The sequence below is a fragment of the Mycobacterium triplex genome (assembly GCF_000689255.1).
Taxonomy (GTDB): domain Bacteria; phylum Actinomycetota; class Actinomycetes; order Mycobacteriales; family Mycobacteriaceae; genus Mycobacterium; species Mycobacterium triplex.
The window spans coordinates 2,524,318-2,635,577 of the sequence record NZ_HG964446.1 but is presented as its reverse complement, the minus strand read 5'-3'; the positions used below and the strand labels follow the sequence as shown (position 1 = coordinate 2,635,577).

The 111,260-nt window shown below is 67.9% G+C and carries 123 protein-coding genes and 4 tRNA genes (2 of these 127 only partly in view); 58 read left to right on the top strand and 69 right to left on the bottom strand.

The annotated features are described in order from the left end of the window. Both gabT and car read left to right on the top strand, forming a co-directional pair. Positions 1-1,173, top strand: partial view of a 4-aminobutyrate--2-oxoglutarate transaminase gene (gabT, locus tag BN973_RS12400; RefSeq protein ID WP_036468456.1) — the 3' portion only. It extends 168 nt beyond the left edge of the window; only the last 1,173 of its 1,341 coding nucleotides appear in the window; its start codon lies off the left edge, out of view; it ends in the stop codon at positions 1,171-1,173. 171 nt (positions 1,174-1,344) lie between these two features. Beyond that, complete coding sequence (car, locus tag BN973_RS12395; protein WP_036468454.1) at positions 1,345-4,833, top strand: carboxylic acid reductase; 3,489 nt, start codon at positions 1,345-1,347, stop codon at positions 4,831-4,833. 11 nt (positions 4,834-4,844) lie between these two features. Here the strand turns inward: car and BN973_RS12390 are convergent, their stop codons facing one another. From BN973_RS12390 to ruvC, 5 genes are all read right to left on the bottom strand, one after another. Then, positions 4,845-5,540: a hypothetical protein gene (locus BN973_RS12390; RefSeq protein WP_036468452.1), complete on the bottom strand. Its 696-nt coding sequence runs from the start codon at positions 5,538-5,540 to the stop codon at positions 4,845-4,847. Between the two features lie 72 nt (positions 5,541-5,612). Beyond that, positions 5,613-5,999: a DUF1304 domain-containing protein gene (locus BN973_RS12385; protein ID WP_036468450.1), complete on the bottom strand. Its 387-nt coding sequence runs from the start codon at positions 5,997-5,999 to the stop codon at positions 5,613-5,615. 63 nt (positions 6,000-6,062) lie between these two features. Then, on the bottom strand, positions 6,063-7,112 hold the full coding sequence (ruvB, locus tag BN973_RS12380; RefSeq protein ID WP_036468448.1) for a Holliday junction branch migration DNA helicase RuvB: 1,050 nt from the start codon (positions 7,110-7,112) through the stop codon (positions 6,063-6,065). Then, the gene (gene ruvA / locus BN973_RS12375) at positions 7,109-7,714 is read right to left on the bottom strand and encodes a Holliday junction branch migration protein RuvA (protein WP_036468446.1); all 606 of its coding nucleotides are present in this window, start codon (positions 7,712-7,714) and stop codon (positions 7,109-7,111) included. Before ruvA ends, ruvB begins: the two co-directional genes overlap by 4 nt. Further along, the gene (ruvC, locus tag BN973_RS12370) at positions 7,711-8,265 is read right to left on the bottom strand and encodes a crossover junction endodeoxyribonuclease RuvC (RefSeq protein ID WP_036468444.1); all 555 of its coding nucleotides are present in this window, start codon (positions 8,263-8,265) and stop codon (positions 7,711-7,713) included. The genes ruvA and ruvC overlap by 4 nt, the downstream gene beginning before the upstream one ends. Positions 8,266-8,407: 142 nt before the next feature. Here ruvC and BN973_RS12365 point away from each other — a divergent pair, with 142 nt between their 5' ends. From BN973_RS12365 to BN973_RS12350, 4 genes are read left to right on the top strand one after another with little or no spacing between them, the layout of a single operon-like run. Continuing rightward, entirely contained in the window at positions 8,408-9,013 is a 606-nt protein-coding gene (locus BN973_RS12365) for a DUF4178 domain-containing protein (RefSeq protein ID WP_036468441.1), read from the top strand. A gap of 9 nt (positions 9,014-9,022) precedes the next feature. Further along, positions 9,023-9,526, top strand: a complete 504-nt coding sequence (locus tag BN973_RS12360; protein ID WP_036468439.1) for a DUF2617 family protein — start codon at positions 9,023-9,025, stop codon at positions 9,524-9,526. After that, positions 9,523-9,954 carry a DUF4247 domain-containing protein gene (locus tag BN973_RS12355; protein WP_036472336.1) on the top strand — a complete coding sequence of 144 codons (432 nt, stop codon included), beginning with the start codon at positions 9,523-9,525 and terminating at the stop codon, positions 9,952-9,954. The genes BN973_RS12360 and BN973_RS12355 overlap by 4 nt, the downstream gene beginning before the upstream one ends. Positions 9,955-9,957: 3 nt before the next feature. Then, positions 9,958-11,529: a polyamine aminopropyltransferase gene (locus BN973_RS12350; RefSeq protein WP_036468437.1), complete on the top strand. Its 1,572-nt coding sequence runs from the start codon at positions 9,958-9,960 to the stop codon at positions 11,527-11,529. A gap of 48 nt (positions 11,530-11,577) precedes the next feature. Here BN973_RS12350 and BN973_RS12345 read toward each other — a convergent pair whose 3' ends face one another. The 4 genes from BN973_RS12345 to pdxS all read right to left on the bottom strand — a co-directional run bounded on the left by BN973_RS12345 (position 11,578) and on the right by pdxS (position 14,914). Further along, on the bottom strand, positions 11,578-12,333 hold the full coding sequence (locus tag BN973_RS12345) for a YebC/PmpR family DNA-binding transcriptional regulator (protein WP_036468436.1): 756 nt from the start codon (positions 12,331-12,333) through the stop codon (positions 11,578-11,580). Positions 12,334-12,539: 206 nt separating this feature from the next. After that, positions 12,540-13,136: a pyridoxal 5'-phosphate synthase glutaminase subunit PdxT gene (gene pdxT, locus BN973_RS12340; RefSeq protein ID WP_036468434.1), complete on the bottom strand. Its 597-nt coding sequence runs from the start codon at positions 13,134-13,136 to the stop codon at positions 12,540-12,542. Beyond that, on the bottom strand, positions 13,133-13,969 hold the full coding sequence (gene tesB / locus BN973_RS12335) for an acyl-CoA thioesterase II (protein WP_036468432.1): 837 nt from the start codon (positions 13,967-13,969) through the stop codon (positions 13,133-13,135). The genes pdxT and tesB overlap by 4 nt, the downstream gene beginning before the upstream one ends. Before the next feature lie 9 nt (positions 13,970-13,978). After that, positions 13,979-14,914: a pyridoxal 5'-phosphate synthase lyase subunit PdxS gene (pdxS, locus tag BN973_RS12330; protein WP_051641237.1), complete on the bottom strand. Its 936-nt coding sequence runs from the start codon at positions 14,912-14,914 to the stop codon at positions 13,979-13,981. A 212-nt stretch (positions 14,915-15,126) separates the two neighbouring features. Here pdxS and BN973_RS12325 point away from each other — a divergent pair, with 212 nt between their 5' ends. Further along, entirely contained in the window at positions 15,127-16,194 is a 1,068-nt protein-coding gene (locus BN973_RS12325) for a PPE family protein (RefSeq protein ID WP_036468428.1), read from the top strand. 11 nt (positions 16,195-16,205) lie between these two features. After that, complete coding sequence (locus BN973_RS12320; RefSeq protein ID WP_051641236.1) at positions 16,206-17,402, top strand: PE-PPE domain-containing protein; 1,197 nt, start codon at positions 16,206-16,208, stop codon at positions 17,400-17,402. A gap of 6 nt (positions 17,403-17,408) precedes the next feature. On the opposite strand, the gene BN973_RS12315 is transcribed toward BN973_RS12320, so the two are convergent. The 6 genes from BN973_RS12315 to thrS are packed head-to-tail and all read right to left on the bottom strand — an operon-like array spanning position 17,409 to position 23,808. Beyond that, the gene (locus BN973_RS12315) at positions 17,409-18,449 is read right to left on the bottom strand and encodes an NUDIX hydrolase (protein WP_036468426.1); all 1,041 of its coding nucleotides are present in this window, start codon (positions 18,447-18,449) and stop codon (positions 17,409-17,411) included. After that, positions 18,449-19,573, bottom strand: a complete 1,125-nt coding sequence (locus tag BN973_RS12310; RefSeq protein WP_036468425.1) for a glycosyltransferase family 4 protein — start codon at positions 19,571-19,573, stop codon at positions 18,449-18,451. The genes BN973_RS12315 and BN973_RS12310 overlap by 1 nt, the downstream gene beginning before the upstream one ends. Beyond that, the gene (locus tag BN973_RS12305; RefSeq protein WP_036468423.1) at positions 19,573-20,478 is read right to left on the bottom strand and encodes a phosphatidylinositol mannoside acyltransferase; all 906 of its coding nucleotides are present in this window, start codon (positions 20,476-20,478) and stop codon (positions 19,573-19,575) included. The genes BN973_RS12310 and BN973_RS12305 overlap by 1 nt, the downstream gene beginning before the upstream one ends. After that, complete coding sequence (gene pgsA / locus BN973_RS12300; RefSeq protein WP_036468421.1) at positions 20,475-21,140, bottom strand: phosphatidylinositol phosphate synthase; 666 nt, start codon at positions 21,138-21,140, stop codon at positions 20,475-20,477. The genes BN973_RS12305 and pgsA overlap by 4 nt, the downstream gene beginning before the upstream one ends. A gap of 48 nt (positions 21,141-21,188) precedes the next feature. Further along, positions 21,189-21,758 carry an ATP adenylyltransferase gene (locus BN973_RS12295; RefSeq protein WP_232232073.1) on the bottom strand — a complete coding sequence of 190 codons (570 nt, stop codon included), beginning with the start codon at positions 21,756-21,758 and terminating at the stop codon, positions 21,189-21,191. Continuing rightward, positions 21,742-23,808: a threonine--tRNA ligase gene (gene thrS, locus BN973_RS12290; protein WP_036472334.1), complete on the bottom strand. Its 2,067-nt coding sequence runs from the start codon at positions 23,806-23,808 to the stop codon at positions 21,742-21,744. The genes BN973_RS12295 and thrS overlap by 17 nt, the downstream gene beginning before the upstream one ends. A 221-nt stretch (positions 23,809-24,029) precedes the next feature. On the opposite strand from thrS, the gene BN973_RS12285 reads away from it, so the two are divergent. Beyond that, complete coding sequence (locus BN973_RS12285; protein ID WP_051641235.1) at positions 24,030-24,884, top strand: alpha/beta fold hydrolase; 855 nt, start codon at positions 24,030-24,032, stop codon at positions 24,882-24,884. A gap of 1 nt (position 24,885) precedes the next feature. On the opposite strand, the gene BN973_RS12280 is transcribed toward BN973_RS12285, so the two are convergent. Beyond that, positions 24,886-25,512: a PaaI family thioesterase gene (locus tag BN973_RS12280; RefSeq protein WP_036468418.1), complete on the bottom strand. Its 627-nt coding sequence runs from the start codon at positions 25,510-25,512 to the stop codon at positions 24,886-24,888. Between the two features lie 21 nt (positions 25,513-25,533). Further along, on the bottom strand, positions 25,534-26,409 hold the full coding sequence (locus BN973_RS12275; RefSeq protein WP_036468416.1) for an aldo/keto reductase: 876 nt from the start codon (positions 26,407-26,409) through the stop codon (positions 25,534-25,536). Positions 26,410-26,433: 24 nt separating this feature from the next. Here BN973_RS12275 and BN973_RS12270 point away from each other — a divergent pair, with 24 nt between their 5' ends. Beyond that, positions 26,434-26,934: a DUF1990 family protein gene (locus tag BN973_RS12270; RefSeq protein WP_036468415.1), complete on the top strand. Its 501-nt coding sequence runs from the start codon at positions 26,434-26,436 to the stop codon at positions 26,932-26,934. A 3-nt stretch (positions 26,935-26,937) separates the two neighbouring features. Here the strand turns inward: BN973_RS12270 and BN973_RS12265 are convergent, their stop codons facing one another. Genes BN973_RS12265 through fdxA form a run of 5 tightly spaced genes read right to left on the bottom strand, consistent with a single transcriptional unit; the run spans position 26,938 to position 29,731 of the window. Continuing rightward, positions 26,938-27,879, bottom strand: coding sequence for an NAD(P)H-dependent flavin oxidoreductase (locus tag BN973_RS12265; RefSeq protein ID WP_036468413.1), 942 nt, complete (start codon positions 27,877-27,879; stop codon positions 26,938-26,940). A gap of 3 nt (positions 27,880-27,882) precedes the next feature. Further along, on the bottom strand, positions 27,883-28,230 hold the full coding sequence (locus tag BN973_RS12260) for a cupin domain-containing protein (RefSeq protein ID WP_036468411.1): 348 nt from the start codon (positions 28,228-28,230) through the stop codon (positions 27,883-27,885). A 43-nt stretch (positions 28,231-28,273) separates the two neighbouring features. Next, complete coding sequence (locus BN973_RS12255; protein ID WP_407067592.1) at positions 28,274-28,648, bottom strand: hypothetical protein; 375 nt, start codon at positions 28,646-28,648, stop codon at positions 28,274-28,276. A gap of 53 nt (positions 28,649-28,701) precedes the next feature. Beyond that, on the bottom strand, positions 28,702-29,367 hold the full coding sequence (locus BN973_RS12250; protein WP_036468407.1) for a helix-turn-helix transcriptional regulator: 666 nt from the start codon (positions 29,365-29,367) through the stop codon (positions 28,702-28,704). Between the two features lie 7 nt (positions 29,368-29,374). Further along, positions 29,375-29,731, bottom strand: a complete 357-nt coding sequence (fdxA, locus tag BN973_RS12245; protein WP_036468405.1) for a ferredoxin — start codon at positions 29,729-29,731, stop codon at positions 29,375-29,377. A gap of 54 nt (positions 29,732-29,785) precedes the next feature. On the opposite strand from fdxA, the gene BN973_RS12240 reads away from it, so the two are divergent. Next, complete coding sequence (locus tag BN973_RS12240; protein WP_036468402.1) at positions 29,786-30,586, top strand: class I SAM-dependent methyltransferase; 801 nt, start codon at positions 29,786-29,788, stop codon at positions 30,584-30,586. Between the two features lie 104 nt (positions 30,587-30,690). Then, positions 30,691-31,416 carry a TetR/AcrR family transcriptional regulator gene (locus BN973_RS12235; protein WP_084163376.1) on the top strand — a complete coding sequence of 242 codons (726 nt, stop codon included), beginning with the start codon at positions 30,691-30,693 and terminating at the stop codon, positions 31,414-31,416. Here BN973_RS12235 and BN973_RS12230 read toward each other — a convergent pair. Genes BN973_RS12230 through BN973_RS12210 form a run of 5 tightly spaced genes read right to left on the bottom strand, consistent with a single transcriptional unit; the run spans position 31,369 to position 35,313 of the window. Then, a complete protein-coding gene (locus BN973_RS12230; RefSeq protein WP_036468400.1) occupies positions 31,369-32,607 on the bottom strand; it encodes a lyase family protein in 1,239 nt (412 codons plus the stop codon). The two genes, BN973_RS12235 and BN973_RS12230, sit on opposite strands and share 48 nt — an antisense overlap. After that, on the bottom strand, positions 32,604-33,080 hold the full coding sequence (locus BN973_RS12225; protein ID WP_139830262.1) for a carboxypeptidase regulatory-like domain-containing protein: 477 nt from the start codon (positions 33,078-33,080) through the stop codon (positions 32,604-32,606). Before BN973_RS12225 ends, BN973_RS12230 begins: the two co-directional genes overlap by 4 nt. Then, on the bottom strand, positions 33,073-33,831 hold the full coding sequence (pcaH, locus tag BN973_RS12220) for a protocatechuate 3,4-dioxygenase subunit beta (protein WP_036468399.1): 759 nt from the start codon (positions 33,829-33,831) through the stop codon (positions 33,073-33,075). Before pcaH ends, BN973_RS12225 begins: the two co-directional genes overlap by 8 nt. 33 nt (positions 33,832-33,864) lie before the next feature. Continuing rightward, entirely contained in the window at positions 33,865-34,350 is a 486-nt protein-coding gene (locus BN973_RS12215) for a hemerythrin domain-containing protein (RefSeq protein WP_036468396.1), read from the bottom strand. 21 nt (positions 34,351-34,371) lie between these two features. After that, on the bottom strand, positions 34,372-35,313 hold the full coding sequence (locus BN973_RS12210; protein ID WP_036468395.1) for a Rieske (2Fe-2S) protein: 942 nt from the start codon (positions 35,311-35,313) through the stop codon (positions 34,372-34,374). Between the two features lie 319 nt (positions 35,314-35,632). On the opposite strand from BN973_RS12210, the gene BN973_RS12205 reads away from it, so the two are divergent. Genes BN973_RS12205 through phtC form a run of 5 tightly spaced genes read left to right on the top strand, consistent with a single transcriptional unit; the run spans position 35,633 to position 39,210 of the window. After that, positions 35,633-36,916, top strand: coding sequence for an aromatic ring-hydroxylating dioxygenase subunit alpha (locus BN973_RS12205; protein ID WP_051641578.1), 1,284 nt, complete (start codon positions 35,633-35,635; stop codon positions 36,914-36,916). Continuing rightward, the gene (locus BN973_RS12200) at positions 36,913-37,434 is read left to right on the top strand and encodes a 3-phenylpropionate/cinnamic acid dioxygenase subunit beta (protein ID WP_036468391.1); all 522 of its coding nucleotides are present in this window, start codon (positions 36,913-36,915) and stop codon (positions 37,432-37,434) included. Before BN973_RS12205 ends, BN973_RS12200 begins: the two co-directional genes overlap by 4 nt. Before the next feature lie 20 nt (positions 37,435-37,454). After that, positions 37,455-37,685 (top strand): hypothetical protein, encoded by a 231-nt coding sequence (locus tag BN973_RS12195; RefSeq protein WP_036472329.1) that lies wholly within the window; start codon positions 37,455-37,457, stop codon positions 37,683-37,685. Then, positions 37,682-38,488, top strand: coding sequence for a 3-(cis-5,6-dihydroxycyclohexa-1,3-dien-1-yl)propanoate dehydrogenase (gene hcaB / locus BN973_RS12190; protein ID WP_036468389.1), 807 nt, complete (start codon positions 37,682-37,684; stop codon positions 38,486-38,488). The genes BN973_RS12195 and hcaB overlap by 4 nt, the downstream gene beginning before the upstream one ends. After that, positions 38,485-39,210, top strand: a complete 726-nt coding sequence (gene phtC, locus BN973_RS12185) for a 3,4-dihydroxyphthalate decarboxylase (RefSeq protein ID WP_036468388.1) — start codon at positions 38,485-38,487, stop codon at positions 39,208-39,210. The genes hcaB and phtC overlap by 4 nt, the downstream gene beginning before the upstream one ends. A gap of 144 nt (positions 39,211-39,354) precedes the next feature. Here phtC and BN973_RS12180 read toward each other — a convergent pair whose 3' ends face one another. After that, positions 39,355-40,158, bottom strand: a complete 804-nt coding sequence (locus BN973_RS12180; protein WP_036472328.1) for an IclR family transcriptional regulator — start codon at positions 40,156-40,158, stop codon at positions 39,355-39,357. Between the two features lie 101 nt (positions 40,159-40,259). Continuing rightward, on the bottom strand, positions 40,260-41,906 hold the full coding sequence (locus BN973_RS12175; RefSeq protein WP_036468386.1) for an acyl-CoA synthetase: 1,647 nt from the start codon (positions 41,904-41,906) through the stop codon (positions 40,260-40,262). Between the two features lie 102 nt (positions 41,907-42,008). On the opposite strand from BN973_RS12175, the gene BN973_RS12170 reads away from it, so the two are divergent. Continuing rightward, positions 42,009-42,863 (top strand): SGNH/GDSL hydrolase family protein, encoded by an 855-nt coding sequence (locus BN973_RS12170; RefSeq protein WP_198048920.1) that lies wholly within the window; start codon positions 42,009-42,011, stop codon positions 42,861-42,863. Beyond that, positions 42,860-43,525, top strand: coding sequence for a DedA family protein (locus tag BN973_RS12165; RefSeq protein ID WP_036468385.1), 666 nt, complete (start codon positions 42,860-42,862; stop codon positions 43,523-43,525). Before BN973_RS12170 ends, BN973_RS12165 begins: the two co-directional genes overlap by 4 nt. A 13-nt stretch (positions 43,526-43,538) precedes the next feature. Here BN973_RS12165 and BN973_RS12160 read toward each other — a convergent pair whose 3' ends face one another. After that, positions 43,539-44,159, bottom strand: coding sequence for a TetR/AcrR family transcriptional regulator (locus BN973_RS12160; protein ID WP_036468384.1), 621 nt, complete (start codon positions 44,157-44,159; stop codon positions 43,539-43,541). A 151-nt stretch (positions 44,160-44,310) separates the two neighbouring features. Here BN973_RS12160 and BN973_RS12155 point away from each other — a divergent pair, with 151 nt between their 5' ends. Continuing rightward, complete coding sequence (locus BN973_RS12155) at positions 44,311-44,742, top strand: anti-sigma factor antagonist (protein ID WP_051641232.1); 432 nt, start codon at positions 44,311-44,313, stop codon at positions 44,740-44,742. A 51-nt stretch (positions 44,743-44,793) separates the two neighbouring features. Here BN973_RS12155 and BN973_RS12150 read toward each other — a convergent pair whose 3' ends face one another. The 3 genes from BN973_RS12150 to BN973_RS12140 are packed head-to-tail and all read right to left on the bottom strand — an operon-like array spanning position 44,794 to position 47,377. Further along, on the bottom strand, positions 44,794-45,588 hold the full coding sequence (locus BN973_RS12150; RefSeq protein WP_036468383.1) for a sulfite exporter TauE/SafE family protein: 795 nt from the start codon (positions 45,586-45,588) through the stop codon (positions 44,794-44,796). Positions 45,589-45,638: 50 nt separating this feature from the next. Then, on the bottom strand, positions 45,639-46,571 hold the full coding sequence (locus BN973_RS12145; protein ID WP_036468382.1) for a catalase family peroxidase: 933 nt from the start codon (positions 46,569-46,571) through the stop codon (positions 45,639-45,641). A gap of 17 nt (positions 46,572-46,588) precedes the next feature. Continuing rightward, entirely contained in the window at positions 46,589-47,377 is a 789-nt protein-coding gene (locus tag BN973_RS12140) for an SDR family NAD(P)-dependent oxidoreductase (protein ID WP_036468381.1), read from the bottom strand. A 104-nt stretch (positions 47,378-47,481) separates the two neighbouring features. Between BN973_RS12140 and BN973_RS12135 the strand changes: the two genes are divergently transcribed. Then, complete coding sequence (locus BN973_RS12135; protein ID WP_036468380.1) at positions 47,482-48,411, top strand: LysR family transcriptional regulator; 930 nt, start codon at positions 47,482-47,484, stop codon at positions 48,409-48,411. Positions 48,412-48,420: 9 nt separating this feature from the next. On the opposite strand, the gene BN973_RS31370 is transcribed toward BN973_RS12135, so the two are convergent. Further along, positions 48,421-48,738 carry an acyl-CoA dehydrogenase family protein gene (locus tag BN973_RS31370; RefSeq protein ID WP_036468379.1) on the bottom strand — a complete coding sequence of 106 codons (318 nt, stop codon included), beginning with the start codon at positions 48,736-48,738 and terminating at the stop codon, positions 48,421-48,423. A 340-nt stretch (positions 48,739-49,078) separates the two neighbouring features. Between BN973_RS31370 and BN973_RS12125 the strand changes: the two genes are divergently transcribed. Genes BN973_RS12125 through BN973_RS12115 form a run of 3 tightly spaced genes read left to right on the top strand, consistent with a single transcriptional unit; the run spans position 49,079 to position 51,934 of the window. Then, positions 49,079-50,647, top strand: a complete 1,569-nt coding sequence (locus BN973_RS12125) for a long-chain-fatty-acid--CoA ligase (RefSeq protein WP_036468378.1) — start codon at positions 49,079-49,081, stop codon at positions 50,645-50,647. Between the two features lie 33 nt (positions 50,648-50,680). Next, a complete protein-coding gene (locus BN973_RS12120; protein WP_036468377.1) occupies positions 50,681-51,082 on the top strand; it encodes a RidA family protein in 402 nt (133 codons plus the stop codon). 48 nt (positions 51,083-51,130) lie between these two features. Then, positions 51,131-51,934 carry an MBL fold metallo-hydrolase gene (locus tag BN973_RS12115; RefSeq protein ID WP_036468375.1) on the top strand — a complete coding sequence of 268 codons (804 nt, stop codon included), beginning with the start codon at positions 51,131-51,133 and terminating at the stop codon, positions 51,932-51,934. Between the two features lie 10 nt (positions 51,935-51,944). On the opposite strand, the gene BN973_RS12110 is transcribed toward BN973_RS12115, so the two are convergent. Continuing rightward, positions 51,945-52,772 (bottom strand): enoyl-CoA hydratase/isomerase family protein, encoded by an 828-nt coding sequence (locus tag BN973_RS12110; protein ID WP_036468373.1) that lies wholly within the window; start codon positions 52,770-52,772, stop codon positions 51,945-51,947. A gap of 83 nt (positions 52,773-52,855) precedes the next feature. Continuing rightward, positions 52,856-53,146, bottom strand: a complete 291-nt coding sequence (locus BN973_RS12105) for a hypothetical protein (protein ID WP_036468371.1) — start codon at positions 53,144-53,146, stop codon at positions 52,856-52,858. A gap of 123 nt (positions 53,147-53,269) precedes the next feature. Here BN973_RS12105 and BN973_RS12100 point away from each other — a divergent pair, with 123 nt between their 5' ends. Together BN973_RS12100 and espB are read left to right on the top strand one after the other, a co-directional pair. After that, positions 53,270-53,908: a TetR/AcrR family transcriptional regulator gene (locus BN973_RS12100; protein ID WP_036468369.1), complete on the top strand. Its 639-nt coding sequence runs from the start codon at positions 53,270-53,272 to the stop codon at positions 53,906-53,908. Positions 53,909-54,070: 162 nt separating this feature from the next. Next, positions 54,071-55,441: an EspB family ESX-1 secretion system-associated protein gene (gene espB / locus BN973_RS12095; protein WP_051641231.1), complete on the top strand. Its 1,371-nt coding sequence runs from the start codon at positions 54,071-54,073 to the stop codon at positions 55,439-55,441. Positions 55,442-55,443: 2 nt separating this feature from the next. On the opposite strand, the gene BN973_RS12090 is transcribed toward espB, so the two are convergent. The 6 genes from BN973_RS12090 to BN973_RS12065 all read right to left on the bottom strand — a co-directional run bounded on the left by BN973_RS12090 (position 55,444) and on the right by BN973_RS12065 (position 62,969). Further along, positions 55,444-56,055 carry a TetR/AcrR family transcriptional regulator gene (locus BN973_RS12090; RefSeq protein ID WP_036468365.1) on the bottom strand — a complete coding sequence of 204 codons (612 nt, stop codon included), beginning with the start codon at positions 56,053-56,055 and terminating at the stop codon, positions 55,444-55,446. Positions 56,056-56,101: 46 nt separating this feature from the next. Then, positions 56,102-58,957 carry an MMPL/RND family transporter gene (locus BN973_RS12085; protein ID WP_051641230.1) on the bottom strand — a complete coding sequence of 952 codons (2,856 nt, stop codon included), beginning with the start codon at positions 58,955-58,957 and terminating at the stop codon, positions 56,102-56,104. Next, positions 58,954-59,391 (bottom strand): MmpS family transport accessory protein, encoded by a 438-nt coding sequence (locus BN973_RS12080; protein WP_036468363.1) that lies wholly within the window; start codon positions 59,389-59,391, stop codon positions 58,954-58,956. Before BN973_RS12080 ends, BN973_RS12085 begins: the two co-directional genes overlap by 4 nt. 364 nt (positions 59,392-59,755) lie before the next feature. Continuing rightward, positions 59,756-61,021 carry an ATP-grasp domain-containing protein gene (locus BN973_RS29920; RefSeq protein ID WP_051641229.1) on the bottom strand — a complete coding sequence of 422 codons (1,266 nt, stop codon included), beginning with the start codon at positions 61,019-61,021 and terminating at the stop codon, positions 59,756-59,758. Beyond that, positions 61,018-62,673, bottom strand: coding sequence for an MFS transporter (locus BN973_RS12070; RefSeq protein WP_169718229.1), 1,656 nt, complete (start codon positions 62,671-62,673; stop codon positions 61,018-61,020). Before BN973_RS12070 ends, BN973_RS29920 begins: the two co-directional genes overlap by 4 nt. A gap of 224 nt (positions 62,674-62,897) precedes the next feature. Further along, positions 62,898-62,969, bottom strand: a tRNA-Val gene (locus BN973_RS12065). A 182-nt stretch (positions 62,970-63,151) separates the two neighbouring features. On the opposite strand from BN973_RS12065, the gene BN973_RS12060 reads away from it, so the two are divergent. From BN973_RS12060 to BN973_RS12035, 6 genes are all read left to right on the top strand, one after another. Then, positions 63,152-63,224: transfer RNA gene (locus BN973_RS12060), tRNA-Gly, on the top strand. Positions 63,225-63,252: 28 nt separating this feature from the next. Continuing rightward, positions 63,253-63,326, top strand: a tRNA-Cys gene (locus BN973_RS12055). 13 nt (positions 63,327-63,339) lie between these two features. Beyond that, positions 63,340-63,414 (top strand) — tRNA-Val (locus BN973_RS12050). Between the two features lie 281 nt (positions 63,415-63,695). Beyond that, positions 63,696-63,896 (top strand): type II toxin-antitoxin system HicA family toxin, encoded by a 201-nt coding sequence (locus BN973_RS12045; protein ID WP_036468359.1) that lies wholly within the window; start codon positions 63,696-63,698, stop codon positions 63,894-63,896. Then, positions 63,893-64,288 carry a HicB family toxin-antitoxin system gene (locus BN973_RS12040; protein WP_156959174.1) on the top strand — a complete coding sequence of 132 codons (396 nt, stop codon included), beginning with the start codon at positions 63,893-63,895 and terminating at the stop codon, positions 64,286-64,288. Before BN973_RS12045 ends, BN973_RS12040 begins: the two co-directional genes overlap by 4 nt. Before the next feature lie 151 nt (positions 64,289-64,439). Beyond that, entirely contained in the window at positions 64,440-64,838 is a 399-nt protein-coding gene (locus BN973_RS12035) for a hypothetical protein (protein WP_036468355.1), read from the top strand. Positions 64,839-64,859: 21 nt separating this feature from the next. Here the strand turns inward: BN973_RS12035 and BN973_RS12030 are convergent, their stop codons facing one another. From BN973_RS12030 to BN973_RS12020, 3 genes are all read right to left on the bottom strand, one after another. Continuing rightward, the gene (locus BN973_RS12030) at positions 64,860-65,348 is read right to left on the bottom strand and encodes a hypothetical protein (protein ID WP_232232072.1); all 489 of its coding nucleotides are present in this window, start codon (positions 65,346-65,348) and stop codon (positions 64,860-64,862) included. 116 nt (positions 65,349-65,464) lie between these two features. Beyond that, entirely contained in the window at positions 65,465-67,135 is a 1,671-nt protein-coding gene (locus tag BN973_RS12025; protein ID WP_036468351.1) for an alpha/beta hydrolase, read from the bottom strand. A 12-nt stretch (positions 67,136-67,147) separates the two neighbouring features. Then, a complete protein-coding gene (locus tag BN973_RS12020; protein ID WP_407067590.1) occupies positions 67,148-67,468 on the bottom strand; it encodes a hypothetical protein in 321 nt (106 codons plus the stop codon). A 458-nt stretch (positions 67,469-67,926) separates the two neighbouring features. Between BN973_RS12020 and BN973_RS31030 the strand changes: the two genes are divergently transcribed. The 3 genes from BN973_RS31030 (at position 67,927) to phoU (ending at position 69,726) form a co-directional block, all read left to right on the top strand. Next, positions 67,927-68,076: a hypothetical protein gene (locus BN973_RS31030; protein WP_156959173.1), complete on the top strand. Its 150-nt coding sequence runs from the start codon at positions 67,927-67,929 to the stop codon at positions 68,074-68,076. Between the two features lie 688 nt (positions 68,077-68,764). After that, entirely contained in the window at positions 68,765-69,073 is a 309-nt protein-coding gene (locus BN973_RS12015) for a DUF3349 domain-containing protein (protein WP_232232071.1), read from the top strand. A gap of 5 nt (positions 69,074-69,078) precedes the next feature. Continuing rightward, the gene (phoU, locus tag BN973_RS12010) at positions 69,079-69,726 is read left to right on the top strand and encodes a phosphate signaling complex protein PhoU (protein WP_036468348.1); all 648 of its coding nucleotides are present in this window, start codon (positions 69,079-69,081) and stop codon (positions 69,724-69,726) included. 13 nt (positions 69,727-69,739) lie between these two features. Here phoU and BN973_RS12005 read toward each other — a convergent pair whose 3' ends face one another. The 4 genes from BN973_RS12005 to BN973_RS11990 all read right to left on the bottom strand — a co-directional run bounded on the left by BN973_RS12005 (position 69,740) and on the right by BN973_RS11990 (position 73,181). Beyond that, positions 69,740-70,093: a VOC family protein gene (locus BN973_RS12005; RefSeq protein ID WP_036468339.1), complete on the bottom strand. Its 354-nt coding sequence runs from the start codon at positions 70,091-70,093 to the stop codon at positions 69,740-69,742. 65 nt (positions 70,094-70,158) lie between these two features. Further along, positions 70,159-70,632, bottom strand: coding sequence for a GtrA family protein (locus BN973_RS12000; RefSeq protein ID WP_036468337.1), 474 nt, complete (start codon positions 70,630-70,632; stop codon positions 70,159-70,161). A 69-nt stretch (positions 70,633-70,701) separates the two neighbouring features. Next, positions 70,702-72,645: a serine/threonine-protein kinase PknD gene (locus BN973_RS11995; protein ID WP_036468336.1), complete on the bottom strand. Its 1,944-nt coding sequence runs from the start codon at positions 72,643-72,645 to the stop codon at positions 70,702-70,704. A gap of 203 nt (positions 72,646-72,848) precedes the next feature. After that, positions 72,849-73,181 (bottom strand): DUF732 domain-containing protein, encoded by a 333-nt coding sequence (locus BN973_RS11990; protein ID WP_169718230.1) that lies wholly within the window; start codon positions 73,179-73,181, stop codon positions 72,849-72,851. Between the two features lie 136 nt (positions 73,182-73,317). On the opposite strand from BN973_RS11990, the gene BN973_RS11985 reads away from it, so the two are divergent. Then, positions 73,318-74,352: a polysaccharide deacetylase family protein gene (locus BN973_RS11985; protein WP_036468332.1), complete on the top strand. Its 1,035-nt coding sequence runs from the start codon at positions 73,318-73,320 to the stop codon at positions 74,350-74,352. Here BN973_RS11985 and BN973_RS11980 read toward each other — a convergent pair. Both BN973_RS11980 and BN973_RS11975 read right to left on the bottom strand, forming a co-directional pair. After that, positions 74,349-75,440, bottom strand: coding sequence for a glycosyltransferase family 4 protein (locus BN973_RS11980; RefSeq protein WP_232232070.1), 1,092 nt, complete (start codon positions 75,438-75,440; stop codon positions 74,349-74,351). The genes BN973_RS11985 and BN973_RS11980 overlap by 4 nt on opposite strands. Positions 75,441-75,474: 34 nt before the next feature. Then, complete coding sequence (locus tag BN973_RS11975; RefSeq protein ID WP_036468328.1) at positions 75,475-76,158, bottom strand: GAP family protein; 684 nt, start codon at positions 76,156-76,158, stop codon at positions 75,475-75,477. A gap of 199 nt (positions 76,159-76,357) precedes the next feature. On the opposite strand from BN973_RS11975, the gene BN973_RS11970 reads away from it, so the two are divergent. Genes BN973_RS11970 through BN973_RS11960 form a run of 3 tightly spaced genes read left to right on the top strand, consistent with a single transcriptional unit; the run spans position 76,358 to position 78,552 of the window. Continuing rightward, a complete protein-coding gene (locus tag BN973_RS11970; RefSeq protein WP_036468327.1) occupies positions 76,358-77,518 on the top strand; it encodes a glycosyltransferase in 1,161 nt (386 codons plus the stop codon). A 33-nt stretch (positions 77,519-77,551) separates the two neighbouring features. Further along, the gene (gene cmtR, locus BN973_RS11965; protein WP_036468326.1) at positions 77,552-77,899 is read left to right on the top strand and encodes a Cd(II)/Pb(II)-sensing metalloregulatory transcriptional regulator CmtR; all 348 of its coding nucleotides are present in this window, start codon (positions 77,552-77,554) and stop codon (positions 77,897-77,899) included. Then, positions 77,896-78,552 carry a cation transporter gene (locus BN973_RS11960; protein ID WP_036468324.1) on the top strand — a complete coding sequence of 219 codons (657 nt, stop codon included), beginning with the start codon at positions 77,896-77,898 and terminating at the stop codon, positions 78,550-78,552. The genes cmtR and BN973_RS11960 overlap by 4 nt, the downstream gene beginning before the upstream one ends. Positions 78,553-78,585: 33 nt before the next feature. Here BN973_RS11960 and BN973_RS11955 read toward each other — a convergent pair whose 3' ends face one another. Further along, a complete protein-coding gene (locus tag BN973_RS11955) occupies positions 78,586-79,236 on the bottom strand; it encodes a hypothetical protein (protein WP_036468322.1) in 651 nt (216 codons plus the stop codon). Between the two features lie 178 nt (positions 79,237-79,414). Further along, positions 79,415-79,789, bottom strand: coding sequence for a DUF732 domain-containing protein (locus BN973_RS11950; protein WP_036468320.1), 375 nt, complete (start codon positions 79,787-79,789; stop codon positions 79,415-79,417). 90 nt (positions 79,790-79,879) lie between these two features. Between BN973_RS11950 and BN973_RS11945 the strand changes: the two genes are divergently transcribed. Continuing rightward, positions 79,880-80,488 (top strand): hypothetical protein, encoded by a 609-nt coding sequence (locus tag BN973_RS11945; RefSeq protein ID WP_036468319.1) that lies wholly within the window; start codon positions 79,880-79,882, stop codon positions 80,486-80,488. A 7-nt stretch (positions 80,489-80,495) separates the two neighbouring features. Here the strand turns inward: BN973_RS11945 and BN973_RS11940 are convergent, their stop codons facing one another. Next, positions 80,496-80,819: a DUF732 domain-containing protein gene (locus BN973_RS11940; RefSeq protein WP_051641227.1), complete on the bottom strand. Its 324-nt coding sequence runs from the start codon at positions 80,817-80,819 to the stop codon at positions 80,496-80,498. Between the two features lie 122 nt (positions 80,820-80,941). Between BN973_RS11940 and BN973_RS11935 the strand changes: the two genes are divergently transcribed. From BN973_RS11935 to BN973_RS31650, 3 genes are read left to right on the top strand one after another with little or no spacing between them, the layout of a single operon-like run. After that, positions 80,942-81,679, top strand: a complete 738-nt coding sequence (locus BN973_RS11935) for a Clp protease N-terminal domain-containing protein (RefSeq protein ID WP_036468318.1) — start codon at positions 80,942-80,944, stop codon at positions 81,677-81,679. Between the two features lie 51 nt (positions 81,680-81,730). Beyond that, positions 81,731-82,240, top strand: coding sequence for a hypothetical protein (locus BN973_RS31655; protein WP_036468316.1), 510 nt, complete (start codon positions 81,731-81,733; stop codon positions 82,238-82,240). After that, positions 82,228-82,776, top strand: coding sequence for a GNAT family N-acetyltransferase (locus tag BN973_RS31650; protein ID WP_036468314.1), 549 nt, complete (start codon positions 82,228-82,230; stop codon positions 82,774-82,776). Before BN973_RS31655 ends, BN973_RS31650 begins: the two co-directional genes overlap by 13 nt. Here BN973_RS31650 and zapE read toward each other — a convergent pair. Next, positions 82,754-83,812, bottom strand: coding sequence for a cell division protein ZapE (zapE, locus tag BN973_RS11920; protein WP_036468313.1), 1,059 nt, complete (start codon positions 83,810-83,812; stop codon positions 82,754-82,756). The genes BN973_RS31650 and zapE overlap by 23 nt on opposite strands. A 34-nt stretch (positions 83,813-83,846) precedes the next feature. Here zapE and BN973_RS11915 point away from each other — a divergent pair, with 34 nt between their 5' ends. The 5 genes from BN973_RS11915 to BN973_RS11895 all read left to right on the top strand — a co-directional run bounded on the left by BN973_RS11915 (position 83,847) and on the right by BN973_RS11895 (position 88,895). Beyond that, positions 83,847-84,620, top strand: a complete 774-nt coding sequence (locus BN973_RS11915; RefSeq protein WP_036468312.1) for a pyrimidine reductase family protein — start codon at positions 83,847-83,849, stop codon at positions 84,618-84,620. 9 nt (positions 84,621-84,629) lie between these two features. Then, positions 84,630-86,210 (top strand): alpha/beta hydrolase, encoded by a 1,581-nt coding sequence (locus tag BN973_RS11910; protein WP_036468311.1) that lies wholly within the window; start codon positions 84,630-84,632, stop codon positions 86,208-86,210. Positions 86,211-86,230: 20 nt separating this feature from the next. Then, on the top strand, positions 86,231-87,529 hold the full coding sequence (gene aftC, locus BN973_RS11905; RefSeq protein WP_036468310.1) for an arabinofuranan 3-O-arabinosyltransferase: 1,299 nt from the start codon (positions 86,231-86,233) through the stop codon (positions 87,527-87,529). Continuing rightward, positions 87,526-87,936, top strand: a complete 411-nt coding sequence (gene msrB / locus BN973_RS11900; RefSeq protein WP_036468309.1) for a peptide-methionine (R)-S-oxide reductase MsrB — start codon at positions 87,526-87,528, stop codon at positions 87,934-87,936. The genes aftC and msrB overlap by 4 nt, the downstream gene beginning before the upstream one ends. 110 nt (positions 87,937-88,046) lie before the next feature. Then, positions 88,047-88,895 carry a hypothetical protein gene (locus tag BN973_RS11895; protein ID WP_036468308.1) on the top strand — a complete coding sequence of 283 codons (849 nt, stop codon included), beginning with the start codon at positions 88,047-88,049 and terminating at the stop codon, positions 88,893-88,895. Between the two features lie 123 nt (positions 88,896-89,018). On the opposite strand, the gene BN973_RS11890 is transcribed toward BN973_RS11895, so the two are convergent. The 4 genes from BN973_RS11890 to hemE are packed head-to-tail and all read right to left on the bottom strand — an operon-like array spanning position 89,019 to position 92,891. After that, positions 89,019-89,771, bottom strand: coding sequence for a class I SAM-dependent methyltransferase (locus BN973_RS11890; protein ID WP_036468307.1), 753 nt, complete (start codon positions 89,769-89,771; stop codon positions 89,019-89,021). Continuing rightward, positions 89,768-90,463 (bottom strand): hydrogen peroxide-dependent heme synthase, encoded by a 696-nt coding sequence (gene hemQ / locus BN973_RS11885; RefSeq protein ID WP_036468306.1) that lies wholly within the window; start codon positions 90,461-90,463, stop codon positions 89,768-89,770. Before hemQ ends, BN973_RS11890 begins: the two co-directional genes overlap by 4 nt. A 5-nt stretch (positions 90,464-90,468) precedes the next feature. Further along, a complete protein-coding gene (locus BN973_RS11880; protein ID WP_036468304.1) occupies positions 90,469-91,845 on the bottom strand; it encodes a protoporphyrinogen oxidase in 1,377 nt (458 codons plus the stop codon). Further along, positions 91,842-92,891, bottom strand: a complete 1,050-nt coding sequence (gene hemE, locus BN973_RS11875; RefSeq protein ID WP_036468302.1) for a uroporphyrinogen decarboxylase — start codon at positions 92,889-92,891, stop codon at positions 91,842-91,844. Before hemE ends, BN973_RS11880 begins: the two co-directional genes overlap by 4 nt. Before the next feature lie 77 nt (positions 92,892-92,968). Between hemE and BN973_RS11870 the strand changes: the two genes are divergently transcribed. The 3 genes from BN973_RS11870 to BN973_RS11860 all read left to right on the top strand — a co-directional run bounded on the left by BN973_RS11870 (position 92,969) and on the right by BN973_RS11860 (position 95,810). Continuing rightward, positions 92,969-93,763, top strand: coding sequence for an enoyl-CoA hydratase/isomerase family protein (locus BN973_RS11870; RefSeq protein WP_036472318.1), 795 nt, complete (start codon positions 92,969-92,971; stop codon positions 93,761-93,763). 132 nt (positions 93,764-93,895) lie between these two features. Further along, on the top strand, positions 93,896-94,531 hold the full coding sequence (locus BN973_RS11865; protein WP_084163371.1) for a DUF3000 domain-containing protein: 636 nt from the start codon (positions 93,896-93,898) through the stop codon (positions 94,529-94,531). Between the two features lies 1 nt (position 94,532). Continuing rightward, positions 94,533-95,810, top strand: coding sequence for an HRDC domain-containing protein (locus tag BN973_RS11860; RefSeq protein ID WP_036468298.1), 1,278 nt, complete (start codon positions 94,533-94,535; stop codon positions 95,808-95,810). Here BN973_RS11860 and dxs read toward each other — a convergent pair. From dxs to BN973_RS11840, 4 genes are read right to left on the bottom strand one after another with little or no spacing between them, the layout of a single operon-like run. Then, complete coding sequence (dxs, locus tag BN973_RS11855; RefSeq protein WP_036468295.1) at positions 95,807-97,720, bottom strand: 1-deoxy-D-xylulose-5-phosphate synthase; 1,914 nt, start codon at positions 97,718-97,720, stop codon at positions 95,807-95,809. The genes BN973_RS11860 and dxs overlap by 4 nt on opposite strands. Positions 97,721-97,757: 37 nt before the next feature. Further along, on the bottom strand, positions 97,758-99,221 hold the full coding sequence (locus BN973_RS11850; RefSeq protein ID WP_036472317.1) for a cation:proton antiporter domain-containing protein: 1,464 nt from the start codon (positions 99,219-99,221) through the stop codon (positions 97,758-97,760). Continuing rightward, positions 99,218-100,450, bottom strand: a complete 1,233-nt coding sequence (locus BN973_RS11845) for a class I SAM-dependent RNA methyltransferase (RefSeq protein ID WP_036468292.1) — start codon at positions 100,448-100,450, stop codon at positions 99,218-99,220. The genes BN973_RS11850 and BN973_RS11845 overlap by 4 nt, the downstream gene beginning before the upstream one ends. A 22-nt stretch (positions 100,451-100,472) precedes the next feature. After that, a complete protein-coding gene (locus BN973_RS11840) occupies positions 100,473-102,467 on the bottom strand; it encodes an APC family permease (protein WP_036468290.1) in 1,995 nt (664 codons plus the stop codon). A gap of 134 nt (positions 102,468-102,601) precedes the next feature. Here BN973_RS11840 and BN973_RS11835 point away from each other — a divergent pair, with 134 nt between their 5' ends. After that, positions 102,602-103,285 (top strand): potassium channel family protein, encoded by a 684-nt coding sequence (locus BN973_RS11835; RefSeq protein WP_139830265.1) that lies wholly within the window; start codon positions 102,602-102,604, stop codon positions 103,283-103,285. 37 nt (positions 103,286-103,322) lie between these two features. Continuing rightward, the gene (locus tag BN973_RS11830; RefSeq protein WP_036468286.1) at positions 103,323-104,000 is read left to right on the top strand and encodes a potassium channel family protein; all 678 of its coding nucleotides are present in this window, start codon (positions 103,323-103,325) and stop codon (positions 103,998-104,000) included. Here BN973_RS11830 and BN973_RS11825 read toward each other — a convergent pair. Together BN973_RS11825 and BN973_RS11820 are read right to left on the bottom strand one after the other, a co-directional pair. Beyond that, on the bottom strand, positions 103,997-104,677 hold the full coding sequence (locus tag BN973_RS11825) for a DUF3159 domain-containing protein (RefSeq protein WP_232232069.1): 681 nt from the start codon (positions 104,675-104,677) through the stop codon (positions 103,997-103,999). The two genes, BN973_RS11830 and BN973_RS11825, sit on opposite strands and share 4 nt — an antisense overlap. Next, the gene (locus tag BN973_RS11820; RefSeq protein ID WP_036468284.1) at positions 104,674-105,042 is read right to left on the bottom strand and encodes an OB-fold nucleic acid binding domain-containing protein; all 369 of its coding nucleotides are present in this window, start codon (positions 105,040-105,042) and stop codon (positions 104,674-104,676) included. The genes BN973_RS11825 and BN973_RS11820 overlap by 4 nt, the downstream gene beginning before the upstream one ends. A gap of 136 nt (positions 105,043-105,178) precedes the next feature. Between BN973_RS11820 and BN973_RS11815 the strand changes: the two genes are divergently transcribed. Then, positions 105,179-105,877 carry a hypothetical protein gene (locus BN973_RS11815; RefSeq protein ID WP_036468282.1) on the top strand — a complete coding sequence of 233 codons (699 nt, stop codon included), beginning with the start codon at positions 105,179-105,181 and terminating at the stop codon, positions 105,875-105,877. A gap of 174 nt (positions 105,878-106,051) precedes the next feature. Here BN973_RS11815 and BN973_RS11810 read toward each other — a convergent pair whose 3' ends face one another. Further along, positions 106,052-106,774, bottom strand: a complete 723-nt coding sequence (locus tag BN973_RS11810) for a DUF3710 domain-containing protein (RefSeq protein ID WP_139830266.1) — start codon at positions 106,772-106,774, stop codon at positions 106,052-106,054. Next, entirely contained in the window at positions 106,774-107,238 is a 465-nt protein-coding gene (dut, locus tag BN973_RS11805) for a dUTP diphosphatase (protein WP_036468278.1), read from the bottom strand. Before dut ends, BN973_RS11810 begins: the two co-directional genes overlap by 1 nt. 25 nt (positions 107,239-107,263) lie before the next feature. Between dut and BN973_RS11800 the strand changes: the two genes are divergently transcribed. Next, on the top strand, positions 107,264-107,743 hold the full coding sequence (locus BN973_RS11800; protein ID WP_036468277.1) for a DUF3093 domain-containing protein: 480 nt from the start codon (positions 107,264-107,266) through the stop codon (positions 107,741-107,743). Positions 107,744-107,747: 4 nt separating this feature from the next. Here the strand turns inward: BN973_RS11800 and BN973_RS11795 are convergent, their stop codons facing one another. Beyond that, positions 107,748-108,050, bottom strand: a complete 303-nt coding sequence (locus tag BN973_RS11795; RefSeq protein WP_036468275.1) for a DUF4193 domain-containing protein — start codon at positions 108,048-108,050, stop codon at positions 107,748-107,750. A 182-nt stretch (positions 108,051-108,232) separates the two neighbouring features. Here BN973_RS11795 and cei point away from each other — a divergent pair, with 182 nt between their 5' ends. Continuing rightward, positions 108,233-108,886 carry an envelope integrity protein Cei gene (cei, locus tag BN973_RS11790; protein WP_036468273.1) on the top strand — a complete coding sequence of 218 codons (654 nt, stop codon included), beginning with the start codon at positions 108,233-108,235 and terminating at the stop codon, positions 108,884-108,886. Position 108,887: 1 nt separating this feature from the next. Here cei and BN973_RS11785 read toward each other — a convergent pair whose 3' ends face one another. Next, a complete protein-coding gene (locus BN973_RS11785; protein ID WP_036472315.1) occupies positions 108,888-109,760 on the bottom strand; it encodes an inositol monophosphatase family protein in 873 nt (290 codons plus the stop codon). Between the two features lie 124 nt (positions 109,761-109,884). Here BN973_RS11785 and ppgK point away from each other — a divergent pair, with 124 nt between their 5' ends. Continuing rightward, on the top strand, positions 109,885-110,694 hold the full coding sequence (gene ppgK, locus BN973_RS11780; protein ID WP_036472314.1) for a polyphosphate--glucose phosphotransferase: 810 nt from the start codon (positions 109,885-109,887) through the stop codon (positions 110,692-110,694). Positions 110,695-110,871: 177 nt separating this feature from the next. Then, positions 110,872-111,260: the 5' portion of an RNA polymerase sigma factor gene (locus BN973_RS11775; protein WP_036468271.1), read on the top strand. It continues 1,129 nt past the right edge of the window; only the first 389 of its 1,518 coding nucleotides appear in the window; it begins with the start codon at positions 110,872-110,874; the stop codon falls past the right edge of the window.

Sequence of the window (111,260 nt, the reverse complement as noted above, 5' to 3'; positions counted from 1 at the left end):
CGGCTGATCGACCTGGGCTCCGGCATCGCGGTCACCACGATCGGCAACTCCGCGCCGCGAGTGGTCGACGCCGTGCGCGAGCAGGTCGCCGAGTTCACCCACACCTGCTTCATGGTCACGCCGTACCAGTCCTACGTCGCGGTCGCCGAAGAGCTGAACCGGATCACTCCCGGCTCCGGCGAGAAGCGTTCGGTGTTGTTCAACTCCGGGGCCGAGGCCGTCGAGAACTCCGTCAAGATCGCGCGGTCGTACACCCGCAAGACCGCCGTCGCGGCCTTCGACCACGCCTACCACGGCCGCACCAACATGGCGATGGCGCTGACGGCCAAGTCGATGCCGTACAAAAGTGGTTTCGGGCCGTTTGCGCCGGAGATCTACCGGGCGCCGATGTCCTACCCGTACCGCGACGGCCTGCTCGACAAGGACCTGGCCACCGACGGCGAACTGGCCGCCGCGCGGGCGATCAGCGTCCTGGACAAGCAGATCGGCGCCGCCAACCTGGCCGCCGTCATCATCGAACCCATCCAGGGTGAGGGCGGATTCATCGTCCCGGCCGAGGGCTTCCTGCCCGCGCTGGTGGACTGGTGCCGCAAGAACAATGTGGTGTTCATCGCCGACGAGGTGCAAAGCGGCTTCGCGCGCACCGGGGCGATGTTCGCCTGCGAGCACGAGGGCATCGAACCCGACCTGATCTGCACCGCCAAGGGCATCGCCGGCGGGCTGCCGCTGTCGGCGGTGACCGGCCGGGCCGAGATCATGGACGCCCCGCACGTCAGCGGCCTGGGCGGCACGTTCGGCGGTAACCCGGTGGCCTGCGCGGCGGCCCTGGCCAGCATCGCGACCATCGAGAACGACGGCCTGATCGAGCGGGCCCAGCAGATCGAACGGCTGATCACCGACGTGCTGCTGCGGATGCAGGCCGGCGACGACCGGATCGGCGACGTGCGCGGCCGCGGCGCCATGATCGCCGTCGAGCTGGTCAAGTCCGGCACCAGCGAGCCCGACGCCGAGCTGACGAACAAACTGGCCACCGCGGCCGGCGCCGCCGGAGTGATCGTGCTGACCTGCGGCATGTACGGCAACATCGTCCGGCTGCTGCCCCCGCTGACCATCAGCGACGAGCTGCTCACCGAGGGTCTCGAGGTGCTGCGCCTGCTGCTGGCCGATCTGTAGACGCGCGGCCCTTCATGGTCCGGACCCCGCCGCCGGAGCCGGTCGTGGGCGAATTCACACCAATGCCACAGGTAAAATCATTGAGGAATACCTTTAGCTTCGCTAACGTTCTAATTGTCAGCGCAGCGTTGCGCGAACAGCCTGAACTTCTCAGCAATGCAAGGAACTGTCATGTCGACCACCACTCGTGAAGAGCGGCTCGAACGCCGCATCGAAAATCTGACCGCGACCGACCCACAGTTCGCCGCCGCCAAGCCGGACCCGGCGGTCGTCGAGGCGCTCGAGCAGCCTGGACTGCAACTTCCGCAGATCATCCAGACCGTGCTCGAGGGTTACGGTGACCGCCCGGCCCTCGGGCAGCGCGCCGTCGAATTCGTCAAGGACGCCAAGACCGGACGCACGGTGCTGGGGCTCCTCCCCCGCTACGACACCATCACCTTCGGTGAACTGCGCGAACGCGTCGACGCCGTGGCTCGTGCCCTGACCCGCGACGGCCTGCGGCCGGGCGACCGGGTGGCGGCACTGGGCTTCAACAGCGTCGACTTCACCACCATCGACATCGCGCTCGGAATGGTCGGCGCGGTGAGTGTCCCACTGCAGACCAGCGCCGCGGTCGCCCAGCTCCAGCCGATCGTGACCGAGACCGAGCCCGCCGTTTTCGCGGCGAGCACCAACCAGCTGTCCGACGCCGTCGAGCTGATCCTGAGCACCGACCACCGGCCCACCAAGCTCGTGGTGTTCGACTACCACCCCGAGGTCGACGACGAGCGCGAAGCGGTGGAAAGCGCTCGGGCCCGGTTGGCGGATACCGCGCTGACCGTCGAACCCCTCGCCGACCTGCTGCAGCGCGGCGCGACATTGCCCGCTACGCCGGCGGCGGCCGTCGACGACGACGAGCTGGCGCTGTTGATCTACACCTCGGGCAGCACCGGCGCCCCCAAGGGCGCGATGTATCCCCGGCGCAACGTCGGCAAGATGTGGCGCCGGTCGGGCCGCAACTGGTTCGGCGAGACCGTCGCGTCGATCACCCTCAACTTCATGCCGATGAGCCACGTGATGGGCCGCGGCATCCTGTACGGCACGCTCGGCAACGGCGGCACGGCCTACTTCGCCGCCCGCAGCGACCTGTCGACACTGCTGGAAGACCTCGAGCTGGTGCGGCCCACCGAGATGAACTTCGTGCCGCGCATCTGGGAGACGCTGTACGGCGAGTACCAGCGCCGCGTCGACCGTGGTGGCAGCGAAGCCGACGTCATGAACGAGATTTCGCAGCACCTGCTGGGCGGTCGGTTCATCTTCGCGATGACGGGCTCGGCGCCCACCTCCGGAGACCTGAAGGCGTGGGTGGAAGAGCTGCTCGACATGCACCTGCTGGACGGCTACGGCTCGACCGAGGCCGGGATGGTGTTGTTCGACGGTGAGGTGCAGCGCCCGCCGGTGATCGACTACAAGCTGGTCGACGTGCCGGATCTGGGCTACTTCGCCACCGACCGGCCGTACCCGCGCGGTGAGCTGTTGCTCAAGACGGAGAACATGTTCCCCGGCTACTACAAGCGCCCGGAGACCACCGCCGGGGTGTTCGACCCGGACGGCTACTACCGCACCGGCGACGTGGTGGCCGAAATCGCGCCCAACAAGGTGGTGTACGTCGACCGCCGCAACAACGTGCTGAAGCTGGCGCAGGGCGAGTTCGTCACCGTCGCCAAGCTGGAAGCGGTGTTCGGCAACAGCCCGCTGGTGCGCCAGATCTACGTCTACGGCAACAGCGCGCACCCCTACCTGCTGGCGGTGATCGTGCCCAGCGAGGAGGCACTGGAGCGCTATGGAGCCGACGAGCTCAAGGGCCGGATCGCCGACTCGCTGCAGACGGTCGCGAAGGAGGCCGGCCTGCAGTCCTATGAGGTGCCGCGTGACTTCCTGATCGAGACCACGCCGTTCACGCTGGAGAACGGTCTGCTGACCGGGATTCGCAAGCTGGCGTGGCCCAAGCTCAAGCAGCAGTACGGCGAGCGTCTGGAACAGCTCTACGCCGACCTGGCCGCCGGCCAGGCCAACGAGCTCGGCGAGCTACGCCGCAGCGGCGCCACCGCGCCGGTGCTGCAGACCGTGAGCCGGGCCGCGGCGGCGCTGCTGGGCGCGGCCAGCACCGAGCTCACACCCGATGCCCACTTCACCGATCTGGGTGGAGATTCGTTGTCGGCGTTGACTTTCGGCAACCTGCTGCACGAGATCTTCGAGGTCGACGTGCCGGTGGGCGTGATCGTCAGCCCGGCCAACGACCTGGCGGCCATCGCCGCCTACATCGAGTCCGAGCGCCAGGGCAGCAAGCGGCCCAGCTTCGCGTCGGTGCACGGTCGGGACGCCGTCGAGGTGCACGCCTCCGACCTCACGCTGGACAAGTTCATCGACGCGGCGACGCTGGCGGCCGCACCGAACCTGCCGGCGCCCGCGTCCGAGGTGCGCACGGTGCTGCTGACCGGCGCGACCGGCTTCCTGGGCCGATACCTCGCGCTGCAATGGCTGGAGCGCATGGACCTGGTCGACGGCAAGGTGATCGCGCTGGTGCGGGCCAAGACCGACGCCGACGCCCGGGCCCGGCTGGACAAGACGTTCGATAGTGGTGACCCCAAGCTGCTGGCGCACTACCGGGAGTTGGCCGCCGACCACCTCGAGGTCATCGCCGGCGACAAGGGCGAGGCCGACCTCGGCCTGGACGCCGCGACCTGGCGGCGGCTGGCCGACACCGTCGACCTGATCGTCGACCCGGCCGCGCTGGTCAACCACGTGCTGCCGTACAGCGAGCTGTTCGGCCCCAACGCCGTCGGCACCGCCGAGCTGATCCGCGTCGCGCTGACCGGGAAGAAGAAGCCCTACACCTACGTGTCCACGATCGGGGTGGGCGACCAGATCAAGCCGGGTGCGTTCGTCGAAGACGCCGACATCCGCGAGATCAGCGCCACCCGGCAGATCAACGACAGCTACGCCAACGGCTACGGCAACAGCAAGTGGGCCGGCGAGGTGTTGCTGCGCGAGGCCAACGACCTGTGTGGCCTGCCCGTGGCGGTGTTCCGCTGCGACATGATCCTGGCCGACACCAGCTACGCCGGCCAGCTCAACGTGCCGGACATGTTCACCCGCATGATGCTGAGCCTGGTGGCCACCGGCATCGCGCCGGGCTCGTTCTACGAGCGCCCAAACGATCAAGCCGAGGGCAACCGGCAGCGGGCGCACTACGACGGCCTGCCGGTGGAGTTCATCGCCGAAGCGGTCTCGACGCTGGGGGCGCAGAACGTGCAGAGCTTCCAGACCTACCACGTGATGAACCCGTACGACGACGGCATCGGGATGGACGAGTTCGTCGATTGGCTGATCGCCGACGGCAACGCGATCCAGCGCATCGACGACTACGGCGACTGGCTGCCGCGGTTCGAGACCGCCCTGCGCGGACTGCCCGAAAAGCAGCGCAACGCCTCGCTGTTGCCGCTGTTGCACAACTACCAGAAGCCGGAGCAGCCGATCCGCGGGTCGATGGCACCGACCGACCGGTTCCGGGCGGCCGTCCAGGACGCCAAAGTTGGCCCCGACAAGGACATTCCGCACATCGGGGCACCAATCATCGCCAAATACGTCAGCGACCTGCGACTGCTCGGGCTGTTGTAGGAGCGGACAGCCTAGCCTTGGGGATGCGGCCAGCGCAGGTATGCCGCGCCCGGCGCAGCGCCGGCGCGTTGCTTGCGCCAACCCCCGGCCTTCGGGTCCTCGGACGACTCCACCCGCGGAGCGGTCAGGGCGTCCGGCTCCACCTCGCGGTGCGGCTCTTGTAGCCCCGACATGTAGACGGGCTCGCTGGCCGCCGGCGCCGCGGACCGTACCCGCGCGAGGGCTTCGATATCGCTGGCCAGTCGCACCGCCAGGCGTGCCAGCGCGATGCCGCCGATGAAGACGATCAAGGCACCCAGACCCGAGAAGTACGAAATCTCGAGTGCGGCGCGCTTGCGGTCGGTCGCGGCGACCGGGTCTCCGGCAGACCCGATCCCCAGCATCGGAGCGACCTCGCCACCGATCACGAACCAGCCGCCGGCCAGCACCGCCAGCCAGCCGCCCACGATCGCGGTGGCCCGATTTCCGGAAAAGATCAGCAGCAGGCCGCCCAGCGCGGTCACGCCGCCCGGCAGCACTTCGAGCCAGCCGCGAGCCGTGGTCCATGCCCACTCCCGGTCGGGTGTGTAGGCGAAGTTGAAGTGTGGACCGACGAACGGTATCAACGCACCCCAAGCACCAAGAACGATCAGGATCAACCCACAAACCGCACCGCGCGAGCGTGGCATCCACAGCCTGCCCGGATGGCCGTCTTGTGCGTAACTCATTGCATCCCCCTATTTGACGCCGGACTACTTCAGCACCGCCTGGATACCCTGGGGTCCGCGGTTGTAACCCGGCTACGTGGCCAGGCCGAGGACCAGCAGCACGATCGAGATCAACGGGAAGGTGCCCTGCATCACCGCCGCCCGGGCCTTGTCCGGTGCCGACACCACCAGGACAAGCGCGGCCGCGACCATGGATCCGACGCCGGCGAAGACAAGCGCGGCACCGATCAGCCGGTGCCCCATCGCCACCTCGGCGATGCCGATGCCGGCGATGATCGCCAGGAACAGGTTGTAAAAGCCCTGGTTGAAGGCGAGCAGCTGGGTGGTCTCGGCCTCCTCGGGTGTCGTACCGAACGCGGCACGGGTCCGGGGCGAGGTCCAGGTGAACGACTCCATCGTGAAGATGTAGACGTGCAGCAACGCCGCCAGCGCGGCGAATACCAGTCCGGCGGTGATCATGGCGCCTCCCCTATCTCGGGTGCCGACCCGCCGCGCCCGGCTGCGCCGCGCTTGCGATCGCCACTAGTCGAATAGCCCCGGCTGCGTGATTCCGGCCGGCGGTGTCATACCCAGATGGGTCCAGGCCTGCGCGGTGGCCACCCGGCCGCGCGGCGTCCGCGCGACCATGCCGGCGCGTACCAGGAACGGCTCGCACACCTCCTCGACGGTGGTCGCCTCCTCCCCGACCGCCACCGCGAGCGTCGAAACCCCGACCGGGCCGCCGCCGAAGCTGCGGGTCAGCGCCGACAGCACCGCCCGATCCAGGCGGTCGAGCCCGAGCTCGTCGACGTCGTAAACCTCCAGCGCGGACTTGGCGACGTCGCGGGTGATCACCCCGTCGGCGCGCACCTCGGCGAAGTCCCGGACCCGGCGCAGCAACCGGTTGGCGATGCGCGGCGTGCCGCGCGACCGCCGGGCGATCTCCGCGCCGGCTTCGGCGCCCAGCTCGATGCCGAGGATCCCGGCCGAACGCGCCAGCACCCGCTCCAGATCGGCCGGCTCGTAGAAATCCATGTGCGCGGTGAAACCGAACCGGTCCCGCAGCGGCCCGGTCAGCGCGCCGGACCGGGTGGTCGCGCCGACCAGCGTGAACGGCGCCACCTCCAGCGGAATCGATGTTGCCCCTGGGCCTTTGCCCACCACGACGTCGACCCGGAAGTCCTCCATCGCCAGGTAGAGCATCTCCTCGGCCGGCCGCGCGATGCGGTGGATCTCGTCGATGAACAACACGTCGTGCTCGACCAGATTGGACAGCATCGCGGCCAGGTCGCCGGCTCGCTCCAGCGCCGGCCCCGACGTCACCCGCAGCGAGGACCCGAGTTCGGCGGCGATGATCATCGCCAGCGACGTCTTGCCCAGTCCCGGCGGGCCGGACAGCAGAATGTGATCCGGTGTGCCGCCACGGTTTTTGGCGCCCTCGAGCACCAGCTGCAGTTGTTCCCGGACCCGGGCCTGGCCGATGAACTCCCGCAGCGAGCGGGGCCGCAGGCTGACGTCGATGTCGCCCTCTCCGACGGTCAGCGTCGGAGACAGGTCGCGATCCGCGTAGTCCTCGGATTCGTCGTCGCTCATTTGGACTTACCCAGCAACGACAGCGCGGCCCGCAACGCGTCGGAAGTCGTTGGCTGCTCACCTTTTTCGCGGCTGGATGCCAGCACGCTGTCGGTGGCGTCCTCGGCCTGCCTGGCCGCGAAGCCCAGGCCGACCAGCGCCTCGACCACCGGGCCGCGCACCGCGTGGCCGTTGACCGCCAGTGCTGCCGCGGGCGCGACGGTCGCATAGATCTTGTCGCGCAGCTCCAGAACCATGCGCTCGGCGCCGCGCTTGCCGATACCGGGCACCCGGGTCAGCGCGGTGACGTCGCCGTCGGCCAGCGCCTGGCGTAACGCCGCGGCGTCGTGCACGGCCAGGGTCGCCATCGCCAGCCGCGGCCCGACGCCCGACACCGACAGCAGCGTCAGGAACAGGTCGCGGGTGTCGCCGTCGACGAACCCGTACAGCGTCTGCGAATCCTCGCGCACGATCATCGCGGTGATCAGCCGGGCCTGGCTGCCGCGGCGCAGCGCCGCCAGCGTCGACGGTGTCGCGTTCACCCGGTAGCCGACGCCGCCGGCCTCGATCACCGCATGATCGAGTGCCACCTCGAGCACCTCACCGCGCACCGAGGCGATCATCGGGCAGCCTTCAGCCTGGCGGCGTACTTGCGGCGCTGCTCGGCCGCGAGCGCCTCCGCCTTGGCCATCCGGGCCAGCATCGGCGCTCTGAAGCAATGGCAGATGGCCAGTGCAAGCGCATCGGCGGCGTCGGCCGGCGTCGGTTTGGCTTGCAGCGCAAGGATTCTGGTGACCATCGCGGTGACCTGAGCCTTGTCGGCGGTGCCGTTGCCGGTGACCGCGGCCTTGACCTCACTGGGGGTATGGAAGTGCACGTCGATATCGCGTTTGGCCGCCGCCACCGCGATCACGCCGCCGGCCTGCGCGGTGCCCATCACGGTGGACACGTTGTGCTGGGCGAACACCCGCTCGATCGCGATGACATCGGGCTGATGCGTGTCCAGCCAGTGCTCGACGGCGTCGCTGATGGTCAGCAGCCGTCTGGGCAGCGCGGTATCCGACGGGGTGCGGACCACGTCGACATCCAGCGCGACGATATTGCGGCCGCGCCCGCTTTCGACCATGGACAGCCCGCACCGGGTCAGTCCGGGGTCGACGCCCATCACGCGCATAGCATGCTCCAACCTAGTACCGAACAGCTGTTCGATAGCCTAGCGGTCGGGCCGGACGGCGTCGGGCACGACACGCGGCCCAGGCAAGAGCTGTTAACTTAAGCCGACGTTCGCTCCACCGCCGCGGCGACGGGAGGTTTGCGTGGGAACGGTGCTGGTCGTGCTGGCCGCGGTGCTGTTCATCGCGTCCGTCATCGTGCTCGTCATAGCCTCGAAGCGCCCGAAGGCCGCGCCGCGCGGGCGCCCCGATCCCCTGTCCGCCGACGCGATGCCGCAGTTCGGGCCCCGCCAACTGGGCCCGGGCGCCATCGTCAGCTACGGCGGCGTGGACTACGTGGTCCGCGGGTCGGTGACGTTTCGTGAGGGACCGTTCGTGTGGTGGGAGCACCTGCTGGAGGGCGGTGACCTGCCGACCTGGTTCGCCGTCGAAGAAGACGACGGTCGCCTCGAGCTCGTCATGTGGGTCACCCGCAAGGACCTCACGTTGCAGCCCGGCGACCAGTACCTGGTCGACGGGATGGCGTTGCACGAGTCGGAACGCGGGCGGGCGTCGTACACCACCGAGGGCACGACCGGCCTGCCGGCCGGCGGCGAGATGGAGTTCGTCGACTGCGCCAACGCCGACGAGACGGTGCTGCTTTCGTTCGAGCGCTGGGCACCCGGCACGCCCTGGGAGATCTCGACGGGCAAGCCGGTGTCGCCGGGCGAGCTCACCGTCTACCCGGCGCCCACGCCGGGCTCGCCGTAGGGACGCGCGGTGCCGCTGTATCAGCTCGCCGTAGCCCCAGCCGACGTGTCCGGGAGCAGGCTGCGGCTCGCCCTCAACGCGCCCGCACCGCCGCTGCTGGCCAGCCATTCGCTGCGGCACCCCGACGGCGGCGCGGTGCGCCTCGCGGTGCTCGGCGCCTCGCATCTGGTCACGATCGAGCACGCCGCGACCACCTTCTCCGAGCAGGTGTCCTGCACCGCCGACGCCGACACCGGCACGCTGCCCGAGCGCGCCGAAGCAGCGGGTTACTCGCTGGAATCCCGCACCGCCACACACGACGAGGCGACGTTTCGCCAACTGGCGCGTAAGCTGCGCAACCGGTGCCGGGCCGAAACCGCTTGGCTCGGTGGCGCTTTCCCCGGCGATGAGGCCGCGCTGACCGTGCTGGCCGCCGAACCGGACGGCACCGGCTGGCGCTGGCAGACCTGGCACCTGTACCCGTTGGGCTCCGGCGGCGAGGTGGTCCGCACCGCGAGCCGGTGGCATCCGTGAGCCGCAAGCACCTGTTCTGGCTTGCCGGCGGGCTGGCGGCGGCGTCGGTGGTGTCGCTGGTCCTCGGAATCATATTGCTGCAGAAGGACATTGCGGCGTATATCGCGAGCAGCTATCGCGAGTATTCCCGCGACGTCAACGGCACGCGATACCTGTGCAGCGGATCGCCCGATCAGGTCGCCGACACGCTCGCCGACTACCAGGAACCCGAGGCCCGTGCCGACAACGACAACAACGAGTACCTGCGCTATAGCGACAGCATCGTGACCGTGGGCCCAGATGGCAACCACCCGTGCAGCATTCGTGTCGAAAGCCTCGGCGCCGGTTACAGCCACGGCTCCTATATGTTCCTCGGCCCGGGGTTCAGTCCCGGATCCCCGTCGGGCGGTTCGGGTGGTCGGCCCGGCGGGCCGGGCGGGAGCAAATAGCACATGACCGCCACCCCGGAAGCTCCCGTGTCGATTCGCTGGCGCGCCCTGTTGCTCGCCGCCGTCGCGGCCTGCGCGGCCTGCGGCATCGTCTACGAACTGGCCCTGCTGACGCTGTCGGCAAGCCTCAACGGCGGCGGCATCGTCGCCACCTCGCTGATCGTGGCGGGCTATATCGCGGCGCTGGGCGTGGGCGCGCTGGTGGTCAAACCGCTGCTGAGGCACGCGGGCATCGTCTTCGTCGCCGTCGAGACCATGCTGGGCATCGTCGGCGGCCTGTCCGCCGCGGCGCTGTACGCGGTGTTCGCGTTCCTCGACGGGTCGACGTGGGTGTTGGCGCTCGGCACCGCGCTGATCGGCGGCCTGGTCGGCGCGGAGGTGCCGCTGCTGATGACGTTGCTGCAGCGCGGTCGCACGGCCGGCCCCACCGATAGCGGCCGCACGCTGGCCAACCTCAACGCGGCCGACTACCTGGGGGCGTTGGTCGGCGGATTGGTCTGGCCGTTCGTGCTGCTGCCGCAGCTCGGGATGATCCGCGGCGCGGCCGCCACCGGCATCATCAACCTGGTGGCGGCCGCCATCGTGGCGATGTTCTTGCTGCGCCGGGTGATCTCTGCCGCGCAGCTGGCGACGGCGCTGGGCGCACTCGCCACTGCCCTCGTCCTGCTCCTAGTGCTGCTGGTGGGTGCGCACGACATCGAAACAACAAGCCGTCAAAGGCTTTACGCAGACCCGATCATCGCCTACCGGCACACCCCGTACCAGGAGATCGTGGTCACCCGTCGCGGCAACGACACCCGGCTGTACCTGGACGGCGGTTTGCAGTTCTCCACCCGCGACGAATACCGGTACACCGAAAGCCTGGTCTATCCAGCGCTCGGCAGGGCCGGCGGGGAAGGTGCCCACTCGGTGCTGATACTGGGCGGCGGCGACGGACTGGCAGCACGAGAACTGTTACGCCAGAACGGAATCGATAAGATCGTACAAGTGGAACTCGATCCCGCGGTGATCGAGGTCGCCCGCACCACCCTGCGCGACGCCAATGCCGGTGCACTGGACAACCCGCGGGTTTGCGTCGTGATCGACGATGCGATGCGCTGGCTTCGGGCCGCTCATCCCGAGCTGCGCCCGCCCGGGGGCTTCGACGCCGTCATCGTCGATCTGCCCGACCCGGACACCCCCGTGCTGGGCCGGCTGTATTCAACCGAATTTTATGCCCTTGTCGCGCATGCACTTTCGCCGACCGGGCTCGTCGTGGTCCAGGCGGGCAGCCCGTTTTCCACGCCGATCGCGTTCTGGCGCACGGTATCGACCCTGCGTTCGGCGGGGTATGCGGTGTCGCCCTACCACGTGCATGTGCCGACGTTCGGCGACTGGGGTTTCGCACTGGCGCGCCCCGGTGTCACCGCACCGATACCCACCCTGCCCGCCGACGCGCCGCCGCTGCGCTACCTCAATCCGCAAGTGCTGCAAGCCGCGACGGTGTTCTCCGACGACATCGCGCCGCGACCGCTCGAACCGTCAACACTGGACAACCCGCGCATCGTGGAGGACATGCGCCACGGCTACGACTAATTGCCCGACTCCTCCTCATCGCGCTACGCGCTCTGCATCGTCGCCGGACTAGTCTTCGTCGAGGGCGGCCAGCACCTCGTCGGACAGGTCGACGTTGGTCCAGACGTTCTGCACGTCGTCGCTGTCCTCCAGCGCGTCGACCAACTTGAACACCTTGCGGGCGCCCTCGACGTCGACCGGCACGCTGACCGACGGCTGGAAGCTGGCCTCGGCGGAGTCGTAGTCGATGCCGGCGTCCTGCAACGCGGTGCGCACCGCGACCAGGTCGCTCGGCTCGGAGATGATCTCGAAGCTCTCGCCGAGGTCGTTGACGTCCTCGGCGCCGGCGTCCAGCACCGCGGTCAGCACGTCATCCTCGGTCAGACCGTTCTTCTCCAGCGTGACGACGCCCTTGCGGGTGAACAGGTACGACACCGAGCCCGGGTCGGCCATGTTGCCGCCGTTGCGGGTCACCGCCACCCGGACCTCGCCGGCCGCGCGGTTGCGGTTGTCGGTCAGACACTCGATCAGCACGGCCACGCCGTTGGGCCCGTAGCCCTCGTACATGATGGTCTGGTAGTCGGCGCCGCCGGCTTCCTCGCCCGCGCCCCGCTTGCGGGCGCGCTCGATGTTGTCGTTGGGCACCGAGGTCTTCTTCGCCTTCTGGATGGCGTCATACAGGGTCGGATTGCCCGCCGGGTCACCACCGCCGGTACGCGCGGCGACCTCGATGTTCTTGATCAGCCGGGCGAACTCCTTGCCGCGGCGCGCGTCTTTGACGGCCTTCTGGTGCTTGGTGGTGGCCCACTTGGAATGGCCGCTCATCGTCTTCCCATCTCTTGTTTCTTGGCCAGACGAGTCTACGTGGAGGGCCGGGACGGTCGTCCGGCCGCTCCCCACCCGGATCAGCATCCCCAGGCGTCACAGGCGGAGGTGGTCTGCGGCCCGTCCGGTCGCCGAGTGTGGGCCCTGCGCACGGCAAACGGGCCGAATTCGTCCATAGGCCCCACCCTCGGTGGCAAAGGTCAACCTCAGGCGTCGCCCCGGACCATGTCGACGAACAGCCGATGGATGCGCCGGTCCCCCGTCATCTCCGGGTGAAACGCCGTCGCCAGCATCGGCCCCTGCCGGACCGCGACCGCGTGGCCCGCGGCCGTGGCCAGCACCTGCACGCCGTCGCCGACCCGCTCGACCCACGGCGCCCGGATGAACACCGCCCGCACCGGGTCATCCAGGCCCGCAAACTCGACATCGCCTTCGAACGAATCGACCTGACGTCCAAAAGCGTTGCGCCGCACTGTCATATCGATCGCGCGTAGCGGCAGCGCCTGACGTCCGTTGGCGCCGGCGTCGACGATCTCGCTGGCCAGCATGATCATCCCGGCGCACGCGCCGTAAGCCGGCAGTCCGTCGGCCAGCCGCGCCCGCAACGGCTCGAGCAGGTCGAGGTCGCCAAGCAGGTGGCTCATCGTGGTGGATTCCCCGCCCGGGATCACCAGCCCGTCGATCGCCTCGATCTCGCCGCGGCGGCGCACCGGCAGCGAGTCGGCGCCGGCGTCGCGCAGCGCCGCCAGATGCTCCCGGGTGTCGCCTTGCAGCGCCAAGACGCCGATCCGCGGTCGGCTCACGGCTGGTATCCCCGCTTGAAGCGGGTCAGCCCCTCCTGCATGACCGCCGCGACCATCTCGCCGGACTGGGTGAAGATCTTGCCCTGGCACAGCGAGCGACCGCCGCTGGCCGACGGCGAGGACTGGTCGTAGAGCAGCCACTCGTCGGCCCGGAATGCGCGCATGAACCACATCGCGTGGTCCAGCGAGGCCACCTGCAGATGCTCGCGCACGTCGAGGTGCGTGACCTGCGCCGAGCCCAGCAGCGTCAGGTCGCTCATGTAGGCCAGCGCGCAGATGTGCAGCACCGGGTCGTCCGGCAGCGGGTCACGGTGCCGGAACCACACCTGCTGCTGAGATGCCTTGCCGGGCAACAACTCCAAGCGATCGCGCGGCACGATGCAGACGTCCCACTCCTCGAACTGCTTGAACCCGGCATCGTCGAAAACCTTGATCGAGTCCAGCCCGGGCAGGCCGTCGGGCGGCGGCGCGGCCGGCATCGGATCCTGGTGGTGGATGCCTTCCTGATCGGTCTGGAAGGACGCCCCCATGTTGAAGATGATTTCGCCGTGCTGGACGGCGTTGACCCGCCGGGTGGCGAACGAACCACCGTCGCGGGTGCGTTCGACCAGGAAAACCGTGGGCTCTCTTGGATCTCCGGGCCGCAGGAAGTAGCCGTGCAGCGAGTGCACCTGGTAGCGCGGGTCGACGGTGCGCACCGCCGAGACCAGCGACTGGCCGGCCACATGGCCCCCGAAGGTGCGCTGCAGAAATCCGGATTCCGGGCTGAAGACGCTGCCCCGGTAGATGTTGACCTCGAGCTGCTCGAGATCAAGGATCTCTTGGATCGACACAGATCGTTCTTACCAGCCGCGTTCGGCCAGGCGATGCGGCTGTGCGATCTGCTCGACGTTGATGCCCACCATGGCCTCGCCCAGGCCGCGAGAAACCTTGGCCAGCACGTCCGGATCGTCGAAGAACGTGGTGGCCTTGACGATCGCGGCCGCACGCTGCGCGGGATCGCCGGACTTGAAGATGCCCGAGCCGACGAAGACGCCCTCGGCACCCAGCTGCATCATCATCGCCGCGTCGGCCGGCGTGGCGATGCCGCCGGCGGTGAACAGCGTGACCGGCAGTTTGCCCGCCCGGGCCACCTCGACGACGAGCTCGTAGGGCGCCTGCAATTCCTTTGCGGCAACGAACAATTCGTCGTGCGACAAGGACGTCAGGCGACGGATCTCGCCGCCGATGGCGCGCATGTGCGTGGTCGCGTTGGACACGTCACCGGTGCCGGCTTCCCCCTTCGACCGGATCATGGCCGCGCCCTCACTGATGCGCCGCAGTGCCTCACCGAGATTGGTGGCCCCGCACACGAACGGCACGGTGAACTTCCACTTGTCGATGTGGTGGGTGTAATCGGCGGGGGTGAGCACCTCGGATTCGTCGACGTAGTCCACGCCGAGGCTCTGCAGAATCTGGGCTTCCACGAAATGCCCGATGCGCGCCTTGGCCATCACCGGGATCGTGACCGCGGAGATGATGCCCTCGATCATGTCGGGGTCGCTCATCCGGGACACGCCGCCCTGGGCGCGGATGTCTGCGGGTACTCGCTCCAGCGCCATGACCGCGACGGCGCCGGCGCCCTCCGCTATTCGGGCCTGCTCCGGAGTGACGACGTCCATGATGACGCCGCCCTTGAGCATCTCGGCCATGCCGCGCTTGACGCGCGCCGTTCCGGTCTGGTTGGCCTGGCCCGACTGTGCGCCGCTGTCCACTAGCCCCTTCTCTCCTCGAACCATCGCGCTTCCACTCTAGTGGTGCGAGACAACCGAGTTTGCCCACCGTTTGGCGACAGAAGTTCGACATCTGTTCAACAGAGTGGTGCGGCGACGTCGACATTGTGCTACATATTGCGGCAGCTATTTGCGCAGGCCGTAGCAGCTGGTGCGAATCAAAGGGTGGCATCCCTGGTCACACCGGCCGTCGCGGTTGGCCGAGAAGAGGTTCGGAGATGGTGCCGGATTTCGTGCTGCTGCCGCCGGAGATCAATTCTGCGCGCATGTATGCGGGACCCCGCTCGGGGACGATCTGGGCCGCGGCCCAGGGGTGGGAAATGTTGGCCGCGCAGCTGGCCTCGGCGGCCAGTTCCTTTCAGTCGACGGTGTCGACGCTGACCGGTGGGCCGTGGCAGGGGCTGGCGTCGACGATGATGGCCTCGGCGGCCGTGCCGTATGTGCAGTGGTTGACCGCGACCTCGGCAAAGGCAGAGCTGCTGGCCAACCAGGCCCGCTTGTCGGCGGGTGCGTTCGAGGCGGCGTTCACCGCGACGGTGCCCCCCGAGGTCGTCGCGGCCAACCGTGCCCTGCTGATGACGCTGATCGCGACGAACATCCTGGGTCAAAACACCGCGGCCATCGCGGCGACCGAGGCCGAGTACGCGGAGATGTGGGCCCAGGACGTCGCGGCCATGACGGGCTACGACGCCGCCACCACGGCCGCCCAGGCCGGGTGGACCCCGTTCGGCGCGCCGCCCCTGACGCTGTTTGGCCTGCCGGCCGCCCCCACCTACCCCTCGCTCCTTGACCAGCTGATCAACTCGTTGTTCCAGTCGTTGACTCAGCAGCTGATGAACCCGATGTCGCAATTGCAGATGCTCTCGACGCCGGCCCAGTTCGCGATGGAACCGATGCAAATGGTGATGGGCCAGCTGATGTCCGGCGCGAACCCGTTGCTGAGCGGGGCGGGCAGCCTCCCGGCGATCAATCCGGTGCTGGCATCGGCGGTCAGTCCCGCGGTGGGCGCCCCGGGCGCGGCGCAGCTCACGGGGAGCGTGGTCACCGCGGGTATGGGCCGGGCCGCCCCGATCGGGGCGCTGTCGGTGCCGGCGACCTGGGCCAGCACCGCGCAGGCGGCGGCCCCCGCCGTCACCGGCGTCCCCGCTGCCGCGGCGGCTCCCGTGTCGACGACCGCGACCTCCGCGCCGTACCTGCCGCCGATGAACGTGCCCGGACGCTTGATCGGTGCCGCGACTCCGGCGGCCGCCCGCAAGATTTTGGCGCCCCGCCCGGTGCTGGATTAGCCAGGCGCCCGATGACCGACCTGATAGTCGACCCCGACGCGATAGGGACAGCTGCCGGCGAGTTGCAAGGGATCGGGTCGGCCCTGGAAGCGACGAACGCGGCCGCGGCGGCCCCGACGACCGGAGTGCTGGCGCCCGCCACGGATTCGGTATCGTTGCGCACCGCCGCATTCCTGGACGCCCAGGCCGCGCAATACCAGGCGCTCAGCGCGCAGGCGGAACTGTTCCACAACCAGTTCGTGCAAACGCTGGTCAACGCGCAGAACGCCTACACCGACACCGAGACGTCCAACGCGGCCGCCCTGCAGTCGGGCGACCAGATCGCGCTGATCATGGGCGGCACCGGCAACCCGACCCCCACTGACACCTACGTGCAGGAGGTCTACCAGACGTTCGTCCTCCCGAATTACCCCGGCTATTCCCCGCAGGGTCTGTACACGCCCGAGCAGTTGTGGCCACTGACCGGCATCAACAGTAAAAGCTTCACGCAGTCGGTCCAAGAGGGCATCGCGATACTGAACAACGCGATCATGAGCCATACCACCGCGGGCGATCAACTCCTGGTCGTCGGCTATTCGCAGAGCGCCACGATCGCCACGATGGAGATGCGCTATCTCAATGCCCTGCCCGCCGTCCTGCGGCCGGACCCCAACCTGCTGAACTTCATGATGCTCGCCGATCCCAACAATCCGGTGACCGGCGGCATCCTGACCCGCTTTATCCCGGGATTCTTCACCGCATTTCACGTGCCGACGCCGGCAGACACCATCTACCTGGCCACCATCTACGGCATCCAGTACGACCCCGTCGCCCAGTTCCCCGCGGGCATTTTCAATATCTCGGCCGACCTCAACGCCATTTTCGGCGTTCCGCTGCACACCCAAACTCCGTTGCTGACCGCCGCGCAACTTGCCACCGCGGTCCAACAGCAGATCGGCAACACCACCTACTTCATCGTCCCCACCACGAATTTGCCGCTGCTGGATCCGTTGCGGATGTTCGTGCCGATTTTGGGAAATCCGTTGGCCGACTTGCTCCAACCGTTCCTCAAGCCGTTAGTCGACTTCGGCTACGCCACCGGGCTGCCGGGCCCGCTGCAGTCCCTCAGCTCGGTCGCCGTCGCCGGGGCAAGCCCGGGTATCTCGGTCCCGCTGGCTACGGGACTGCCGCCCGCGGGTTTCCTGCCCATTCCGTCGAACGCGCGGTAGTTCACGTCAGCGGATCGACTGCAGCTGGGGCAGCCGGCCACCTACGTCGTTGTCGGCCAACGCGATTGCCTCGCCGAGCAGTTCGGCCAACTGGCGCGGGTACACCGTCTGTCCCGCGGCCACCAGTTCGGCGATGTCGTCGGCATCGCACCAACGGTGGCAGTGGATGTAGCGGCGTTCCAGCTCGGTCCGTCCCGTGCAGACCGGCTCGAAGCGCGCGGTGCGGCGCACGAAGAAGAACTCCTCGCTGTCGATCAGCGCGCCGTTGAACTCGAAGACCTCGTCGCGTCGCCAGATCGGTCCGACCAGCTCGGCCGCTTCGACCCGTAACCCGGTCTCTTCGGTCAACTCTCGCGCGGCGGCCTCGGCCAGCCGTTCGCCCGGGCGCACCTCGCCGCCCACGGTGAACCACCACCGCGGCGCCGAGTCCTCGACCGCCGGATCCGAGCCGCACAGCAACAGCACCGCGCCGGTTTCGTCGAGCAACACCACCCGCGCCGAGGTCCGGTGCTTGGGCACCCCGTGCGGGGTGTGGGCCAGCGCCTGTGGTCGCTCGACGATCTCGAAATAACTTGGCAGCGTGGCTGTTCCACCGAGACGAAGGGCACGCACCGGGCCCCGCTCGCCCAGCGCCAGGGTGTCGCGGACCGCGTCGTTGTGGAATCGGCGGGCCAGCAGCAGCCGGGCTTCGGCGTCGGCCAACTCGGCGATGAGACCGGCCGGCAGCGCCGCGGGGTCGACCATCGCCAGTGCGGCCGACAGCTCGTTTTCGGCGTTCTCCCGCGCCTGACGAGGCGCCCGCTCGGCGGCGTCGGCCAGCGCGGCCAGCCGCCGGCCTTCGGGGGAGCCGCCGTAGGCGTCGATCGCCACCGCACGGGCGACCACCGCACGCCGCGCCAGCGCGCTGTCGAGGGCCTGCCAGGACAGGTCGTAGCGGATGTTCAACCGGTTCAATCGCTGCGCGGTCTGAATGGCCCAGACGCCGATCACCGCCAAGACGGCGATCAGCACGACCAGCAGGGCGATGACGACGAGCGGCCAGGCCATCAACCGGCCACCTGAACCTTGGCGCCCGAGCCGGCGACCGTCTCGTACACCCGCACGATCTGGCCGGCCACCACCGACCAGTCGTAGCGGGAAACCGCTTCGCCCGCCGCGGCCACGTAACGCGCACGCAGCGCGTCGTTTCCGAGCATCTCGACCAGCCCGTCGGCCAGGGCGGCGGCGTCGCCGACCGGCACCAGCCGTCCGGCCTCGCCGTCGCGCAGCACGCGCCGGAAAGCATCCAGATCGCTGGCCACCACCGGCGTGCCCGCGGCCATCGCCTCCACCAGCACGATGCCGAAACTCTCGCCGCCGATGTTAGGCGCGCAGTAGACGTCGGCACTGCGCATCGCCGAGGCCTTTCCGGCGTCGTCGACCTGGCCGAGAAAACGGAGGTAGCACGCCATTTCGCCTGCCTCCGTTCGCAATTCGTCCTCGTCGCCGTGGCCGACGACCAGCACCTGCAGGTCTGGGTAGCGTTCGGTCACCCGAGGCAGCGCCTCGAGCAGTACCTGCATGCCCTTGCGGGACTCGCCGAAGCGGCCCAAGAACAGCACCGTCTTGCCCGGCCGCGGATACCCATCCAGGGGCGGCGCCGAGGCGAGGGAGGCGACGTCGACCCCGTTGGGGATCTCCACCGCGTCGGACCCGAGCGCCTCCATCTGCCAGCGCCGGGCCAAGTCGGACACCGCGATACGGCCGACGATCTTCTCATGCCACGGTCGCAGCACACCCTGAAAGACGGACAGCGTCAGCGATTTGGTGGTCGAGGTGTGAAAGGTGGCCACGATCGGGCCCTCGGCGATCCGCAGGGCCCACATCGACAGGCTGGGGGCATTCGGTTCGTGCAGATGCAGCACGTCGAAGTCACCCTCGGCCAGCCAGCGCCGGACCCGGCCGTGCACCGCGGGACTGAATTGCAGCCGCGCCACCGAACCGTTGTAGGGAATCGGGATGGCCTTGCCGGCGGAGACGACGTACTCGGGCAGACAGACGTGCGGCGACGCCGGAGCCAGCACGCTGACCTGATGGCCCCGGTCGCGCAACACCTCGGCGAGTTGCAGCACATGCGACTGCACCCCGCCCGACACGTCGAACGAGTAGGGGCAGACCATGCCGATCCGCATCAGGCTTCCTTCAGCCGGGCACGTCTGTCGTCGGAGAGATCGGCCAGCCACTGCGGCTGCAGCATGTGCCAATCCTCGGGGTGGGCGGCGATGTTCTCGGCGAATTGATCGGCCAGCGCCTGGGTGATGGCCCTGACGTCCCCGCCGGAGCAGTCCAGCGGCGGCTGGATACGAACCCGCCAGGCGTCGCCCTCGTTCCAGCAGTGCGCCGCGCACAGCGCCGCCCCGGTTTCGATCGCCAGCTTCGCCGGCCCGGCCGGCAGCCGGGTGGGCTCGCCGAAGAAGTCGACCTCGACACCGGTGCGGGTGAGGTCGCGTTCGGCCATCAGGCACACCACCCGGTTGGCCCGCAGCCGCTCGCACAACACCTCGAACGGCGGCCGATCGCCGCCGGACAGCGGAAGCACTTCGAAGCCAAGGCTTTCGCGGTAGGCGATGAAACGGCGGTACAGCGACTCGGGTTTGAGCCGCTCGGCGACCGTGGTGAAGGTGCCGCGCGTCTGCGCCAGCCACACCCCGGCCATGTCCCAGTTGCCGCTGTGCGGCAGTGCGAGCACGGCGCCACGGCCGGCGGCCAGGGCCGCGTCGAGATTGTCGGCGCCGAGGAACAGCTCGTCGATTCGCCGGGCCAGCACCCGGTGGTCCATCGACGGCAGCCGGAACGCCTCCCGCCAGTAGCGGCCATAGGATTCCAGCGAAGCCCGCATCAGGGCGTCGGGTACCTGCGCCGGCGGTACACCGATGACCCGGGCCAGGTTCTTGCGCAGCTGCTCGGGACCGCCATTGCGGGCGGCGTAGCGGGCTCCGGTGTCGAATACGTTGCGCGCGGCGAACTCTGGGACCGCCCGCACCGCCATCCAGCCGGCGGCATAGGCCCAGTCGGTTGCCGTGTGGGTCAAGATCACGGCGCGCTCGTTTCGCCGCTTCCCGGATTGGGCGGCAAGGGTTCGGCCGCGCCGGGGGAGGTCCGCACCGCGCGCAACCGCTGCACGCAGGTGACCACGCTGGCCGCCGCCAGCACCCACATCGCCACGGGCAGCGCCCACGGCAACGGATAACCGGGCAGGTCGGACAGGCCCGCGCCGACCAGCACGATGATCAGCCGTTCCGGTCGTTCGATGATCCCGCCGTCCCCGCGCAGTCCGCTGGCCTCGGCCCGGGCCTTGATGTAGGAGATCACCTGCGAGGTGACCAGGCAGATCAGCGTCGCCACCGCCAGCGATTTGTCATGCAGGCCAAAGACAATCCACCACAGCAGTCCGCTGAACACCGCGCCGTCGCTGACGCGGTCGCACGTCGCGTCGAGTACCGCACCGAATCGGGTGCCGCCACCGCGCTCGCGGGCCATCGCGCCGTCGACCATGTCGAAGAGCACGAAAAACCAGACCACCAGCGTGCCGACGAACAGCTTGCCGATCGGGAACAACGTCAGGGCCCCCGCCACGGCCACGACGGTGCCCAGGATCGTGACGGCGTCCGGCGTCAGGCCCACTCGCAGCAGCACCCTGGCTGTCGGAGCCGTGAGCCGGGCGAACGCGGCCCGGGACAGGAAGGGCGCCTTACTCATGGCGCCGCTCCTGCGCATCGCTGCGCTCTGCATCGTCGTCGGCGCGACTCATTTCTGTCTGGCCCACTCCGTCGCGAGCAACTGGCGCGTCTCGCGCAACAACTGCGGGATCACTTTCGCGCCGCCGACGATCGTGATGAAGTTCGCGTCGCCACCCCAGCGCGGCACCACGTGCACGTGCAGGTGTTCGGCCAGCGACCCGCCCGCCGAGGTGCCCAGATTCAGGCCGACGTTGAACCCGTGCGGCCGCGACACATTCTTGATCACCCGAATCGCCTTCTGGATGAAGGCCATCAGCTCCGCGCTCTCGGCGTCGGTCAGGTCCTCGATCTCGGACAGCCGCCGGTAGGGCACCACCATCAGGTGCCCGGGGTTGTACGGGTAGAGGTTGAGCACGGCGTAGACGAGCTCACCGCGCGCGACCACCAGGCCCTCTTCGTCGGGCAGTTGCGGGATGTCGGTGAACGGCTCATCGGGTTTGCCGTTGTCGCGCTTGGCCGGCGCCTCGGCCAGATACGTCATCCGGTACGGCGTCCACAACCGCTGCAGGTGATCGCGATCTCCGACACCCCGGTCGAGAATCGTGTCCTCGCTGTCCTGCTCACTCACCGCCGGCAACCTTCACCAGTTCTTGTGTGGGAGCGTCATTCTCGCGGTCGGCTATCCACTTGACGATGGTATCGATCGCGGCGTCGAGCGGCACGCCGTTGATCTGGCTGCGGTCGCCGAAGCGAAAACTGACCGCCCCGTTCTCGACGTCCCGGTCGCCGGCCAGCAACATGAACGGCACCTTCTGGTTGGTGTGGGTCACGATCTTCTTGGCCATCCGGTCGTCGCTGGTGTCCACCTCGACCCGCACACCTCGCGACCTCAGTTGCGCGGCAACGTTTTCCAGGTAGCTCGCGTGCTCGTCGGCGACCGGGATCCCGACCACCTGGACCGGCGCCAGCCACGCCGGGAAGGCCCCGGCATAGTGCTCGGTGAGAATGCCGAAGAACCGCTCGATGGACCCGAACAGCGCCCGGTGGATCAGCACCGGCCGCTGCCGCGAGCCGTCGGATGCGGTGTATTCCAGCTCGAATCGGTCCGGCATGTTGAAGTCGAGCTGGATCGTCGACATCTGCCAGCTGCGCCCCAGCGCGTCCTTGACCTGCACCGAGATCTTCGGGCCGTAGAACGCCGCGCCGCCGGGGTCCGCAACGAAATGCAACCCGGACGCCACGGCCACCTCGCGCAGGACTTCGGTGGCCTCGTCCCACATCTCGTCGGAGCCGGAGTACTTCTCCGGGTCCTTGGTGGACAGCTCCAGGTAGAAGTCGTTGAGCCCGTAGTCGGCCAGCAACTCGAGCACGAAGCGCAGCAGCGAGGTCAGCTCGTCGCGCATCTGCTCGCGCGTGCAGTAGATGTGGGCGTCGTCCTGGGTCATGCCCCGCACCCGGGTCAGCCCGTGCACCACGCCCGACTTCTCATAGCGGTACACACTGCCGAACTCGAAGAGCCGCAACGGAAGCTCGCGATACGAGCGGCCGCGGGACCGGTAGATCAGGTGGTGCATCGGGCAGTTCATCGGCTTGAGGTAGTAGTCCTGCCCGGGCTTGCGCACCGTCCCGTCCGCGTTGAACTCCGCGTCCAGGTGCATCGGCGGGTACATGCCGTCGGCGTACCACTCCAGGTGGCCCGAGGTGATGTACAGCTGCTCCTTGGTGATGTGCGGGGTGTTGACGAACTCGTACCCGGCCTCGATGTGCTTGCGCCGCGAGTACTCCTCCAGCTCGCGGCGGATGATGCCGCCCTTGGGGTGGAAAACCGCCAGGCCGGAACCGATTTCGTCGGGGAAGCTGAACAGGTCCAGCTCGACACCCAGCTTGCGATGGTCGCGCCGCTGCGCCTCCTCGAGCAGCTCCAGGTGCGCATCCAGCGCCTCCTGCGACTCCCAGGCGGTGCCGTAGATGCGTTGCAAGCTGGCGTTGCTCTGGTCGCCGCGCCAGTAGGCGGCCGAGCTGCGGGTGAGCTTGAACGCCGGGATGTGCTTGGTGGTCGGGATGTGCGGCCCGCGGCACAGATCACCCCAGACCCGTTCGCGGGTACGGGGATTGAGGTTGTCGTAGGCGGTGAGTTCGTCATTTGAACCAGGGGGGCCGACCTCCATGACGTCGGGGTCGCCCGATTTGTCGTCGACGAGTTCGAGCTTGTAGGGCTCGTCGGCCAGTTCCGCGCGCGCGGCGTCCTTGGACTGGTAGACCCGCCGGTCGAACAGCTGGCCCTCCTTGACGATCTGACGCATCCGCTTTTCCAGCTTTTCCAGGTCTTCGGGCGTGAACGGCTCCGCCACGTCGAAGTCGTAGTAGAAGCCGTCGGTGATCGGCGGCCCGATGCCCAATTTGGCCTGCGGGAACAGGTTCTGAACGGCCTGGGCCAGCACGTGTGCGGCCGAATGCCGGATGACGCTGCGGCCCTCGTCGGTGTTGGCCGCGACCGGGACCACCTCGGTGTCGGCGTCGGGCACCCAGCTCAGGTCGCGCAGCTTGCCGTCGGCGTCGCGCACCACCACGATCGCGTCGGGCGTACCCCGGCGCGGCAACCCCGCCTCCCCGACCGCCGCGGCCGCGGTAGTCCCGGCAGGAACCCGGATCGGGGCTGCCGGGACGGACTCTGCGGGGGCGCTCATCGGGGTGGTCTCCAAGGTTCGGTAAGGGAATTAATCGGTGATTAATCGATGCCATGCTATCGGGGTGCGCCCCGACAGGCCCAAGCCGTCACGCCACCACGGCCAGCCCGTCGAGCCCCCGCGGCCACTCCGCGTTGCCGTGGCTTGTCCCCCGATCGGTTGCGAAATTCCACCCCATCGGCGGATTCCTCGCCGGGCCCGGCCTTCCTAGCCTTATTGCCATGCGCAAAGCCGGCGTCACCAGGTCTGTCGAACATCGACAGGGAGTCTCGATCGCCTACCAGGTCAGCCCCGGGCCGTGCACCGACTGCTCGGACTGGCTGGTGCTGGTCCACGGAACCATGCAATCCAGGGCCATTTGGGAGCGCTTCGGATACACCGAGCAGCTGACCCGCCGTTTCAACGTGGTGACCATCGACGTCCTGGGCCATGGACAAAGCAGCAAGCCGCATTTTTCGGCGCTCTACGACACGCGTTTTCTCGCGCTCGACATTTGCGCGGTGCTGGACGAAATCGGGGTTCGGTCCGCCCACTACATGGGGTACTCGCTGGGCGGCAGAATCGGTTTGGCGATGGCGGTGCTGCACCCGGACCGGATTCGCTCGCTGGTCGTCGTCGGATCTTCGCACCACGCCCAGCACGACCTCGTGGAGAGGTTCTTTTGCCGGGGCGCGATCGACATCCTCGAGACCGACGGAATGCCTGCTTTCCTCGCCCGGTGGCAAGAGGCACACGGCTTCGCCCTGAGCGCGAAGAACCTCGACCGGTTGGCCGGTCACGATCCCCTGGCACTCGCCGCCTACCTGCGCTCCTGCCAATCGGATCCGGGCATCGATGAGCACCAACTTTCGCAGATCGCGATTCCGACGCTCATCTGCGCCGGCACCGATGACGCCTTTCGTTTCGAAGAATCAGCCGAACTGGCGGACCTGATTCCCGGCGCCACCTTTTACGCATTGGCAGGCAAAGACCACGGTCCAACGATCACGAGCGGCGCGCCCGAACTTCTCGAGCAACTGACCACGTTCTACGCCGGGCAATACGCCGGCCTCGACGCCACCGAATGGGCCGCCTGAGCTACGGCTGGCCGGGTTTGAGTTTCACGAACAACGCATCGGCTTCGGCCAGCAGCGTGTCGCCGTCGGTCAACTTGCCCGACACGAAGATTTTGCGGCCGTCCACGCTGTCGATGCCGGCGTCGAACTGCAGCTCTTGTTCGATCGGGACGATATTGCGGTAGTTGATCGTCAGATATGCGGTCCGCTGACGGCGGCTACCGGTGAGCACCGACGCGGTCAGGCCGAGCACGGTGTCGAACAGCATCCCCAACGACCCGCCGTGCACGGCGCCGTTGCGGCCCAGGTGAAACCGGGCGAAACGGGCGGTGCCCTCGATCCGCCCGTCCTCGGTCTTGCGGGACGACAACGGCACCGTCAGGATGTTGCCGCGCATCGGCAGGTCCATCCGGCGGCCCGACGGCGACGCCCACTCGTCCGCGTCGTACGGGCTCAGCAGCACGGACAGCTTCTCCAGCGTGTCGGCGGCCTCGCTGATCACCTGATCGGGAGCATCGACGGCCCGCGCGTGGTCCTGCAGCTTGCGCACCGCGTCGATGAACCGGCCGTAGTCCGGCCCGCCCTTCGTCGTCGGTTCGGGTGGGTTGAATCCCCCGCCGGGGTGTTTCTGACGCTCGCCGGCCACCAGAACACCGTATTGGGTGCGGAATTACTTCGCTCCAGCAGCCGCCAGGGTCTCGAACTCCTCGTCGGACAGCGTGATCTCGGCCGCGGCCACGTTCTCCTCCAGGTGCGACACCTTCGACGTCCCGGGGATCGGCAACATCACCGGCGAGCGCTTCAGCAGCCAGGCCAGCGCCAGCTGCGACGGCGACGCGTGGTGGTCGTCGGCGATGCGTTTCAGCGGGCCGTCCGCAGCGGCCAGCGGCCCGGCCGCCAGCGGGAAGTACGGGATGAACCCGACACCGCGTTCGGTCGCGAAGTCCAGCAGCGGTTCGGCCCGGCGGACGGTCAGGTTGTACATGTTCTGCACCGACACGATCGGCGTGATCTGCTGGGCCTCCTTCAGCTGGTCGACGCTGACCTCGGACAGCCCGATGTGGCGGATCTTGCCCTCGTCCTTCAGCTTGGCCAGCTCGCCGACCTGGTCGGCCAGCGGCCACTTGGGGTCGACGCGGTGCAGCTGCAGCAGGTCGATGGTCTCCACCCCCAGGCGGCGCAGGCTCATCTCGGTTTCCTGGCGCAGGTAGGCCGGAAAGCCCATCTCGATCCAGACGTCCGGACCGGTCCGCAAAAATCCGGCCTTGGTCGCGATCACCAGGTCGTCATAGGGGTACAGCGCCTCGCGGATGATCTCCTCGGAAATGTAGGGGCCGTAGGAGTCCGCGGTGTCGATGAGGTCCACGCCCAGTTCGACGGCGCGGCGCAACACCCGGACGCATTCGTCGCGATCGGCGGGCGGGCCCCAGACCCCCTTACCGACGATGCGCATCGCCCCGAACCCGAGGCGGTTGACGGTCAAATCGCCGCCGAAGGTGAACGTTCCGGATGCTTCTGCAACAGTTTTCGAGTTTTGTGCGGTCACCTTTACGACCGTACGCTCGGGCGGGTGGACCTGGCAGCGCTCGAGGAGCTTCCGCTGACCTACTCCGAGGTGGGCGCGACCGCCGCCGGCGAGCTGCCCGCGGGATATCACCACCAACACGTCGAGCGCCGGATCGGTACGGGCCGGCAGCGATTCGAGCGGGCCGCCGACGCCGTGATGCGCTGGGGTATGCAGCGCGGGTCCGGCCTGCGGGTGCAAGCCTCCTCCGAGGAGGTCGTGCTCGACGCGGTGGTAGTGGTGCGACTGGGTTTTCTGCCCGCGCCGTGCCGCGTCGTCTATGTGATCGACGAGCCCGACATCCGCGGCTTCGGCTACGGCACCCTGCCGGGCCACCCGGAATGCGGCGAGGAACGCTTCGCCGTGCGCCGGGACCCGGCCACCGATGCGGTCCTCGCCGAGGTGTCGGCGTTCTCCCGGCCGGCGACCTGGTGGAGCAGGGCCGGCGGACCGGTGGTGAAGATCGGCCAGCGCCTCATCGCGCAGCGGTACCTGCGTGCGGTCTGACCGCTACGCCCGCCAGCCGGTCAGCAGCCGCTGCGCGCCGGTGCACATCGCGTCGATGACCTCGGCCACCGACGCGTCGTCGCGGATCATGCCGACGCCCTGACCTGCGTCGACCGGGGCGATCCGGCGGTCGTCGGCGTCGATCGCGGCCGCCAGCTCGTCGCAGGCCGGCGCATCGAGTGCGTCTTCGTGGCCCGTCCAGCGCGCGACGAAGTCGTTGGTCAGCACTCGCGCCGGGAATCGCGACGGCCACGGCAGGCCCTTGGCGACATCGAAGGCACGGGTGACCCGGGTGTCGGTGGAGCGGGCCGCGATCAGGGCCTGGCGGCTGGCGTCGCCGGTCAGCGCCTCCGGGCACGCCGCCAGCCGGGTGCCCACCCAGGCGCCGCTGGCCCCGGCCGCCAGCACGGCGGCCAGGCTGCGCGGCGAGGCGATGCCGCCCCCGGCGAGCACCGGCACGGTGACGGCGTCCAGCACGTCGTCGAGCAGCGGCAGCGTGCCGAGCTTCGTATCGCCGTGCCCGCCGCCCTCGGCGCCGCGCGCGACCAAGATGTCGACGCCCGCGTCGGCGGCCCGACGGGCTCCGAGTGCGTCGTAAACCTGTGTGACAGCGGGAATTCCGGCGTCATGCGCTTGTGCGACCCACGACCAGTCGGTGCCGAAGCTGACCGACAGCAGGGCGGGCCGCGCGGCCAGGGCGTCCTCCAGCAAGCCCTCCTCGGTGCGCATCACCCAGTCCACCAGGCCGATTCCGAACCTGCCGGTGACATGTTGCAGCTGGGTTTGCAGCAGCTCCCGGTTCGCGACGCTGCCCATGCCGACCATGCCCAGACCACCGGCGGCGCTGACGGCGGCGGCCAGCCGGCCGCCCGCGACGCCGCCCATCGGGGCGTTGACGATCGGCACCCGCAGGCCGAACTCCCTCGACCAGGGCGTGGACAGCATCGGCTAGTGCGCCGCGCCGGGCTGGCTCTTCAGCACGGTCAGGATGATCACCGAATCCTCAACCGCGTGCAGGGCATGCCGTCGCGGTGGAATCGCCACGTAGTCGCCGCTCTTGCCGTCCCAGGAGTCGTCACCGGCCGTCAGGCGCACATGACCCTGCAGCACCTGCAACGTCGCCTCGCCGGGGCTGTCGTGTTCGGACAGGTCGTGGTCGGCGAGCAGCGCCAGCACGGTCTGGCGGAGTTCGTGGCTGTGGCCGCCGTGGATGGTGTGTGCGGCGCGTCCGCTGTGCGACTGCTTGGCTTCGGCCAGCTTTTCGGCGGCCAGGCTGGTGAGCGAGATCGATTCCATTGGTTCATCCCCTCGGTGTGGGCTGCTGTGGACTTTCAAGGTCTCATGCGCTCAATAGGAGTATCCCCGCCACGATCAATGCCGCGACCTTGACTACCTCCAAACCGACGTAGGCGTAATGAGCGCGGGAGCGGGGTCCCTCCCTCCCGGCGAGCACCTGGTCCGAGCGGCGGGTCAGCCGCGGGCGCACCGCGATCAGCTGGATGGCCAGCATCGCGAACGCGACGGCGAACGGGATCGCGATCCGGGTCGGCATCGGGCCGTCCACCACGACCGCCAGGATGACGATGGCGAACGCCACCTCGACGGTGTTGAGCGCGCGAAAGACCAGCCGCCCGATGCCAAGCCCGATCTGCAGCGTGACGTTCGGCGCCCGGAATTTCAGCGGAGCTTCCAAAAACGAGATGGCCAGCACCATGCCAAGCCAGACGAAGGTGACCGCGACGGCGACCGCGATTTCGGTGTTCACTTTTAGGCCTCCTGCAACTCGAGGTGCGCGACGCACAGATCGGGTTCGACGAACGCATCCAGACGCTCGACGGCAACCGGGGCGCCCGAGGTTTCCAGCGCGCCTTGCATGATCCCAAGGTGCACGGGACAGACGACGGCGGTGCGGTTTTCGGCGATTTCCAAAAACGGGCAGTGCCGCAGGCCGACTTGTTGCTCGCCGTCGGCCCGCCGGCGCTCGGGCGCGAAGCCGAGCCGGTCGAGCACGTCGACCAGGTGGCCGATGGCCTGGTCCGGGCTCGTGGCGTCCGCCGACGAGCCGGCGTCCAGCTGTCGGCCCCAGGCCCGCCCCGCGGCCAGCGCCTTGGCGGCCGAATCCTTGTCGCCCGCGAACGCCATCGTCAGTATCTCGGCGAGCAACCGGTAGTGCCGCGTCCCGCCGCGATCCATCTGCCGGACCGCCCGGAACATCAGCGGCGGACGCCCCGGACCCTTGCGGCCCGGCTCAACCTGTTCCACCTGGTCGTCGCCGACCAGGCTGTCAAGGTGGAAGCGAACGGTGTTGGGATGCACGCCGAGCGCATCGGCGATCGCGACGATGGTCATCGGCTCCCGGGACGTCCGCAATATCCGCAGCACCTCACGGCGGCGACCGGCGGACTCCCCCGTCGACGTGGCCCCGGGCGTCATCGGCCGCTCACGCTCCTTCGGATACGTCGGCTTTCGGATGGGCGGCCACCAAGGGTGCGTCGACGCCGAGGGCACCAAGCTTGGCCGCGCCCCCCGGTGACCCCAGCGGAGCGTCGCGCCCCGGCAGGGTTTCGGAGAAAAACGCCGCATTGTCGGCCAGGTGTGGCTGCAGCTCGTCGGGCAGGTCGTCTTCGTAGTAGATCGCGTCGACCGGACAGACCGGCTCGCACGCGCCGCAGTCGACGCACTCGTCGGGATGGATATAGAGCGCCCGGCCGCCCTCGTAGATGCAATCCACGGGGCATTCGTCCACACATGCCCGATCCATCACATCGATGCAGGGCTTTCCGATAACGTACGTCATGCGATAGAGTTTACACAATCACGATTGTGAAAACCAGGAAGGGCGGGAAAGACTATGTCTCCCATGTCGAGTCGGGCCGACGACAGCGTTGCGGGCCACTGGCTGCTGGCGCGTCTCGGGAAACGTGTCCTTCGCCCCGGCGGTGTCGGGCTCACCCGCACGATGCTGGCCGGCGCCGACGTGACCGACGCCGATGTGCTCGAGCTCGCCCCCGGCCTCGGCCGTACGGCCGCCGAGATTCTCACCCGTGCCCCGCGGTCGTACGTGGGCGCCGAACAGGACCCCGAGGCGGCCGAAACGGTGCGCGACGTCATCGCCGGTGTCACCGGCGCATCCGGAACGGTCCGGGTCGCCGACGCCGCCGACACCGGGTTGCCCGACGCCAGCCGCGACGTCGTGATCGGCGAAGCGATGCTGACGATGCAGGGCGATGCCGCCAAACACGCGATCGTCGCCGAGGCCGCGCGGGTGCTGCGGCCGCGCGGTCGCTATGCGATACACGAACTCGCGCTGACCCCCGACACCGTCTCCGAGGAGATCAGCACCGAGATCCGGCAGGCGCTGGCCCGCTCGATCAAGGTGAACGCGCGCCCGCTGACCATCGCCGAATGGTCACGGTTGTTGTCGGACCACGGACTGGTCATCGACCGCGTCGTGACGGCGCCGATGGCGCTGTTGCAACCGCGCCGGGTGATCGCCGACGAGGGGCTGTTCGGCGCGCTGCGCTTCGCCAGAAACCTGCTGCTGAATCCGGACGCGCGCAAGCGAGTACTGGCCATGCGCAACACCTTCCGCAAGCATCGCGAACGACTGACCGCTGTCGCGATCGTCGCCCGCAAGCCGGACGACGAGTAGCCGCGATTGCCGCGCGGGCCGGGCGTTGAACTTAATCGACATTACGGTCGGTTTTAATCAACAATTTCCCTGGCATATATCGAGGTAACCCTAGGGTATGTGCCGTGTCCGACCCCTCGGCCTACAGCGGGTACGCGCATGCCTCGCGCGGGCGTCGTGCATCGCATCACTCGGGGGACGACCGCAAGAAGGCAATTCTGGCCACCGCCGAGCGGCTCTTGGAAGAGCGGCCGCTGGGCGACTTCTCCGTCGACGATCTGGCGAAAGGCGCGGGCATCTCCCGGCCGACCTTCTACTTCTATTTCCAGTCCAAGAACGCGGTGCTGCTGTCGTTGCTGGAGCAGATGAACAGCAAGGCCCACGCGGCCCTGAAGGCGCTGCGGGCCAAGCTGTCCGGCGACCCGGCCACCCTCTGGCGCGACCGGATCGAGGCTTTCTTCGAGGTGTCGGGATCGCACCGCGCGGTCGCCGTGGCCGGTGCCGCGGCCAAGTCCACCAACCCCGAGGTCCGGGCGCTGTGGGCCACGCTGATGCAGAAGTGGATCTCGTTCACCACGACCGCGATCAAGGCCGAACGTGAGCGCGGCGCCGCGCCGGACACCATCTCGGCCGAGGATCTGTCCATCGCGCTGAACATGTTGAGCGAGCGAGTGATGGCCGCAACCTTCACCACCGAGGAACCGACGATCCGCGAAGACCGGGTGATCGACACGCTGGTGCACATCTGGCTGTCCAGCATCTACGAGGACGGAATCGCCTCGGCCGGGCACGCCGCCCTGACGCTACGGGCCCCCGCTCCGCTTGCCGAGTACCCGCTCGGCGCGTCCTAGGCTCTCGTCGATCAACCGGTCGACGGCGCCGAAGTAGGTCGGCGACGGCGCCTTCCCGGCCAGCTCAGCGATTGTCTGTTGCTCGCCGAGAACGTCTGCCGCACTGAGGTTCTCGGCCATCCGCGCGGTGTGTACCCGCAGCCCCGCCAGCAGTTCGCTACAGTGGGAGCCCGCGACCACCGTCCGCCGGGCCAGGGTCCGCAGCGCCTCCCATTCGACATGCCAGGCGCCGTCGGGGCGCTCGTCGTTGGCCAGGGCCGCCGCGGTGTGCAGGGTCGCGACCAGTTGCGGTGCGGATATCGCGGTGCGGCGAATGAAGATGGACAGCACCGGATTGTGCTTGTGCGGCATCGACGACGAGCCGCCGCGCCGCTCGGCGGCCGGCTCGCTCAGCTCGCCGGTCTCCGGACGTACCAGGACGACCACGTCCGAAGCGATCCGGCCCCAACTGTCGGTGCAGCCGAGGAAGGCATCGGCCGCCGCGGTGACCGGTGTCCGGACGGTATGCCATGGTGCTCGCGCGTCCAGGCCCAAAGCGGTTGCCGCACTGCGCATTATCCGGTCCGCAAGCTCCGCCGGGTCGGCCGGGTCGGTGAGCAGCTTCGCGAGTTCCGTCGTGGCCGACCATGTTCCGACCGCACCGCCGAGCTGGATCGGGGTGAGCAGACCGGCCAGCCGTTCATAGGCGTCGACGACACCGTTGCACCACCCGGCCGCCTTGACGCCGAACGTGGTGGGTGCGGCCTGCTGGGTGAGCGTGCGGGCCACCATCGGGGTGGCACGATGCGCATGGGCAAGCGCTGCCAGTGTCGAGACTTGTTCGCGCAGCTGTGTTCTCAGCTCGTCGGCGACATCGCGCACGCCCAGCATCAGCGCGGTGTCCAGGACGTCCTGGCTGGTGAGTCCGCGGTGGATCCACGGGCCGATGGTGGGCTTGGCCCGCCGGCGCAGCAGTTCGACCAAACCGACGATCGGGTTGCCGCTGTTCTCGGCGGCGACCGCGAGCGCCCGCACGTCGTCGTGGTCCACCAGCTGTGACAGGTCGGCGCCTTGGGCCTCGGCCGGCGCCAGGCCCGCGGCGGCCAGGGCGCTCAGCCACGCGGATTCCACCGCCACCATCGAGCGCAGCAGCGCCTGGTCGGTCATGTGCTCGCCCGCCCGGTGGTCGCCCGGCCACAACAGATTGGTCATCCCCCGGCCCCCCGATACGCCAGGAACACGGTCTCGCGCGGACCCTGCAGGCGGATGTCGAACCGGTAATCCGCCCGGCCTTCCGCGACGCACAGCATGGTTGGCCGCCGGTCGGCGTCGACGGTCCCCAGCACCGGATCGGCGTCCGGGTCGACGCCGGGCAGGTAGGCGCGAGTGAACAATCGGTCCAGCAGTCCGCGCGCGAAGACGGTGATCGCGAAGAACGGCGGGTTCCCCGGTACCACCGTCGTGAAGCGATAGTGTCCGTCGGTATCCGTTGCGGCCCGGCCCCATCGGGCCTCGGCCTGCCATAGTTCGACCAGGGCATCGGGGATCGGCGCGCCGTCGCCGTCATACACCGTGCCATGCAGCCGCACCGCGTCCGGACCGTCGGCCGGCTCGCCAGTGCACGGTAATCCGAGATGCAGGAAGGGGCCGACGGTTTGCCCTGGGGTGCAAGGTAATTCAGCCATGCCCGGCCTCGGTCCACCAGCTGTCGGCCAGCACGATGTCCCATCGATATCCGGTCGCGAACTCCGGCTCGGTCAGGGCATGGTCGTAGCCGGCGATAAGCCGTTGGCGCGCAGCGGGATCCGTGACCGATCCGAAGATGGGATCCAGATCCAACAGCGGGTCACCCGGAAAGTACATCTGGGTGACCAGGCGCTGGGTGAACGCGATACCGAACAGCGAGAAATGGATGTGCGCCGGGCGCCAGGCGTTGTGATGATTGCGCCACGGATAGGGGCCGGGCTTGACGGTCACAAATCGGTACGTCCCGTCGGGACCGGTCAGGCAGCGCCCGGCCCCGGTGAAGTTCGGGTCCAGCGGAGCCGGGTGTTGGTCGCGCTGGTGACGGTAGCGGCCACCGGCGTTCGCCTGCCAGATCTCGATCAGCTGACCGGCCAGCGGTCGGCCGGATTGATCGAGCAGCCGCCCGGACACGATGATGCGCTCCCCGATCGGTTCGCCCGGATGACCGGCCGTCAGGTCGGCCTCGATCGGGTCGACGTCACGCTCCCCGAAGCACGGCGCGCAGCGCTCGAGTTCGTCCGGATCCACAAGCAGCAGAGGTTGTTTCGGGTGGCGCAGAGCGCTGCTGCGATACGGCGGATAGTTCAGCAGCGGCGCAGCGTCCGCGCTGCCGGCGTGCCGAGCCGCGATTTCGGCGATCTCCGCCGTGATGTCAGCCTGCGACGCGACGCGCTCCGGTGCGGCCCTCACGAAGCGTGAGGCTACTCGCCGATGGGACCCTGGCTACAGAGCACGCACCAGCGCGGCGCGCCCCTTGGTGCGCAGCCGGTGCAGCGCGGAACCGCGGTACTGCTCGATTCTGGCGCTCATCTTGTTGCCCAACTCCTCGAGCTCGGCGTCGGTGATCTTCACCTCGGGAGGAGCGGGAATCATGTCGCGCTCCTCTTCGTCGGCGTGCGCCTCGAGCACCGTCTTGAACGAATTCCATTCGTCGGTGTAGCCCGGCGCGGTCTGCGCAGTCTTGAGGAGCACGGAAAGCTGGTCGATCACCTGCCGGTGTTCGGCATGCGCCACCGCGATCAGCTTGCTGGCGGCCGCCAGGGCCGGGTAGTAGAGGTCGTCTTCGATGCGAAAGTGAATGTCGAGTTCGATCAGCATGTCGTCGAAAAGCGCATGGCGCTCTTCACTGTTCACCGGCGCTTCGCTGATCTTGCGGCCGAGGCCCTTGATCACGACGTGGTGGTCTTTCAACACTTCGTAGGCGTTCACGTTGCTCCTTCGCTTCGATCCCTATGCCTGGCCGAGGCTGGGCTGCGCCTCGCCGCGAACTTCGACCACTCCGTCGACCAACCGGGCCTCGTAACACGGCAGCGGTGCTGCCGACGGGCCGCGGACGACCTCTCCCGACTCGGCCGCGAACCACGAGCCGTGCCACGGGCATACGATCCGCCCGCGATCCACCCAGCCGTCGGCCATCGGTGCCGCCAGATGCGGGCAGAACTCGCCGTACGCCGACACCTCCCCGGGCTTGGTCTGGCACACCACCAGCCCGACGCCGTCGACCTCGACCCGCACCGGCTTCCCGTTCAGCGAACTCGCGTCCAGTACCGGCGTCCATTCACTGGTGCGCAGCCGCCGGCCGGACTGATCGATGCCGATGCCGGATTCGAACACCAGGGCTCCGCCCAGGTAGCTGCCGCCGACGGTGATCAGGTAGCCCAGCGCGGTCAGCGCGATGCCGCGGCCGTGCCGACCCCGGCGGCGGTCCCACCAGGACTGCGCGTACAGCCCGGTGGCGACCAGGTTCACCACGCCGTGCACCAGCCCCACCCGGCGGTCCTTTTCGTGGGTGTGCTGCCAATCGGTGGCGCCGGTGATCGCGGAACCGATGCTCGCCAGGATCCCGACCCCGAGGGCGCGCGACGCGAACCGTGACGCGTCGACCATTTCGTGGGCGGGCCGGCCCGGCACCACGCTGAACGCGTCGAGGGCCACCGTGGTGGCCAGCGCCCCGCTGGTCAGCGACGCCAGCGGCGGGTGCACCGGGTGCCCGAGCCAGACTCCGTGCAGCGCATTGGTGACGGTGTTGCGGGCGCGGCCCAGGCTGTTGAAGGCGAAGCTGAGCGCGTGTTCCAGCCGGTAACTCGGCCGGTCCAGCCACTCCTGGCGCCCGATCGCTGCCAATGTGCGCGGTCCGAGATTCTGCAGTCGAGCACTGGCCCGATATGCCATGGAAACAGTCCTTCCCCCTGGAGAGATCACGAACGGAGGCGGGAATCCTGACGTTAACGGCAGGTTAAATCTCCCGCGCACATGCCTCGAATCCGCTTTGACCAACGCTAACCGCGAGTCCTGGCTACTCAGTTGTGTGAAGCCTGTGAATCGCCCCCGAGGATTCTTTCAGGAATCTGAAAGTCCAGGCCGCGACTGTTTGACCAGCCCGGCCACCGTGCGAGATTCTACTGAGCGGAGGATATTTCTGTAGAGCAGAATCGAGGCAGCCGTGGCTGACGAATCCCGGGACGGCCTGTTCGAGAACGTGCGTCGCGGCATGATCCCCGCGCACATCTACAACGACAAACAGCTGTTCGCGCTGGAGAAGGAACGGCTGTTCAGCCGGGCGTGGACGTTCGTCGGCCACGAATCGGAGATCCCCCAGGACGGCGACTACGTGGTGCGCCGGGTGCTCGACGACTCGTTCATCCTCACCCGCGACGCCAATGGCGACATCCACGCCTTGTTCAACATGTGCCTGCACCGCGGCATGCAGGTATGCCGCGCGGAGATGGGCAACGCCTCCAACTTCCGGTGCCCGTATCACGGCTGGACGTATCGCAACGACGGCCGGCTCACCGGTCTGCCGTTCCACCGCGACGCCTACGGAGGCGACGAGGGCTTCCGCAGAAGCGCCCACGCCTTGCTGCCGGCGCCGAACTTCGCCAGCTACAACGGTCTGCTGTTCATCAGCATGGATCCGCACGCCGAGCCGTTGCCGGAATTCCTCGGCGACTTCCGGTTCTATCTGGACTTCTACACCAAGCAGAGCCCCGGCGGTCTGGAAGTGCGGGGGCCGCAGCGCTGGCGGATCAAGGCGAACTGGAAGATCGGCGCCGAGAACTTCTGCGGCGACATGTACCACACGCCACACACGCATGCGTCGATCGTGGAGATCGGCCTGTTCCGAGAACCCAAGGCGCAGAAGCGCAAAGACGGCGCCACCTATTGGGCGCACCGCGGCGGCGGCACCACCTACAAGCTGCCGCCGGGCAATTTCGAGGAACGGATGCGCTATGTCGGCTATCCCGACGAGATGATCGAACGGATCAAAGGCGTATGGACACCGCAGCAGCAGCGGGTGGTCGGCGAGGACGGGTTCATGATCTCGGCGGCCACCTGCTTTCCCAACCTGAGCTTCGTGCACAACTGGCCCCGGGTGCGCGACCGCGATGACGAGGTGCTGCCCTTCATCTCAATCCGCTTGTGGCAGCCCATCAGTGAGAACGAGACCGAGGTCTGCTCGTGGTTCGCGGTGGACTCCGCCGCGCCACCGCAATACAAACTCGATTCCTACAAGGCGTATCTGATGTGCTTCGGCTCGACCGGCATGTTCGAACAAGACGACGTGGAGAACTGGGTGTCGCTGACCACCACCGCGGGCGGCTCGATGGCGCGGCGGCTGCTGCTGAACAGCCGGATGGGCCTGCTGTCCGACGATCGCCCGGTGGTCGACGCGCTGCCCGCCGAGTCTTTCCACGGCCCGGGCCGCGCCCAGGTCGGCTACAACGAGCACAACCAGCGCGAGCTGTTGAAGTTGTGGGCGGAGTACCTGACATGAAAAAACCATTGCCGTTCAACGACTTTCGACATCTGCAGGCACACCAGTTCCTGGTGGACGAGGCCTACCTGCTCGACGCCCAGCAATACGAAGACTGGCTGGACACACTGACCGACGATGTGCGCTACGTGATGCCGGTCCGCGTCACGACCGCGCGCGGCGCCGGGTTCGACACCTCTCCCGGAATGGCCCACTTCGACGAGGACAAGTACTCGCTGAGCCAGCGGGTCGCGCGGATGGGCACCGAGCACGTGTGGGCCGAGGATCCACCGTCGCGGTTGCGTCACTTCATCACCAACGTGCGCACCTTCGAGTCCGACGGCGATCCGGCACACCTGGTGGTCGAGTCCGCCGAACTGCTGTTCCGCAGCCGCGGCGACGTCAACGAGAGCGCGCTGATGTCGTGCGGTCGCGAAGACCTGCTGCGCTGGTGCGATGATCGATGGAAGCTCGCGCGGCGCACGATCAGTGCCGACGAGTCGGTGTTGCGGATGCAGAACCTGGCGGTGTTCCTGTGAACGACGAACTCGAGCGGTTGATGGCGGGCGCGGTCGGCGAATCACTCACGGTCGCAAATGAATTCACCGAGGTCGTGGTACGGCGAGTCGACACCCGCAATGGATCGAGGCTGCTGATCCGCGCACCCCGAACGGGGCGGTGGATCAGCCTGGACGCACTAGAGGTGGAGGCACTGACGTGGCAGAACCCCCGAACGATGGCGGCGATGGTGGGGAACTCGCACGCGCCGCTGCTGCCCGATCCGGAGTGAGGGCCTGGTTGCACGGCAAACGTGCCCTGATCGTGGGCGGTGGATCCGGGATCGGCCGCGCGGTCGTCGACGCCTTCTTGGCCGAAGAGTCCAGAGTTGCTGTACTGGAACGCGATCCGGGCAAATGCGAGATGCTGCGCGCGCAGCGCCCCGAGGTTCGCGTGGTCGAGGGAGACGCGATCACCAGCGAGGCCAACCACCGAGCGGTCGCCGCGGCCGTCGATTCCTTCGGCGGGCTCGACGTCCTGGTCAACTGCGTGGGAGTCTTCGACTTCTACCGGGGCGTGGCCGATCTCGACGCCGACAACCTCGCGGCCGCATTCGACGAAATGTTTCGCACCAACGTGCTGAGCCATTTGCAGTCGGTCAAGGCGGCTCTGTCGGCACTGCGAAGCGGGACCGAGCCGTCGATCATCCTCACCGAGTCCGCGTCGTCGTACTACCCCGGCCGCGGCGGCGTGCTGTACGTGTCGTCGAAGTTCGCCGTGCGCGGGCTGGTGGCGTCGTTGGCGCACGAGCTCGCACCGCATATCCGGGTCAACGGCGTGGCGCCCGGGGGCACCCTCAACACCGACCTCCGCGGCCTGAACAGCCTGGGGCTCAAGGACACCCGCCTCGACGACTACCCCGACCGGGCACGCGACGTCGCCGCGCGCACCCCGTTGAACGTCGCACTGTCCGGAGAAGACCACGCCTGGTCGTTCGTGTTCCTGGCGTCCGGGCGGTCCCGCGGCATCACCGGCGAGACCATCCACCCGGACGGCGGATTCGGCCTCGGCACCCCGAAAGTGCGGCCGCGATGACCGGCGAGCTGGACGGCCAACGCGCCCTGGTGGCCCTGGGCTGCCGGGTCGCCGCGGCCCGCGGCCTGGTCGACGGGATGCTGGGGCACCTGAGTCTGCGCGTCGACGACGATCGTCTCCTCGTGCGCTGCCGCAGCGACTCCGACACCGGCGTGGCCGACACCAGGCCCAGCGACATCCGCCTGATCCGATTCGACGGCAGCGCAGGCGCCGACGGCGAACTCGACGGATACCGCGTCCCCAACGAGCTGCCCATCCACGTCGAGACCATGCTGGCCGATGCACGGCACCTGGCGGTCGCGCATCTGCACCCACCGGCGGTCGTCGCCGCGGATCTGGCCGGCGTCACGATCCGCCCCATCTACGGCGCCTACGACATTCCGGGCGCCTGGCTGGCACGCGACGGCGTGCCGGTCTACCCGCGCGCCGTGCTGATCCGCAGCAGCGCGTTGGGCAAGGAGATGGTGGCCGCGATGCGCGACCGGCCGGTGGTGATCCTGCGCGGGCACGGAATCACCAGCGCCGCAACCACTGTGCCGCAGGCGGTGTTGCAGGCGATCAGTCTCGACGGGTTGGCCCGGATGTCGTTGCGGGTGCTCTCGGCCGGCGGCACCCTGCGCGAGATCGACGACGCCGACTGGGACGACCTGCCCGATTTGGGGCCGGCCTTCACCGCCGACGCGGCGTGGCGCCATGAGGTCGCCCGGCTGCGAGCCGACTGACCGCTTAAGGTCACAACTTCGTATCTGCCGGCGACACTGGAGATCATCCGGGCCCGCAAGCTGCGCACCGTCACTCTCAACGACGTTTTCCCGTGCCCGGAAATCCCCTACCGGACACCGGGTTTCGCTAGCTGAGCAGCCGTCTCAGCCCAACTGGTCGCCAATCTCCTTGGCCGCCTTCACAAGTGCGGCCGCAACCGAAGCGTGCCGCGTGCTGTCGAGGCGATGCTGCGGCGCGGCCGCGTTGAGCGCGAGCCGCAAGCCGGGAGCACGGGTGGGGATGGGCACTGCGACCGAGGCGACGCCTTCCTCGCTCTCCTCGCGGTTGATCGCGTAGCCGCGCTCGCGGATACGGAAGAGCTCGTCCTCCAACTCGGCGCGGCTGCCGATCGAGCGCGCGGTGACGCGCTCCAGCCGCTCGTCGGGCAGCAGCGCATGCAATTGCGGCTGCGACAGCTGGGCCAGCATGACCTTGCCGGTCGAGGTGCAATGCGCCGGCATCGTGCGCCCGAGGCGGGACGCCACCCGGACCGCCGCCGGACCCTCGACCGCCGCGACGAAACGGACGTTGGCGCCGTCGAGCATCCCGATATGAGTCGTTTCCCGCAGCTGGTCGGAGAGCGCGCGCATGACCGGCGTGGCACAGCCCTGAATGTCGATGCGGCCGAAGATCGCAAACGCCACACCGGTCAACGACGGACCGGGCAGGTAAGCCTTGGACACCGGGTCCTGGCGGACGAAGCCGCGATAGGTCAGCATCGCCAGCAGCCGGTGCGCGGTCGACGACGCCACCCCCAGATAGCGGGTCGCCTCGCTCAACCGGATCTGCGGTTGCTCGCCCAGCAGGAGCAGCAGCTTGAGCGCATTGTCGACCGACTCGATCGGGTACTGCGGCACAAGCGAATCGGCGGCCGGCTCGTTCGCTGCCGGTTGCTCCTTGTTCTGCACGTGTTTCACGGTAGCCCCCGCGCCGAGCGTGGGCCCTACGTATCGAAACCGCCGTGAAACCGTCCATAGGGCCCACGCTCGCGGAGCTTGGCTACCGCGAATCAGACATCTTGTGCGGCTTGAGCTTTCGCCCACCGGTAGTCGGCCTTGCCGGACGGTGACCGTTGCAGGCGGTCGCGGAAGACCACCGCCTTCGGCAGCTTGTAACGCGCGATATGGCGAGCGGCCTCGGCGATGATGCTGTCCGCGTCGGCCGTTGCGCCGTCGGCCAGCGCCACGATCGCGACGACCTCGTTGGTCCACCGCGCGCTGGGCCGACTGGTCACCACGACGTCGTACACGGCGGGATGCTCGGCGATCGCGGCCTCGACCTCTTCGGCGAAGATCTTCTCGCCGCCGGAGTTGATCGTCACCGAATCGCGGCCCAGCAGCTCGATCTGGCCGTCGGCGAACCAGCGGGCCCGGTCGCCGGGCACCGAATGCCGGATCCCGTCGATCACCGGGAACGTCCGGGCGGTCTTCTCCGGATCGCCGAGGTAGCCCAGCGGTATCAGGCCCTGCTGGGCCAGCCAGCCGATCTCGTCGTCGCCCGGCGACAACATTCGGGTCATGTCCGCGCTGACCACCACCGCGCCCGGATTCGGGGCGAACCGGCCACTGGCACCCTGCGCCCGGCTGGAGACCTGCCCCATCTGCGAGCCGGATTCCGACGACCCGCCCGCGTCCAGGATCGTCAGCTGCGGCAGCAGGTCGACGAATCGTTGCTTGAGCGGGGCGCTGAGTGCCGCTCCGCCGGTGATCAGCACGAACAGCCCGGACAGGTCGTAGTCCCCCGCTTCGAGGGCATCGGCCAGAGGCCGCCCGAACGCGTCGCCGACGATCGACAGCGACGCCACGCGCTCCCGGCTGGCCAGCGCCCACGCCTCGGCCGGATCGAAGTGCGTGGTCGTCGGCGCCATCACGAACGGCCGGCCGCTGCACAGGTTGATGAACGCCGCCCACTGTGCGGCGCCGTGCATCAGCGGCGCGCACGTCATCGAACCGGGGCCCTCGGCCCGTGATCGTTGCACGATCTCCTGCAGGCTGGTCGTCATCTCCCCGGTGCCGAACACCCGGCCGCCCATCGCGTTCAGGTAGATGTCGTTCTGGCGCCACAGCACCGCCTTGGGCATCCCGGTGGTGCCGCCGGTATAGAGGATGTAGAGATCGTCGGGCGAGGGCACGACATCCAGCGGCTCGTCGGACACCCCACCGGCATTGAGGGCCAGCAACTCCTCGTAACGCACCGCCCCGGGCAACGGATCGTTTCCGGACTCGTCGTCGACGTGGATCAGCCGCATCGCGGGCAACCGATCCAGTGCCTCGGCCAGCATCGGGGCGAAGCGCGCCTGGTACATCACGGCTTCCGCGCCGGCATTGCCCAGCAGGTAGACCAATTCGTCGGCGACGTAGCGATAGTTCACATTGAACGGGGCGACCCGAGCCCGGTACGCGCCGAGCATGCCCTCGAGGTACTCGTTGCCGTTGGCAAGGTACAAACCGAGATGGCTTTGGCCCGATTCGTGCGCGGCCAGCTCGCTGCGTTCCCGACGCACGCCCAGTCCCCACGAGTGCAGCGCCCGGGCGAGCCGCCGGGCGCGTTCGTCAGTTTGCGAGAAAGTGAACCGTCGGTGTCCGAATACGATGCAGTCGCGATCGGGATTGGCGGCCGCGACAGCCGAGAACACTTGGGCGAGATTGAATTCCACGACTCTCCTCACGCCGCGCGGTCCGGCCAGAGCCACGCTACAACAGCGTTTCGGGGCGGATGTCACGCATAGGGAATCGGATCGGGTTTTAGTCTCGGCATCGTGTGCGGAGCTATGCAGGCCGGATACTCCAGGTTCGTCGCCCTCGGCGACAGCCAAACCGAAGGCCTTTGGGACGGTGACGAAACCACCGGCCTCTTGGGGTTTGCCGATCGACTCGCCGTCATGCTCGACACGCTCTACCCCGGGTTGCAGTACGCCAATCTCGCGGTGCGCGGCAAAAAGCTCGGTGACGTGCTCACCGAGCAAATTCCACCCGCACTGGCGATGAAGCCGGATTTGATCACCATTTGCGCCGGGATGAACGACGTCATCCAGCCGGGACGACAATTCCCGCGGGCGCTGGCCGAACTCGATTACGTCTATGCGGCGCTGGCCAGATCGGGCGCGACGGTGGTGACGACGACCTTCCCGAATGTCGCGCAGTTCCTGCCGTTCGGCCGCATCGTGTCCAAACGGCTGGCCCGGATGAACAACGCGATCACCGTCGCCGCCGGTCGTTACGGATTCAAACTCGTCGACCTCTACAACGCGGCCTCGATGCGCGATTGGGACACCTGGAGTTTCGACCGCGTGCACGCGTCCCCCAAAGGCCATATCCTGTTTGCCGCCGCGGCGGCCGAGGCCCTCAATTTGCCTGACAGCAGCCATGATTGGGCCGCAGCGCATCCCAATCCCACGCAGCTGTCGATCGCCGACGGCGCGTACGGAAGACTGCGCTGGACGCAGGAGAACTTCTTTCCCTGGCTGTGGCGGCGGATGCGCGGCCTGTCCGCGGCCGACGGGCGCTTCCCAAAGCGCCCCGAGCTGGGGCCGGTCCGCGAATGGCACGGCGGCGCCCCCGCCGACGGCATTGCCGCACCGGGTGGACATCAGTCAGGCATCCTGGACCCATGAATGTCGAGGCTTTGCTGCAGTCCATCCCGCCGCTCGCGGTCTACCTGGTGGTCGGCGGTGTGGTCGGGGTGGAAAGCCTGGGCATCCCGCTGCCGGGCGAGATCGTTCTGGTCAGCGCGGCGCTGCTGTCGTCGCATCACGACATCGCCGTCAACCCGATCGGCGTCGGCGTCGCCGCGGTGATCGGCGCGGTGATCGGCGATTCGATCGGCTACTCGATCGGGCGGCGCTTCGGTATGGGGCTCTTCGACAGGCTGGGCCGGCGCTTCCCGAAGCATTTCGGCCGGGGCCACGTCATGCTGGCCGAGCGCTTGTTCGACCGCTGGGGCATCCGGGCGGTGTTCTTCGGGCGCTTCATCGCCCTGCTGCGGATCTTCGCCGGGCCGCTGGCCGGCGCGCTGAAAATGCATTACAAGCGGTTCCTGGCCGCCAACGTGTCGGGCGCAATCTGCTGGGCGGGCGGCACGACCGCGCTGGTCTACTTTGCCGGGATGGCCGCCGAACGATGGCTGGAGCGGTTCTCCTGGATCGCCCTCGTCATCGCGATCGTCATCGGCGTCATCGCGGCAGTCCTGCTGCGCGAGCGCACCTCGCGTGCGATCGCCGAGCTCGAGGCCGAGCACGCACGCACGACCGGAACAACCGCCGCGGGCGCCGCGTGATGGCGCGGACGAGCTAGCCCCTCGCCTCCCCCACCGCCAGCTCAGCCGGCGGCCGGTGCTGCTCGATCAACGGTATGGCCATCTTCTGTGCGCGCCGAGCAGCATCCAGGTCGCCGACGGCCGCGAGAATGATGGCCCCCTTCATCAGGATGTGCCACGACGAGGCGAAGTCCTCGACGTCGGTGAGCCCGGCCGCCAGGGCGCGACGGCGCACGATGTCTCGGACGTGGTCGATGTGCGCGATGCTGGCTTTCCCGGCGGGGTGCTCGGCGCCCAACTCGAGCAGCACGTTGATGAAAGAGCACCCTTCGAAGCCGTCGCGGAGCTGGAACCACTCGTGCATGACGTCGAAGATCGCCAGCAACTGCTCCTCGGGCGTCGCGCCACGCTGCTCCGACTGCGCCTCGATCAACCCGTGCGTCCAGATCTGTTCGCGGCGCTGCAGGACGGCCAGCACAAGGTCGTTCTTCGTCGCGAAATGGCGGTACAGAGTCGCCTTGGCCACGCCGGCGCGCTCGATCACCTCATCGGTGCCGACCGCACGGATCCCGCGCCGGCTGAACAGCTCATATGCCGCTTTCAATATCCGTTCCCGGGCAGACGGAGCGGCCGGCGCGATGTCGGAGTTTTCCATTCCGGCTCACGATACTCTTAACTCCCGCCTATAGACAGACCGCCCTGTCTCGTTATACAAAGGAGATCCGCACATCGCGGAAAGTCTGTCTTCAGAACCAGGACGGACATCCATCGCGACGCCCCCGGCGCCGGTTGACTAGGAGTCCCCAATGAAGACAATCGCCGATCACGCTCCCCCCAGGTTGGGCCCGCGCCTGACGCTCAGCACCCGCCTCGTCCACGAGCTGGGCGACCCGCACAGCACGCTGCGGGCGACCACGGATCGCCGCGGCGCGGCCGTGCTGATCTACGCCGGCGGCGAGATCGACGCCTGCAACGAGCAGACCTGGCGTCGCCTGGTCAGCGAGGCGGCCGGCGTCGCCGCATCGCCCGGCTCGTTGATCGTCGACGTCACCGGAGTGGACTTCATCGCCTGCTGCGCGGTCGAAGTGCTGGCCGGGGAAGCAGCGGCCCTGCGCCGACGCGGAGTCGAACTGCGCTTGGTCAGCCCGCAACGGATCGTTGCCCGCATCGTCGACGCGTGCGGCCTCGGCGGCGTGCTGCCTGTTTACCCGACCGTGGACTCGGCGCTGGCACGCTAGCGCCCTGGGGCTGATACGACCACGCCGCGGCCGCCACGCGCGCCCGACCGGCTAGACCGCCAACAGGCGATACAGCCCGATCAGCCCCACCACCACGATCGTGGAACGCAACGCGTTCGGCGACAACCGGCGCCCGTATCGCGCGCCGACCACACCGCCGACCAGCGAGCTCGCCGCGATGATTGCGGCCACCGGCCAACTGATGCGATCCGAAGCCACCGACGTATAACCAATGGCCGCAACAACATTCACGACGAGAGCCAACAGGTTTTTCGCCCCGTTCATGCGCTGTATCGACTCCGGCAACAGCGCGCCCATGACACCGACCAGCAGGATGCCTTGCGCCGCGGTGAAGTAGCCGCCGTAGACACCGATGGCAAACGTGCCGAACACCAGCAGCGCCATCCGCACCGGCGAGACGTGTTCGGCGGGACGTCCCTGGGCCTCGGCCCTGCTGCGCGCCCAGGATTGAATCCGCGGTCCGACCACCACCAACACCAGCGCGAGCACCAGCAGCACCGGCACCACCATGATGAACACCTGCTCGGGCAGGTGCAGCAGCAGGAACGATCCCAGCACGCCACCGGCCAGCGACGCCGGGATCTGCCAGCGGAGTCGGTCCCATTGGCCGCTCAGCTCGGCGCGATAACCCCAGGTGCCCGAGACGCTGCCGGCCACCAGACCGACGGCGTTCGACATGGTCGCGGTGACCGGCGGGTAGCCGAGCGCGACGAGCGTCGGGAAGGTGATCAAGGTGCCCGATCCGACGAGCGCATTGATTGCGCCGGCGGCGAACCCGGCCAGGCCGATCAAAATGACATGAGAAGCCAACACTTCCAACAACATTAGTCGGCCGCGGCATCCGGCCGGCATTCGTGCAGCTCTGCGCCTTTCCGTCAGGCCGGAGGCGCTTCGGAGCCGCGCGCGACACCGGTGCGCAGCTGGACCGAGGCCGAATACGCGAGGCTTCGGAAATGAAGCACGGGGTCGTCGGACGGTTCGATGCCGTCGGTCACCCGCATCGGGTCGAAAACGACGATGTCGCCGTCGTGTTCGCGCTCGGTGTCCAGGCCGGTGATCTCCAGGGTGCCGACGGTGACCGTCTCGACGCTTCGCCACGGCGCCGACGGGTCGGTCGTCGAGTCCTGCGGCCCGGCGATCTGCACGCGGTAGTCGAATCGGACCGGCCCTTGTGCCAGACGAGTATTCAGCTCGTCCGTGAGGAAATCGGGGCCCACATCACGCCCGTCCGATCCCGAGAGGTAGCTCACGCCGGCGGCGGGAATCAGGTGGTAGCGAACAAATCTGGCGTTGCCGTCGGCGCTGACCCACCGGAAAGCATGCAGGCCATGGTATTCGATGGTGGCGTAGCTGGTCGGAACCTTGTTGGCGTCGCGCACCACCGGCAACGTGCCGAGCAGTCGCGGATGCGTGACGAAGTACTTCGCCATGCGCAGCGGCGTCGTCAGCCCCGGCCGCATCGCCTTGAGCAGATCGACGAAGCCCTCCGGCTTGCTGGAGACGAACAGCCGGGCGGTCTGCGTCGACACGTCGGTGGTGGATCCGTCGGGCAGGGTGAACTTCACCGCCAAGCCGCGGACTCCGGGCGAGCCGTCGGGTTGTTTCGGGTTGCCCGATCCGTTGGAGAACCGCACCAGCGCCCGAACTTCGCTGCCGTCGAGATGCTTTGCCCGGGACAGGCCTGCCGCGTCGGGGGTGGCGGTGAAGGTGCCGCGGTACAGCGTGCCTTTCGCGTGCAGCGCCCGGGCGCCGGGTTGGGCTCCACCGGTACCTCGAATAGCGTCGATCGCATCGTCAGGGGTGACCATGCGCGAATCTTAAGGCGCTAGTCGGGAAAGCCGAAGAGTTTGACGACACCGTGATCGCGACCGGCGGTGTAGCCGCCGTCCACGGCGATCGCCTGGCCGGTGACGAACGACCCGTCGAGCGACAACAGGAACGCCGCCATGGCCGCGACCTCGTCCGGCCGGCCGAGCCGCTGCAGCGCATGCTCGGAGGTGATCGAGGCCAGCGGGCCTTCCATCCCCGGCAGCCCGAAAACGCTTTGGGCCATCGGCGTATCGATGAAGCCGGGACAGATGACGTTCGCCCGGATGCCGCTCGGGCCGTAGTCGAGCGCGATGTTCTTGGTGAGCAGCACAACTCCGCCCTTGGCCGCGTTGTAGGAGCTGCCGCCCGCGGTGCCTTCCAATCCCTCGATGCTGGCAACGGTCACGATGGACCCGCGTTCGCCGTCGACCCTGTCCTGCTCGATCATCTTGGCCAGGGCCGCCTTGGCGATCAGGAAGGTGCCGGTGAGGTTGATCCCGATCACCCGATCCCACTCCGCGCGGTCGAGCAGATGGACCGGGCCACCGCCCGCGACACCGGCGGCGTGGAAGACGCCGTCGAGACGGTCGGGCACCGCGGCCAGCACGGCGTGGACGGCCGCTTCGTCGGTGACGTCGGCCGCCACGAAATGGAAGTCGGGACCCAAGTCGGGCGGTGATTCCAGGTCGGCACCGATGACAGTGCCGCCTTCGGCTACCAGGCGTCGCGCGGTAGCCAGGCCGATGCCGGACGCCGCTCCCGTTACGACGAACGTGCGATGACGGGCGCGATCAACATTGACCATGAGTTGATTCCTTCGTACGGGGGTTTGCCCAGCAATGGTTACACATGTTGTCATCGCGATTCTGCTAGGCCGTGACTCCCAGTGCCGCACTAACATTTTCAAGCGTGGAGTTGCGTCATCTTCGTTATTTCGTAGCGGTCGCCGAAGAGCTGAATTTCGGTCGCGCCGCCAAGCGTTTATGCATTGCCGGACCGTCGCTTTCGCAGCAGATCAAGGTTCTCGAGCGGGATCTGCGGGTGCGGTTGTTCGATCGCGACCGGCGCTCGGTCACCCTGACAGCAACGGGTGCGGCGTTGCTTCCGTCGGCCCGCACGCTGCTGGATCAGGCAGATCAGTTGCGCCGGTCGGCAATCGGGCTGTCGCTGGCCGAACCCGTGCGGATCGGCTACGCGCAGTGGCTTCCCCCGGACCTGACCGATCGGACCTCCGCGGTCGCCAAGGTGCACATCGACACGTGGGTGCTGCCGTCGCACGCGCAGGTCGCCCGGGTCGCCGAGGGCGGCGTCGATTTGGCGATCTGCGGGGTGCGGGCCTCCGACCTGGACCGCCATGGTCTGAACGCGCATCTCATTGGCGCCGAACAGCTCTACGCGGTCAGCGTCGGCTCGGACCCCTCGCCGGTCGATGCGTCCGACGCGGTGGTGTTGCTCGACGCCGACTCCGGCAGCTGGTTCTCCTGGAACCGGTACGGCGAGCAGTTCGCCAGGGAGACGGGCGCCCGCACGGTACGGATCAGTGACGGCGGACTGGCTGCGCCAATGTTTTTCGAGCATGTTCGCCGGCTGGGCCGGCCGGTGCTCGCCTCGCCCAAGGCCCAAACCGCAACACTGCCGGCAGATCTCGTGCAGCGCCCGATCACCCCGCCCGCACCCTTTTGGACGTGGTCGCTGGTGTGGCGCCGCATCGAGAACCGCGAAACCGTGCGTGGGGTGATCGACGCGTTGACCGCCGACGCGGAAGTGCCCGATCTGGACGAGGCCTGGTTGCCTTTCACCGACCCCTATCGGTCACGAATCACCTTGGCCACCGCGTGATTACGCTGTTCACACCGTGAAGCTGATGCGCTCCGGCACCCCGAGGATCGACTTTCCGTAGACCTCATAGCCGACGGTCGGCTGCAGGCCCGCGTGGCGCGCCGCGGTGTTGGCGTCTCGCCAATACTGTTGCAGTTGGCTGGATTCCGCGAAGCTGCCCCCTCCGTGCGCGTCGACCAGGATCGTCAGCGCCTCGACGACCTGTTGGGCGGCATAGCCAAGCCTGGCACGGAATTCCGCCCGGGCGCCCATCCAGCTGCTGCCGGTCGCCCCGGGCACGACCAGCCACGACGCGGACGCGTCTGCCTCCGCCAGCACCTCGCCCACCTCCAAGCACGGTACGAACGCCGGCCGCGTAACCGGCGAACCGCTTTGGTGTCTGCAGCCGGCCTTGGTCAGGGCGGCATTGACCGGGCGATGTGCTGGCGCAAAGTCGGCTGCAATGCGCGGGCTGCAGCGACGACCTCCTCCCGTGTCGGGAGATCGCTTGCCAGGACACGGTGACTCATCACTGCCGATCATTCGCGGGCTGGGGCGGCTTTAGCCACGACCGCGTCGCTACCAGGATGGAGGCTCCCACTCTCACCGAACCGTCGTGGACGGGGTGACTAGCCTTGGCTGCAGTGCACCCGGGAAATCCATGAGCATCGATGAGCGGAGAAAAGCAATGCCACCAGCCGACGTCAGCATCGGTACGACGGAGACGCTCGTCGGAATGGTCGAGCAGCACGCGGCGCGGCGGCCCGACGACGTCGCGATCCACTTCGGCGAGCGGCAGTGGTCGTGGGCGCAGTGGGCGTCGCGGATTCGCCGGACGGCCGCAGTGCTGCGGGACACCGGCTTGCGGCGCGGGGAGGTGGTGGCATTCCTGGACAAGAACCACCCCGCCTGTTTGGAAACACTGCTGGCAGCCACCTCGATCGGCGCGGTGACCACGATCGTCAACTGGCGGGTGATCGGCGACGAACTCGTCCACGTGCTCGATGACAGCGGCACGCGGGTTCTCGTCGTCGGCGCCGAGCTGGCGCCCGCGGTCGAAGCGATCCGCGCGAAGGTCCCGGGCGTGCAGCGCATCGTCGTGGTGGGCGGCGCCGACGACGAATACGAAACCCTGGTCGCCGCGGCGTCTCCCACCGAGGTCGATCCCGACGTCGCCGACACCGATGCGGCCATCACGATCTACAGCTCGGGCACCACCGGCCGCCCGAAGGGTGTTCAGCTGACCCAGCGGGCGCTGGTCAATCACATCGTGAATCTGTCTCCGCCGTTTCCGTTTTCGCAGGGAGACGCCAACTTGGTGGCCATGCCGTTGTTCCATGTCGGCGGTATCGCGTATGCGTTCTTCGGTATCCGGGCGGGTGTCCCGACGTTCCTGACGCGCGAGCCCGAGGCCGCGACACTCATCGGTGCCGTGAAAGCCGGTGCGACACATGCCTTTTTCGTCCCGCCGGTGATCGCCCGGTTCCTGGACGCCGGCGAGGCGGCGACCGCCGCGCTGTCGGGCCTGCGCTACCTGGTCTACGGAGCCGCACCCATGCCGGTGCCGCTGCTGCAGCGCGCGCTGACGGCCTGGCCGGAGATGAACTTCGTGCAGGTGTACGGGCAGACGGAGCTGTGCGGCGCGATCTGCGCACTGGGTGCCGACGACCACCGCGATTCCAGCCGGCCCGAACTACTCATGTCGGCCGGAAAAGCAGCTCAGGGCAACGAGATTCGCATTGTCGACCCCGAGACAGGTGAGCAGCTTCCGCACGGCGAGTCCGGTGAGATCTGGGTTCGCAGCAATCAGCGCATGATCGGCTACCTGAATCGGCCGGAAGCCACCGCCGACACCATCACCGCCGACGACTGGCTGCGCACCGGCGACATCGGCCGCCTCGACGCCGACGGCTACCTTTACATCGAGGACCGGCTGAGGGACATGATCATCACCGGCGGTGAGAACGTGTACGGGCCCGAGGTGGAAAGCGTGCTCCTCGAACATCCCGGTATCGCGGATGCGGCGATCATCGGCGTGCCCGACGATCAGTGGGGCGAATCGGTCAAGGCGATCGTCGTTGCCGGCGCCGAGCTGGACCCCGCCGAGATCATCGAGTTCTGCCGCAAGCAGCTGGCCGGTTACAAGTGCCCGCGGACGGTCGACTTCGTCGACGAGCTGCCCCGCAACGCCAGCGGCAAGATCCTGAAAAACCAACTCCGCGAACCGTATTGGAAGGATCGCGCCCGCAAGGTATGACGCTGGCGCAACGATCCACGACGAAAGGGCGATATGAGCACGCCGTTCGAATCCGTCAACACCGGCGTCGCCGCTCATATCGGCAGGTACGCCGACGCGGTACGCATACCCGCCGGCTCGGAGATCATCTACACCTCCGGCACACCCGGGATGCGTCCCGACGGAACGCTGCCGGAGGACTTCGCCGAAGAGGCCGCCCAGGCGTGGCGCAACGTCGAGGAGGCGCTGAGCAGGGCCGGGGCACGATTGTCCGACATCGTCAGCGTGCGGCAGTGGCTGACCGACGCGGCCGACATTCCGGCCTATGCGGCGGTGCGCTCGTCGGTGATCAGACATGAACCCGTGTTCATGCTCGCGGTGGTCCCGGCGCTGGTCTGGCCGGATATCCGGGTCGAAGTCGAAGTCACCGCGATCCGCCGGCCGGCGATGCTATAGCCTGCTCTCAACCCGATATCGATTCTCCGCTAATGCATCAGGGGCGACATGGGCGAGGCAGTAGAGGCGAAGCGACGGGACGGCGCGATCGCCGTGCTGGGTGGGCCGACGACGGTCATCGATATCGCCGGCCGCAGGATCGTCATGGACCCGACGTTCGACCCGCCCGGCCCGCATGACCACCTGACGAAACTCACCGGCCCGGCGGTCGGCGCCGAGGACCTGGGGAAAATCGACGTGGTACTGATCAGCCACGACGAGCATCTCGACAACCTGGACAACGCGGGTCGACAGGTGGCGTTGGCCGCACCGCTGATCGTCACCCACCCCGGCGCCGCGGGCCGCTTCGGGGCGCCGGCGGTGGGGCTTAAGCCGTGGCAGTCCTACTACCTGCCGGGCGGGCCGGGACGCATTGCGGCGCAAGCGGTTCCGGCCGTGCACGGTCCGGCCGACGGGATGCGTGACATGGAGGGCAACGTCACCTGCGAGGTGACGGGTTTCGTGCTGTACGGACCCGGCCTGCCCACCATCTATCTCAGCGGGGACAACGCCTCGATGAGTGCGGTCGCCGAGGTGGCCGACCGTATCGGCGACATCGACGTCGCGGTGCTCTTCGCGGGGGCCGCGAGCCTGCCGACCCAACAGCACGGGCGCCCGCTGACGCTGACCTCGGCCCGCGCGGCCGCGGCCGCTGAAGTCCTGGGGGCCGAAATGGTGATCCCGGCCCACGTCGAGGGTTGGGCCCACTTCAGCGAGGGCCCCGCCGAACTCGCCGAGGCATTCGACCAGGCGGGCATCAAACGCGTGCTGCGCACGGCGCCTAACGGCGAGTGGATCGACCTGAAGAACTAGCGCATCCGCCTCACAGCCGTCCCTGGGTCCGCAACTCCGGGTGCACCCAGTCCGGCGAGCGTCGCTCCTTGAAGGCCCGCACCCCCTCACGCGCCTCGGCGTCCAACAGGCTGCCGGTCATGCCGATACGGTCGTACAGACCCAGATAGCTGTCGATGCTGGATTTGATGACGTTGCGGGCGCGTGGCGCGGTCCGGCAGCTTTGCGCGAGCAGGTCGCGGGCGGTGGCCAGCAGATCGTCGTGCGGCACCACCCTGGTCACCAGGCCCCAGTCCAGCGCTTCGGCCGCGGTGAGCACCCGGCCGGTGAACATCAGGTCGCGGGTGCGTACCGGTCCGACCAGGCGCAGCAGCATCTGGCTGTAATAGGTGTCGGCGTAGCCGCGGAACAGCTCGGGAACGCGGAAGGTCGCGCGCTCGCTGACCACCGACACGTCGCTGCACAGCGCGATCTGCATGCCGCCGCCCTGGCATAGCCCGTTGACCGCGGCGACGATCGGCTTGGCCGAGGTCCGCACGGCGTCGAACGGCGTGACATCCATCCCGAGTGCGGCCCCGAAGGTGATCCAGTCGTCGGCGCCTCCCCCGCCGGTCATATCACCGCCCGGCGCGAAGACGTCCCCGGTGCCGGTGATCAACAGCCCGGCCAGCCCGGGGTCTCCGTTGACAAGGCCTACGGCGTAACGGATTCCGAAGTACATCGCGGGCGTCAGGGCGTTGCGCGCCTCGGGACGGTCGATCGTGCACACCGCGATCGGCCCCTGGCGCTCGAACCGCAGATACGGGGTGCCCAGCCAATCCCCGTCCGGGGGCAGCGGTGTCGTCGGGGTCTGCGCCACGGGGCTCCTCTCGAGTCGGCGCCGTCGAGACACAGGGCGCCGCGGGCTCGCTACTGAAACTCTTACAGTATGCGCGAGAGGCGCTAGACGAACGGCAGGGTGGCGACCTCGCTGGTCTCCGACATGCTCATGACCAGGTTGCGATGCTTGTCCTGCAGGGCCGTCGAGTCGTCCCCCACGGCGCGGTCACATTGGGCGCAGCGGGTGGTGAACCGCGGCTGATCCTGTTCGTCGGGCCAGAAGCGGCGCGGCCCGACCTGGACCCCCGGGTCGTAGACGACCTGCTGGTGGGGGGCTTCCTTGAGAATTCGGCCGACGGGATGGCTTTGCGGGCACTCGAGTTTCAGGATGCCGATCCCTTCCTGGTTACTCATCGTCTGCTCCTCTAGGTGTCTGGGTCTGACGCTCGTGTTCTCTCATTGTTGTCGTCACGCGCCCGGCGTAAACGGGTAGGTGTCGCCGCGGGTGAAATGGCACGGCGGGCTAACCTCAGCCACATGCCCGCCGCTGCGAAGCACCCGAGCCCGACCAAGGTTCGCATCCTGCGCGCCGCCGCCGAGCTCATCGCCAAGCAGGGCTACGCCGCCACCTCCACCCGCGACATCGCGGCCGCCGTCGGCGTCGAGCAGCCGGCCCTTTACAAGCACTTCAAGGCCAAAAGCGACATCTTCGCGGCGCTGGTCCGGCTCGCGCTGGAGTGGCCGAGTGAGTTGGCCGACGAGCTCGCGACGCTGCCGGTGCCGGCCGTCGTCAAGCTGCACCGCATGTTGCGGGAATCCCTCGACCATCTGCATGCCTCGCCCGAGGTAGTCGTGTCGGTCATCGCGACACCGGACCTGTGGCAGGACGGCTTCGGTGCCGAGCAGGAGCTGGCTCTCAAGAACGAGCGGGCGCTCGCCGAGCTTGTCCAAGCGGCACAGGCCGAAGGCGACGTGCGAGCCATCGACCCGACATCGGCCTCCAGGCTCTTACAGGCGCTGTTCGACGCGCTGACACCCCAGCTCGCGGTGAACCCGGAAGAGATCCTGGAGTTCGCGATGCTCGGACTGTTGGCCGACCCCAGCCGGCTGGCCGAAATACGTTCGGCCGCAGACGCTTTGGATATCCAGACCATCCGTCCGAGCATCGGCGTCTAGCTCGCAAAGTTGCGCGCCGGCGCTGTCCGTTCGCACTGACTCGACCGTCGTCCACCGCGCTGCCCGCACGCCTTGACATCTGGTTATCGTCTGATAACCTCTAATCAAGTTATCAAGCGATAACCACACCGACCGCGGCAAGCAGCCAGGAGACGAATCGCGATGACAATGACGCTGAACGTGGAATCCCGGGAGCTGATGGCCCGGGCCGACGAGCTCGAGACCCCGATCCAGGGCGTGCCCGACGACAACGGCCAGGCGCCGTGCGCGCTCGAGCTGGCCACTCAGGCGGCCCAGCAACTCGCCTTCTCCGCCGACAACATGCGCATTTACCTGCAGGCCGGCGAACGCGAGCACGCACGACTCGCGCAGTCGCTGCGCAATGCGGCCAAGGCCTACGCGGAGACCGACGAGACCGCGGCCGACGCGCTGGACACCGGCGCCCCCGTGCCCGCGGCCGCGCCCGCGCACGCCGAACACGACGCGGCGCCGGCGATGCTGACCAGCACGGCTACACCGGTGGGCCTGGACCCCGTCCCCTATTACCCGGTCAAGGAGGCGGCGAAGGCCCTGATGCGGGGCGACCAGGGCAGGTCTCTGCTGCACTTCGCCGACGAGTGGGCGGCATACCTGCGGACCTTGTCGCAGGCCAGCTTTCGGTTCCGGCCGTTCACCGAGTGGGACGGCGAGGCGAGTGCCACCGTAGAGCAGCACTTCGACCTGGACCGGAACTGGTTGGACCAGATGGCGAAACTGTGCGGCCAATTGTCCACCCAGGCAAGAAACCTCGTCGCCGCGCACCGCTGGGCGGTCAGCGAGCACCCCACCGTCGCGCAGATGCAACAGATCGACGAGCGGTGGATCTTGAACCAGTCGATACCGGGCTGGGAACGATGGGGCAAACCGTCGCTGCTACGGCTCTACGCCGAGTACCAGGCGAAGTCGGAGGCGGTGTTGGCCGAATACGAGCGGCGGGCGGCGTTGGCGCCGGTGAATCCGCCGCGGCCGCCGGTCGCCTGCCACATCGATGTGCCGCCCGCGCCCGGTCCCGGGCCCGGCCTGGAGCCTCTGCCGATGCCGGACGGCGGGCTGCCTGCGCTCGGGGGCGCGATGCCCGGCATGCCGATGGGCGCAATGCCTGGGATGCCAACCGATCCGCAGTCGGCCGGGGCCTCGAAGAAGAACCTCAAGGTGGTGCCCGACCTGCCCAAGGGGCCGGGACTCAAGCCGGCATCGGGCGGGGCCGGCGGCGCCGGTCTGCCGTCGATCCCGAAACTGCCGTCGCGGGTCTCGGGAGATTCCGCGACGATGTCCCGGCCCGGCGCGGCGGCCTCGGGCACAGGTGTCCCGATCCCGGCCGCATACGCGGCGCTGAACAAGGGCGGCGGCATGGGCATGCCGATGGGCGCCGCGCCTGCCGGCCACGGTCAAGAGGCCGGCCAGCGCAAGCGCGTGCAGCAGGACGGCGAGGCGCTGTACACCGAGGACCGGGCGTGGACCGAGGGTGTTATCGGTCGGCGCCGGGCGTCATGAACTCAGCGCTCGGTGCACAGGGCAGGCAACACGATTGTGTCGATGACCTGGCGGATGAAATCCGCGTCGACGCTTTGCCCGTTGAGCACTCGCAGCAGGCACATCGCGTTGAGTACGTCGGCGACCAGCGACCAGTCGCGGTCGGCGGCGATTTCCCCGCGCGCCGCGGCGCGCGCCAGGATTATCGAGACGATGTGGGTGCCCTTGAGCAGCATTAGATCGCCGAGAGCCGCGGCGAGCTCGGGGTCACGGGTGCCTTCCAGGGCGACGCGGAGCACTAGGTCGTTGGTGATCAACTCGTTGTCATTGCGTGCGGCGCGTTCGATCAAGGCTTCCATGTCGCCGGCCAAGCTGCCGCTGTCGGGGACGTCGTCGTTGCGCAGATCGGGCCGCCAGTAGAGGAGAACGTCGGTGATCAACGCCGCCTTCGAGGACCAGCGCCGGTAGATCGCGGCCTTGCCGACGCCGGCGCGCGCGGCGATGTCGTCCATGTTGGTGGCGTCGTAGCCGTTCTCGGTCAGCGCGGCAAGAGCGGCGTTGAGGATCGCAGGATCGCGGGATCGGTCCAGCTTGCCAACTGTGCGTTGGCGAAGCTTCAATTCCATCTCATTCATATGCGCGATACCTGCCTAAATATCACCCTTTTGCGCGCCGGATGCGCTACACCGTTGTCAGCTGCCGGATGGGAGCGGTATCGCTCTCAGGCTGTTGGTCCTTCTTCCTCATCTTGAACGTGTCCAGCGGCCACCAGAACCAGCGGCCCAGCGCGGCCGCGATCGCCGGCGTCATGAAGGCCCGCACGATGAACGTGTCGACGAGTAGGCCCATCCCGATCGCGGTGCCGAACTGCCCGATCACCACCAGGTCGCTGACGATCATCGACGCCATGGTCGCAGCGAATATCAGGCCGGCCGCGGTCACCACCCGGCCGGAAGCGCCCATGCCCCGGATGATGCCGGTGTTGAGCCCGGCCGGAATTTCTTCCTTAAGCCGGGAAACGAGCAGCAAGTTGTAGTCGGACCCGACGGCCAGCAAGATGATGACCGTCAGCGGTAGCACGATCCATTGCAAGCCCACCCCGAGGATGTCCTGCCAGAGCAGCACGGACAGACCGCATGCGGTGCCCAGCGACGCCAGCACCGTACCGACGATCACCAGGGATGCCACCAAGCTGCGGGTGATCAGCAGCATGATCGAAAAGATCAGGATCAGCGTCGCGATGCCGGCGATCGTCAGGTCGATCTTCACGCCGTCCTGCATGTCGCTGTACATCGAGGCGGTGCCGGCCAGCGACACCTTCGCGGCCTCCAGGGGAGTGCCCTTGATCGCGTCGGCGACGGCCTGCTTGATGCCCTGGACGTGCCGGATGCCGTCCACCGAGGCGGGGTCGCCCTGGTGGGTGATGATGAACCGGACCGCCTTACCGTCGGGCGACACGAACATTTTCAGTCCGCGCTTGAAGTCGGGGTTTTTGAACACTTCCGGCGGCAGATAGAAGCTGTCGTCATTCTTGGCTTCGTCGAAGTAGTTGCCCATCATCGTCGAGCCTTCGGCGTTCTCTTGCATATGACGCTGAATGCCGGCCATGGAGCTGTGGGTGGACAGCATGTAGTCGCGCATTCGTTGCATCGACTCGATGGTCTTGGGAAAGTCGGCGAGCATTTGCGGCATCAACCGGTCCAGGGTGTCGAAATCGACTGTGAGACCGGCAAATTTGTCGGAAATCTCGTCGATGCCGTCCAGTGCATCGAAGATGGATCGGAACGACCAGCACATGGGAATGTCGAAGCAGTGTTTCTCCCAGTAGAAATAGCTGCGAATCGGCCTGAAGAAGTCGTCGAAATCCGCGATGCGGTCCCGCAGGTCGTTGGTGGTATCCACCAGGTCGTGCGTTCGCTGATCCAAACTGTGGGTGGTGGCGGTGATCTGCTGCATGACGCCGTACATGTGCTGCATGACCGCGATCGTTCGGCCCATCTCGTCGGCCTGCTCGAGCATCGACGCCATGCTGTCGTTCATGAATTTCGCCGTCTGCAGGGTGCTGGAGCTGTTCATGGCGATCACGAACGGGATCGAACTGTGCTCGATCGGCGCGCCCAGCGGTCGGGTGATGGTTTGCACCCGACCTATGCCGCGTTCATGGAAGACGCTCTTGGCAATTCGGTCGATGATCAGCATGTCGGCCGGATCGCGCAGATCATGGTCGGCTTCGACCATCAGCAATTCCGGATTCATGCGCGCCGGGGTGAAATGTCGCTCGGCCGCCGTCTGCGCGACGTTGGCCGCGATGTCCGGCGGGGTGAACTTCTTGTCGTTGTAGGTCGGGACGTAGGTCGTCAGACTGACGAAACCGATCACAGCGATAAAGAACGTGACGACGATGATCGGTACCGGCCACCTGGTCACCATGGTGCCGACTTTGCGCCAACCCCGTTCGGACACTTGACGTTTCGGATCGAAGAATCCGAACTTGGACGCGACCGCGAGCAATGCGGGAGCCAGCGTCAAGCCCGCCAGCATCGTCACCACCAAGGCGATGGCGCACGGGATGCCCATGGTCTGGAAGTAGGGAAGCTTGGTCGCGGTCAGGCACAGGCAGGCGCCTACGATTGTCAGACCCGACCCCAGGATGACGTGCACGACGCCGTTGTAGGCGCTGTAGTACGCCTGTTCTCGATCTTCGCCGCGGGATCGGGCTTCGTGATAGCGGCCCAGCAGGAAGATGAAATAGTCGGTTCCCGTGGCGATGGTCAGCATCGTGACCATGCTGACGGCGTACGGGGTAAGCCCGATGATGTCCAGATTTCCCGCGGTCGCCACGATGCCTTCAGCGGCGTAGAGCTCGAAGCGGACCAGTATCAACGCAAGGATCGCGTTCTTCAGCGAGCGGTAGATGATCAGCAGCATCACGAAGATGACGCCGATCGTGACCAGCGTCATCAGGTCCATACTGTTGTGCGCGGCGATCAGTGTGTCGGTATTGAGCGCGGTGTTGCCGGCCACGTAGGCCTTGACGCCCGGGGGTGGCGGGACGTCGGCGACGATCTTGCGGACCGCGGCGACCGATGCGTGGGCGGGCGTGGTGCCCTGGGCACCGTCGAGGAAGACCTGCACGTAGGCGGCCTTGCCGTCCGGGCTCTGGGAGCCGGCGGCGGTCAGCGGGTCGCTCCAGAAATCCTGGAGGAACTGGACATGCTTGCTGGCCTTGAGCTTCTCGACGATCTTGTTGTAGAAGACGTGCGCACTGTCGCCCAGCTTGTCGTCGCCTTCCAGCACGACCATCGCCGAGGAGTCGGTGTCGAACTCCTGGAACTTGTGGCCGATGTTCATCATGTCTTTGAAGGCGGTCGCGTCCCGCGGCGTCATCGGCACCGAGTGCTTGCCCGCCACCTCGCCGAGCGCCGGGGTGAACAGCGTGGTGCCGAGCGCGACGAGAAGCCAGAACAGGATGATCGGCACCGCCAGGACGCGGATCAAGCGGGCGATGCGGGAGCGAGAGCCGGGCTCGTTACTCATACAGATTTCACCAAGCAGTAGATGAAGGGTTGGTATTCGTCGAGGCTGCGGTCGTCGCGGACTTGGCCGTCGACGATGACCCGGCACCGAATGTGGCGGATACCGGTGTCACCCTGGGCGACGATGTTGGCCGACATCGACGGCAGGGTGGTCACGATGGTGTACGACCATGGCAGCGGGGCGTTTTCGACAAGGTGGGGTTGCCCATTTTCATCCAGGTAGTTGACACTGACACTGCCGCCCGCTGGGGCCGTCACCTCGTAGGTGATGTGTTTCGGGTTGAAGGGTTTCGTATCTTGGGCGTTCGCGTCGGCGCTTGCCGCGTGGGCGTTGGCACCGAAACTGGCACGGACCCGCAGCACCACATATCCCCCAAGCGCGACGACGACGACAAGGAGTAGCGGTATCCACGCCTTCTTGAACAGTTGATACACCCGTATCCCCTCCTCTGACGGCCACCGACAGGCGCCGCGCGACACCGAACATGGGTTGTCGGCACACGCGTCGAGGTCGACATGCCGGACCGCACCCGCTGACGGAACTTGAGTTCCATAGTTGGGTAGTTCAGAACTGTACAGCATTGCGGAGCGCTCTGCCGAGACGGGTTGCCCGGCATCGATGCATGGGCAACGGCGGCCGCGGCGGTGAAGCGCGTGAATCCCCTTAGGCGCCGAGACAATTGGGGAAAGTGCCGGAGTTCGGCCGCGAGCGCATGATCCGGAAGCGCCGGTGCGATGTAGAGGCCGAAGCCTCGGTTGACGAAGGCGTTTATGGGACGAAGGAAGTCCGGGCCGCAGGTTAGGTGGGGAGCACTCGCGGTGGGTCGCGTAAGACCTGGGCGGCCCGCGACCGTGCGTGCCGCAGGTTCTTGCCGCTGATCGTCAGCTCGGCTAGCGCCGTCGCGAAGATGTTGTCGGGACCGGCGACGTCCTGCCCGATCCGGCCAAAGACGTCCAACTCGACTCCCATGCCGGCGTCGGGAGCAACGTCGGCGAACGGCAGCTCTGCCAGGCGGCCGGTGGCGGGGGCATAGACGATCGCGTTGACAACCGCGCACCGGGGCTTACGGCTCGGCTTGACCGCTTGGCACAGGTCAAGACAGCTACGAAGCTGGGCTTCGATCAGGTCGACGCCCCACACCGCCTCGACCATCTGGTGGATCCTCGCGCCCCCCATCCGAGCGTTCACCTCGATCACGCGTGGGCCGCTACTGGTGCATTTGCCCTCCACATGCAACACCCCGCGGCGGAACCCGAACGATCGAACCGTCTGCACGCTCAGGTCAACGAGTTTGCGCACGGCCGCCTTGTTGTGGTCCGGCGGGATGTGCAGGCCGGTCTCCTGGAACGAGGGCTCAGCCGTCGGCCAGTTCTGGGACACGCTGGCGAACACGCAGGTGCCATCCTGCAGGACGAGGTCGACGTCGAACTCCACGCCGTCCAGGTACTGCTCGAGGAGCAGGTCGTTGCCGGCACGGAATATCGCGCGGTGTTCGGGAGCCACGATGGCGCGAACGCGCTTGTACACCCCTGGCAGCGACTCGAAGTCGTCGACTCTGACGCAGCCCATTGCGCTCGCGCCGAACTCCGGTTTCACGACGGCGGGAAACCCCACGTCCGCGGCGGCGGCAAACAGCTCATCCAGGGATCGGACGCGCTGAGCTGCCGGTGTGGGCAGCCCGAGCCGCGCGGACAGCTCCCGGGTGCGGACCTTGCTGCGCGCCGCGTCGACCGCCTCGGGCGGGTTACCCGGCAACCCCAGCGCCGCGGCCACGCGCGCCGCATCGCACACCCGGCCCTCCCAGAACGTCAGAACACCATCGGCGCGAACGCCCGAACGCTCCAAGACGGCAAGCGTCGCCGCGGCGTCGGCATCGGGGTCACCGCTGAACGGCGCTGCGACCCACTGCATTCCGGCGCTCTGGCCGGCGAGCGACTCGGACCAGTGTCCCGGCTCGTCGACGATCACCAGGCGCGCGCCAAGTTCGACGAGCCGCTCATAGCAGCGGCGCTTGCCCTCGTAGCCGGCACCGACCACGACCACGGTGGGCCCGTCGATGGTCACGCATCGCTCCATCGCGGGTCGTCCACCAACGCGGTTTCGCCGGGCGGGACCTGCACTCCGGGCGCGGTGCTGCTGAGATCCAGCGCGGGTCGCAGGCTCGGCGCGGCCTCGAGAGCGTGGAGCAGGACGTTGCCTTCCACCCGCAGCAACGTGGTGTCCATCTCGGTGGTGACGGTGGCGTTTCGCGGGGCCTGGTCGAGCAGGCCACGTTCACCGAAGCTGTCACCCGGACCGAGATGCACGACGGCCCTGCCGTCCCGGTGCACCACGACGCGGCCTGCTACGACGGCGTAGAACGCGTGCGCCGGGGCTCCCTGGACAACGACGTCGACCCCCGGTGGCAGCGGGCAGAACAGTGCGGCCGCGGCGAGCTGCTCCAAGACGATCCGCGGCGCTCCCGCCGTGACGGGGAGACCTTGCAGGACGTTGATCCTGGAGGTGAGCGCGTCGGCGCGGCGCGCGCTGAGCGCATCGAGTCCGCGCAGGCCAAGACCGCACAGCAGGGTGATCAACACAGCGGCGGCGCCGAGGATCAGCAGGCTGGCCCGCAGCGAGGTCAACGTCAGCAGAACCGACGCCAGGATTGCGCCCGCGATCATCCCGGCAATGCCGACAGCGTCGAAGATCCCGATCACGCGTCCGAGCGCGTCGCGGGGGGCAATTCGCGCCAACGTCGTCTCGCCGACGACCTCGCACGAGACCAGGGCGGCATTGGCGATCACCGTCACCGCCAGCGCAATCGTCAGCACCTGCGCGCCGGCGTACGCCAGCTGTGAGGCGCACGCCAGCAAACCGGTGACGACCACAATCACCGATACCTGTCTGCTGACGGACAACCGGCCGTTGACGAGCGCGCTTACCAGCCCTCCGGCGCCCGCCGCCGCCAGCAGGACACCGTAGCCGCCGCGTCCGAGCCCAAGCGACTGCGTGGCGTAGACGACGAGCTGCACGGTCTGGGCTCCGTAGGTGAATTCCACCATCGCCACAATCACGATCAGCAACCACGCGAACGGGGTCGCGTGTACCGTCCGCAGCCCGCCGGCCAGCCGACCCCCCGACGCATGCTCGCCGACTGGAGCCGGATCGGGATGAATGGTCGAGATCAACAACGCAGAGACCGCGAACGTGGCGCCGTTCGCCAGGAACGCGATCCAGGCGGGAGCCACGGCGAGCAAGATCGCGCCGACCGCCGGACCGATCAGGACTCCGACGTCCTGCACCGTATGCAGCAGCGCGTTGGCCGGGCCGAGCCGAGTCTCACCGACCAAGCGTGGCAGGATCGCCATCGCGGCCGGCCTCTCGGCGCAGGCGGCGGCCGACGCCAGGGTGGTCAACGCGATAACCAGTGTCACCGGGCCGGCGCTTGCGACCGTCACAGCCAGGGCCGCCATGAGCAGCACGCGCAGGGAGTCGCCGGCCAGCAGTACGGTGCGCCGCCGGTAGCGGTCGGCGATGATCCCCCCGAACGGGCCGAGCAAAACCAACGGGAGAAGACGGCAGACGGTTGCGGCGCCAACCCAGGCGGCCGAGTGGGTCGCGCTGTACACGTAGCCGAGCAGCGCGGCGTTGTACAACCAGTTACCGATTTCCGAGGCGGCGCTTGCCCCGATCAGTGCCCGGGCCCCAGCGACGCCAATGACGTCTCGATACACCCGGGCCATCGTCTTACCCGATGCGGCGCGGCGCCGCGGACGTCATCACGACGCTTTTTATACCTCCGTGCCGACGCCCCAGCAAATGATTCGCGGTCGGGGGCGCGGGGCGAATCAGCTGGTCGGGACGGCCCCGCAAGAACTCCAGCGCTGACGCGCTTTGGGCATCGTTGGCCGCGAGCCCAGGCCCGCCCAGCCGTCACCGCGTCCATGCAAATAGCGAGTGGTCCCGGCTGGGATCGAACCAGCGACCTTCCGCGTGTGAAGCGGACGCTCTTCCACTGAGCCACGGGACCGGCGCCGAGAGGCGAACGAGGGAGAAGAGTAGCACGAAACCGGCGTCGCAGATCCCGCCTCATACGCGCCCCCGGCGGCCGCGCTATACCCTAGAGCGACAACGCGCCAAGAGATTTGTGTGTGCCCGCGTGGGTGGACTATCGTCGTCCTTCGCACCGGGCGACGATCTCGCTCGTTGCGCGCGGATGTAGCGCAGTTGGTAGCGCATCACCTTGCCAAGGTGAGGGTCGCGGGTTCGAATCCCGTCATCCGCTCGAAGGTGCAAGAGGCATCAATCCCAGCGGTGGAGTGGCCGAGTGGTGAGGCAACGGCCTGCAAAGCCGTGCACACGGGTTCGATTCCCGTCTCCACCTCCAAATTTTTCTCCCAGCGCGATTAGCTCAGCGGGAGAGCGCTTCCCTGACACGGAAGAGGTCACTGGTTCAATCCCAGTATCGCGCACCACATTCGATGCACGTCAGACACTCTTTTAGAGCCGTGGACTGCGCGGCGTGCCCAATAAATACCTAACCCCGGCAGAATCCGCCACCTTCGACGCGATCGTCTTAGCTTTCGACGACCAAACGCGCTGCGAGACCACCACTTTCGCCGGTGACCGGTGCCGCCGGCCCGTCCGCCCGGGACTGCCAGTGCACCCGACATCCGCTCAGATAGTTACCCTGAGCTGCTATGTTTTTTGTCTAGCCTGCCTGACTAGAAAACGTCTAGAGCACTAGACTATCCTCATGGTGAAAGAGGAGCCCACCCGGTCGGTCATCAAAAGGCTCAAGACAGCCGGATTCACCCGCACCAGCACGGACGGTCGCCATTCGCGATGGACCCACCCGTCAGGCGTGTGGGTGCCCGTGCCCGACAGCCACCGCACGATCAGCCCGGGCGTGGTCCGCAAGATCAATCAGGCGATACGGAACAGCGAGGAGGCGTGATGCGCGAGTACAAGGTCGAAGTCACCCGCGACGGCCGCTGGTGGATGATCGACGTTCCCGAAATCGCCCAAATCACCCAAGCCCGCCGCCTCGACGAAATCGAGGACATGGCGCGCAGCTTGATCGCAATCAGCACCGAAACCCCCCTCACCGAAGTAGCGATCAAGGTGACCAGCATCGCCGTGGCCGACCTAGGCGACATCGCAGCGCGGGCGCATTCCATTGTCGAGCACCGCGAACGGGCTGCGCACGAGCTCGAAAAGGCCCAGCGCGACACCGCCACCTACGCGGCGGCGCTCATGCGAGCCGGCGTAACAGTGCGCGACGCGGGCACTCTGCTCGATCTGTCGCCGCAACGCGTGAGTCAACTCGCGCAGGTCAAGGCGTCCTAACCGGAGCGGTAGGAGTTGCGGCGAAGGACATTCGCTGCACGCCAACGGCTTCCGGCGCAATCGCCACCCCCGGGCCGATCATCGCTTGACATTGCCCGCACCGAGCGGTTCGAGTAAATAAGACCGGCCGACCGTCGGCTACCGTTCAACCATGCCCAACCCCGTAGACCTGTCGTGGTTTTACACGCTCAACCTGCACGATCGGGTCAACCTGCTGAACAACCCGCGTCAATCACTGATATCTGCGTTCGTTGAACGCATTCTCGCCCAAGTCAAAGAGCATGGGATGCAGCAGCAAGAGGTCGTCGACGAAACATCGTGGAGCGGTTCCTCGACCTGGAAGCTCGACGGATCGGTGGTGGCAAAGCTCGAGGAGGACCGTCAAAGGCTTGATGCGTGGTTCGATTCACTAACACCGAACGATCGCACCCACGTCATTGCGCATCGCCGCGACGAGGGCACGCAGGCCGCGTCCAAAGCAATCGGCGTCGACCCAGGCATGGCCCATCCCTATCTCGACATGAAGGCAACGAAACTCGGTCTGCCGTAAGACCGCGGCATTGGCACCGCGCTAACCGGTCAGGATCGTCGGGAACGGGCTGCGCTCGGCGGGCAGGTTGGCGGGAAAACACGGCGAAATCCCCTGCAGCGTAGGGGCATAGCCGGGCTGGTACCGGGCGATGATCTGCAGGATGTAACCGTCGGGGGCGTAGCCGAACCGGTTGGGCTTGTAGAAGCCGTCGCGCTCGTAGACCTGCCAGCCCCAGCTCTTCCAGATGTCGCCGGCCTTGGCCACGATGGTGTTCGTGTCGGTACCCGGCGGCAGCGTGAGGTCACCGTTGGTCGCGAATTCCATTGGCGGCGTTCCGGTTTCGACATCCTTACACGGATGCACCGTCCCACCACCGCTGTAGCGGCCGGCGTCCAGCGTCGTCCCGGGCCCCAGCGCCTGCAGCGTCTTCTTCAGGTAGCCGATCACCGTATCCTGGGCCTGCTGTTGGGTTTTCGGGACAACGGGCTCGAGCTTGTATCCGGGCGGGGGTGGCGGTGTTGCTTCCATGGATGGTCCTCCAAGCGGAGTGGCGCCGGTTGGTGTGGGCGGCCCCAGGGGGCGATCGTGGCTACAGGCGACTACGAGCATGACGATCAACACGGCAGCGAAAACCCTCATGACGCTCAGCCTCCCCCGGCGCCGGCCTGTGGCGGCGGAACGCCGGCGATCACGGCACCCAGATTGAGCAGCGCCGGGTTTCCCTCGCTCCAATAGCTGCTGTGCGCCGCAACGCTGGGCGTCAGCCCCAGCGGGTCGCTGCTCGGTCCGGCAGCCGCGAACAGCCGCGTCGCACCGAAGTCGTCGGCCGCGGGATCGTGGCCCAGCGTCATGTCGGTCACCAACTCGATGATGTCATTGCGGGCCCGCATGGCATAGACATTCGCGCCGGGATCCAGGCTCAGGTCGCCGGCGTGCTCGACGAGCATCCCGGGGCTGCCGACCGCGATGACGTTGTCGGCGTCGAGATGATGCCCGCCCGAGGCGGCCGCACCGACCAACGTGGAACCGTAACTGTGCCCGATCACCGTGTCGACCGACGGCGCTCCGACGTGAGACGCCCGCTGCCCGCTCTCGAACGCGTCCATCGCGCCCGCGCCCGCCCGAGCCCGATCGGGCCACGCCGCCTCGAAGAGATCCATCGGGCGGTCGTAGCCCATCCAGGTCGTCACCGCGACATCGCCGGGCCGCAAGCCCGGGTCGGCCGCCATCGCGGAGTTGTACATCGCCAGCGATTTCAGGTCGCTGCCTTCGAAGGCCGCGAGGTCCTGGCCGGTGCCGGGCACCAAAATCGCATTGCGCTTGGCGTAGTCGGGATTACCGATGGCCACCGCGCCGTGGCCCTGGTTGTCGATCAGGCCCAGGTAGCGCCGCACGCCGTCGTTGCGGTTCAGTGCGGTCTGCACCGCCTGGTAGCCGTCGCGGCTGTGCCGGGCCGCCAGCAGTTGCGGCGCGAGCGCGTTGTATTCGCCGGTCGTCGCCTCGCTGTGATCGCCCATGTAGATCTGGGCCGCCAGTTCGTCGACGCGCTGTTGCAAGCGGTCGACGTCGGTTTGCGCCTGCTGCGCCAGCTCGGGCAGATGAAGCCGGTTGTAGTAGTCCCTACCGAGATGGTCCGGGGGGTCCCAGGGCATCCCGGGGTGATTGCCGATGTTGTGGTCCTGGCCGTAGAGCCAGTCCTTCTCCTCCGGCGTGAGCTTGTCCCACAGGTCGGCGAACTGCTGGGGGTCCTGCGGCAACGGCCGTTCCAGTGCTTGTTGCACATCGGGCCGGTTGTCGTGGGGCCCGGACGGAATGGGCGCGTCGCCGTCGGCCATGTTGATCGCGGTCGCCAACTCCTGGTCTACGCCGTTGGCCTCGGCCACGATCGCGTTCAGGCGGATCTGCAGTTCGGCGCGCCGCGTCTGCATCGTCGCCCATTCGAGCGCGGTGTACCGCAATCGGGGAGTCGCCACCACCTGACTGGTCGCGGCGTCGACCTGTAGCCGGGCGGCGGCCGCGTCCGCGCGCAGCGTCGCGAGATCGGCCTTGACCTTGTCGATCCCGCCGGCGGCCTGCCCGGCGGCCCGGGCGACGGCGAGCGCCTCGTTCCCGTGCGCGTCGAGGTCTTGCCGAATCCCGGCGTTCTGGTGCGCGGCGGCGTCGCGGGAGGCTCCCTCCCAGGTGGCGAACACCGAGAGCGTCGCCAGCTCGCGGGAGGTGCGCAGCGCGCTCTGCGAGCGTGCGGAGGCCGCGTGAAACACCTCGCGGACCGCTTCGGCGTTCCACCGGTCAATGTCTGCGACCGATAAGGTCATGCCCCACGGGTCTCAGCCGCGACCGCTGACCGCACCGCCAGCGACCTCGGCAAGGGCCTGCGCGCGTTGCGCCTCGGCCGCCGCATGCGCGACCGCGGCGTCTTGCAGCGCGAACCCGTGATCGCCCACCCTGCCCACCAACGCCTGCGCCACCGGCAGCCAGCGAGCCGCCCGGGCGCTCAGCGCCATCGCCGAAATGCCGGCCCAACCGTACTGAGCCGCCTCGATCCGGTTGTCGGCCGTCAGGAACCCCGCCGCCAGGTCCTCGGCGTGACCGCTCACCTGCCTTCCCGAACTCGTCAGCTGCTCCACATCGATATTGATGTCAGACACCGTCGGATCTCCCTCCCGGCTGGTGACAGGCCCCAGGCCTGCATCATTAGCCGGAGCGTATGCACCCGCCGTGCGGAACGCACTTCACCAACAAGGCGCATGGGGAAACTGCGCCGCATGCTCACAACCGGCCTCCAGCACGTTCTACATGCCGACAGTTGTAACTATCGGCCTGAAAAGAGCCTGCAGGTATGAATTCGCCGCTCAGCGCAGACCTGGGGAATTACATATTGCGGAATTTACCAGAGCGTCAAACGCGGAGGTATGGATTTCTCAATGCGGACAGACTTACGGATTTATCAAGACGTTATTTGGTTGCCATTGATCGACGCCAAAGTCGGTGGAGTTTCTTGATTTTGGCGGATTAGATGTCTTAGGTTTGTGGGTACTCCGGGCGGAAATCATTAGGTTTGCAGCGGGAGGGCGAAATGCAGACGATAGCGCTAATAGTTGTGGCGATGATTGGTGCATTCATGCTCGTTTTCGGCCTCGGCAACATCGGTTGCTTCAGCGAGTGCGCCGGCAACGCGAGCGGAATCAAGTGCTCCTCCTGCGACTCCCCGTCCGACGGCCAGACCAAGCTGGGCTACCACTACTCCGCCCGCTAATTAGCGCCTCTACCAGCACCGGCGAGCCAAAACTCCCCTCCCGAGTTTTCCCGTCCGCCAGGCGTTCGACCCATCCGATCGGCGAACCGCCGGCCGACGTCAACCCGCTGAGCCCGCGATCTGGTCGATGGACCAGCAACTAGCGGCGATCCAGTTTTGTCAATTCGCCGTCCATCAAGATCAATCGCGCGCAATCAAGATCAGATTAATCTGTCATCAAGATCAGATAACTGCGAAATCGGAGTCATTCGCCCGACAGATCAAGATCGGTCACCGAGCACAGGTCGGGAGACATATGAATTTCTCGCGGTCGCCCGATTTTCCCGGTGCGCCGAGGCGGAATGTGTGGTACCGGGCCCAGCCGCAATATCGGGACTACCCACTAAAGACCACTGCAATAGCCTTGGGACACAGGCAGACTCGGCGGCAGCGCCGCGCATAGGTAAGAGATGCCGGCCGAAAAATTAAGTGAAGCGGCCACCGAGGATCCTCCCGGTGGCCGCCTCGTCGGCCATTAAACGATGCTAGCTTTCGGCCTCGATTCCCGTGCCGTTTTCGCGACTTCTTGCCGAGATCCCACGGCACCACCCCAACAGGGCAGGTCACGGCCCTTGCTGTGCACCGTCGGCAACCGTCTGGTGGGAAAGCGTTCACGTTTAGACGGCCGAATCGGTGGCATCCGCGTCCCATGAGTCTCAGGATCAATCTCGCCGACTTGGTGATGAAGATGGTGGAGTTCGTGCGGGCGGGCTACCCGGAAGGGGTTCCCCCAACTGATTGCTTCGCGCTGTTGGCGGTGCTTCGCCGCCGGTTGACCGACGAACAGGTGTCCGCGGTGGCCGCTGCGCTTGTCGAGCGCGGCGACCTGCAAATCGCTACGGCCGAAATCGGTTCGGCCATCACACGAATCACCGACGAACCGCCGTCGGACGACGAGATCGACCGCGTACAGCGTCGCTTGGAGGCCATCGGCTGGCCTCCCGACGCGAACCGCTAGTCCGCATGCGGACCGCATTTCATCACCAGCTCGAGGCGCTCAGCCACAACATCGCCGACATGTGCGACCTCAGCGGCACCGCGATGGCCCAGGCCACCGAAGCCCTGCTGGACGCGGACCTCGTCCGGGCCGAAACCGTGATCAGTGCCCACCCGGACTTCGTCGCCCGCGTCGCCCAGACCGAGACCGACGCCTACAACCTGCTGCTCCTGCAGGCCCCGGTCGCCACCGACTTGCGGGCGATCCTGGGCAGCCTGCAAAACGTCGCCGACATCTACCGCATGGCCGCCCTGGCCCTGCATGTCGCCGACACCGCCCGACTGCGACATCCCGCGGGCGCGCTCCCTGACGACATCAAGCCCTGCTTCGTCGAAATGGGCCGCATCGCCGTGGATCTCAGCCGGAGTGCGACGAAGGTCGTGCTGTCCGGAAATCCAGAGCAAGCCGCCGAGCTCGCCGACGACGACGACGCGATGGACGAGCTACACCGCCTCGTGTTCACGATCCTGATGGACCGGCAATGGTCGCACACCGTCGCCGCCGCGGTCGACGTCACTTTGCTGAGCCGCTACTACGAACGGTTCGCCGATCACGCCGTGATGGTGGGTCAGCGGGTTATCTTCCAAGCCAACGGATCCCACCGCGCTCCGTGACGCCGCGCGGTTGTCAGCGAGCCAGCGGCTTGTAGAAGACCACGCCGTTGCCCTTGTTGTCGTAGACCACGGCCCGACGCTCGTGGGCGTCGTCGTACGGACCTTTCACGATGCCGCCACCGCTGGCCTCGACCGCCTTGGCCGCACCGTCCACATCGGCGGTCTTGATACCGACGACGACCTGCCCGGGGATGGGATGGTCCACATCGGTCGCCAACGCGAGGGTGATCGGCCCGCCGTCGAGGGCGGCGAAGTGGGCGCCGTCGCGGAATTTCAGTGGCATGCCCAGGGTCTCGCTGTAGAACCGGATCGATTCGTCCAGGTCGTCGGTGGACAGGATGATCATCTTCACTTCGTGCTCGCTCAACGGGTGCCTCCTCTGCACTGAGTCGCTTCTACCCTAGGCAGCGATCGCACAGCGGGCACCGCGGGTCAGCGGCGGAAGACCACCCAGCGCATCGCGCTGTACATGTACACCGCTTCGCACATGCCCGCGACGATGCGCGACAGTTGGTATTGCACGCCGAGGGCCGACAACAGGGTGGTCACCCCGAGGATGAAAGCCAGGTAGTTGACCACGACCACGACGACGTAGACGGCGACCTGGGAACCTACCGCGCCGTGGGACTGAAAGTTGAAGGTGCGGTTGAGCACATAGCTCAGCGCGAAGGCGCACGCGTAGGAGACGGTCACGGCAACCGGCACCGGAAGGTCGAGCCCGTCGCGCAACGTGGTGAGCAGCGTGAGATCGACGCCGAAGGTGAAGCCGTTGATCAGGCAGAAGCCGAGGAACGTCGGGGCGATGACCGAGCCCAGCCCGAACGGAAGCCGGCTGACGACCGCTTCACAGAACTTGTGAAATCGGTCGACCGCGCGTATCCGGCTGACCTGGGATTCGGCTGTCACGCGGCTACCGTGCCATGACCGGGTATCCGGCACGTGATCAGTTGGCCAACTCTTCGCTTGCCGGGCACATCACTCGGCGGGCAGCTTCACGACCCGGTCACCGGTGTAGTCGGTGACGAAGATGTTGACGGCCTTGTCTACGGCGATGCCGCTGGGGTGGTTGAGGCCGACGAAAGGGAGCACGCTCTGTCTGCCCGTCCCGGCCTCCATCTTCAGCACCCGATTGTTGGTGTAGTCGGTGACGAAGATGTCACCACCGCTGTCCACCGCGACACCGCTCGGGTCCCCGGGTCTGAACAGGCCGCTGAACGGCACCACACTCTGGCGGCCCGACTCCGCCGCCAGCTTCACCACCCGGCTGTTGCCCGAGTCGGCGATGTAGACGTTGCGGGCGTTGTCCAGCCCGACCCCCTCGGGCCCGTTGAGGCCGGTGAACGGCAGCTCGATCGGGCTGTTCGAGCCGGGGGTCAGCTCTAGCACCCGGTTGGCGTCGGTGTCGGCGAGATACAGCGCGCCCGCATCGTCCGTCGCCACCCCCTGGGGACGGTGCAGTCCGTTGAACGGCAGCACAATCGGGGTGTTCGTGCCGGCCGCCAGCTTGAGCACCCGATTGTTGTTGGTGTCGGCGACATACAGGTTTCCGGCGCTATCCCCCGCCACGCCCTCGGGCGAGTTGAGGCCGGTGAACGGAAGCTGCACCACCGTGCTCGACCCGGCCGCCAGCTTCAGCACTCGATTGTTCATGTCGTCGGCGACGTAGACGTTGCCGGCGGGGTCCACCTCGACATCGGCAGGGTGGCCAAGCCCGTTGAACGGCAACGTGATTTGCGGGCCGAATACGGGGTCGTGGTGGACAGCGGCCTGCTTGGTCCGGCCGCTCTCGAACCTCACGACGATCACGACGACCGCGACCACCACGACCGCCGCCGTCAACAACGCGGCAGGAATCACGATGACCGGCCGCCGCCACCACGGGCGCCGTGGCGAGGTTTCGACCTCGTCGGGCCACGGCTGCTTAAACGGTTCCAGGTCCGACGGCTCTTCGGCCGGTGATGCTTCGACCGCCAGATACGAAGTGACGGGCGGTGGTGGGGGCGCGACGTGCCGGTTCGCGGCGGGAAGCGGCTCCGGTTGCGGTGGCTGTCCGTCGGGCACAGCGTGTTTGGCCATGTTAGGAACCTGCTTGCGTCGTAGTGGGGGCGGGGCGATCGCGTGCTGGGCGGCGTCGGCCATCGCGATGGCGGTCGCATAACGGTTGGCGGGATCTTTGGCCATGCCGGTGGCGATGACGGCGTCGAGGCCCGGGGGCACGCCGGGTCGGTTGGCGGACGGCCGGGGCGGCGGGGTGCTCAGATGCGCGGCGAACAGCCACGTGTCCCCGGCGAAGGGCGGCTGTCCGGTCAGGCATTCGTAGAAGACACAAGCCAGCGAGTAGATGTCGGCGCGGGCGTCGGCCTCGCGGGCCCCGGATCTCTCCGGCGCCATGTAGTGCCAACTGGCGATCTCCTTGTCGGAGTTCGCCAATCGCGTTTCGTACCAGGGCGCCAACCGGGCGAGCCCGAGATCGACCAGGTAGGCGGAGTCGTCGCGATCAAGCAGGATGTCGGAGGGTTTCACATCGCCGTGCACCAGCCCGACCCCGTGCGCGGCGTGCAGCGCCTGCGCGACTTGCCCGATGATCCGCACCGCACGAGCGGGCTCGATCGGCCCGTCCGCCAACACTTCTTGCAGATTGCGCCCATCGATGAACTCCATGTCGAGATACAGCTGCTCGCCGATTTCGCCGTAGCCGTGGATGGGAACGATGTGCGGATTGTTCAGCCGTGCCGCCGCGGCCGCTTCCCGACGGAACTGCTCCGCGATCGCGGGGTCGGCGGCCAGCTGTGGCGGAAGTAGCTTGATCGCGGCGGTGCGATCGGCGGTCTCGGTGTCATACGCGCGCCACACCTCCCCCAGGTCGCCCCGGCCCATCAACTCGACGAGCCGATAGCGGCCAAACTCCTTTCCCTCCACCGGCTCACCATACCCAGGCGGGCACTTCTTTGGAGGTCAACTCCCGGCCCGCCCGTCGGGGGGCCGCTCGGGTATCCGGTTCCGCCACACGGCTATTGGATGCGCGCACTCAGCAAACTTTCACGCAAATAACATCACCGTCACCGAAAGCGGTGTTCGGCGACTGCGATGTCACGAACGGTCTCGGACCCGGCGTGGCCGGTCTAGGACTTGGGCGCCTTCTGGGCGTCGATATCCATGTCCGGGCAGAACGCCTCGACCGCGGCGAAGGCGATCATCTTCGTCTGCTGCTGGGTGTAACCCATGTTCTGGATACGCTGCAGGGCCTGATCCGGTGGGAGGAGGTTGTTACGCAGCTCATTGCACAAGTTTGTTCCCACGTGGACGATCGTCTCGTGGCTGGAGTAATGGATGTTGTTCTGGTCGAGGTAGGAGATGTACTCCGGCGTATGCTCCGGGTCGGCGTTGGCGACTGCTGGCACTGAACACAGCAGTGCGGACAGGGCGATGGAGGACGCCGCTAGTGCTGTTTTCATGGGTGTGAGCATAGATTCACCCTCCAACTTCTAGGTGAACTGGAAGCAAACGGCGGGCCTCGCGACCGGCTGTAGCAAAATCGGCGGCGGGAGTTGCCACGCCGGATCGGCCGGGCTCGCTAGAGTTCGGAAATTAATGGCACGCCTGACCGACCTCGTCTCGCCCGCGACCCGGACGACCATCAAGAACGCCGCGGCCGGGATGCTTTGCGCCGCCGGAGTACCGGCGCTTGCCCGGCGGCGACACCGCGATGTGCTCGGGATCATGATGTACCACGGAGTGGAAGACGAACCGCTGTCGCCGGCGTGCTGGCATGTCGCGGACTCGGCGATGTACCGCCGTCAACTCGAATACATCCGCGAGCACTTCAACGTCCTTCCGCTCGAGGAGGCGCTGGATCGGCTCTGGGCCCAGAGTTTGCCGCCGCGCGCGATGGCGATCACCTTCGACGACGGCACCCGCAATCTCGCCACACACGCCGTCCCGGTGCTGCGCGAGCTGGGTCTGCCCGCGGCGGTGTTCCTGGCGACGGGCCCGATGGGCAGCGGCGAAACCCTTTGGCCCGACCGGCTTTGGCTCGCGATCGCACACACCACCGCGACCGAGGCCGATCTCACCGCACTGGGGCTGGGTATGCGTTCGCTTGCCGGCACGGCCGAGCGCGGCAAGGTCTACGCCACCGTGGTGCAGCGGTTGAAAGACCTGAACGACGCGCGACGGATCGCGGTGCTGGACGACGTCGTCGACGCACTGGGCTGGCGCGAGGGCCGCGACGCGGGTCCGTTCCGGATGCTGTCCTGGGCCGACGCGCGCGAGATGGCCGCCGACGGGCTGGTGACGTTGTATCCGCACTCGGTGACGCATCCGATCCTGTCCCGCTGCAGCGACGACAAGATCGAGCGTGAAATCGCGGAGTCCTGTGCGGCTCTGGAACGTGAGACCGGCCGAACACCAACGATTTTCGCCTACCCCAACGGCCGCGCGCAGGATTTCGACGCCCGCGCGCAGGACGCGCTGCGTGGCCGCGGCGTGCGGTGGGCGCTGTCGACCGCGCCGGGCTTCGCCGACCGCCGCTGCGATCCGATGGCGCTGCCGCGACTGGCGGTGGGCAGCGATACGTCGTTCGACTACTTCCGCCTGATGGTCTCCGGCGGGCTTCCCCGCCGCTAGCGCGACGCGGCCGCCAGCCACACCTCGTGCAGGCCTTCCCGCCAGCGGGCGATATCGAATTCGCGCGCCCGCGCGTAGGCGGCCGCGGCGAGCCGATCGCGCAGCTCGGTATCGACGACGAGGGACTGCAGCGCCCGCGCCAGCTGGGCAACGTCGCCGGGCCGAACCAGCACACCGTCGACCCCGTCGGTGACCACCTCCGGTATCGCGCCCACCGCGGTGGTCACCGGGACCACACCATTGGCCATCGCTTCCAGCACCGCCATCGGAAGGCCCTCGCTGTAGCTGGGCAACACGAAGATCGCCGACTCCGCCAACAGCCGGTCCCGCTCCTCGGGCCCGACCCAGCCGACGACGTCGATCGTCTCGTCGAGTGCGTCGGCCCGGACGATGTCGCGGACCTGCTCCACGTCCCCGTCGCCGGCCAGCGTGAGTCGCAGCTTGGCGCGAATGTCGCTGGGCAACATACCGATCGCACGCACCAGGTCGTAACTTCCCTTGTTTTCGCCCAGCCTGCCAAGCGCTACCGCGCGGATCGGCTGCCCGGTGCGCGATGAAGGTGCGACGGCGGGCACGACCACCGGGTTGTAGAGCACTCGGATGCGGGATTCGTCGAATCCCAGACTGTCGCACGCCTGCTTCACGTGGAATTGGCCAAGCACGACCGAATAGTCGGCACGCAGCGCCCGGCGTACGGCGCGCCCCACCGGCCGCGGCAGTTCATCGAGCCACGAGAAGAAGTGCGTGGTGTGGCTGTGGACGATGGTCGGGACACCGCACAGCCGGGCCACGAACAACGGCACCGCCTTGCGCACGATGCTGCCGCGCCACGAATAGTGCACGTGAAGAACGTCGACGAAGCCGAACAACAACAGCGCGGATGCCTTGAGCATGCCCACAATTCCGGTCCATAGCTGTGTCGGCCGCGGGGCGTCGATGTAGGTGGGCACCAGGCGGATCCGGAACCGTGAATCGTTGTCCTCGAGCAGCAGGCGCATCATAGTCGCCATGCCGCCGCGGCTGTTGGGCCCCGCCGGGGCGTTCCCGATCGTCAGCACCCGGATCGGATGGCGCGCTGTCGTCGTCACGTGCGTGCCACCCGCCATACCCCTATCGCCGGCCTCACCACAGGACACTGCGGAACAGCAGAGCATCGGCCACGAGTCCGACACCGACGACCAGAAATAGTATTCGCACCGAGATCGGCCCGTAGCGACTGAGGCCGCGCACGATACCGCGTTGCACCCGGACGGCTCGTTTGGTCTTGCGGGTGGCCAGAAACAGAATCACCAGCGACGGCGTCAGCGCCAGCGTCCAATATCCGCAAATCAGCAGCGGCCAGCCGGGCGGTCGTGGATGCAGCGCCGCGAGCATGGCCAACCCGGTGAGGTAGGGAATCGAGGTCGGCGCCTGCCCGCTGCCGACCGCGGAGCCGAGAATTCCGAGCAGCCAGGGGCGCTGCCGCATCGCCGCCAGCGCCCAGCCCGGAGCCGACGTCTGCGCGGTCAACGGAAAGTAGGCCAGGCACATCAGCACCACACCCAATGCGAGCTGGCCCCAAAAGTGAAGCGCCGGAGTTATTTTGAAGTCGACCGAGTGCTTCAGAAGCCCAAGTCCGAGCACGGTGCAGACACCGAACGTGATGTTGACCGCGAACAGTCCTGCGATAAAGCTCATGCCGCCCGGGACCGGCGATCGGCGATCGAGTCGGCTGGCGTACACGACGGCTGACACGACGCCCACGTTGAGGACATTCAGCGAGTCGAGGAAGGCCAGACCGGCAAGCGCCAGCAGAAGAGCTTCCATGATCGAACCGAAGTTACTGCATCGGGTCCCGGACCGCCCGCACGCGAGGGCACAACCGGGCGCTGGCCCGGGGAAGATATGAAAATATTAAGAATGCGTGGATGCACCGGCCGTTGTATGCCCGGGTTGCGCCCGAACGGCTCGACCGCCAAGGTCGAACGGTCGACGTGTAGGCATTTCCGGCAGTGAGGTTCTCCCCGTGAAATTTGCGCTCGCCGGTTACGGCAGCCGCGGCGACGTCGAGCCCTTCGCCGCCGTCGGCAGGGAGCTGCTGCGTCGCGGTCACGACGTGGCCATGGCGGTCACGCCCAACATGATCGGCTTTGTGGAATCGGCGGGGCTGGCCGCCGGCGCCTTCGGGCCGAATCCGCCTCAGCACATGGACTTCTCGCACACGACGCGGCAAAACCCGATCATGATGATGTCCGCATTCACCGATCAGATCCGGCAGGCATGGGTCCAGTGGGGCACGTCGCTGCTGGCTCTTGCGGACGGCGCCGACCTGGTGCTCACCGGCAAAAGCGAGCAGGGACTGGCCGCCAATGTCGCGCAGCACTACGGCATCGCCCAGGCGGCGCTGCACTTCTTCCCGGTTGACGCGGTGAGCCCCAATGATCTGCTGGCGCGGCTGGCGGCCGAGGCCGAAGCCGCCCAACGCGCCGAACTGGGCCTGGCGGAGGCCACCGGAGGTGGCGCGTGCGAGATCCAGGCCTACGACAAGCTCTGCTTTCCCGGGCTGGCCGCGCACTGGGCGCAGCAGGGTCTGCAGCGGCCCTTCGTCGGATCGCTGACGCTGGAGTTGCCGGCGGACGGCGACGCCGGGGCCTTGTCCTGGATCGGCGCCGGCACCCCGCCGATTTACTTCGGCTTCGGCAGCGGCGTGCGGGTCACGTCGGCCGAAACCGTCGCGGTGATCGCCGAGGCCTGCGCGCAATTGGGCGAGCGCGCGCTGATTTGCAGCGGCCCCAACGACTTCACCGCCGTTGGCCATTTCGACCACGTCAAGGTGGTCGGCGAGGTGAACCACGCGGCCGTCTTTCCGGCGTGCCGCGCCGTCGTCCACCACGGCGGCGCCGGCACCACGGCCGCGGGCCTGCGGGCCGGAGTGCCGGCGTTGATCCTCTCGCTCGGGGTCGACGATCAGCAGGTCTGGGCGGCGACCGTGCAACGACTGAAAGTCGGCTCGAGCCAGGAGTTTCGGGCGACCACATTGGATTCGCTGGTCGCGCAGCTGCGCTGCGTCCTCGCTCCGGAATACACCGCCCGCGCCCGCGCGATCGCCGCCCTGATGGCCACCCCCGCCGAAAGTGTGGCCTCCGCCGCCGATCTGCTGGAAGAGCAGGCCCGCGCCGGACGCTAGCGTCATGTCAGCCGCGACTGTATTGTTTTGCGAGTGCTGACTTGTGAGGCGCGGGAATCGGCGCTCGCCCGCCTGGGGCGGGCGCTGGCCGATCCGACGAGGTGCCGGATTCTGGTGGCGTTGCTCGACGGCGTGCGGTACCCCGGCGAATTGGCGATCCAGCTCGGCCTGACCCGCTCCAACGTGTCCAATCACCTGTCGTGCCTGCGGGGTTGCGGCCTGGTGGTGGCCACCTACCAGGGACGACAGGTCCGGTACGCGTTGGCCGACGCGCATCTTGCCCGCGCATTGAGCGAGCTGGTTCAGGTGGTGCTGGCCGTCGATACCGATCAGCCGTGCCTGGACGAGCCCGCTTCCGCCAAGACGAGCGCGACGCGATGAACGACGAGGATGCCTGCGCCGGGCCCTGCTGCAGCGCCGAAACCACGAATCTCGTTGCGCCACAACGGCGTGCCGTGTTGTCGCGACGAGTGCGGCTGCTGGTCTCGGCGACGATCACCTACAACATCATCGAGGCCATCGTCGCGCTCTCGGCCGGCGCGATGGCATCGTCGGCCGCGCTGATCGGGTTCGGACTGGACTCGGTGATCGAGGTCTCCTCGGCCGCCGCCGTCTACTGGCAGTTCTCCGGACCCGACCCCGAGGCCCGCGAACGCGTGGCGTTGCGGGTCATTGCGCTGTCGTTCTTCGCATTGGCGGCCTACGTGACGGTCGAATCGATCCGGTCCCTGACCGGCGGCGAGACAGCCGGATCCTCAACTGCCGGAATCATTTTGGCGGCCGTATCGCTGGTGGTCATGCCGCTGTTGTCGTATGCACAGCGCCGCGCCGGCCGCGAACTGGGCTCGGCGAGCGCGGTCGCCGACTCCAACCAGACGCTGCTGTGCACCTACCTGTCCGGCGTGTTGCTGGTAGGGCTGCTGCTGAATTACCTGTTCGGCTGGGCCTGGGCCGACCCGGTCGTGGCGCTGGTGATCGCCGCCGTGGCAGTCCGGGAGGGCCGCACCGCCTGGCGGGGCGAGCACTGCTGCTAGCCAAACCGGCTGCGCCGCAGCATATTCGGTTGCCTAGCCGGGCAAACCAGCCTTGATGGCCGCATCCTGCTTGCGCGCCACATCGAGGGCGATCTCCGGCGGCACCGGGTCGTTCGGCGCGCTCTCGAACTCGATGAGGGCGACGATCTTGCCCTCGCCGAAGATCACCGACGTCTTCGCCTTGCTGCCGTCGGGCGAGGGACCCGAAACGATCGTGCCGCCGACACCGACGTCGGCCGGCGCCGTGGTACCGCCCTTGATCGCACCGTTCTGTGGGTCGGTGTAAGACTTCGTCAGCGAGTCACGGTCCTTGTCCGCCGCGCCGGGGTCGGGATACACCAGCAGCGAGTCGATGATGCTGCGCGAGCCGGCCTGGTTGGTGAACACGCCCTCGATGCCCGGCGCCGGATCGGTCAGCTGCCGCGTCTTGGGCCCGGTGAAGCCGTCGCCGGGCACCACGATGTCGGTCGCCTTGATCAGCAGGTTGCTGTAGTCCGACGGCTGCGCGGACGCGCTGGTCGACGTCGGGGTGGCCGACGACGAGGACGCCGCGGACGAAGTCGACGTCGACGATTTCGACGACGACGGGCTCGACGACTTGTCACCGCCACACCCCGTGACCGCTGCGCCGACCACCAGAGTGGTTGCTGCCAGACCGGCTGCGGCCACCGATACGTTCCTCACGATTGGCTCCCTTGACTGTCGTCCCGATTTGCTAGCGTCTCGCGCAACATAGCCGATCCCGGGCGAGCCCGAAGTGAATTCCCGGTGCCGGTCGCCGGCACGAAGGCGTCGGGAGCGTTGCGGGAACCTGGACGACGGTCGACTCCGCGCGGGGCGCTGCGCCCGTTTGCGCGAGCGCTCAGTCGCCGACTGCACCCTCGGGCTTGGGTCCCCGACCCTCGCCGGTCAGGTACTTGGGGCAATACGAACCGGCCGCGATCGCCGTGAACTTCGCCGCGCCGTTCTCGGCGAATCCCGGGTTGCGCAGCTGAAGGTTGTTCACGATCTCCTGGTCCGAATGTCCCGCGTCGACGAGTTCGCACACCGTCTTGCCGGCCGAGATCGCGGCAGCCGGGTCCGAGAAGGTGAGACCGGCGTCTTTGAGCTCCTTGAGGAAGTTGGCATCGGCGGCCGGGTCCGGAGCGGGGCTGGGGCTCGGGCTGGGGTCGGCGTGGGCCGGAACCGCCAGGGCAATCGTCGAAGCGACACTGAGCAGCATCATGAGGCGTCTCATAGCTTCCCAATTCTCCCAGAGTTGCCGAGACCACGCATCCCGCCTAGTCGCACGGGCGAGGCGAGTGCGAATGGTGTTGGCTAGGACGACGTGACTGCCATCTTGATTGTTCTGGATGTCTTTGTCGGCATCATCGCCGTGGTCGGGTTGTTCTTCGCGGGGAATCAGCTGCGGACCCGCCGCACCAGGTCGGGCGCCAAAGGCGTCGTCCTGGATGTCGATCGCCTCACCCCGCGCCGCAAGAACGTCGCTCGCCTGCAGGTGAGCCTGCGGATGGTCGGACCGACCGTGCGCTACGAGGTGGGACTAGATCTCGAAGCCGGCGGCAACCCCTTCGAGGTGTCGGCCCCCAAGCCGCAGATACGCCCGTCGATGGGTTGCCAGGACAGCGAAATGTCTTGGAGCTTCGAGGTTTCCGAAGACGAATTGGCCAACGTGTGGATCGTCGCCTCGTGGATGGCGACCGAGAACGCCAACCTCCGGATGGCCGCCCTGGCCACGAATCTGGGCACGGCGGAAACCTACGAGTGGAGATGGGCGGCCGACTGGCGCATCTCGGGTGCTGGTCACTGGCGCAAGCGCCGCAGCCCGACGACTCCCCCGCGCACCGTGCCGGGAATGGGGCCGCTGCAACTGGGGCGGGCGCCCGGTCGGGGGCGCGCGACGCCACCGAAAACCGCGCCGCAAGAACGGGACTAGCGCGCCCTTACTGGGGAGCGCTGGTGCTGGTGCGCGGCAGCGCGCCGGGGCAATAGGCGGTGGCCGCGATGGCCGCGAACTTCGCGGCGTTCTCCTCGCGCAGCCCCGGGTTACGGTCTTCGACGGTCTTGACGACATCGACCATCTGCGTGCCCTGGCCGACCGCCTGGCACACCCACTTGCCCGCCGCGATCGCCCGGCCCGGGTCGGGGAAGGTGACGCCGGACGCCGTCAGCGCCGCGAGGAATTGGTCGTCCATCGGGTCGGCGTACGCCGGGGCGGCCGTGCAAACCATGGCAACGGCGCTTACCAGCATCAGGAAGCGTGTCATAGCCCCCTGATCGTCGCAGACCCGCGGCAAACTCGCATCCCTGTGCCGGGCGCGGATTCCGGCCCGCCAGGTCGTCAACCCACGGTTGACACTTGCCAGGCCGTCAACCTAATGTTGACGCCATGTCCGAGCCGACGCCCGTCGCCTATCCCGTCCGCCTCGACGAGCTGATCAACGCGATCAAGCAGGTGCACACCGACGCGCTCGAGCAGTTGGCCGACGCCGTCCTGGCGGCCGAGCATCTGGGCGAGATCGCCGACCATCTGATCGGGCATTTCGTGGATCAGGCACGCCGGTCCGGGGCGTCGTGGACCGACATCGGCAAGAGCATGGGCGTCACCAAACAGGCCGCCCAGAAGCGGTTCGTGCCGCGGGCCGAGCCCACCACCCTGGACCCGTCGCAGGGCTTCGGACGCTTCACCCCCCGCGCGCGCAACGCCGTCGTGGCCGCCCAGAATGCCGCACACCACGCGGGCAGCAGCGAAATCACCCCCGACCATGTGCTGCTGGGCCTGCTCACCGATCCGGCCGCGCTGGCCACCGTGCTGCTGATGCGCCAGCACGTCGACGTCGCGGCGCTGCGCGCGGCGGCCACCCCCGCGGCCGGGGCCGGGCCCGGCCATCAGCAGCCGGAGCTGATCCCGTTCAGCGGCCCGGCCCGCAAGGCGCTCGAACTGACCTTCCGCGAAGCACTTCGGTTGGGCCACAACTACATCGGCACCGAACACGTGCTGCTGGCGCTGCTCGAACTCGAAGACGATGCCGGGCCGCTGCACCGATGCGGCGTCGACAAGGACCGAGTGGAGGCGGATCTGATCGCCACGCTCGAATCGCTCGCCGGCGGCAAACAGCCCAATTAGCGGCCGGTCCAACCTCTCCCGCCGCAATAGTCGGTGTGCAATCATGCGAAGATGCGCCGCTGGCTGATCGTCCTGTCGACTTTGCTCATCGCCGCCGCGAGCAGCGCTGCTCCCCGCGCGTGGGCTCAGGACGCGCCGATCGGTCACATCGGCGACACGCTGCGGGTGGACACCGGCACCTACATCGCCGACGTCACGGTCAGCAGCGTGACCCCGTGCGACCCGCCGCCCGGATTCGGCTACACCCGCAGCGGCGTCCCGATCAAGAGCTTTCCCGGCAGCACCCCCAATCGCGCCGACGTGACGGTCCGCGCGATCCAGGTGCCCAACCCGTTCATCATGGCGACCGCGTTCAGCTTCGACGGAGTAACTCCGTTCGCCGACGCCTACAAGCCGCGCGCCACCGACGCACCCGACGCTCTGGACAACGTGCTCACAAACGCGCCGAACGGCGCGATCGTGCGCGGCGGGGTGTATTGGGACGCCTACCGCGATCCGGTCTCCAACGTCGTGCTGCTGGACCGCAAGACCGGCAGGCACCTCGCGCAGTGGAACCTCTGACACTGGCCATCCAGCGGGTCGCGACGGATTCCGTCGATATTGCAGAGCTGGCTAACGTTGCGGCCCTTACCTTTCCGTTGGCGTGCCCGCCCACCGCGACGCCCGGCAACATCGCGTCCTTCGTCGCGGCCAACCTGTCGCCCGCCCGCTTCGGCGAGTATCTGGACGACCCGAAGCGCGCCATTGTGACCGCAAGCCGCGACGGCCGAATCGTGGGTTACGCCATGGTCGTTCGCGGCGTCTCCGACGACGCCGGCGTGCAGCGGGCGGTCGAGATCCGTCCGGCCGCCGAGCTGTCCAAGCTGTATCTGCTGCCCGACCAGCACGGCAGCGGGGCATCGGCGGCGCTGATGGACGGCGCGCTGGCGGTCGCGGCCGACTGGGACGTGCGCTGCGTGTGGCTCGGCGTCAGCAAGGCAAACCAACGCGCCCAACGCTTTTACGCCAAGAGCGGTTTCACGGTCAGTGGCACCAGGACGTTCCAGGTCGGCGATCACCTGGAAAACGACTACGTCATGACTCGCGAGGTTGGGTAGCCGCTGCGGTCAGCGCCAGCAACCGGGAAATGGCCCGCAGGTACTTCTTTCGGTAGCCGCCGGCCAGCATATCTGCGCTGAAGATGGTGTCCAGTTTCGCGCCGGACGCGATCACCGGAATGCCGGCGTCGTACAGGCGATCGGTCAGCGACACCAGACGCAGCGCGACGTTTTGGTCGTCGATGCCGTGCACACCGGTCAAGAACACCACCGTGACACCCTCGATCAGCGTCAGATAGCGCGACGGGTGCATGGTGGCCAAATGCGCACACAGCGCGTCGAAGTCGTCCAGCGTCGCCCCGGCCACGCCGGCGGCACGCGTGACGACCTCGTCGTCGGTCAGCGGCTGCGGCGCCGGCGGCAGGCCGCGGTGCCGATAGTCCGGGCCTTCGATGCGCACAGTGGTGAAAATGCTTGCCAGCGTGTTGATCTCGCGCAGAAAATCCTGGGCGGCGAAGCGGCCCTCCCCCAGCTGCTCGGGCAGCGTGTTGGAGGTGGCGGCCACCGACACCCCCCGCTCGACCAACGACGACAGCAGCCGCGAGATCAGCGTGGTGTTGCCGGGGTCGTCGAGTTCGAACTCGTCGATGCACACCGCGGTGTAATCGGCCAGCAGGTCGATGCATTCGGTAAAGCCGAACACCCCGGCCAGCTGGGTCAGCTCCCCGAACGTCGCGAACGCCTTGGGGCGAGGGCCGGGCAACTGGTAGTACGCCGAGGCCAGCAGATGCGTCTTGCCGACCCCGAATCCGCCGTCCAGGTAGATGCCGACGCCCGGCAGCACCGCCCGCTTGCCCAACAGCTTTCGCCGGCCCGCGCGCCGCTGTTGCGCCTGACGACAGAAGTCCTGACACGCCGCCAGGGCGGCGGCCTGCGTCGGTTCGGCCGGATCCGGTCGGTAGGTCGCGAAGCCCACGTCGGCGAACGTCGGCGGCGGCCGTAATTGGGCGATCAGCCGTTCCGGCGACACGCTCGGATGCCGATCCACCAGATGCTGTGCGGGCCCAAAACCGTCCGCGGAGGTGGACCCGTGCATGCGAAGACTCTAACGGCGTGCTGCAATCGTCCTCATGCCCGAGTCAGGCAGAGCCGCCGACATCCCGTTGACCCTGCTCGGGTCGGGGCGCGAACTCGACGACGGCGAACTCCCCCAGCTCTACGCCTACCCGGACGGGGACAACACCTGGGTGCGGGCGAATTTCATCACCAGCATCGACGGCGGTGCCACCGCCGAAGGCAAGACCGGCCCGATGGCGGGGCCCGGTGACCGCTTGATCTTCTTCCTGCTGCGCGAGCTCGCCGATGTCATCGTCGTCGGTGCGGGCACCGTGCGGGTCGAGGGCTATTCCGGTGCGCACGCGGGAATCGCCGAGCGCCAGCGCCGGCAGGCCCGCGGGCAAAGCGAAGTGCCGCAGTTGGCCATCGTCACCAAGTCCGGCCGGCTGGAACGGGAGATGGGGGTGTTCACCCGGACCGAGGTGCCGCCCCTGGTGCTCACCTGCACGGCCGCGGCCGACGAAACCCGCCGCTGCGTCGGCGATCTGGCCGAGGTCATCGACTGCTCGGGCCCCGATCCGGAAAAGGTCGACGAGGCCGCGCTGCTGGCGATCCTGCGGGCCCGCGGAATGCGGCGGGTACTGACCGAGGGCGGGCCGATGCTGCTGGGCGCGTTCATGCAGCGCGACCTGCTCGACGAGCTGTGCCTGACGATCGCGCCCTACGTCGTCGGCGGGCTGGCCCGGCGCATCGCGACGGGCCCCGGTCAGGCGCTGACCCGGATGGACTGCACACACGTGCTGACCGACGACGCCGGCTACCTGTACACGCGCTACGTGCGGGCTTAGCACCGCGTCATGGCTACTGTGGTCGGCATGAGTCGGCACATCAGGTCGGTGACCACGCTGGTCGCGGTCACCACGCTGCTGACCGCCTGCGTTCCCGGCCTGGCCGCCGACCCGCGCTTCGCGACCAATTCCGGTGCCCGGCCGCAGGGCGCGGCCACCACGAAGCCGCCGCCGGCCGGTCCGCCGCCGATCGCCGCCCCCAAGAACGACTTGTCGTGGCGCGACTGCACGGCGAAGGTGTTCAACGACGCCGGCGTCCGCAACGCGCCCACCGGCGTCCGGCTGGATTGCGCGAACTATGACGCCGACCTCGACCCGGTCAACGGCGGATCGGGAACCCTCAGCATCGGCGTGGTGCGCGCCCGGTCGAATCAGACCCCGAAGGACGCCGGTCCCGTCGTCCTCACCACCGGCTCCGACCTGCCGTCGTCGGCGCAGCTGCCGGTGTGGTTGTCGCGGGCGGGCAACGATCTGCTGCAGGCCCACCCGATCGTCGCCGTGGACCGCCGCGGCATCGGCATGTCGAGCCCGATCGACTGCCGGGATCATTCCGACCGGCAGTCGATGCGCGATCAGGCGCAATTCCAGAGCGGCGACGACCCGGTCGCCAATCTGTCCGACATCTCCAACACCGCCACCACCAGCTGCACCGACGCCATCGCACCGGGTGACAGCGCCTACGACAACTCGCATGCGGCCTCGGACATCGAGCGACTGCGCAGTCTGTGGGACGTGCCCGCGGTCGCGCTGCTCGGCATCGGCAACGGCGCCCAGGTCGCGCTGGCCTACGCGTCGTCGCGTCCCGACAAGGTCGCGCGCCTGATGCTCGACTCCCCGATTGCGTTGGGCGTCAACGCCGAAGCGGCCGCCGAGCAGCAGGTCAAGGGGCAGCAGGCCGCGCTCGACGCGTTCGCCGCGCAGTGCGTCGCGGTGAACTGCGCGCTGGGCCCCGACCCCAAGGCCGCCGTCAGCGCGCTGCTGGCCGACGCCCGGGCCGGCCGGGGGCCCGGCGGTGCTTCGCTGGCCGAGGTCGTCAACGCCATCACCGTCGCGCTGGGCTTCCCGTCCGGCGGCCGCGTCAGCGCCACGACGAGTCTGGCCAACGCGCTGGCCGCGGCCCGCTCCGGCGACGCCAACCAGCTGACCAGCCTGATCAACCGCGCCGACGCCACCCAGGACACCGACGGTCAGTTCGTCAACTCCTGCAGCGACGCGATCAACCGTCCGACCCCGGACCGGGTGCGCGAACTCGTGGTCGCCTGGGCCAAGCTCTATCCGCAGTTCGGCACGGTCGCCGCGCTCAACTTGGTCAAGTGCGTGCACTGGCCCACGATCTCGCCGCCGGCGCCGCCCAAGGAACTCAAGGTCGACGTCGTGCTGCTGGGCGTGCAGAACGACCCGATCGTCGGCTCCGAAGGCGTGGCCCAGACGGCGGCCACGATCATCAACGCGGGCGCGGCCAGCCGCCGGGTGATGTGGCAGGGCATCGGCCACGGGGCGAGCATCTACACGGCGTGCGCGATCCCGCCGATGGTCGGCTATCTCAACACCGGCAAGCTGCCCGGAACCGACACTTACTGTCCCGCCTGAGGTGTCGGCGCGGCGCCGCGGTGTACGGTGCGCTGGTGACGGCAGCTGACTCGACTCGAACCGGCCTGCGCGATTGGGTGCTGGCCGCCTTCCGTCCCCGCTCCGGGCCGCCCAGCACGGCGACGATCTTGCGGTCGGCGCTGTGGCCGGCGGCGATCTTCTCGGTGCTACACCGCAGCATCGTGATCACCACCAACGGCAACATCACCGACGACTTCAAGCCGGTTTACCGTGCGGTGCTGAACTTCCGGCGCGGCTGGGACATCTACAACGAGCACTTCGACTACGTCGACCCGCACTACCTGTACCCGCCCGGCGGCACGCTGCTGATGGCACCGTTCGGCTACCTGCCGTTCGCCCCGTCGCGCTACCTGTTCATCCTGATCAACACGATCGCGATCCTGATCGCCTGGTACTTGTTGCTGCGGCTGTTCAAATTCACCCTGGCCTCCGTCGCGGCCCCGGCCCTGCTGTTGGGCATGTTCTGCACCGAGACGGTGACGAACACGCTGGTGTTCACCAACATCAACGGCTGCGTGCTGCTCGCCGAGCTGCTGTTCCTGTGGTGGCTGCTGGACGGTAAAAGCAGCCACCAGTGGTGGGCGGGTGTGGTGATCGGGTTGACGCTCACGGTGAAACCGGTGCTGCTGCCCCTGCTGTTGCTGCCGCTGCTGAATCGCCAATGGCGGGCGCTGGTGCCGGCGTTCGTGGTGCCGATCGTCGTCAATGCGGTGGCGTGGCCGTTGGTCGCCGATCCGATGGACTTCGTCACGAAGACGGTGCCGTACTTCCTGGGCACCCGCGACTACTTCAACAGTTCGATCGAGGGCAACGGCGTGTACTTCGGCCTGCCCACCTGGCTGATCGTGTTCCTGCGGCTGCTGTTCACGGCGCTGGCGATCGGCGCGCTCTGGCTGCTGTACCGCTACTACCGCACCCGCGACCCGTTGTTCTGGTTCACCACCTCGTCGGGGGTGCTGCTGCTGTGGTCGTGGCTGGCGCTGTCGCTGTCGCAGGGCTACTACTCGATGATGCTGTTCCCGTTCCTGATGACGGTCGTGCTGCCCAATTCGACGATCCGCAATTGGCCGGCGTGGCTGGGGATCTACGGCTTCATGACGCTGGACCGGTGGCTGCTGTTCAACTGGATGCGATGGGGCCGGGCGCTGGAGTACCTCAAGATCACCTACGGCTGGTCGTTGCTGCTGATCGTGGTGTTCACCGTGCTCTACTTCCGCTACCTCGACGCCAAGGACGAGAACCGTCTCGACGGCGGGATTGACCCGGCGTGGCTGACACGCGCTAGCGTGGACGCATGACTTCGCCCAAGTTGCAGCTCACCGACGACGAGTGGCGTCAGAAGCTGACCCCCGAAGAGTTTCAGGTGCTGCGTCGCGCCGGCACCGAGCGGCCGTTCGTCGGCGAGTACACCGACACCAAAACCGAGGGCGTCTACGAATGCCGGGCCTGCGGGGCGGAGTTGTTCCGCAGCACGGAGAAGTTCGACTCGCACTGCGGCTGGCCGTCGTTTTTCGACCCGGCCAACTCCGACGCGGTGATCCTGCGACCCGACCACTCGATGGGCACCACGCGCACCGAGGTGCTGTGCGCGAACTGCCACAGCCACCTCGGTCACGTGTTCGCCGGCGAGGGCTATCCGACCCCGACCGATCAGCGCTACTGCATCAACTCCATCTCGCTGCGCCTGGTGCCAACGGGGGCTTGATCGTTGGTCAATCCCCGCGACACTTAACCAGTTGCGACGACACGCCGAAAACGGTCGCCATGGTTTAAGTTTCGCGGGATCTCATCGCCGCGTCGCGACGTCTTTCAGTTGTGGACCACGTGTTGGTGGGCAGCGAGGCAGTGCGGCTGGGACAACTGAGCTGGTATCGGTTACGAACCGACTTCCGGGCGATCTATCCCGATGTGTATGTGGCGGATTGCGCGGCGCCAACACTACGAACGCGTTCGATCGCGGCATGGCTGTGGTCGCAACGACGGGGTGTCCTCGCCGGGCTTGCCGCGGCGGCACTGCACGGATCGCGGTGGATTGACGAGGACGTGCCCGTCGAGTTGATTTGGCGCAACCCGCATCCGCCGGCCGGCGTGCTGACCCGAAACGCGCGCATCGCACCCGATGAGGTGACCACGGTTGCCGGATTGCCGGTGACGTCTCTTGCCAGGACCGCGTTCGACCTTGCCCGGCAGCTGCCACGGGGCGAGGCGGTCGCGCGGATCGACGCGTTGATGCGGGCGACACCGTTCTCGAGCGAGGACGTGCTGCGGCTGGCCAAGCGGTACCGCGGTGCGCGCGGGCTGCGCCGGCTGCGTGCGGCGCTGCCGTTGGTCGACCCGGGCGCCGCGTCACCCAAGGAGACATGGCTGCGTCTACTGCTAATCGATGCTGGACTACCTTGTCCCACAACGCAATTGCCGGTGCAGGAGAACTGGCATCTGATTGCGTGCCTCGACATGGGCTGGGAAACCTACCGGGTGGCCGCCGAGTACGACGGCGATCACCATCGCGCGGACCGCCGCCAATACGCTCGCGATCAGGTCCGGCTACGCAAACTCGAAGAACTGGGCTGGATCGTCATCCGGGTGATCGCCGACGACAAGCCCGACGACGTGGTGCGACGCGTGCGGGGCGCGCTGATCCGTCGGGGATTCCGCGACACTTAACCAGTTGCGACGACACGCCGAAAACGGTCGCCATGGTTTAAGTTTCGCGTCGCGAGCGTCGGGAGCGGCGCGGGAGGCGGCGCGGGAGGCGGCGCGGGAGCGGCGCGGGAGCGGCGCGGGCGCTCAGTCCGTCCGGGTGGCGTGGACTTCCCAGAACGGGGCATGCACTCGGCCGCCCTTCAGCCAGGGTTCCATCGCGCGGTACCGCTTCAACATGTCCTCGACCTGATCTGCCATGTCCGGGTTGCGCTTGGCCATCAACTCGATGCTCTCGGCGCTGACGTTGACCTGGTAGGTGGTCGTGCCGAGGTAGCTGATCTCCCAGCCGGCGGCCGGCAGCACGTCGCGAAAGTCCTTCTCGGACAACGAGCGCATCATCGTGAACCCGTTGACGTCGTGGGCGCCGAACTCGAACATGTACAGCCGCGCGCCCGGCTTGGTGGCCCGCCGCAGCGCCTGCGCGTACCGCTGGGCAAGCTCGGGCTCGGTGCTGAAGGTGTGGTAGAACGCGCAGTCGACGACGGTGTCGAACCGGTTCTCCAGCCCTTCCAGCTTGGTGGCGTCGGCCAGCTCGAAATTCACTGACACACCTGCCTTTTGCGCGTTCTTCCGGGCCCGCTCCAGGGCCGTCTGCGACCCGTCGATGCCGGTCGCCGAGTAGCCTTTGGACGCGTAGTAGATCGCGTGGTGTCCCGGGCCGGTGCCCGGGTCGAGCACCTCGCCCTTGATCGCGCCCAGCGCCACCAGCTGCTGGACCACCGGCTGCGGCCCGCCGATGTCCCACGGTGTCGCGGTCGGCAGGCCGTGCGACGTTCGCTCGTCGCGGTACATCTCCTCGAAGCGGGCGGGGTCATTCGGGTCGAATTCGGTTGTCATGGCAGCGAATTCACCAGCTGCTCGACGGGCACCCGCGGCCCGGTGAAGAACGGCGTCTCCTCGCGGGTGTGCCGGCGCGCGTCGGTGGCGCGCAGTTCGCGCATCAGGTCGACGATGCGGTGCAGCTCGGGCGCCTCGAAGGCCAGGATCCATTCGTAGTCGCCGAGCGCGAACGCCGGCACCGTGTTGGCGCGCACATCCTTGTACTCGCGCGCGGCCATGCCATGCTCGGCCAGCATGCGGCGGCGTTCCTCGTCGGGCAGCAGGTACCACTCGTAGGACCGCACGAACGGATACACGCAGATGTAGGCGCCGGGCTCCTCGCCCGCCAAAAACGCCGGGATATGGCTCTTGTTGAACTCCGCCGGCCGGTGCAGCGCCACGCTGCTCCACACCGGCGCGCTGACCTGGCCCAGGGTGGTGGTGCGGCGGAAATCGGAGTAAGTGGCTTGCAACGCCTCGACCCGCTCGGCGTGCGTCCAGATCATGAAATCGGCGTCGGCCCGCAGGCCCGCGACGTCGTAGAGGCCGCGCACCACGACACCGCGCTCTTCCTGCTGCTTGAAAAACCGGGTCGCGTCCTCGATTACGGCTTCACGCTGCTCGCCGAGTTCGCCGGGTTCCACCGAATACACCGAGAACATCAGATAACGAATCGTCGAGTTCAGGGCGTCATAGTCGATCTTGGCCATGAGACCTATCGTGCCACTTCCGCGTCAGAGGCCTCGGTGGCCCTGATCACACGATCGACGGCCTTGCCGGCGGCGCCGATACAGGCCGGCACGCCGATCCCGTCGAGGTAGCTGCCCGCCACGGCGATCGTCGCCGGCAGGCCCTCGCGCAGCTGGGCGACCACGTCGGCGTGGCCCGGCCCGTACTGCGGCATCGCCTCGATCCAGCGCTGCACGCGGGCCTCCACCGGTTCGACGGACAGCCCGAAGACAGCCTCGAGGTCTTGGCGCGCCCAGGCCAGCAGGTCCTCGTCGGACGCGGTGCCGGCCAGGTCGTCGCCGTATCGGCCGAAGGACAGCCGCAGGAACTGCAGGTCGCCGCCGATGCCCCATTTGCGCGACGACAGCGTGATCGCCTTGCCGCGCAACCGCTCACCGCTGGCGGCCAGCACGCCGGAGCACTCCGGGAACGCCGTGTCGCCGGGCACCGCGAGCGCGACCACCACCGACGACGCGCTGGTGATGCGGCGCGCGGCGGCCGACGTCTCCGGCGCCACCCGAACGATCAGGCGCGCCAGCCGCGGGGCCGGGACGGCCAGGATCACCGCGTCGGCGGTCCACTGCGCGCCGGTGTCGTCGCGCAGCACCCAGCCCTGCCCGGCACGCTCGAGCCGGTCCACCGCGGCGCGAACCCACCGCGCCCGGGCGCGCTCGACGAGCTCGTCGATCAGCACCTGATAGCCGCCGTCCAGCGCCCCGAACACCGGGGCGCCCGTGGCCGGCGGCAATCCCTGGCGCACCGCGTCGGTCAAGCTGGTGGCGCCGCAGTCCAGTGCGGCCGCCACGCTGGGCGCCGCGGCGCGCAGCCCGATCGTGGCCGCCGAGCCCGCGTACACGCCGCTCAGCAGCGGGTCGACGGATCGCGCCACGGTCTGCTCGCCGAACCGCTCGCCCACCAATTCCGCGGCGGCCGGGTCGTTTCCGGGTTCCCAGTCCAGCGGCCGGCCCGGCTCGGCCTCGATGCGCGCGACGGTGGCGTCGTCGACCAATCCGGCCACCGACGCCGCCGACGAGGGAATCCCGACGACCGTGGCCGCCGGCAGCGGGTGCAACTTTCGCTGGCTGTAGATCAGCGGCCGGGCACCGGTGGTGCCCAGTTGACGATCCGACAGGCCCAGCTCGGCCAGCAGGGCGGGCATCTCGGGCCGGCGCAACACGAACGCCTCGGCGCCCAGGTCCATCGGGCGTCCGCCGATCTGCTCGGTGCGCAAGATCCCGCCGAGCCGATCGCCCGGTTCGAACAGCGTGATGTTCGCGCTCTCCCCCGCCGCCGCACGCAGCCGGTAGGCCGCGGTCAGGCCGGAAATCCCGCCGCCCACAACACAATACGACCGGCCGGTCATAGCGAGTGGACCAGCGACACCAGGTCGGTCAGCACGCCGGGGTCGGTCTCGGGCAGCACTCCGTGACCCAGGTTGAAGACGTGCCCCGCGGTGCCGGCGTCGACGGCGCGGCGGCCGTCGTCGACGACGGCGCGCGCGGCGCGTTCGGTCACCGGCCAGCCCGCCAGCAACACCACCGGATCGAGGTTGCCCTGCAGCGCCGTGCCGGGCCGCACTCGGGCCGCGGCGTCGGTGAGCGAGGTGCGCCAATCCACCCCGACCACCGTCGGGCCCGCTTCGCTCATCGCGCCCAGCAGTTCGGCCGTCCCGACGCCGAAATGTGTCATCGGCAGCCCGTATTCCGCCAGCGTCGCGAACACCCGGGTGCTATGCGGCAGCACGTATTGGCGGTAGTCGGCCAGCGACAACGTCCCCGCCCACGAGTCGAACAGCTGGATGGCATCCACCCCGGCGCCGATCTGGCCGCGCAAGAATTCCACGGTGAGATCGGTCAGCTTCGCCATCAGCGCGTGCCAGCTGGCCGGCTCGGCCAGCATCATCGCCTTGGTGCGGGCGTGGTTACGGCTGGGGCCGCCTTCGACCAGATAGGACGCCAGCGTGAAGGGCGCACCGGCGAAACCGATCAGCGGAACGTCGCCCAGCGCGTCGACCAGCAGCGAAACCGCCTCGCAGATCGGCTGAATTGCTTGCGGTTCAAGGGGTTTCATCGACTCGATATCGGCGTCGGTGCGGATCGGGTGTGCGATCACCGGCCCGACATCGGCCACGATGTCCAAGTCGATGCCCGCGGCTCGCAGCGGAACCACGATGTCGGAGAACAGGATCGCGGCGTCGACGTCGTGCCGCCGGATCGGCTGCAGGGTGATTTCGCAAACCATCTCGGGCTGCAAGCACGCCCCCAGCATGCTGGTGCGTTCGCGCAGCGCCCGGTATTCGGGCAACGAACGCCCGGCCTGCCGCATGAACCACACCGGCACCCGGTGCGGTTTGCGGCCGGTGACCGCGGCCAGATAGGGCGACTCGGGAAGTTCGCGACGGGTACTCATCGACCTCAATGCTGCCACGAGGCCAGCGCGGCGGCCCTGGCACGCTGCGTAACATCAACCCGGTGGCAGTCGCACCGATCTCCGTCAATTACGACGAATTCCCCAGCCTCCGCTTTGAACACGGCGACAACGGCGTCCTCACGGTGGTTCTCGACGCTCCCGGGCTGAACTCGGTGGGCCCGCAAATGCACCGCGATCTCGCCGACGTCTGGCCGGCCATCAATCGCGACCCCGACGTGCGGGCGGTCCTGATCCGCGGTGAGGGCAAAGCGTTTTCGTCCGGCGGCAGCTTCGAGCTGATCGACGAGACCATCGGCGACTACGAGGGCCGGCTTCGTATCATGCGCGAGGCCCGCGACCTGGTGCTCAACATCGTCAACTTCGACAAGCCGATGGTGTCGGCGATCCGGGGCCCCGCCGTCGGGGCCGGCCTGGTGGTGGCGCTGCTCTCCGATATCTCGGTGGCCGGGCGGACCGCCAAGATCATCGACGGCCACACCAAGCTCGGAGTGGCGGCCGGCGACCACGCCGCGATCTGCTGGCCGCTGCTGGCCGGGATGGCCAAGGCCAAGTACTACCTGCTCACCTGCGAGACCCTGCTCGGCGAGGAAGCCGAACGCATCGGCCTGGTCTCCGTCTGCGTCGACGACGACGAGGTACTCGCCCGGGCAACCCAGCTCGCCGACGATCTGGCCCGGGGAGCTCAGAACGCGATCCGGTGGACCAAACACAGCCTCAACCACTGGTATCGCATGTTCGCGCCGGCCTTCGAGACGTCGCTCGGCCTGGAATTTCTGAGTTTCACCGGCCCCGACGTGCGGGAGGGCCTGGCGGCGCACCGCGAGAAGCGCCCGGCCCGATTTAACGGGTGAACAACGCTCTGAGCAGGCTAAACGGCGATTGTTGACGATGTGACACGACCTGATAACAGCTTGGGCGCGACGAGTTTGGAAAACGGCGCGCCTGTCGCGGCGGGTCCGGCGATAGGTCTAGCGTCGAACGCTGTGACCCGTGCCTACGACGATCCGGAGCGGGAGCGACGAGGAGGAGTGGCGCCAATGACTTCAGTCGAACCGGCTCCATTCCGCGAAGCGGTCGCGGCCATGAACGCCGTCAACGCCCGGCCGGAGATCGAGCTCGGCCCGATCCGGCCCCCGCAGCGCCTGGCGCCGTTCAGCTACGCGCTGGGGGCCGAGGTGAAGCACCCCGACCTCGAGATCGTCCCCGAGCGGTCGGAGGGCGACGCGTTCGGCCGGCTGATCCTGCTCTACGACCCCGACGGCGCCGACGCCTGGGACGGCACCACGCGCCTGGTCGCCTACATCCAGGCCGACCTGGACTCCAGCGAGGCCGTCGATCCGCTGCTGCCGGAAGTGGCGTGGAGCTGGCTGGTCGACGCCCTGGAAGCGCGGACCGACCAGGTCACCGCGCTGGGCGGCACCGTCACCGCCACCACCTCCGTGCGCTACGGCGACATCTCCGGGCCGCCGCGCGCCCACCAGCTCGAGCTGCGGGCCTCGTGGACGGCGACCACGCCGGCCGTCGGCGCCCACGTCGAAGCGTTTTGCGAGGTGCTGGAGCACGCCGCAGGCCTCCCGCCGGCTGGGGTCACCGACCTGAGCTCGCGGTCACGCGCCTGACATGGGGGAGCCCGGGTCCGATGGGCCTGACAGCAGCGCGCCCGGACCCACCCCGCTGCTGCACCCGGCCGACGGCATACCCGATCTCTCGGTGACGGTCGGCCAGATCGCCGACGCCGCCCGATTCCTGGACAGCGGGCACGGGCCGTTCGCGGTGGACGCCGAGCGCGCGTCGGGTTTCCGCTACTCCAACCGGGCCTACCTGATCCAGATCCGGCGGGCCGGCGCCGGCACCGTGCTGATCGACCCGGTCAGTCACGGCACCGATCCGCTGACCGCGCTACGCCCGGTCGCCGAGGTGCTCGGCACCGACGAATGGATCCTGCACGCGGCCGACCAGGATCTGCCGTGCCTGGCCGAGGTCGGCATGCGCCCGCCCGCGCTCTACGACACCGAACTCGCCGGACGCCTGGCCGGGTTCGAGCGGGTGAACCTGGCGGCGATGACCGAACGGCTGCTGGGGCATGGTCTGGTCAAGGGCCATGGCGCGGCCGACTGGTCCAAGCGACCGCTGCCCACGGAGTGGCTCAACTACGCGGCCCTCGACGTGGAGTTGCTCGTCGAGCTGCGGGCGGCGATCGCCGCGGAGCTGGCCGAGCAAGGCAAAACCGATTGGGCCGCAGAGGAATTCGACTACTTGCGCAGCGCGAGCAGCAGGGAAGCCACGCCGCGGCGCGACCGCTGGCGGCGCACGTCGGGCATCCACAAGGTGCGCGACCGTCGCGCCTTGGCCGCGGTGCGCGAGCTGTGGACCACCCGCGACAACATCGCCGCGCGCCGCGACATCGCGCCCCGCCGCATCCTGCCGGATTCGGCCATCATCGAGGCCGCGATCGCCGACCCGAAGACGGTCGAAGACCTGATCGCGCTGCCGGTGTTCGGCGGGCGCAACCAGCGGCGCAGCGCGGCGACCTGGCTGGCGGCGCTGGAGGCGGCCCGCACCAGCCAGGACCCGCCCGAAGACGCCGAGCCGCCGAACGGGCCGCCGCCGCCGGCGCGGTGGAGCCGGCGCAAACCGGAGGCGGCCGCCCGGCTGGAGGCCGCCCGGGCCGGGCTGTCGGAGCTGTCTGAGCGGGTGAAGATTCCGACCGAGAACCTGGTCTCACCCGACCTGGTGCGGCGGCTGTGCTGGGACTGGGCGGACGCGCCGGACCCCGTCGAGGCCGTCGAGGAGTTCCTTCGCGCCGGCCAGGCGCGGGCCTGGCAACGCGAACTCGTCGATCCCGTGCTGGCCGGCGCGCTGCAGCCGCCGCCCAGAACCGAAGGTGCCGACGATTAGTCGAGGCGCTCGCGAATCTCGGGTTCGGATTCGTAACTGCCCAGTGCGGCAACCCATCCGGTGATCCGGCGGGCCACGTCCTGGTCGGTCAGCCCGAGGTCGGCGAGCACCTCACCGCGGGAGGCGTGCTCGTAGAACTCCTGGTTGAGCCCGACGTCGCGGCAGGGCATGTCGATTTCCGCGCGGCGCAGCGCGGCCGAAACCGCCGACCCCACACCGCCATTGACGCCGTTGTCCTCGAGCGTGACGAGCAGCTTGTGCTGCTCGGCCAGTTCGAGAACACCGTCGGACACCGGCAACACCCACCGCGGATCGATCACCGTCACCCCGATGCCCTGGTTGTGCAGCCGCTTGGCCACCTCCAGCGCCATCGAGGCGAACGCGCCGACGGCCACCAGCAGCACATCGTGGTTCAGCCCCTCGGCGGGCACCGCCAGCACGTCGATTCCCGCCCGCTGCTCGAGAGCCGGAATGTCTTCGCCCACATCGCCTTTGGGGAACCTCAGCGCCGTCGGGCCGTCATCCACCTCGAGCGCCTCGCCGAGCTCCTCACGCAGCCGGGCGGCGTCGCGCGGGGCGGCCACCCGCATGCCGGGCACGATGCCCAGCATCGACAGATCCCACATGCCGTTGTGGCTGGCGCCGTCGGAACCGGTGATCCCGGCGCGGTCGAGCACGATCGTGACGGGCAGCTTGTGCAGCGCCACGTCCATCATGATCTGGTCGAACGCCCGGTTGAGGAACGTCGAGTAGATGGCAACGACCGGGTGCATCCCGCCCATCGCCAGCCCTGCCGCCGACGTCATCGCATGCTGTTCGGCGATGCCGACGTCGAACAGCCGATCCGGGAATCGTTGCCCGAACGCCGTCAGCCCGGTCGGACCGGGCATCGCCGCCGTGATCGCGACGATGTCGCGGCGCTTTCTGGCGTATCCGATCAGCGCGTCCGAGAAGGTCGCCGTCCAGCCCGGGCCCGGGATCTTGGTGGCCTGGCCGGTGGCGGGGTCGATCGGCGCGGTCGAGTGCATCTGTTCGGCTTCGTCGGCCTCGGCCGGGGCGTAGCCCATCCCCTTGCGGGTGGCCACGTGCACGATCACCGGGGCGCCGAACCCGCGGGCGCGGCGCAGCGCGGCCTCCACGGCGCGTTCGTCGTGGCCGTCGACCGGGCCGACATACTTCAGCCCGAGATCGGTGAACAGCAGCTGCGGGGCCAGCGAGTCCTTGATGCCCGCCTTGACGCTGTGCATGAAGTGGTAGCAGATCTCACCGATCAACGGCACCGCGCGCACCACGTCGCGGCCCTTTTCCAGCACCTGCTCGTAGGCCGGCTGCAGCCGCAGCATGGCCAGGTGATCGGCGACACCGCCGATCGTGGGGGCGTAGCTGCGGCCGTTGTCGTTGACGACGATGACCACCGGACGCCCGGATGCCGCGATGTTGTTCAGCGCCTCCCAGCACATGCCGCCGGTGAGCGCGCCGTCGCCGACCACCGCGACCACGTGCCGGTTGCGGTGCCCGGTCAGCTCGAACGCCTTGGCCAGGCCGTCGGCGTAGGACAGCGCCGCGCTGGCGTGGCTGGACTCCACCCAGTCGTGCTCGCTCTCGGCGCGCGACGGATACCCCGACAGGCCGCCCTTTTTGCGCAGCGTCTCGAAGTCCTGGCAGCGGCCGGTCAGCATCTTGTGGACGTAGGCCTGGTGGCCGGTGTCGAAGATGATCGGATCGTGCGGCGAGTCGAATACCCGGTGCAGCGCCAGCGTCAGCTCGACCACGCCCAGGTTCGGTCCCAGGTGGCCCCCGGTAGCAGCCACCTTGTGGATCAGGAACTCGCGGATCTCCTGGGCCAGATCGCGGAGCTGCTGTTGGGAAAGGTGTTGCAGATCTGCAGGGCCGCGGATCTGTTCCAGCATCCCGTCAGTGTACGCAGCGACGGCCGGATCTAGCCTCCTACGAGGCGCCGAACAAGTCGGCGAGGGCGTCATGAAGTTCGGGATCGGCCAGGACGACGACCTCGTCGCCGGCCTGAAGCTCGGTGTCTCCCCGCACCGGCACCAGGCCGGTGGCGCGGACGACGATGCTCACCCAGATATCTCCCGCACGGTCACCTAGGCCCTCGATGGTGCACCCCTCGGCGGCCGAACCCGGGGCAACATGCAGCCGGTGGACCCCCTCGGGTTCGTCCTGGAGCCGCACGCCGATCTCCCACGGCTGGGGCTCGACGGTACGCATCGGCAGGTGTAGCAGGTTCGCGATACCGGGCACCGAGCTGCCTTGCACCAGAACCGAGAAGACCACGACGACCACGACGATGCCGTAGAGGCGTTCGGCGTCGGCGATGTGGGCGGCCCGCAGGAACTCGCCCAACAGGATCGGCACCGCCCCCTTGAGCCCGGCGACGAGGATGAAGATGCGTTCGTTTCGCTGCAGCCGGACCGGAACCAGGCAGGAGCCCACCGCCAACGGCCGAATCACCACCGTCAGCGCCACGCCGAGGACCAGGCCGGGAATCCACGCGTCGGGATGGACGAGCACGTTGAGGTCGACGGTCAACCCCAGAACGGCAAACGCGACGATTTCGGCCAGACCCGCCAAGGCGGCGTGGAATCGCTTGATGTCCGGTTTGTAGGGCGCGCGAGCGTCGCCGATCACGATGCCGGCGACGAACACCGCCAGAAATCCCGAGCCGTGCGCCAGCGTGGCGATGCCGTACAGCAGCAGGCTGGACGCCAACGTCCGCAGCGAGTACAGGCCTTCGCTGGGCAATGCCACCCGGCGCATGAACACGAGCAGGGCGCGACCGCCGAGCACGCCGACGGCCAGGCCGATCACCATCTGCAGAACGAATTGTGTTCCGACGCTGGCGAAGCCGGCCGCGCTGAGGCCACCCGCGGCGATCAGGCTGGCCATCAAGGAGATGCCGACCGGGTCGTTGGCGCCGGACTCCCCCTCCAGGATGGTGCTACTGCGGCCGGCGATCTCGCGTTTACCCAACACGGAGAACACCACGGCCGGGTCGGTGGGAGCCACCGCGGTGGCCACCAACACCGCTGGGAACCAACCGATTCCGCATAGGTAGTGCAATATCAGCGCCCCGCCGGCGGCGGTGAGGGCGGTGCCCACGACGCCGACCGACAGAATGGGGGCGACCGCCGCGCGGAAGCGCTTGAGCCCGATATGCATCCCGCCGTCGAACAACACCAACACCAGCGCGATGGTGATCACCCGCTCGACCGCCCGCTCGGACGGTGGCTGCACCGCGGGCATGCTGTGCACCGCCACGGCGGCACCGACCAGCACCAGCAGGGCGACCGGGATCTTGACCCGCTCGGTCAGCCGGTTCGCCAGCACCGCGATCAAACCGACGGCGCTGCAGAACAAGACGATCAGCGCGTAACGGATGGTCTCGGTCACGACGGCGATCCGCCCGGGCGGGTCAGCAGCGCGACGCACTCGGTGTGATGGGTCAGCGGGAAGGCGTCGAATACCTTGATCTTCTCGACCGTATAGCCGTGACCGAGGTACAGCCCGATATCGCGAGCGAAAGACGCTGCCTCGCAACCGATGTGCACGACTCGCGGCACACCGGCGGCGGCCAGCAGGTCGATGACGTCGCGTCCGGCACCCGAGCGCGGCGGATCCAGCACCGCGACGTCGGCGCCGGCCTCTTGCGCCGCCACCGCGCGACGCACCGAATCGGTGACGATGTCCACCTGCGGCAGATCGACCAGTGCGGCCCGCGCCGCACGCGTCGACGCGCGGGAGGTGTCGACGGTCAGAACCCGCCCGGACTCCCCCACCGCGTCGCCCAGTACGGCGGCGAAAACGCCTGCGCCGCCGTAGAGATCCCACACACTCATGCCGGCGCCCGGCTGCGCCCAGTCGGCGACCAGAGCGCTGTAGACCCGCGCCGCATCCCGGTGCGCCTGCCAGAACGCGGTCACCGGCACCTCCCAGCTGTGCCGGCCGACGCGCTGGGTCGCCTCGTAGTTGCCCTGCACCACATTGGTCGAGGTTCGCCCGCCGTGGCGCAGGGTGCGCACCACATGCCGGCACCCGTCGTCGTCGACGGCGACGTGCAGCTGCGCGGTCGGCGCCAGGTCGGCCGGCGCACACACTTCGTCCAGGCCGTCCAGCATCCCCGGCGGCAACTGTGCACAACGCAGGTCGGTCACCAGCTCGTCGCTGTGGTAGCGGTGAAAGCCGGGGCGAGCGTCCGCGCCCACCTCGAGGCGCACCCGGGTACGCCAGCCGGTAACGCCGGACTCCGAAAGCGGTTCTGCCTCACCGCTCCAGCGGTGCCCGCCCAGCCGTTCCAACTGATTGGCCACCACTTGCGCCTTGAGCGTCCGAACCGCCTCCGGGGCAGCGAATGCGAGATCGCAACACCCGGCGCCGTCTACCCCGGCGATCGGGCACAGCGACTCGGTCCGATCCGCCGACGCCTCGAGGACCTCGAGAACCTCTGCATGCCAATAGGATCCGCGGTCGGCGGTGACCCGCACCCGCACCCGTTCGCCGGGTAGGGCGTAGCGCACGAACACCACCCGACCTTCGTGGTGGGCCACGCAGCTGCCGCCGTTGGCGGGAGCACCAACGACCAGCGTCAGCTCCCCCGGTGATCGCGACGCCTCGACACTCATTGCGTTTTCCTGTCGAGGCGCGTCAGTCGAAGATTCCGCGCCGGGCGTCACCGGGAGCCGCATGCGGCTGCAGGGTCTTGAGTCGCTCCGACGAACTCAATTGCCAGGGAACCGAAGTCACCATCACGTTGGGCATGAACAGCAGCCGGCCCTTGAGCCGCAACGCGCTTTGGTTGTGCAGCAACTGCTCCCACCAATGACCGACGACGTACTCGGGGATGAACACCGTCACCACGGTGCGCGGCGAGTCCTTGCTGACCCGCTTGACGTACTCGAGCACCGGGCGGGTGATGTCACGGTAGGGAGAGGCGATCACCTTCAGCGGCACGCTGACCTCGCTGTGCTCCCAATCATGCACCAGCGCACGGGTTTCCACGTCGTCCACGCTGACCGTGACGGCCTCGAGCACATCGGGACGGGTCGCGCGCGCGTAGGCCAAAGCGCGCAGGGTCGGTAGATGCAGTTTCGACACCAGCACGATGGCGTGGTTGCGGCTGGGCAGTACCACGTCGTGTTGGGCGGCGGCCTGCTCCTCCAATTCCCGTGAGACGGTGGAGTAGTGCTTGCGGATCATCTTCATGATGACGAACAGCGCACCCATCGCGACGATGGCGATCCACGCCCCGGCAAAGAATTTGGTGACCAGCACCACCAGCAGCACCGCACCGGTGGACAGCAGACCGATCGTGTTGATCACCCGCGAGCGCTCCATCTTGGCCCGCACCTTCGGGTCGGTCTCGGTGCGCAGCAGCCGAGTCCAGTGCCGGACCATGCCGATCTGGCTCAGCGTGAACGAAATGAACACGCCGACGATGTACAGCTGGATCAGCGCGGTCACCTCGCCGCGGAACGCGATGACGAATGACAGCGCCGCCGCCGACAGGAACAGGATCCCGTTGGAGAACGCCAGGCGGTCGCCGCGGGTATGCAGCTGGCGCGGCAGGTAGCTGTGCTGCGCCAGCACCGAGCCGAGCACCGGGAACCCGTTGAACGCGGTGTTGGCCGCCAGCACCAAGATCAGCGCGGTCACCGTGGCGATGAGCAGAAACCCGATGCGGAAGCCGCCGAACACCGTCTCGGCCAGCTGTGTGACCAGCGTCTTCTGCATGTAGCCGGCCGGGATTCCGCTCAGCTGCGTGGCGGGGTCGTCGACCAGCTGCACGTGGATCTGCTGGGCCAGCACGATGATGCCCATCAGCAGCGTCACCGCAATCACGCCGAGCATCAGCAGAGTCGTTGCGGCATTGCGCGACTTGGGTTTCTGGAAGGCCGGCACGCCGTTGCTGATCGCCTCGACACCGGTCAGCGCCGCGCAGCCCGAGGAGAACGAGCGGGCCAGCAGGAACGCGAACGCGAAGCCGACGATCTGGCCGTGCTCGGCGTGCATCTGGTAGCCCGCGGACTCGGCGCGCAGCGGATTGCCCAGCACGAAAATCCGGATCAAACCCCACCCGATCATCGCCACGACGCCGACGATGAACGCATACGTCGGGATCGCGAAGGCCACCCCGGATTCGCGGATCCCGCGCAGGTTCAGCGCCGTCACCAAGACGATGGCCGCCACACAGAACCACACCTTGTTCTGGGCCACGATGGGGACCGCGGAACCGATGTTCGCCATCGCCGACGCCGTCGAAACAGCAACGGTGAGAACGTAATCCACCATCAGCGCACTGGCCACGACGAGGCCGGCGGTCTCGCCCAGGTTGGTGGTGACCACTTCGTAGTCGCCGCCGCCGGACGGGTAGGCATGCACGTTCTGCCGGTAGCTGGCCACCACGACCAACATGACCGCGGCCACGGCGAGCCCGATCCACGGCGTCAACGCGTAGGCAGCCGCGCCGGCCACCGAGAGCATCAAGAAAACTTCCTCGGGCGCATACGCCACCGAGGACAGCGCGTCGGAGGCGAACACCGGCAAGGCGATGCGCTTGGGCAGCAGGGTGTGGCTCAGCCGGTCACTGCGTTGCGGCCGCCCGATGAGCAACCGGCGCGCTGCGGTTGAAAGTTTGGACACGAGAGCCAAGAGTAAGCGCAACGGGCCATGCCGGTAGCGTTCCGTGGGCGAGAATGTTGCCGACGGAAATCGGCTGGCCACACAAGTTTGCCGATGGATTGACACTTGCTCCGACTCAGCCGAGAGGACCTGACGTGCGGGTGGTTGTAATGGGCTGCGGCCGGGTGGGCTCGTCGCTGGCCGACGGGCTGTCCCGGATTGGCCACGATGTCGCGGTGATCGACCGCGACAGCGCGGCGTTCAACCGGCTGAGCCCGGAGTTCGCCGGCGAGCGGGTGCTGGGCCAGGGGTTCGACCGGGATGTGCTGCTGAGGGCCCGCATCGAGGAGGCCGACGCGTTCGCGGCGGTGTCATCCGGGGACAACTCCAACATCATTTCGGCGCGGTTGGCTCGCGAGACGTTCGGCGTCAACCGGGTGGTGGCCCGCATCTACGACGCCAAGCGCGCCGAGGTCTACGAGCGCCTCGGCATCCCGACGATCGCCACCGTGCCGTGGACCACCGACCGGCTGTTCAACGCGCTGACCCGGGAGAGCGAGACCGCCAAGTGGCGCGACCCCACCGGGACGGTCGCCGTGTCCGAGGTCGTCCTGCACGAGGACTGGGTGGGCCGGCGCGCCACCGATCTCGAGCAGGCCACCGGGGCCCGGGTGGCCTTCCTGATCCGGTTCGGCACCGGCATCCTGCCCGAACCCAAGACGGTCATCCAGGCCGGCGATCAGGTCTACATCGCCGCGATCTCCGGCCGGGCGGCCGAAGCGGTGGCCATTGCCGCCCTGCCGCCCGCCGAGGACATCGATTCGGGGGCGGGGCATTGAGTCCGCGCCGCCCGACCGCGACCAAGGAGCAGCGCAGATGAAGGTAGCTGTCGCCGGAGCCGGCGCGGTCGGCCGCTCGGTCACCCGCGAGCTTCTCGAGAACAACCACGACGTGACCCTGATCGAACGCAACCCCGACCACGTCGATGTCGACGCGATCCCGGCCGCGCACTGGCGTCTCGGCGACGCGTGCGAGCTGAGCCTGCTCGAATCGGTGCACCTCGAGGACTTCGACGTGGTGGTCGCCGCAACCGGTGACGACAAGGCCAACGTGGTGCTGTCCCTACTGGCCAAGACCGAGTTCGCGGTGCCCCGGGTGGTGGCCCGCGTCAACGACCCCCGCAACGAATGGCTGTTCACCGACGCCTGGGGTGTCGACGTGGCGGTGTCCACCCCGCGCATGCTGGCGTCGCTGATCGAAGAGGCGGTCGCGGTGGGCGATTTGGTGCGCCTGATGGAGTTCCGGCGGGGTCAGGCCAACCTGGTCGAGATCACCCTGCCCGACGACACCCCGTGGGGCGGTAAGCCGGTACGCCGACTGGAGCTGCCCCGGGATGCCGCGCTGGTCACCATTCTGCGGGGCCCCCGGGTGATCGTGCCGGAGGCCGACGAGCCGCTGGAAGGCGGCGACGAGTTGCTCTTCGTCGCGGTCACCGAGGTCGAAGAGGATCTGCGCAAGCTGGTGCTGCCGGCGGTCGCGCCACCCGCGAGCTAGTCGCCGACGGTATCGGCGTCGATCACGGCAGCCGGCCCTAACGCTGCACCGGCGCCGTCGATCGCGCGCTGCGCGGCCCGGATCGCCACGTAGGTCACCAGCGCGGCCAGCGCGGTCAGCGGCCAGCCCATCCCGATGCGCGCCGCGGCCAGCCAGCCGGTCTGGTCGGCGTCGTAGAGCAGTCGCTGGACGACGAACCGCGCACCGAAGACCAATACCCAGCACAGCGTGGCGACGTCGAACGCGTAGACGGCCCGAGACACGTTGCGCCAGCGGCGGTCACGCCCGGTGGCCCAGCTCCAGGCGTAGCCGACCAACGGCCGCCGGATCACCACGGACACCGCGAAGACCACGGCCCACACCAGCGAGACCCAAATGCCGAGCAGGAAATAGCCCTTGGACGCTCCGACGATGTAGGCGATCAACGCGCAGACGGCGACTCCGACGAACCCGGAGAACGCCGGCTGCGTCGAGTCGCGGCGAATCAACCGCCACACCAGGACGAGTGCGGCCACGGCGAGTGCGACCCCGATCGCGGGCACCAGGCCCAGCAGGCTGGAAGCCGCGACGAAGGTGACGACGGGCAGCGACGAGTAGATCAGACCGCTGACCCCGCCCAGCTGGCTCAGCAGGCGTTCCGGGTGGATGCGGTTGGACGTGTTGTCGGGCAGTGTCAACGCTGAATTTCGTAGTGCGGGTTGTAGATGGCCTTGGTTCCGTTCTCCAGCTTGCCCATCCGGCCGCTCACCCGCAAAGTGCGTCCCGAGTCGATCCCGGGGATGCGGCGCTGGCCCAACCACACCAGGGTGACGGTGTCGCTGCCGTCGAACAGCTCGGCCTTCACGCCGCCCGCGCAGCCCTTGCCGTTACATTCCACGCTGCGCAGCGTGCCCACCATCGTCACCTCTTGGCCACGTTCGCAATCGATCGCACGCTGTGCACCAGTGCTGGCGACCTCGTCGGACAGTTCCTCGGAATCGCGCTGCTCCGGATCCTCCGTCAACCGACGGGTGAGACGGCGCAAATAACCCTGGGCCCCCATGGCCACTCCTGACAATTGGAGAAAAGCTGCGGTGCTTCATCTATGCCAACGGACACCGTAGACCTGTTGGTTCCCCGGCGCCAACCGAATCAAACTGTGATTTCCGAACGCGTGTCGCGCCGGGCAGTATCGGGGCGTGGGTGTCGATCTGCGGGGTGTCACGGCGGTGCTGTTGCCCGGAACCGGCTCCGACGACGTGTACGTCGATCGGGCGTTTTCCGGGCCCGTGCGGGGCGCCGGCGCACGGCTGATCGCCCCGTCGCCGCGGCCCGATCGTCTGGTCGGCGGCTACCTGTCCGCGTTGGACGACGCCGCGCGCGACGGGCCCATCGCCGTCGGCGGAATCTCCATCGGTGCAGCGGTGGCGGTCGCGTGGGCACTCGCTCATCCAGGCCAAACGGTCGCCGTGCTGGCCGCGCTGCCCGCCTGGGCGGGGCCGCCGGGGTCGGCGCCGGCCGCGCTCGCGGCGCGGTATTCGGCGTCGGTACTGCGCGCGGACGGCTTGGCCGCGGCGACCGCACAGATGCGTGCCTCCAGCCCGGCCTGGCTGGGCGACGAGCTGGCCCGGTCCTGGCTTGCCCAGTGGCCGCTGCTGCCCGACGCGATGGACGAGGCGGCGGCCTATGTCGCGCCCAGCTGTGACGAACTCAACACCCTGGCCGCACCGCTCGGCGTGGCGTCGGCGGTCGACGATCCGATTCATCCGCTGCAGGCCGGTGTCGATTGGGTGGCCGCCGCGCCCCGCGCGGCGTTGCGGACGGTGACGCTCGATCAGATCGGCGCGGATGCCGCCACACTCGGGGCGGCCTGTCTGGCGGCGCTGGCCGACGCGTAGCGGTCGGTGTCGTGGCCGTCGGCGTGTGCGGTCACGACTTTCGGTGTGCACTCACGGCTTTCGGTGTGCACTCATGGCTTTGCCTGTGCGCTGACGGCGGGATGCCCCGGCGTGTCGCCGCCCTGGGCGCACACGCAAAGCCCTGGATTCACACGCGAGCCGACGAGGCGGGGGCTAGCCGCCGGTGGTGGTGCGCAGCTGCTGCATGGCCGAGCCGTCGGCGCTGCGCCGCGCGGCCGGCTCGTTGGGCGGCCGCTGCGCATCGCCTTGTTCGGCGGCCTGCTGCATAGCGGCCTGACGCAGCTGCTCGGCCATCGGCTCGGGAAGGTTCACCGGCAGCGGCGTGCGCACCGGCAGCGGGGTGTCGCCGCGGCGAACCACCGTGTCCGCCAACGCCGCCCGCGCCTCGCCCTCGAGTGCCTCGATGGTTTCGTGCGGGCCGTTGACGACGCAGCGAATCATCCAGCGGTAGCCGTCGACACCGATGAACCGCACCACTCCCGAGGCGGTACCGACCACCTCGCGGCCCCACGGGCCGTCCTTGATGCTGACTTGGGCCGAGTCCTTGCGCAGCGAGTCGGCGAGCTCGCCGGCCACCTCACGCCACAGGCCGCCCGTCTTGGGTGCGGCGTAGGCGGCGATGGTGAACCGCCCGTTGGGCGTGACGACCCACACCGCGCTCGGCACACCGGTCTCGGTCAGCTCCACCTGCAGCTGGCCGGCTTCGGGCATCGGGATCAGCACCGAGCCCAGATCGAGCCGGGCCAGCTCCGCGACCGACGGGTCGTCGAAGTCGTCGATGTCGAACGGGCCCTCCAGCTCCTCGTCGAACTCGTCGTCGATCGGGTCGGCCGCCGACTCGTCGGTGTCGTCTTTGCCTGATCTACCAAGTGCCATCACAAACTCGCATGTCCGCCGGAGGACCCGTGACCACCATCGCCACGGGATGTTTCGGCCAGCCCGGCCTCGTCGAACGACGCGACCTCGACCAGCTCAACCAACTCGACCCGCTGCACCAGCAACTGGGCGATCCGATCGCCGCGGCGCACCACGATCGGCTCGGCCGGGTCGAGGTTGATCAGCGAGATCTTGATCTCGCCGCGATAGCCCGCGTCGATCGTACCCGGGCTGTTGACGATCGAAAGTCCAACCCGCGCAGCCAATCCCGAGCGAGGATGCACCAAGCCGACCATCCCGAACGGGATGGCGACCGCCACGCCGGTGGAGACCAGGGCGCGATGCCCCGGCTCCAGCGTGACGTCTTGGGCGCTGAACAGGTCGACCCCCGCGTCGCCGGCGTGGGCACGGCTGGGCAGCGGAAGCCCGGGGTCGAGACGGACGATGGCCAGACTGGTCGACACGGGGCCACAGACTACCCTTGACCGGGTGTCGAGTACGCGCGTCGCGCCGCACAGCGTGCGATATCGCGAGCGGCTGTGGGTCCCCTGGTGGTGGTGGCCACCCGCGTTCGCGCTGGCCACCCTGATCGCCGTCGAAGTCAATCTGGGTGTCAAGGCACTCCCCGACTGGCTGCCGTTCGTGGTGCTGTTCATCGTGGCCATCGGCGCACTGCTGTGGCTGGGCCGCATCGAAATCCGGGTCACCGCCGGCGACGACGGCGAGGTGCAGCTGTGGGCCGGGGAAGCCCACCTGCCGGTCACCGTGATCGCCCGATCCGCGGAGATAGCGGTGACCGCGAAGTCCGCGGCGCTGGGACGTCAACTCGACCCCGCCGCGTATGTCCTGCATCGCGCATGGGTCGGCCCGATGATTTTGCTGGTTCTCGACGACCCAGACGACCCGACGCCGTACTGGATGGTGAGCTGCCGTCACCCCGACCGGGTGCTGTCGGCATTACGCAGCTGACCGATCAGGCTGCGCAGTCGGTGCAGATCATCACGCCGTTCTTCTCGCTGGCAAGTCGACTGCGGTGTTGCACCAAAAAGCAGCTCGAGCAGGTGAACTCGTCGGCTTGTTTCGGAATGACCCGAACCGACAGCTCCTCGCCGGACAGGTCGGCCCCAGGCAGTTCGAAGTTCTCGGCTGACTCGGATTCGTCTACGTCGACAACAGCCGACGCCGCCTCGTTCCGTCGAGCCTTGAGCTCCTCCAGCGAGTCCTCCGAAACGTCGTCGGTTTCGGTACGCCGTGGAGCGTCATAGTCGGTAGGCATCGTCCAATCCCCTCACATGCCTGCGTTACCTCAAGCAACGCTTTGTACCAGCGTCGAACGCATCCACCAAACGATTCGTGCCCGGAACCCGGGCGATTCGGTTGTGATTTACCTCACACCCCCGGATTGACCCTCGTATTCGCCTTTAAACAGTGGATTTGGCGTGCGGCTAGAGTGCAGCTGTGGTCGCTCAAATCACCGAGGGTACAGCGTTCGACAAGCACGGTCGGCCATTTCGGCGACGCAATCCCCGACCCGCGATTGTTGTGCTGGTTTTCCTGGTCGTGGTGACCGGCGTGGTGTGGACGGTGGCGCTGACCCGGCCCCCGAAAGTTCGCGAGGCGCAGGTGTGCAACCCGCCCCCGCAGCCGGCGAACGGATCGGCGCCGGCCCAGCTCGGCGAGCAAATGTCACGCAGTGCAATGGCCGACGTGCCGCCGGCCAAACTCAGCGACACCAAGGTCCGGGTGCTCAACGCCAGCGGCCGCGGCGGCCAGGCCGCCGACGTCGCCGGCGCGATGAAGGATCTGGGCTTCGCGCAGCCGACCGCGGCCAACGACCCGCTCTACGCCGGCACCCGGCTGAACTGCCAGAGCCAGATCCGCTTCGGGACGGCCGGGGGGACCGCCGCCGCCGCGGTGTGGCTGGTCGCCCCGTGCAGCGAGCTGTTCAACGACAACCGCGCCGACGACTCCGTCGACCTCGCGATCGGCACGGAATTCACCGCGCTGGCCCACAACGACGACATCGACACGGTGCTCGCCAGCCTGCGCCCCGGGGCCACCGGATCGTCAGATCCCTCGCTATTGGCGAAGATTCACGCCAGCAGCTGCTGATTCAGTCCGCGATCGGCGCAAGCGCGTCGAATCGCTCGAGGGCCGCCAACAGTTCGTCGGCGATTCCGGGCGCGGCCGCCACCACCAGTCCGGCCTCCGTGCCGGGCGGGCCGACCGGTGGGGGCGTCAACACCCGCGCCCCGGCCTCGGCCGCGATCAGCCCGCCGGCCGCACAATCCCACACCTGCAGCCCGTGCTCGTAGTAGGCGTCCAACCGCCCGGCCGCGACCATGCACAGGTCCAGCGCGGCGGAGCCGACGCGACGCACGTCTCGCACCAACGGCAGCAGCCGGGCCAGCAGCGCGGCCTGCGTGGTGCGCCGCGCGATCGAATATCCAAAGCCGGTGCCCAGCAAGGCCATTGAGAGATCGCCGACGTCGGTGCACCGCAACGGCTGCGTCCCTTGCGCGTCGACGACGTGCGCGCCCAGGCCTTGCGCCGCGGAGTAGACCCGGCCCCCGACGACGTCGGCGACCGCGCCGGCCACCGACACGCCGTTGACTTGCGCGCCGACCGAGACCGCATAGGCCGGGATGCCGTAGACGAAATTCACCGTGCCGTCGATCGGATCGAGCACCCAGGTGACCGCATCGTGAGACGCCGCGTCCGGTTCGGCCGGACCGCCGCCCTCTTCCCCGAGAATCGGGTCACCGGGCCGTAATTCGGCCAACCGATCGCGCAGCAGCCGTTCGGTCTCGGTGTCGACCACCGTCACCGGATCGGTCGGCGTGCTCTTGGACCGCACCGCGGCACTGTCGGTCCCGGCCCCGTGCGCACCGAACACCTCGGCGCGCCGCGACCTGACGAACTCGGCGGCTTCTGCGGCGAGCATTTCGGCTACGGCGCGCAACTGCGCGGGCTCGGATCTCGTCACGGGTCCATCGCAACACAGTCGGCCGCCGCCGCGCAGACCGGCGACACCCACCGGATCGCCCGACCGCAACCGCGTCGTCGCCAGCTAAGGTGTGACACAGCCCAATCTCGCCAAGGAGATGTCGATGACCAGCACCGACTCGGCCACCAATACACCCGGCACCGAGGCAGACTCCGGCACGCCGCAGCGTCGCGGATTCGGCATCGACGTCGGCGGCAGCGGAATCAAGGGCGGAATCGTCGATCTGGACACCGGCCAGCTGATCGGCGAGCGGGTCAAACTGCTGACACCGCAGCCGGCCACCCCGTCGGCCGTGGCCAAAACCATCGCCAAGGTCGTCAACGACTTCGGCTGGACCGGGCCGCTCGGCGTGACCTACCCCGGTGTCGTCACCAACGGCATCGTGCAGACCGCGGCCAACGTGGATCGCGCCTGGATCGGGACCAACGCGCGCGACGTGATCAGCGCCAAGCTGGACGGCCAAGACGTCACGGTGCTCAACGACGCCGACGCGGCCGGGCTCGCCGAGGAGCGCTACGGGGCGGGCAAGGGGCATGAGGGCCTGGTCGTGCTGCTCACCTTCGGAACCGGCATCGGCTCCGCCCTGATCCACAACGGGAAGCTGATACCCAACACCGAATTCGGCCATCTCGAAGTCGGCGGCAAAGAGGCCGAGAAACGCGCGGCCTCGTCGGTGAAAGACAAGAACAAATGGAGCTATCCGCGCTGGACCAAGGAGGTGACCAGGGTGCTGATCGCGATCGAGAACGCGATCTGGCCCGACCTGATCATCGCCGGCGGTGGGATCAGCCGAAAGGCCGACCAATGGGTGCCGCTGCTCGAAAACCGCACCCCGGTGGTGGCGGCGGCGTTGCTGAACACCGCCGGGATCGTCGGCGCCGCGATGGCCTCGACCGTGGACGTGACGCACTGAATTTTCCCCGCTAGGGCGGTACGAGCGCGCACTGTCGTTACAATGGTCCACGGCGACCGCCCGACAGAAAGCGTGCGAGCCTCCACGCTCATACCAACGCCGACATTCGACATAGCAGGCACTTTCGGTTAACCATGCCCAAACCCACCGAAAGTGAGTCCAACCGAAGGGGTGTAAGTGGCAGCGACCAAGACCAGTCCGGCAACCGATGAGCCGGTGAAGCGCACCGCCACGAAGACTCCCGCCAAGCGGCCCGCGGCCAAGGCCGCCAACGGCACCGCGCCGGCGAAACGCGCGACGAAGGCCGCACCCCGGGCCGCCAAGCCCGCCGGCGAGGACGCGACCGCCGAGAAGAAGCCCCGCACTCCCGCCAAGGCCGCCGCGAAGGCGCCGGCGGGCCGCGGCACCAAGGCCGCACCCAAGGATGTCGGCGACGACGAGAACCTCGAGGGCATCGACGACGCGGCCGAGGAACTCGACGGAGAGCCCGATCTCGAAGGCGAGGACCTCGACATCGAGGGCGACCTCAACCTCGACGACCTCGAGGACGAGGTCGTCGTCGAGGC

Bases quoted from the DNA above. Each gene is read 5' to 3' on its own strand.
- pgsA (WP_036468421.1), bottom strand. From the start codon at position 21,140: ATGAGTAAGGCGCCCTTCCTGTCCCGGGCCGCGTTCGCCCGGCTCACG.
- BN973_RS11985 (WP_036468332.1), top strand. From the start codon at position 73,318: ATGGCACGCCTGACCGACCTCGTCTCGCCCGCGACCCGGACGACCATC.
- BN973_RS11940 (WP_051641227.1), bottom strand. From the start codon at position 80,819: ATGACACGCTTCCTGATGCTGGTAAGCGCCGTTGCCATGGTTTGCACG.
- BN973_RS11950 (WP_036468320.1), bottom strand. From the start codon at position 79,789: ATGAGACGCCTCATGATGCTGCTCAGTGTCGCTTCGACGATTGCCCTG.
- BN973_RS12090 (WP_036468365.1), bottom strand. From the start codon at position 56,055: ATGAATGAGATGGAATTGAAGCTTCGCCAACGCACAGTTGGCAAGCTG.
- BN973_RS11975 (WP_036468328.1), bottom strand. From the start codon at position 76,158: ATGGAAGCTCTTCTGCTGGCGCTTGCCGGTCTGGCCTTCCTCGACTCG.
- ruvC (WP_036468444.1), bottom strand. From the start codon at position 8,265: ATGCGCGTGATGGGCGTCGACCCCGGACTGACCCGGTGCGGGCTGTCC.
- car (WP_036468454.1), top strand. From the start codon at position 1,345: ATGTCGACCACCACTCGTGAAGAGCGGCTCGAACGCCGCATCGAAAAT.
- espB (WP_051641231.1), top strand. From the start codon at position 54,071: ATGACAATGACGCTGAACGTGGAATCCCGGGAGCTGATGGCCCGGGCC.
- BN973_RS12345 (WP_036468436.1), bottom strand. From the start codon at position 12,333: ATGAGCGGCCATTCCAAGTGGGCCACCACCAAGCACCAGAAGGCCGTC.
- BN973_RS12030 (WP_232232072.1), bottom strand. From the start codon at position 65,348: ATGGAAGCAACACCGCCACCCCCGCCCGGATACAAGCTCGAGCCCGTT.
- BN973_RS12390 (WP_036468452.1), bottom strand. From the start codon at position 5,540: ATGAGTTACGCACAAGACGGCCATCCGGGCAGGCTGTGGATGCCACGC.
- BN973_RS12250 (WP_036468407.1), bottom strand. From the start codon at position 29,367: ATGACGCCCGGGGCCACGTCGACGGGGGAGTCCGCCGGTCGCCGCCGT.
- BN973_RS11960 (WP_036468324.1), top strand. From the start codon at position 77,896: ATGAACGACGAGGATGCCTGCGCCGGGCCCTGCTGCAGCGCCGAAACC.
- BN973_RS12285 (WP_051641235.1), top strand. From the start codon at position 24,030: ATGCGCAAAGCCGGCGTCACCAGGTCTGTCGAACATCGACAGGGAGTC.
- BN973_RS11890 (WP_036468307.1), bottom strand. From the start codon at position 89,771: ATGACAACCGAATTCGACCCGAATGACCCCGCCCGCTTCGAGGAGATG.
- BN973_RS12265 (WP_036468413.1), bottom strand. From the start codon at position 27,879: ATGCTGTCCACGCCCTGGTCGAGGGAGTTCGGCCTGCGGGTGCCGATC.
- BN973_RS12200 (WP_036468391.1), top strand. From the start codon at position 36,913: ATGAAAAAACCATTGCCGTTCAACGACTTTCGACATCTGCAGGCACAC.
- zapE (WP_036468313.1), bottom strand. From the start codon at position 83,812: ATGCACGGGTCCACCTCCGCGGACGGTTTTGGGCCCGCACAGCATCTG.
- BN973_RS12115 (WP_036468375.1), top strand. From the start codon at position 51,131: ATGGGCGAGGCAGTAGAGGCGAAGCGACGGGACGGCGCGATCGCCGTG.
- hemE (WP_036468302.1), bottom strand. From the start codon at position 92,891: ATGAGTACCCGTCGCGAACTTCCCGAGTCGCCCTATCTGGCCGCGGTC.
- BN973_RS12035 (WP_036468355.1), top strand. From the start codon at position 64,440: ATGCCCAACCCCGTAGACCTGTCGTGGTTTTACACGCTCAACCTGCAC.
- BN973_RS11910 (WP_036468311.1), top strand. From the start codon at position 84,630: ATGGCTACTGTGGTCGGCATGAGTCGGCACATCAGGTCGGTGACCACG.
- BN973_RS12195 (WP_036472329.1), top strand. From the start codon at position 37,455: ATGGCGGGCGCGGTCGGCGAATCACTCACGGTCGCAAATGAATTCACC.
- BN973_RS12150 (WP_036468383.1), bottom strand. From the start codon at position 45,588: ATGTTGTTGGAAGTGTTGGCTTCTCATGTCATTTTGATCGGCCTGGCC.
- BN973_RS12230 (WP_036468400.1), bottom strand. From the start codon at position 32,607: ATGACCAATCTGTTGTGGCCGGGCGACCACCGGGCGGGCGAGCACATG.
- BN973_RS12205 (WP_051641578.1), top strand. From the start codon at position 35,633: ATGATCCCCGCGCACATCTACAACGACAAACAGCTGTTCGCGCTGGAG.
- thrS (WP_036472334.1), bottom strand. From the start codon at position 23,808: ATGAGCGCCCCCGCAGAGTCCGTCCCGGCAGCCCCGATCCGGGTTCCT.
- hemQ (WP_036468306.1), bottom strand. From the start codon at position 90,463: ATGGCCAAGATCGACTATGACGCCCTGAACTCGACGATTCGTTATCTG.
- BN973_RS12155 (WP_051641232.1), top strand. From the start codon at position 44,311: ATGAAGACAATCGCCGATCACGCTCCCCCCAGGTTGGGCCCGCGCCTG.
- BN973_RS12350 (WP_036468437.1), top strand. From the start codon at position 9,958: ATGACCGCCACCCCGGAAGCTCCCGTGTCGATTCGCTGGCGCGCCCTG.
- BN973_RS12160 (WP_036468384.1), bottom strand. From the start codon at position 44,159: ATGGAAAACTCCGACATCGCGCCGGCCGCTCCGTCTGCCCGGGAACGG.
- ruvA (WP_036468446.1), bottom strand. From the start codon at position 7,714: ATGATCGCCTCGGTGCGCGGTGAGGTGCTCGAGGTGGCACTCGATCAT.
- BN973_RS12315 (WP_036468426.1), bottom strand. From the start codon at position 18,449: ATGGCCTGGCCGCTCGTCGTCATCGCCCTGCTGGTCGTGCTGATCGCC.
- BN973_RS11860 (WP_036468298.1), top strand. From the start codon at position 94,533: ATGGGGGAGCCCGGGTCCGATGGGCCTGACAGCAGCGCGCCCGGACCC.
- BN973_RS12085 (WP_051641230.1), bottom strand. From the start codon at position 58,957: ATGAGTAACGAGCCCGGCTCTCGCTCCCGCATCGCCCGCTTGATCCGC.
- BN973_RS12145 (WP_036468382.1), bottom strand. From the start codon at position 46,571: ATGGTCACCCCTGACGATGCGATCGACGCTATTCGAGGTACCGGTGGA.
- BN973_RS12045 (WP_036468359.1), top strand. From the start codon at position 63,696: ATGGTGAAAGAGGAGCCCACCCGGTCGGTCATCAAAAGGCTCAAGACA.
- BN973_RS31655 (WP_036468316.1), top strand. From the start codon at position 81,731: ATGCGCCGCTGGCTGATCGTCCTGTCGACTTTGCTCATCGCCGCCGCG.
- BN973_RS12325 (WP_036468428.1), top strand. From the start codon at position 15,127: ATGGTGCCGGATTTCGTGCTGCTGCCGCCGGAGATCAATTCTGCGCGC.
- BN973_RS12310 (WP_036468425.1), bottom strand. From the start codon at position 19,573: ATGCGGATCGGCATGGTCTGCCCCTACTCGTTCGACGTGTCGGGCGGG.
- BN973_RS31030 (WP_156959173.1), top strand. From the start codon at position 67,927: ATGATTGGTGCATTCATGCTCGTTTTCGGCCTCGGCAACATCGGTTGC.
- BN973_RS12120 (WP_036468377.1), top strand. From the start codon at position 50,681: ATGAGCACGCCGTTCGAATCCGTCAACACCGGCGTCGCCGCTCATATC.
- phoU (WP_036468348.1), top strand. From the start codon at position 69,079: ATGCGGACCGCATTTCATCACCAGCTCGAGGCGCTCAGCCACAACATC.
- BN973_RS12165 (WP_036468385.1), top strand. From the start codon at position 42,860: ATGAATGTCGAGGCTTTGCTGCAGTCCATCCCGCCGCTCGCGGTCTAC.
- BN973_RS11795 (WP_036468275.1), bottom strand. From the start codon at position 108,050: ATGCCTACCGACTATGACGCTCCACGGCGTACCGAAACCGACGACGTT.
- BN973_RS12210 (WP_036468395.1), bottom strand. From the start codon at position 35,313: ATGGCATATCGGGCCAGTGCTCGACTGCAGAATCTCGGACCGCGCACA.
- BN973_RS11935 (WP_036468318.1), top strand. From the start codon at position 80,942: ATGTCCGAGCCGACGCCCGTCGCCTATCCCGTCCGCCTCGACGAGCTG.
- BN973_RS12015 (WP_232232071.1), top strand. From the start codon at position 68,765: ATGAGTCTCAGGATCAATCTCGCCGACTTGGTGATGAAGATGGTGGAG.
- BN973_RS11845 (WP_036468292.1), bottom strand. From the start codon at position 100,450: ATGAGTGTCGAGGCGTCGCGATCACCGGGGGAGCTGACGCTGGTCGTT.
- pdxS (WP_051641237.1), bottom strand. From the start codon at position 14,914: ATGGTTCGAGGAGAGAAGGGGCTAGTGGACAGCGGCGCACAGTCGGGC.
- ppgK (WP_036472314.1), top strand. From the start codon at position 109,885: ATGACCAGCACCGACTCGGCCACCAATACACCCGGCACCGAGGCAGAC.
- BN973_RS11915 (WP_036468312.1), top strand. From the start codon at position 83,847: ATGCCCGAGTCAGGCAGAGCCGCCGACATCCCGTTGACCCTGCTCGGG.
- BN973_RS12025 (WP_036468351.1), bottom strand. From the start codon at position 67,135: ATGACCTTATCGGTCGCAGACATTGACCGGTGGAACGCCGAAGCGGTC.
- BN973_RS11830 (WP_036468286.1), top strand. From the start codon at position 103,323: ATGAAGGTAGCTGTCGCCGGAGCCGGCGCGGTCGGCCGCTCGGTCACC.
- dxs (WP_036468295.1), bottom strand. From the start codon at position 97,720: ATGCTGGAACAGATCCGCGGCCCTGCAGATCTGCAACACCTTTCCCAA.
- BN973_RS12385 (WP_036468450.1), bottom strand. From the start codon at position 5,999: ATGATCACCGCCGGACTGGTATTCGCCGCGCTGGCGGCGTTGCTGCAC.
- phtC (WP_036468388.1), top strand. From the start codon at position 38,485: ATGACCGGCGAGCTGGACGGCCAACGCGCCCTGGTGGCCCTGGGCTGC.
- BN973_RS11990 (WP_169718230.1), bottom strand. From the start codon at position 73,181: ATGAAAACAGCACTAGCGGCGTCCTCCATCGCCCTGTCCGCACTGCTG.
- BN973_RS12320 (WP_051641236.1), top strand. From the start codon at position 16,206: ATGACCGACCTGATAGTCGACCCCGACGCGATAGGGACAGCTGCCGGC.
- BN973_RS12225 (WP_139830262.1), bottom strand. From the start codon at position 33,080: ATGGCTGAATTACCTTGCACCCCAGGGCAAACCGTCGGCCCCTTCCTG.
- BN973_RS12255 (WP_407067592.1), bottom strand. From the start codon at position 28,648: ATGGTGCTGGCCATCTCGTTTTTGGAAGCTCCGCTGAAATTCCGGGCG.
- BN973_RS12125 (WP_036468378.1), top strand. From the start codon at position 49,079: ATGCCACCAGCCGACGTCAGCATCGGTACGACGGAGACGCTCGTCGGA.
- BN973_RS12140 (WP_036468381.1), bottom strand. From the start codon at position 47,377: ATGGTCAATGTTGATCGCGCCCGTCATCGCACGTTCGTCGTAACGGGA.
- fdxA (WP_036468405.1), bottom strand. From the start codon at position 29,731: ATGACGTACGTTATCGGAAAGCCCTGCATCGATGTGATGGATCGGGCA.
- BN973_RS11820 (WP_036468284.1), bottom strand. From the start codon at position 105,042: ATGGGGGCCCAGGGTTATTTGCGCCGTCTCACCCGTCGGTTGACGGAG.
- BN973_RS12105 (WP_036468371.1), bottom strand. From the start codon at position 53,146: ATGAGTAACCAGGAAGGGATCGGCATCCTGAAACTCGAGTGCCCGCAA.
- BN973_RS12240 (WP_036468402.1), top strand. From the start codon at position 29,786: ATGTCTCCCATGTCGAGTCGGGCCGACGACAGCGTTGCGGGCCACTGG.
- msrB (WP_036468309.1), top strand. From the start codon at position 87,526: ATGACTTCGCCCAAGTTGCAGCTCACCGACGACGAGTGGCGTCAGAAG.
- BN973_RS12260 (WP_036468411.1), bottom strand. From the start codon at position 28,230: ATGGAATCGATCTCGCTCACCAGCCTGGCCGCCGAAAAGCTGGCCGAA.
- BN973_RS11880 (WP_036468304.1), bottom strand. From the start codon at position 91,845: ATGACCGGCCGGTCGTATTGTGTTGTGGGCGGCGGGATTTCCGGCCTG.
- BN973_RS12100 (WP_036468369.1), top strand. From the start codon at position 53,270: ATGCCCGCCGCTGCGAAGCACCCGAGCCCGACCAAGGTTCGCATCCTG.
- ruvB (WP_036468448.1), bottom strand. From the start codon at position 7,112: ATGAGCGACGACGAATCCGAGGACTACGCGGATCGCGACCTGTCTCCG.
- BN973_RS11810 (WP_139830266.1), bottom strand. From the start codon at position 106,774: ATGGCACTTGGTAGATCAGGCAAAGACGACACCGACGAGTCGGCGGCC.